At 51.5% G+C, this 115,343-nt stretch carries 106 protein-coding genes and 2 tRNA genes (2 of these 108 running past the window's edge); 55 read left to right on the forward strand and 53 right to left on the reverse strand.

Features of this window, described 5'->3' with window-relative positions; all coding sequences use genetic code 11:
• Position 1, forward strand: partial view of a 50S ribosomal protein L28 gene (gene rpmB, locus G3M78_13945; GenBank protein QPJ66438.1) — a 1-nt sliver only. It extends 191 nt beyond the left edge of the window; just 1 of its 192 coding nucleotides falls inside the window; its start codon lies off the left edge, out of view; its stop codon straddles the left edge of the window (only 1 of its three bases is visible, at position 1).
• Between the two features lie 40 nt (positions 2 to 41).
• On the opposite strand, the gene G3M78_13950 is transcribed toward rpmB, so the two are convergent.
• Positions 42 to 2,255, reverse strand: a complete 2,214-nt coding sequence (locus G3M78_13950) for a bifunctional (p)ppGpp synthetase/guanosine-3',5'-bis(diphosphate) 3'-pyrophosphohydrolase (protein ID QPJ66439.1) — start codon at positions 2,253 to 2,255, stop codon at positions 42 to 44.
• 192 nt (positions 2,256 to 2,447) lie between these two features.
• Here G3M78_13950 and recG point away from each other — a divergent pair, with 192 nt between their 5' ends.
• From recG to G3M78_13965, 3 genes are read left to right on the forward strand one after another with little or no spacing between them, the layout of a single operon-like run.
• Positions 2,448 to 4,571 carry an ATP-dependent DNA helicase RecG gene (gene recG / locus G3M78_13955; GenBank protein QPJ66440.1) on the forward strand — a complete coding sequence of 708 codons (2,124 nt, stop codon included), beginning with the start codon at positions 2,448 to 2,450 and terminating at the stop codon, positions 4,569 to 4,571.
• Positions 4,568 to 4,960, forward strand: a complete 393-nt coding sequence (locus G3M78_13960; protein QPJ66441.1) for a hypothetical protein — start codon at positions 4,568 to 4,570, stop codon at positions 4,958 to 4,960. The genes recG and G3M78_13960 overlap by 4 nt, the downstream gene beginning before the upstream one ends.
• Positions 4,961 to 4,963: 3 nt before the next feature.
• Positions 4,964 to 7,177: a hypothetical protein gene (locus tag G3M78_13965; protein ID QPJ66442.1), complete on the forward strand. Its 2,214-nt coding sequence runs from the start codon at positions 4,964 to 4,966 to the stop codon at positions 7,175 to 7,177.
• 7 nt (positions 7,178 to 7,184) lie between these two features.
• On the opposite strand, the gene G3M78_13970 is transcribed toward G3M78_13965, so the two are convergent.
• Both G3M78_13970 and G3M78_13975 read right to left on the reverse strand, forming a co-directional pair.
• Positions 7,185 to 8,882 (reverse strand): ABC-ATPase domain-containing protein, encoded by a 1,698-nt coding sequence (locus G3M78_13970; protein QPJ66443.1) that lies wholly within the window; start codon positions 8,880 to 8,882, stop codon positions 7,185 to 7,187.
• Positions 8,879 to 9,556, reverse strand: coding sequence for a hypothetical protein (locus G3M78_13975; GenBank protein ID QPJ66868.1), 678 nt, complete (start codon positions 9,554 to 9,556; stop codon positions 8,879 to 8,881). The genes G3M78_13970 and G3M78_13975 overlap by 4 nt, the downstream gene beginning before the upstream one ends.
• A gap of 636 nt (positions 9,557 to 10,192) precedes the next feature.
• Here G3M78_13975 and G3M78_13980 point away from each other — a divergent pair.
• From G3M78_13980 to gltX, 6 genes are all read left to right on the forward strand, one after another.
• Positions 10,193 to 10,846, forward strand: a complete 654-nt coding sequence (locus G3M78_13980) for a response regulator transcription factor (GenBank protein ID QPJ66444.1) — start codon at positions 10,193 to 10,195, stop codon at positions 10,844 to 10,846.
• 222 nt (positions 10,847 to 11,068) lie between these two features.
• Entirely contained in the window at positions 11,069 to 11,467 is a 399-nt protein-coding gene (locus tag G3M78_13985) for a hypothetical protein (protein ID QPJ66445.1), read from the forward strand.
• Positions 11,468 to 11,568: 101 nt separating this feature from the next.
• Positions 11,569 to 12,009: a hypothetical protein gene (locus G3M78_13990; protein QPJ66446.1), complete on the forward strand. Its 441-nt coding sequence runs from the start codon at positions 11,569 to 11,571 to the stop codon at positions 12,007 to 12,009.
• Between the two features lie 365 nt (positions 12,010 to 12,374).
• The gene (locus tag G3M78_13995) at positions 12,375 to 13,484 is read left to right on the forward strand and encodes a glycosyl hydrolase (GenBank protein QPJ66447.1); all 1,110 of its coding nucleotides are present in this window, start codon (positions 12,375 to 12,377) and stop codon (positions 13,482 to 13,484) included.
• A gap of 34 nt (positions 13,485 to 13,518) precedes the next feature.
• Positions 13,519 to 13,776: a MoaD/ThiS family protein gene (locus G3M78_14000; protein ID QPJ66448.1), complete on the forward strand. Its 258-nt coding sequence runs from the start codon at positions 13,519 to 13,521 to the stop codon at positions 13,774 to 13,776.
• A 197-nt stretch (positions 13,777 to 13,973) separates the two neighbouring features.
• Positions 13,974 to 15,386: a glutamate--tRNA ligase gene (gene gltX / locus G3M78_14005; protein QPJ66449.1), complete on the forward strand. Its 1,413-nt coding sequence runs from the start codon at positions 13,974 to 13,976 to the stop codon at positions 15,384 to 15,386.
• Between the two features lie 6 nt (positions 15,387 to 15,392).
• On the opposite strand, the gene G3M78_14010 is transcribed toward gltX, so the two are convergent.
• The gene (locus G3M78_14010) at positions 15,393 to 17,441 is read right to left on the reverse strand and encodes a 4Fe-4S dicluster domain-containing protein (GenBank protein ID QPJ66450.1); all 2,049 of its coding nucleotides are present in this window, start codon (positions 17,439 to 17,441) and stop codon (positions 15,393 to 15,395) included.
• Between the two features lie 191 nt (positions 17,442 to 17,632).
• Between G3M78_14010 and G3M78_14015 the strand changes: the two genes are divergently transcribed.
• The 9 genes from G3M78_14015 to G3M78_14055 all read left to right on the forward strand — a co-directional run bounded on the left by G3M78_14015 (position 17,633) and on the right by G3M78_14055 (position 23,917).
• Positions 17,633 to 18,571, forward strand: a complete 939-nt coding sequence (locus tag G3M78_14015; GenBank protein QPJ66451.1) for a hypothetical protein — start codon at positions 17,633 to 17,635, stop codon at positions 18,569 to 18,571.
• Positions 18,572 to 18,591: 20 nt separating this feature from the next.
• Positions 18,592 to 19,380 (forward strand): hypothetical protein, encoded by a 789-nt coding sequence (locus G3M78_14020; protein ID QPJ66452.1) that lies wholly within the window; start codon positions 18,592 to 18,594, stop codon positions 19,378 to 19,380.
• A gap of 131 nt (positions 19,381 to 19,511) precedes the next feature.
• Positions 19,512 to 20,087: a hypothetical protein gene (locus tag G3M78_14025; protein QPJ66453.1), complete on the forward strand. Its 576-nt coding sequence runs from the start codon at positions 19,512 to 19,514 to the stop codon at positions 20,085 to 20,087.
• A 6-nt stretch (positions 20,088 to 20,093) separates the two neighbouring features.
• Positions 20,094 to 20,273, forward strand: coding sequence for a hypothetical protein (locus tag G3M78_14030; protein ID QPJ66454.1), 180 nt, complete (start codon positions 20,094 to 20,096; stop codon positions 20,271 to 20,273).
• 51 nt (positions 20,274 to 20,324) lie between these two features.
• Entirely contained in the window at positions 20,325 to 21,035 is a 711-nt protein-coding gene (locus G3M78_14035; protein ID QPJ66455.1) for a DUF420 domain-containing protein, read from the forward strand.
• Between the two features lie 577 nt (positions 21,036 to 21,612).
• Positions 21,613 to 21,801, forward strand: coding sequence for a hypothetical protein (locus G3M78_14040; GenBank protein ID QPJ66456.1), 189 nt, complete (start codon positions 21,613 to 21,615; stop codon positions 21,799 to 21,801).
• Between the two features lie 84 nt (positions 21,802 to 21,885).
• A complete protein-coding gene (gene cobC / locus G3M78_14045) occupies positions 21,886 to 22,545 on the forward strand; it encodes an alpha-ribazole phosphatase (GenBank protein ID QPJ66457.1) in 660 nt (219 codons plus the stop codon).
• Between the two features lie 3 nt (positions 22,546 to 22,548).
• Positions 22,549 to 23,346, forward strand: a complete 798-nt coding sequence (locus G3M78_14050; GenBank protein ID QPJ66458.1) for an ATP-binding cassette domain-containing protein — start codon at positions 22,549 to 22,551, stop codon at positions 23,344 to 23,346.
• 1 nt (position 23,347) lies between these two features.
• The gene (locus G3M78_14055) at positions 23,348 to 23,917 is read left to right on the forward strand and encodes a tetratricopeptide repeat protein (GenBank protein QPJ66459.1); all 570 of its coding nucleotides are present in this window, start codon (positions 23,348 to 23,350) and stop codon (positions 23,915 to 23,917) included.
• 6 nt (positions 23,918 to 23,923) lie between these two features.
• Here the strand turns inward: G3M78_14055 and G3M78_14060 are convergent, their stop codons facing one another.
• A complete protein-coding gene (locus G3M78_14060) occupies positions 23,924 to 25,228 on the reverse strand; it encodes a M18 family aminopeptidase (GenBank protein ID QPJ66460.1) in 1,305 nt (434 codons plus the stop codon).
• 234 nt (positions 25,229 to 25,462) lie between these two features.
• On the opposite strand from G3M78_14060, the gene G3M78_14065 reads away from it, so the two are divergent.
• Positions 25,463 to 25,780 carry a hypothetical protein gene (locus G3M78_14065; protein QPJ66461.1) on the forward strand — a complete coding sequence of 106 codons (318 nt, stop codon included), beginning with the start codon at positions 25,463 to 25,465 and terminating at the stop codon, positions 25,778 to 25,780.
• Positions 25,781 to 25,803: 23 nt separating this feature from the next.
• On the opposite strand, the gene G3M78_14070 is transcribed toward G3M78_14065, so the two are convergent.
• The gene (locus G3M78_14070) at positions 25,804 to 26,199 is read right to left on the reverse strand and encodes a biopolymer transporter ExbD (protein QPJ66462.1); all 396 of its coding nucleotides are present in this window, start codon (positions 26,197 to 26,199) and stop codon (positions 25,804 to 25,806) included.
• Between the two features lie 5 nt (positions 26,200 to 26,204).
• Positions 26,205 to 27,014 carry a MotA/TolQ/ExbB proton channel family protein gene (locus G3M78_14075; protein QPJ66463.1) on the reverse strand — a complete coding sequence of 270 codons (810 nt, stop codon included), beginning with the start codon at positions 27,012 to 27,014 and terminating at the stop codon, positions 26,205 to 26,207.
• A 146-nt stretch (positions 27,015 to 27,160) separates the two neighbouring features.
• On the opposite strand from G3M78_14075, the gene bamD reads away from it, so the two are divergent.
• The 5 genes from bamD to G3M78_14100 all read left to right on the forward strand — a co-directional run bounded on the left by bamD (position 27,161) and on the right by G3M78_14100 (position 29,665).
• Positions 27,161 to 27,925, forward strand: a complete 765-nt coding sequence (gene bamD, locus G3M78_14080) for an outer membrane protein assembly factor BamD (GenBank protein QPJ66464.1) — start codon at positions 27,161 to 27,163, stop codon at positions 27,923 to 27,925.
• Between the two features lie 14 nt (positions 27,926 to 27,939).
• On the forward strand, positions 27,940 to 28,809 hold the full coding sequence (locus tag G3M78_14085; protein ID QPJ66465.1) for an RNA polymerase sigma factor RpoD/SigA: 870 nt from the start codon (positions 27,940 to 27,942) through the stop codon (positions 28,807 to 28,809).
• Between the two features lie 24 nt (positions 28,810 to 28,833).
• Positions 28,834 to 29,418: a glycerol-3-phosphate 1-O-acyltransferase PlsY gene (plsY, locus tag G3M78_14090; GenBank protein ID QPJ66466.1), complete on the forward strand. Its 585-nt coding sequence runs from the start codon at positions 28,834 to 28,836 to the stop codon at positions 29,416 to 29,418.
• Positions 29,419 to 29,483: 65 nt separating this feature from the next.
• A tRNA-Gly gene (locus G3M78_14095) sits at positions 29,484 to 29,558 on the forward strand.
• 33 nt (positions 29,559 to 29,591) lie between these two features.
• Positions 29,592 to 29,665, forward strand: a tRNA-Cys gene (locus tag G3M78_14100).
• Positions 29,666 to 29,874: 209 nt separating this feature from the next.
• Here G3M78_14100 and G3M78_14105 read toward each other — a convergent pair.
• From G3M78_14105 to G3M78_14150, 10 genes are all read right to left on the reverse strand, one after another.
• Positions 29,875 to 32,595 carry a PAS domain-containing protein gene (locus G3M78_14105; protein QPJ66467.1) on the reverse strand — a complete coding sequence of 907 codons (2,721 nt, stop codon included), beginning with the start codon at positions 32,593 to 32,595 and terminating at the stop codon, positions 29,875 to 29,877.
• Between the two features lie 2 nt (positions 32,596 to 32,597).
• Entirely contained in the window at positions 32,598 to 33,482 is an 885-nt protein-coding gene (locus tag G3M78_14110; GenBank protein QPJ66468.1) for a hypothetical protein, read from the reverse strand.
• Between the two features lie 170 nt (positions 33,483 to 33,652).
• On the reverse strand, positions 33,653 to 34,777 hold the full coding sequence (locus G3M78_14115) for a PepSY domain-containing protein (GenBank protein ID QPJ66469.1): 1,125 nt from the start codon (positions 34,775 to 34,777) through the stop codon (positions 33,653 to 33,655).
• A 33-nt stretch (positions 34,778 to 34,810) separates the two neighbouring features.
• Positions 34,811 to 37,138, reverse strand: coding sequence for a TonB-dependent receptor (locus G3M78_14120; GenBank protein ID QPJ66470.1), 2,328 nt, complete (start codon positions 37,136 to 37,138; stop codon positions 34,811 to 34,813).
• A 316-nt stretch (positions 37,139 to 37,454) separates the two neighbouring features.
• On the reverse strand, positions 37,455 to 38,480 hold the full coding sequence (locus G3M78_14125) for a FecR family protein (protein QPJ66471.1): 1,026 nt from the start codon (positions 38,478 to 38,480) through the stop codon (positions 37,455 to 37,457).
• A 111-nt stretch (positions 38,481 to 38,591) separates the two neighbouring features.
• Positions 38,592 to 39,080, reverse strand: coding sequence for a sigma-70 family RNA polymerase sigma factor (locus G3M78_14130; GenBank protein ID QPJ66472.1), 489 nt, complete (start codon positions 39,078 to 39,080; stop codon positions 38,592 to 38,594).
• 299 nt (positions 39,081 to 39,379) lie between these two features.
• Positions 39,380 to 40,591, reverse strand: a complete 1,212-nt coding sequence (locus tag G3M78_14135; protein QPJ66473.1) for an RtcB family protein — start codon at positions 40,589 to 40,591, stop codon at positions 39,380 to 39,382.
• Between the two features lie 127 nt (positions 40,592 to 40,718).
• A complete protein-coding gene (locus G3M78_14140; protein QPJ66474.1) occupies positions 40,719 to 41,240 on the reverse strand; it encodes an OBAP family protein in 522 nt (173 codons plus the stop codon).
• A gap of 145 nt (positions 41,241 to 41,385) precedes the next feature.
• Positions 41,386 to 42,030, reverse strand: a complete 645-nt coding sequence (locus tag G3M78_14145) for a response regulator transcription factor (protein QPJ66475.1) — start codon at positions 42,028 to 42,030, stop codon at positions 41,386 to 41,388.
• Positions 42,020 to 43,345 (reverse strand): GAF domain-containing sensor histidine kinase, encoded by a 1,326-nt coding sequence (locus tag G3M78_14150; protein ID QPJ66476.1) that lies wholly within the window; start codon positions 43,343 to 43,345, stop codon positions 42,020 to 42,022. Before G3M78_14150 ends, G3M78_14145 begins: the two co-directional genes overlap by 11 nt.
• Positions 43,346 to 43,488: 143 nt before the next feature.
• Between G3M78_14150 and G3M78_14155 the strand changes: the two genes are divergently transcribed.
• The gene (locus tag G3M78_14155; protein ID QPJ66477.1) at positions 43,489 to 44,256 is read left to right on the forward strand and encodes a formylglycine-generating enzyme family protein; all 768 of its coding nucleotides are present in this window, start codon (positions 43,489 to 43,491) and stop codon (positions 44,254 to 44,256) included.
• 1 nt (position 44,257) lies between these two features.
• Here G3M78_14155 and ftsY read toward each other — a convergent pair whose 3' ends face one another.
• Positions 44,258 to 45,220, reverse strand: coding sequence for a signal recognition particle-docking protein FtsY (gene ftsY / locus G3M78_14160; GenBank protein ID QPJ66478.1), 963 nt, complete (start codon positions 45,218 to 45,220; stop codon positions 44,258 to 44,260).
• A gap of 374 nt (positions 45,221 to 45,594) precedes the next feature.
• Here ftsY and G3M78_14165 point away from each other — a divergent pair, with 374 nt between their 5' ends.
• Genes G3M78_14165 through G3M78_14175 form a run of 3 tightly spaced genes read left to right on the forward strand, consistent with a single transcriptional unit; the run spans position 45,595 to position 49,669 of the window.
• Complete coding sequence (locus G3M78_14165; GenBank protein ID QPJ66479.1) at positions 45,595 to 47,379, forward strand: radical SAM protein; 1,785 nt, start codon at positions 45,595 to 45,597, stop codon at positions 47,377 to 47,379.
• Entirely contained in the window at positions 47,376 to 47,924 is a 549-nt protein-coding gene (locus tag G3M78_14170) for a glycosyltransferase family 9 protein (GenBank protein QPJ66480.1), read from the forward strand. Before G3M78_14165 ends, G3M78_14170 begins: the two co-directional genes overlap by 4 nt.
• Positions 47,921 to 49,669, forward strand: coding sequence for a radical SAM protein (locus G3M78_14175; protein QPJ66481.1), 1,749 nt, complete (start codon positions 47,921 to 47,923; stop codon positions 49,667 to 49,669). Before G3M78_14170 ends, G3M78_14175 begins: the two co-directional genes overlap by 4 nt.
• Positions 49,670 to 49,672: 3 nt before the next feature.
• Here the strand turns inward: G3M78_14175 and G3M78_14180 are convergent, their stop codons facing one another.
• Positions 49,673 to 50,839: a VCBS repeat-containing protein gene (locus tag G3M78_14180; GenBank protein QPJ66482.1), complete on the reverse strand. Its 1,167-nt coding sequence runs from the start codon at positions 50,837 to 50,839 to the stop codon at positions 49,673 to 49,675.
• A gap of 80 nt (positions 50,840 to 50,919) precedes the next feature.
• Positions 50,920 to 52,473 (reverse strand): SDR family oxidoreductase, encoded by a 1,554-nt coding sequence (locus tag G3M78_14185; protein QPJ66483.1) that lies wholly within the window; start codon positions 52,471 to 52,473, stop codon positions 50,920 to 50,922.
• A gap of 239 nt (positions 52,474 to 52,712) precedes the next feature.
• Here G3M78_14185 and G3M78_14190 point away from each other — a divergent pair, with 239 nt between their 5' ends.
• Complete coding sequence (locus tag G3M78_14190) at positions 52,713 to 53,714, forward strand: diguanylate cyclase (GenBank protein ID QPJ66484.1); 1,002 nt, start codon at positions 52,713 to 52,715, stop codon at positions 53,712 to 53,714.
• On the opposite strand, the gene G3M78_14195 is transcribed toward G3M78_14190, so the two are convergent.
• Positions 53,686 to 54,549 carry a formate/nitrite transporter family protein gene (locus G3M78_14195; GenBank protein QPJ66485.1) on the reverse strand — a complete coding sequence of 288 codons (864 nt, stop codon included), beginning with the start codon at positions 54,547 to 54,549 and terminating at the stop codon, positions 53,686 to 53,688. The genes G3M78_14190 and G3M78_14195 overlap by 29 nt on opposite strands.
• Before the next feature lies 1 nt (position 54,550).
• Positions 54,551 to 56,149, reverse strand: a complete 1,599-nt coding sequence (locus G3M78_14200) for a ferredoxin--nitrite reductase (protein ID QPJ66486.1) — start codon at positions 56,147 to 56,149, stop codon at positions 54,551 to 54,553.
• Positions 56,150 to 56,468: 319 nt separating this feature from the next.
• Between G3M78_14200 and G3M78_14205 the strand changes: the two genes are divergently transcribed.
• Positions 56,469 to 56,750, forward strand: coding sequence for a hypothetical protein (locus G3M78_14205; GenBank protein ID QPJ66487.1), 282 nt, complete (start codon positions 56,469 to 56,471; stop codon positions 56,748 to 56,750).
• Between the two features lie 4 nt (positions 56,751 to 56,754).
• Here G3M78_14205 and G3M78_14210 read toward each other — a convergent pair whose 3' ends face one another.
• Positions 56,755 to 58,602, reverse strand: coding sequence for a DUF393 domain-containing protein (locus G3M78_14210; GenBank protein ID QPJ66488.1), 1,848 nt, complete (start codon positions 58,600 to 58,602; stop codon positions 56,755 to 56,757).
• Between the two features lie 366 nt (positions 58,603 to 58,968).
• Here G3M78_14210 and G3M78_14215 point away from each other — a divergent pair, with 366 nt between their 5' ends.
• Positions 58,969 to 60,552 (forward strand): pentapeptide repeat-containing protein, encoded by a 1,584-nt coding sequence (locus G3M78_14215; GenBank protein QPJ66489.1) that lies wholly within the window; start codon positions 58,969 to 58,971, stop codon positions 60,550 to 60,552.
• Between the two features lie 179 nt (positions 60,553 to 60,731).
• Positions 60,732 to 61,709, forward strand: coding sequence for a response regulator (locus tag G3M78_14220; protein QPJ66490.1), 978 nt, complete (start codon positions 60,732 to 60,734; stop codon positions 61,707 to 61,709).
• 26 nt (positions 61,710 to 61,735) lie between these two features.
• On the opposite strand, the gene G3M78_14225 is transcribed toward G3M78_14220, so the two are convergent.
• Positions 61,736 to 63,022 carry a nucleoside permease nupX gene (locus G3M78_14225; GenBank protein QPJ66491.1) on the reverse strand — a complete coding sequence of 429 codons (1,287 nt, stop codon included), beginning with the start codon at positions 63,020 to 63,022 and terminating at the stop codon, positions 61,736 to 61,738.
• 35 nt (positions 63,023 to 63,057) lie between these two features.
• On the reverse strand, positions 63,058 to 63,312 hold the full coding sequence (locus tag G3M78_14230) for a hypothetical protein (GenBank protein QPJ66492.1): 255 nt from the start codon (positions 63,310 to 63,312) through the stop codon (positions 63,058 to 63,060).
• A gap of 165 nt (positions 63,313 to 63,477) precedes the next feature.
• Between G3M78_14230 and G3M78_14235 the strand changes: the two genes are divergently transcribed.
• The 3 genes from G3M78_14235 (at position 63,478) to G3M78_14245 (ending at position 66,210) form a co-directional block, all read left to right on the forward strand.
• Positions 63,478 to 64,431 (forward strand): hypothetical protein, encoded by a 954-nt coding sequence (locus G3M78_14235; GenBank protein QPJ66493.1) that lies wholly within the window; start codon positions 63,478 to 63,480, stop codon positions 64,429 to 64,431.
• Positions 64,432 to 64,583: 152 nt separating this feature from the next.
• Positions 64,584 to 65,093 carry a hypothetical protein gene (locus G3M78_14240; GenBank protein ID QPJ66494.1) on the forward strand — a complete coding sequence of 170 codons (510 nt, stop codon included), beginning with the start codon at positions 64,584 to 64,586 and terminating at the stop codon, positions 65,091 to 65,093.
• Between the two features lie 187 nt (positions 65,094 to 65,280).
• Complete coding sequence (locus G3M78_14245; protein QPJ66495.1) at positions 65,281 to 66,210, forward strand: diguanylate cyclase; 930 nt, start codon at positions 65,281 to 65,283, stop codon at positions 66,208 to 66,210.
• A 1-nt stretch (position 66,211) separates the two neighbouring features.
• On the opposite strand, the gene G3M78_14250 is transcribed toward G3M78_14245, so the two are convergent.
• The 7 genes from G3M78_14250 to G3M78_14280 all read right to left on the reverse strand — a co-directional run bounded on the left by G3M78_14250 (position 66,212) and on the right by G3M78_14280 (position 73,575).
• Positions 66,212 to 66,865, reverse strand: a complete 654-nt coding sequence (locus G3M78_14250; GenBank protein QPJ66496.1) for a NifU family protein — start codon at positions 66,863 to 66,865, stop codon at positions 66,212 to 66,214.
• 102 nt (positions 66,866 to 66,967) lie between these two features.
• Entirely contained in the window at positions 66,968 to 68,674 is a 1,707-nt protein-coding gene (locus G3M78_14255) for a carbon starvation protein A (protein ID QPJ66497.1), read from the reverse strand.
• Between the two features lie 196 nt (positions 68,675 to 68,870).
• The gene (locus G3M78_14260) at positions 68,871 to 70,157 is read right to left on the reverse strand and encodes an adenylosuccinate synthase (GenBank protein ID QPJ66498.1); all 1,287 of its coding nucleotides are present in this window, start codon (positions 70,155 to 70,157) and stop codon (positions 68,871 to 68,873) included.
• A 320-nt stretch (positions 70,158 to 70,477) separates the two neighbouring features.
• Entirely contained in the window at positions 70,478 to 70,879 is a 402-nt protein-coding gene (locus G3M78_14265) for a YkgJ family cysteine cluster protein (protein ID QPJ66499.1), read from the reverse strand.
• A 3-nt stretch (positions 70,880 to 70,882) separates the two neighbouring features.
• Positions 70,883 to 72,052 carry a glutamate 5-kinase gene (gene proB / locus G3M78_14270; protein QPJ66500.1) on the reverse strand — a complete coding sequence of 390 codons (1,170 nt, stop codon included), beginning with the start codon at positions 72,050 to 72,052 and terminating at the stop codon, positions 70,883 to 70,885.
• 72 nt (positions 72,053 to 72,124) lie between these two features.
• Positions 72,125 to 72,955, reverse strand: coding sequence for an alpha/beta hydrolase (locus G3M78_14275; protein ID QPJ66501.1), 831 nt, complete (start codon positions 72,953 to 72,955; stop codon positions 72,125 to 72,127).
• A 77-nt stretch (positions 72,956 to 73,032) separates the two neighbouring features.
• Positions 73,033 to 73,575: a pyridoxamine 5'-phosphate oxidase family protein gene (locus G3M78_14280; protein QPJ66502.1), complete on the reverse strand. Its 543-nt coding sequence runs from the start codon at positions 73,573 to 73,575 to the stop codon at positions 73,033 to 73,035.
• A 211-nt stretch (positions 73,576 to 73,786) separates the two neighbouring features.
• Between G3M78_14280 and G3M78_14285 the strand changes: the two genes are divergently transcribed.
• Genes G3M78_14285 through G3M78_14295 form a run of 3 tightly spaced genes read left to right on the forward strand, consistent with a single transcriptional unit; the run spans position 73,787 to position 76,026 of the window.
• Positions 73,787 to 74,212 carry a hypothetical protein gene (locus G3M78_14285; protein ID QPJ66503.1) on the forward strand — a complete coding sequence of 142 codons (426 nt, stop codon included), beginning with the start codon at positions 73,787 to 73,789 and terminating at the stop codon, positions 74,210 to 74,212.
• 10 nt (positions 74,213 to 74,222) lie between these two features.
• Positions 74,223 to 75,062, forward strand: coding sequence for a 3-deoxy-8-phosphooctulonate synthase (gene kdsA, locus G3M78_14290; GenBank protein QPJ66869.1), 840 nt, complete (start codon positions 74,223 to 74,225; stop codon positions 75,060 to 75,062).
• Positions 75,034 to 76,026: a galactose oxidase gene (locus G3M78_14295; GenBank protein ID QPJ66504.1), complete on the forward strand. Its 993-nt coding sequence runs from the start codon at positions 75,034 to 75,036 to the stop codon at positions 76,024 to 76,026. Before kdsA ends, G3M78_14295 begins: the two co-directional genes overlap by 29 nt.
• 355 nt (positions 76,027 to 76,381) lie before the next feature.
• On the opposite strand, the gene G3M78_14300 is transcribed toward G3M78_14295, so the two are convergent.
• Positions 76,382 to 77,158, reverse strand: a complete 777-nt coding sequence (locus G3M78_14300; protein QPJ66505.1) for a hypothetical protein — start codon at positions 77,156 to 77,158, stop codon at positions 76,382 to 76,384.
• 68 nt (positions 77,159 to 77,226) lie between these two features.
• Here G3M78_14300 and rlmD point away from each other — a divergent pair, with 68 nt between their 5' ends.
• Together rlmD and G3M78_14310 are read left to right on the forward strand one after the other, a co-directional pair.
• Positions 77,227 to 78,609 (forward strand): 23S rRNA (uracil(1939)-C(5))-methyltransferase RlmD, encoded by a 1,383-nt coding sequence (gene rlmD, locus G3M78_14305; protein ID QPJ66506.1) that lies wholly within the window; start codon positions 77,227 to 77,229, stop codon positions 78,607 to 78,609.
• Between the two features lie 72 nt (positions 78,610 to 78,681).
• Entirely contained in the window at positions 78,682 to 79,794 is a 1,113-nt protein-coding gene (locus G3M78_14310) for a cyclic nucleotide-binding domain-containing protein (GenBank protein ID QPJ66507.1), read from the forward strand.
• Here G3M78_14310 and asnS read toward each other — a convergent pair.
• Positions 79,791 to 81,182 carry an asparagine--tRNA ligase gene (gene asnS, locus G3M78_14315; protein QPJ66508.1) on the reverse strand — a complete coding sequence of 464 codons (1,392 nt, stop codon included), beginning with the start codon at positions 81,180 to 81,182 and terminating at the stop codon, positions 79,791 to 79,793. The two genes, G3M78_14310 and asnS, sit on opposite strands and share 4 nt — an antisense overlap.
• Positions 81,183 to 81,407: 225 nt before the next feature.
• Here asnS and G3M78_14320 point away from each other — a divergent pair, with 225 nt between their 5' ends.
• The 5 genes from G3M78_14320 to G3M78_14340 are packed head-to-tail and all read left to right on the forward strand — an operon-like array spanning position 81,408 to position 84,579.
• Positions 81,408 to 81,707 carry a YggT family protein gene (locus tag G3M78_14320; protein QPJ66509.1) on the forward strand — a complete coding sequence of 100 codons (300 nt, stop codon included), beginning with the start codon at positions 81,408 to 81,410 and terminating at the stop codon, positions 81,705 to 81,707.
• 6 nt (positions 81,708 to 81,713) lie between these two features.
• The gene (locus G3M78_14325) at positions 81,714 to 82,220 is read left to right on the forward strand and encodes a DivIVA domain-containing protein (GenBank protein QPJ66510.1); all 507 of its coding nucleotides are present in this window, start codon (positions 81,714 to 81,716) and stop codon (positions 82,218 to 82,220) included.
• The gene (locus tag G3M78_14330; protein ID QPJ66511.1) at positions 82,201 to 82,503 is read left to right on the forward strand and encodes a YggU family protein; all 303 of its coding nucleotides are present in this window, start codon (positions 82,201 to 82,203) and stop codon (positions 82,501 to 82,503) included. Before G3M78_14325 ends, G3M78_14330 begins: the two co-directional genes overlap by 20 nt.
• A gap of 20 nt (positions 82,504 to 82,523) precedes the next feature.
• Positions 82,524 to 83,567: an S-methyl-5-thioribose-1-phosphate isomerase gene (gene mtnA, locus G3M78_14335; protein QPJ66512.1), complete on the forward strand. Its 1,044-nt coding sequence runs from the start codon at positions 82,524 to 82,526 to the stop codon at positions 83,565 to 83,567.
• Positions 83,568 to 83,589: 22 nt separating this feature from the next.
• The gene (locus G3M78_14340) at positions 83,590 to 84,579 is read left to right on the forward strand and encodes an NDP-sugar synthase (protein ID QPJ66513.1); all 990 of its coding nucleotides are present in this window, start codon (positions 83,590 to 83,592) and stop codon (positions 84,577 to 84,579) included.
• On the opposite strand, the gene G3M78_14345 is transcribed toward G3M78_14340, so the two are convergent.
• The 3 genes from G3M78_14345 to G3M78_14355 all read right to left on the reverse strand — a co-directional run bounded on the left by G3M78_14345 (position 84,576) and on the right by G3M78_14355 (position 87,383).
• Entirely contained in the window at positions 84,576 to 85,511 is a 936-nt protein-coding gene (locus tag G3M78_14345; GenBank protein QPJ66514.1) for a hypothetical protein, read from the reverse strand. The two genes, G3M78_14340 and G3M78_14345, sit on opposite strands and share 4 nt — an antisense overlap.
• 80 nt (positions 85,512 to 85,591) lie before the next feature.
• A complete protein-coding gene (locus G3M78_14350) occupies positions 85,592 to 86,269 on the reverse strand; it encodes a DUF3386 family protein (protein QPJ66515.1) in 678 nt (225 codons plus the stop codon).
• A 97-nt stretch (positions 86,270 to 86,366) separates the two neighbouring features.
• A complete protein-coding gene (locus tag G3M78_14355; GenBank protein QPJ66516.1) occupies positions 86,367 to 87,383 on the reverse strand; it encodes a hypothetical protein in 1,017 nt (338 codons plus the stop codon).
• 350 nt (positions 87,384 to 87,733) lie between these two features.
• On the opposite strand from G3M78_14355, the gene G3M78_14360 reads away from it, so the two are divergent.
• Entirely contained in the window at positions 87,734 to 90,370 is a 2,637-nt protein-coding gene (locus tag G3M78_14360; protein QPJ66517.1) for a spermine synthase, read from the forward strand.
• A gap of 8 nt (positions 90,371 to 90,378) precedes the next feature.
• Here G3M78_14360 and G3M78_14365 read toward each other — a convergent pair whose 3' ends face one another.
• From G3M78_14365 to G3M78_14375, 3 genes are read right to left on the reverse strand one after another with little or no spacing between them, the layout of a single operon-like run.
• Entirely contained in the window at positions 90,379 to 91,035 is a 657-nt protein-coding gene (locus G3M78_14365) for a hypothetical protein (protein ID QPJ66518.1), read from the reverse strand.
• Positions 91,036 to 91,051: 16 nt separating this feature from the next.
• Entirely contained in the window at positions 91,052 to 91,624 is a 573-nt protein-coding gene (locus G3M78_14370; GenBank protein QPJ66519.1) for a hypothetical protein, read from the reverse strand.
• Complete coding sequence (locus G3M78_14375) at positions 91,621 to 94,203, reverse strand: hypothetical protein (protein QPJ66520.1); 2,583 nt, start codon at positions 94,201 to 94,203, stop codon at positions 91,621 to 91,623. Before G3M78_14375 ends, G3M78_14370 begins: the two co-directional genes overlap by 4 nt.
• Positions 94,204 to 94,393: 190 nt before the next feature.
• On the opposite strand from G3M78_14375, the gene G3M78_14380 reads away from it, so the two are divergent.
• The 4 genes from G3M78_14380 (at position 94,394) to G3M78_14395 (ending at position 100,374) form a co-directional block, all read left to right on the forward strand.
• Complete coding sequence (locus G3M78_14380) at positions 94,394 to 95,308, forward strand: DUF58 domain-containing protein (GenBank protein ID QPJ66521.1); 915 nt, start codon at positions 94,394 to 94,396, stop codon at positions 95,306 to 95,308.
• Positions 95,299 to 97,443, forward strand: coding sequence for a VWA domain-containing protein (locus G3M78_14385; GenBank protein QPJ66522.1), 2,145 nt, complete (start codon positions 95,299 to 95,301; stop codon positions 97,441 to 97,443). Before G3M78_14380 ends, G3M78_14385 begins: the two co-directional genes overlap by 10 nt.
• A gap of 112 nt (positions 97,444 to 97,555) precedes the next feature.
• Positions 97,556 to 100,105 carry an SUMF1/EgtB/PvdO family nonheme iron enzyme gene (locus G3M78_14390; GenBank protein ID QPJ66523.1) on the forward strand — a complete coding sequence of 850 codons (2,550 nt, stop codon included), beginning with the start codon at positions 97,556 to 97,558 and terminating at the stop codon, positions 100,103 to 100,105.
• The gene (locus G3M78_14395) at positions 100,102 to 100,374 is read left to right on the forward strand and encodes a hypothetical protein (GenBank protein ID QPJ66524.1); all 273 of its coding nucleotides are present in this window, start codon (positions 100,102 to 100,104) and stop codon (positions 100,372 to 100,374) included. The genes G3M78_14390 and G3M78_14395 overlap by 4 nt, the downstream gene beginning before the upstream one ends.
• Here the strand turns inward: G3M78_14395 and G3M78_14400 are convergent.
• The 9 genes from G3M78_14400 to G3M78_14440 all read right to left on the reverse strand — a co-directional run bounded on the left by G3M78_14400 (position 100,368) and on the right by G3M78_14440 (position 108,892).
• Positions 100,368 to 100,835 carry a flavin reductase family protein gene (locus G3M78_14400; protein ID QPJ66525.1) on the reverse strand — a complete coding sequence of 156 codons (468 nt, stop codon included), beginning with the start codon at positions 100,833 to 100,835 and terminating at the stop codon, positions 100,368 to 100,370. The genes G3M78_14395 and G3M78_14400 overlap by 7 nt on opposite strands.
• Positions 100,836 to 100,894: 59 nt before the next feature.
• Positions 100,895 to 101,584: a hypothetical protein gene (locus G3M78_14405; GenBank protein ID QPJ66526.1), complete on the reverse strand. Its 690-nt coding sequence runs from the start codon at positions 101,582 to 101,584 to the stop codon at positions 100,895 to 100,897.
• A gap of 77 nt (positions 101,585 to 101,661) precedes the next feature.
• Entirely contained in the window at positions 101,662 to 102,711 is a 1,050-nt protein-coding gene (amrS, locus tag G3M78_14410) for an AmmeMemoRadiSam system radical SAM enzyme (protein QPJ66527.1), read from the reverse strand.
• 34 nt (positions 102,712 to 102,745) lie between these two features.
• On the reverse strand, positions 102,746 to 103,201 hold the full coding sequence (locus G3M78_14415) for an SUF system NifU family Fe-S cluster assembly protein (GenBank protein QPJ66528.1): 456 nt from the start codon (positions 103,199 to 103,201) through the stop codon (positions 102,746 to 102,748).
• A 34-nt stretch (positions 103,202 to 103,235) separates the two neighbouring features.
• Positions 103,236 to 104,483, reverse strand: coding sequence for a cysteine desulfurase (locus tag G3M78_14420; GenBank protein QPJ66529.1), 1,248 nt, complete (start codon positions 104,481 to 104,483; stop codon positions 103,236 to 103,238).
• Positions 104,476 to 105,786, reverse strand: coding sequence for a Fe-S cluster assembly protein SufD (sufD, locus tag G3M78_14425; GenBank protein ID QPJ66530.1), 1,311 nt, complete (start codon positions 105,784 to 105,786; stop codon positions 104,476 to 104,478). Before sufD ends, G3M78_14420 begins: the two co-directional genes overlap by 8 nt.
• Before the next feature lie 5 nt (positions 105,787 to 105,791).
• A complete protein-coding gene (gene sufC, locus G3M78_14430) occupies positions 105,792 to 106,535 on the reverse strand; it encodes a Fe-S cluster assembly ATPase SufC (GenBank protein ID QPJ66531.1) in 744 nt (247 codons plus the stop codon).
• A gap of 119 nt (positions 106,536 to 106,654) precedes the next feature.
• Complete coding sequence (gene sufB / locus G3M78_14435) at positions 106,655 to 108,109, reverse strand: Fe-S cluster assembly protein SufB (protein QPJ66532.1); 1,455 nt, start codon at positions 108,107 to 108,109, stop codon at positions 106,655 to 106,657.
• Positions 108,110 to 108,142: 33 nt separating this feature from the next.
• Positions 108,143 to 108,892 (reverse strand): iron-sulfur cluster assembly scaffold protein SufE, encoded by a 750-nt coding sequence (locus G3M78_14440; GenBank protein QPJ66533.1) that lies wholly within the window; start codon positions 108,890 to 108,892, stop codon positions 108,143 to 108,145.
• A gap of 346 nt (positions 108,893 to 109,238) precedes the next feature.
• On the opposite strand from G3M78_14440, the gene moaA reads away from it, so the two are divergent.
• From moaA to G3M78_14455, 3 genes are read left to right on the forward strand one after another with little or no spacing between them, the layout of a single operon-like run.
• Positions 109,239 to 110,252 carry a GTP 3',8-cyclase MoaA gene (moaA, locus tag G3M78_14445; protein ID QPJ66534.1) on the forward strand — a complete coding sequence of 338 codons (1,014 nt, stop codon included), beginning with the start codon at positions 109,239 to 109,241 and terminating at the stop codon, positions 110,250 to 110,252.
• Between the two features lie 14 nt (positions 110,253 to 110,266).
• Positions 110,267 to 111,094 carry an ATP-dependent sacrificial sulfur transferase LarE gene (gene larE, locus G3M78_14450; protein ID QPJ66535.1) on the forward strand — a complete coding sequence of 276 codons (828 nt, stop codon included), beginning with the start codon at positions 110,267 to 110,269 and terminating at the stop codon, positions 111,092 to 111,094.
• A gap of 5 nt (positions 111,095 to 111,099) precedes the next feature.
• Positions 111,100 to 111,333 (forward strand): hypothetical protein, encoded by a 234-nt coding sequence (locus G3M78_14455; protein ID QPJ66536.1) that lies wholly within the window; start codon positions 111,100 to 111,102, stop codon positions 111,331 to 111,333.
• A 5-nt stretch (positions 111,334 to 111,338) separates the two neighbouring features.
• On the opposite strand, the gene proC is transcribed toward G3M78_14455, so the two are convergent.
• The 4 genes from proC to G3M78_14475 form a co-directional block, all read right to left on the reverse strand.
• Positions 111,339 to 112,187, reverse strand: a complete 849-nt coding sequence (gene proC / locus G3M78_14460; protein QPJ66537.1) for a pyrroline-5-carboxylate reductase — start codon at positions 112,185 to 112,187, stop codon at positions 111,339 to 111,341.
• Positions 112,187 to 112,879 (reverse strand): YggS family pyridoxal phosphate-dependent enzyme, encoded by a 693-nt coding sequence (locus tag G3M78_14465; GenBank protein QPJ66538.1) that lies wholly within the window; start codon positions 112,877 to 112,879, stop codon positions 112,187 to 112,189. Before G3M78_14465 ends, proC begins: the two co-directional genes overlap by 1 nt.
• 25 nt (positions 112,880 to 112,904) lie before the next feature.
• The gene (locus G3M78_14470) at positions 112,905 to 113,243 is read right to left on the reverse strand and encodes a P-II family nitrogen regulator (protein QPJ66539.1); all 339 of its coding nucleotides are present in this window, start codon (positions 113,241 to 113,243) and stop codon (positions 112,905 to 112,907) included.
• Positions 113,244 to 113,360: 117 nt separating this feature from the next.
• Positions 113,361 to 114,173, reverse strand: coding sequence for a SprT family zinc-dependent metalloprotease (locus G3M78_14475; protein ID QPJ66540.1), 813 nt, complete (start codon positions 114,171 to 114,173; stop codon positions 113,361 to 113,363).
• 148 nt (positions 114,174 to 114,321) lie between these two features.
• Between G3M78_14475 and G3M78_14480 the strand changes: the two genes are divergently transcribed.
• Positions 114,322 to 115,343 carry the 5' portion of a hypothetical protein gene (locus G3M78_14480; GenBank protein ID QPJ66541.1) on the forward strand. 322 nt of this gene lie beyond the right edge of the window, so the window shows 1,022 of its 1,344 coding nt (coding positions 1-1,022); its start codon is at positions 114,322 to 114,324; its stop codon lies off the right edge, out of view.

The following is a 115,343-nucleotide window of genomic DNA, read 5'->3' on the forward strand; positions in this document are numbered from 1 at the left end:
AAGAGCGCCGGCAACCACCGGCGCGCTCACCTTCGGCGGTTTTATTCCTGCCCAGCCAAAAGCCGCCCACCATCCGTTTTCTTATTGTATTCCTTGACTCGCTCTAAATGAATCACGCCATTCACTTCGCGGATCGCGGCCAGGGTTGTGTTGAGATCCTGCAAGTCCGAGACTTCCATTAAGAAATCGAAATAGGCCCGCTTGTTGGCGCCTTGTTTGATGTTTGCGCGGGTGATATTGATATTGCAACCGGCGATGGCCTGAGTGATCTCAGCCAATTGCCCCGGTTTGTCCTCCGCAACAATGGTCACGCGAACTTCAAAACTGGTTTGACCACCCTGCTCCCATTCCACCGAAATCAGACGCTCCGATTCCGCGCTCAAATTATTCACGCCAGGACAATCAACATGGTGCACGGTGACGCCGCGACCGCGCGTGATATAACCAGTGATAGGCTCTCCCGGAACCGGGTTACAACATTTCCCCAAACGCAGTAAAATATTATTGTTGAAACATTCAACGCGAACCGGACTGTCTCCCACCCTCTTGGGAGCGATTTCTTTCAATTTGACCTGATTCGGTTCAACGCGCTTGAGTTTTTCAATCGACTCTTTCGGAGCCACCTTCAGGATCACCTGATGCGCGGATACTTTGCCCAAACCGACGCCGCGTAACAAACCCTCGAAACTGACAAAGCCCGAAGACTGGATCGCCTCGTTCAATTTTTCACCCTGCAATAAAGTATCCGGGTCGAGACCGTACTCCTGGATTTCTTTCTCCAGAATCTCCTTGCCAAAAATCAGGCTTTTTTCCTTTTCCATCGCATTGATAAAATTCGAAATTCTTCCCCGGGCCTTGCTGGTCTTAACAAAAGACAGCCATTCGCGGCTCGGGCTGGCGTCTTCAGAGGTATCAATTTCAACCTGATCGCCATTACGCAATTTGTAGCGCAGGCTCACTGATTTGCCGTTGACTCGCGCTTCGGTGCAATGCTTTCCAATATCGGTGTGAACGGCGAAAGCATAATCCACCGGAGTCGAGCCGCGCGGCAAAGCGACCACTTCGCCCGCCGGGGTGAACACATAAACCTCGTTGGAGAACAGATCGATTTTGAAGGCGTTCAGGAACTCTTTGGGATTCTTGAAATCCTTTTGATTTTCTATCAGATGGCGCACCCAGTTCAAACCGGGGTCGGGGACGTTTTTAGCGTTCTTGTTTTTCTCGACATCCTTGTATTGCCAGTGAGCGGCAATGCCTTCCTCGCAGATTTGATGCATCTCTCCAGTGCGAATCTGGATTTCGACGCGCTCCCCTTCGGGGCCGATCACCGTCGTGTGCAAGGATTTGTACTGGTTTGGTTTGGGCATCGCAATATAATCCTTGAACCGACCCGGAATCGGTTTCCACAAAGAATGGATCAATCCCAACACCGCATAACAATCCTTCAGGCTGGTGGTCAGAACGCGAATGCCAATCAAGTCGTACACCTCGTCAAACGAGATGTTCTGTTCGATCATCTTTTTATAAACGCTATAGGTGTGCTTGGTGCGGCCCTGCAACTCGCCCTCTATTCCCGCATCCTTTAATTCCTTGCGAATCAGGTCGCAAACCTTCTCCATATAATTCGTTCGGCGTTGGCGCATGCCCTTCATGAGCTTGGAGATTTTCTTATACTCTTCCGGGGCGATATGCTTCATGGAGCCGTCTTCCAGCTCCGCTTTCAACCAGGCGATGCCCAATCGATTGGCGATGGGCGCGTAAATATCCAGGGTTTCCATCGCGATCCGACGACGCCTCTCCTCGGACAAGGATTGCAGGGTCTTGATATTGTGCGCGCGGTCGGCAAGTTTGATGAGCACCACGCGAATGTCCTTGGACATGGCGAGAATCATCTTTCGATAGTTCTCCGCCTGGCTCTCTTCCTTGCTGGCGAATTCGATTTGACTGATTTTTGTGACGCCGTCGACGAGTTGGTACACTTCTTCGCCGAACTGCATGGTGATTTCTTCAGGCGTGGCGAGGGTGTCTTCGATGGTATCGTGCAGGAGTCCTGCGGCGACTGACTTTTCATCCATCTTCAAACGCGTCAGATTCCACGCCACCTCGACGGGGTGCGAAAAATAAGCCTCGCCCGACTTGCGACTCTGATTCCGATGCGCCTTGGCGGAATAAACATAAGCGTCGAATATCACATCTAGATCCGCAAGCGGGTGATACTCCATGACAGAATCTGTAATGTCGCTTAATTTACGCATGAGAATGATTCCGAAAATTCTTTGGGAAACAAAAAAAATCGGTCGCTAGGTTTTGTTTTTACTTGCTTTACGTCTAATCAAGGATACTAATGTGGAAAATTTAAGTCAAATAATCTTTATTGAACGATGATTCTGAGACGATAGAACTTGCGTGATTTTACGGGTACAATGCCGATCGTGAACCGAAGCCCTATGCCAAAAGAAAACAAAACTCCATCTCTCGAAGACAGCCTGCAATTCGTCAAAGGCGTCGGCCCAAAACGAGTTCTATTACTCAAAAAACTGGGTCTGGAAACGATTGACGACGCCCTGCATTTTCTTCCGTTTCGCTACGAAGACCGGAGCCAGGTGAAAACCATTTCCCAGTTGAATGTAGGGGAAGCCGTTACCCTGGCTGGGTCGATCACCAGCGCGGGAAGCATGCGCGCGGGTCATCGCAAGAAAATCTTTGAGGTCATCGTCCAGGACGAAACCGGCTTCGTCAGCGCCAAATGGTTTCAGTTCAACGAAAAATACATGACCGGAAAGTTTGAGGTTGGCAACGCCATCGTGCTTTCGGGAACCCCGGTCAACAGCCGCTATTCAGGTTCCGGTATCGAGTTTGTTCACCCCGACGTCGAAACATCCTCCTCCGACAAGGACGCGCTGGAAATGGGGCAAATCCTCCCCGTTTACCGCACGACGGAAGGATTGCCGGTAAAATCCATGCGCGCGATCATGCGCCAGGTCGTCGAGCATTACGCGGATCGCGTTGAAGAATTTCTTCCCGCCCACATTCTACAGGCGAATCATTTTCCCAAACGATCGCAAGCCTTTCGCGACGCGCACCTGCCGCCGAAAGGATCGGACATCAAAGCGCTCGAATCGTTTCAATCGCCAGCGCAGGCGCGACTGATTTATGAAGAGCTGTTCCTCATTCAACTCGGACTCGCTTCCAGAAAAAAACTGCGTTCCTTTCGCCAGACCGGAAACCCATTAAAGACACGCGGAGAGTTGGTGAAAGACCTCGTTAAACAACTTCCGTTTGAATTGACCAATGCGCAGAAACGGGTTCTCAAGGAAATCATGGAAGACCTCGAACAGCCGCACCCGATGAACCGCCTGTTGCAGGGAGATGTTGGAAGCGGCAAAACCGTCGTCGCCTTGACTTCTTTATTGACGGCGGTGGACAACGGCATGCAGGCCGCGCTGATGGCGCCCACGGAATTATTATGCGAACAGCATTACGCCAGCCTGTCGCCTTATTGCGAACGCCTCGGCATCTCTATCGCTCTGCTCACCGGAGCGGGCAAAGCGAAAGACCGAGCGCGGATACAGGAGAATATCAGTCAGGGCAATACCCAGCTCATCGTCGGCACGCACGCGCTGATACAGAAAGGCGTCGACTTCAACAACCTCGGCCTGATCGTCGTCGACGAGCAACACCGCTTCGGCGTCCTGCAACGCGAAGCGATCGGAAAAAAAGGCAAAGCTCCGCACGCCCTCATCATGACGGCGACGCCCATTCCGCGCTCGCTGTCCTTGACGCTCTACGGAGACTTGAGCGTTTCCTATCTCGACGAGTCGCCGCCGGGAAGACAGCCCATACAAACCCGGATTTTTTACGATAAGAAACGCATGCAGGCCTATGAACTTCTGAGCAAGGAAATTGCCAAGGGACGCCAGGCCTACATCGTTTGCCCGCTGATAGAAGAATCTGAGAAAATGGAATTGAAAGCCGCGACCGAAACATTGGAATTCATCAAAACCACCTTCCCTGACTTGAAGGCGGAACTGATTCACGGTCGCATGAAGCGCGAAGAACGCCAGGATGTCATGGCGCGCTTCCTCGAAGGCTCCATCCAGATACTCGTCGCCACCACCGTCATCGAAGTCGGCATCGACGTGCCCAACGCATCGCTCATGATCGTCGAGCATGCGGAACGTTTTGGCTTGTCGCAACTGCATCAACTCAGAGGCCGGGTCGGGCGCGGACGCCACCTTTCTCACTGCATGCTGATCGCCTACTTCCCCCTTTCAGAAGAAGGCAAGCTGAGACTGGAGGCGATGAAAAATTTTACAGACGGCTTTGCGATTGCGGAAGAAGATCTTAAAATAAGAGGGCCTGGGGATTTCATGGGCACGCGCCAGTCGGGCATTCCTCTCTTGCGAGTCGCCAACCTCTTGAGGGATTTCAAATGGCTGACGCTGGCGCGTGAAGAAGCGACGCGCCTGATCGAAGCAGACCCGCAATTGCAGGAAAGCAAACACATCAAACTCAAACAAGCGTTACAAAACACGATGGGCGACAAGCTGGACTTGATGGCGATTATATGAAGACAAAACCGCATGGCAAAAAATTCCGTCTCACAATTGCCGACATGGGACTGATCGGAGGACTGCTCCTGCTCAATGGGTTTCTGCTGTTGCAGGGAACCGTAACGCGCGCCGGTAGCGTGGCAATCATCGACCTCGACCAGCAGGAGTACGCGCGAGTCTCGCTCTATGATGAAACCGTCGTACACGTGCCGGGGCCTTTGGGAGATACGGAAGTGGAAATCCGCGACGGACGCGCGCGCATTCTGCGTTCGCCCTGCGCCAATAAAGTCTGCATTAAATCCGGCTCTATCCGGTATGCCGACCGCATTGTCGCTTGCATACCCAACCGCGTCGTCGTTCGCATCGCCGGTCCGGCGCGTAACGACGTCGACAGCATTCTGGGATAAACAATGTTCATTAAACGCGCATCGAGCGCTCTGAAAAATTCAATCGCAAAAACGCCGCGCCTGTTCTGCATGGCGCTCTCATTGCTGATCGCTCTCTCGTTCACAGCGGAAGCCGCAACGAAAGCGCCTCTGCAACATCATCTCGTCGTCACGCTGGATCCGGCAAACGCATCCGCCGCGATCAGCGACCGCATGCTCATTCCCGAACCGGATGCGGGACGGTCTCGACTGACTCTGACCTTGCACGGGCATTATGATATCGAAACGATTGACCTGCCCAACGGACTGGAATCGAAAGTCATCCCTCCCAAGATTGATTTTCATTCCAGCGCCAGCGAAGAAAAAACAATCCTGCAAATCGACAAGGCAGGCGAAGCCAACTGGCCGAACCCCCTAGAAATCCATTTGAAGTATTCAGGCCCCTTTCACGATCCCCTGAAAACTCAGCAGGAACCTTCGCGAACGCCTGATGAAGTCGCCTCTAAAAATGAAATTTTCCTGTCAGGAGCCAGTCTGTTTTACCCGCACCTGGATACTCTAAATGGAGAACCCGACCGGATCATCTACACGTTGGAGACCTTCCTGCCAGAAAACTGGATGGCTGTCAGTCAGGGCCGTTTGAACGTCAACGAATTGTCCGAAAACCAGCGCAGGGTGGTCTGGAACAGCACGCGCCCCGCAGAGGAAATTTTTCTGATCGCCAACCAGTTCAAGCAATTTAATGATCGCTGGAATGAGGTCGAGCTATATGCTTTTCTTCTAGAAGACGACGCCGCGCTCGCAAAGAAGTATTTGGACGCGACCAAAAATTACCTGAAACTTTTCAGCGCCATGCTCGGCGACTATCCCTATCAAAAATTTGCATTGATCGAATCCGACAATCCAGCAGGCTACGGCATGCCCTCTTTCACATTGATCGGATCGAACATACTCCGTCTGCCCTTCATTCTGAAAAGCTCGTACCCACACGAAATCTTGCACAACTGGTGGGGCAACGGCGTCTTCCCCCATCCCAACAGCGCCAACTGGTCGGAAGGCCTGACCACTTACCTCGCCGATCATTTATTGAAAGAACCGGAGGGTCTGGCCCAGGAATACCGTTTTCAGGAATTGATGAAATACGACAGCTACGTCAACGACGACAACGAATTTCCTTTGAGCGAGTTTCAATTTGGCGGCGCCCCGGAATCGCAAGCCATCGGCTACGGCAAAATGCTCATGATGTTTCACATGCTCCGCAACAAGATGGGCGACGATAAATTTCTGCTGGCCTTGCGATCTTTTTACAAATCCTATCAATTCAAATTTGCGCGACTGGAGGACCTTCAATCTGCATTTGAATCTGTCGCTCGCAAAGATTATTCGAGTTTCTTCAAGCAATGGACCCTGCAAACGGGAGCGCCAACATTCACGCTGCAATCCGCCGAATACCGCGCCTCCGACAAAATCCTCAAACTGACGCTTGAGCAATCCGGGCAATCGCTTTACGACCTCGAAATTCCCGTCGCCATTTGGACGCGCTCCAGAAAAGAACCGGAAATCAGATTATTGCATTTGAATCAAGAGAGGCAAAGCTATTCGATTCGGCTCGACTCACCCCCGGATAATGTCTGGGTCGACCCATACACTGATATTTTCAGAAGACTGCAGGCCAGCGAAATTCCCGCCAGCCTCAGCCAAAGCCTGGGCGCAGAACATCAAACCGCCCTGCTTGCATCCGATCTCGCAGACGGTGAATCTCAGGAAAGCTATCGTGCCCTGGCGAAACGTTTCACTCATTCAATTCAGGAAACAGCCGATGGAGACGCGCTTGAACCGGGAAGCCTTTGGGTTTTCGGAAGGAAGAACCGGCTCGCCAAAGAATTCACTTCCGCCTTACAACGTTATGGCGTCCAATTCAATGCAGAGGGAATCGATTATGAAGGAAAGACCTACAACTGGGCCGACCACAGTTTTGTGTTCACCCTCAATCGCCACGATGGACTCCCCGGCTCCATGACCTGGGTTGTTACGGAAAATTCAGAAAACCTGCTGGCTCGAAAATTACCGCATTACGGGAAATACGGCTTTCTGGCGTTTGAAGGCCCGGCTTCAAAAAACCGACTGAAAATCGTCTGGCCGCGAAATACAGAAACCTTGGAAAAACAATTTGTAGCGGGGACCTATGCACCCCCTGCGCCCGCGCCTTTATTCACCCTGCCCTCCGATCAGCCCTGAAATCGAATCAGCGCAATCGGTTCAACACCGCCAACACTTCATGCAAGCGCGGTAGCGACAAGGCCCCGCTGTTGTAAGGTATGAGAGACTCCAGCCCCTGTTCGCCGATGTCCCTGAGTATCTCTGACACGCCGTCGACATTGGACGAGGCGGACGTCAGCTGAAGCGCCTTGAGACGCTTCAATATCCAGCCGCAGGTTTCCAATTGTCCCGGCTCGACCCATTGTTCGACATAACGCGCGTTCACCTCAACGCTTCCCATCACCAGAGAATCCATCCTGCGCGCCTGCACCACCGCGTCTTTTTTCCCGCGTGAAAAATCCAGCCCCCCCAGTAACCGCGTTCGTTTCTGCACGGCAGGAAAAGCAAAGGCGACTTCACGACGCCGCTTTCCCGGATTCTCCCGAACAATTCGCTTCGCTTCCGACGTCACGACTTGGGGGCGATACTCCTGCATGGCGATCACCTCCTGCGCCGGCTCAAAATAATCGCCGCTCCCGCCCATCACCAGAATGCAACTGACGCCCAGCGTTTCATAAATTTCCAAAGCCCGATCCAGAAATGGCGTGATTGGCTCATTCTCAGTTCGAATCAGGGCCTGCATCCGCTCGTCGCGGATCATGAAATTTGTGGCGCAGGTGTCTTCATCCATCAACAGCAACTGCGTTCCCGCTTCCAAAGCCTCCAGGATATTGACCGCCTGAGAAGTCGAACCGCTCGCAGATCGTGATGAAAAGCGTCGCGTGTCCTGAACAGACGGCAGGGTTCCCATGAAACCGGACAGGTCGATCTCGTCAACCGCCCGACCGTCTTCAGCGCGAATCTTGACCGCGTTTGCAATCGTCGCAACCCGTTCCCTGCCATCCCCAGGCGCATGAGGGTAAACCGCAAACTGCAGAGCGTTGAGCAAAACGCTCTTGCCATGAAAACCGCCGCCAACCACCAGGTTGACGCCGTTCGGAAACGGCATGCCGCGCACGCTTCCGGCATGAGGCAATTGCACGCGAGCTTCCAACTGCGCTGGCGCCTCAAACAAAACCGCATCCGGCAGAGGCAAATCACTGTCGCCCGAAATTCGCGGCAACGACGACCCATCGGCGACAAACGCCGACCAGCCGCGCCGGGTCAACTCTTCCCGCAAAAATTCATAATCTTCAAGAACCGCGATGGCGGTGGAAATTCCTTGCGTATGAGAGGGCGAGGCCATCAGGGAATTTTCGAGAATTGGAGGAACGGCTTTTTCAAACAGACGCAAACACTCCAGCCCCAGGATGGAGCGGCCGGAACCGGGCAGACCGACAAACAGTTTTGCGTTCAATATTCCCTGTCGAATGCTGATGCCGCTTCTCAGGATCACCGCCTGGCTCGCCTCCTGCGCTTCAATCACCCCGCTCTTGCCAGACCCCGCTGTCGAGATCCGGTTCAGCGCGATGTTCTCGTGCATTCGGCGCAGAAGATAATCTTCCATCGCCAGTCGCCGCGTGGGGGTGTCGTAAAACGCCGCATCAAACCCAAGCGCTGAAAGATCGACCGTAACGCCCAGCCGCGACGGTTGCGCAAAGGGATCGCCCTGAACATGCTCGAAACACAATTCAAACCGACCGAACGGAAAAGTTTTTCCCTGCAGGACTTTATATTCTTTATAGCCCTTGCCTTCTACCTGACGAAAAACCGCTTTCAAGGATTCAGGAACAAGCAAACTCATACATCTCTCCCTTCCTGCCAACGTCCAGCAAAACCATCAGAAGACAAACCGACCGGCAGATATTTTTTTGCAATCTCCGCCATCGAATCGCGATAGGACAATTGCAAGGCCGCAGGATTGACCTTACGCATCGCCTCAGGCAGAGAGGTCTTCAAGGTACGCGTTCCGTCGGGAGTGCCGTCGCCTTGAATGAAATGATCCAGGATCACGCCGCGAACCCCGGCCTCCGCCAGCCGACGAAAAAATCCGTCTGGATTTTCCAGCGGATACAAGGGCGACAGACAAGCTACAGAAGTGAGACCGCGATTCGCAAAGCCCTGCAAAGCCAGAATGCGATCTTCTATGGAACTGGGCGGCGGCGGCATTCCCGGTAAACGTTCACGGTCTCCCTCTATAGAGATGTGAACCCGCAACTCGCAACAGCGCGATAGCTCGCAGATACTTTCCTCATCATCCAGTATCGCCGCCGAGTGCGTTTGCAAGATCAAACGATCTGGAGGAAGCTCCTGCATCGCCGCCAACAAGCGGCGCGTCACCCGGCTCTTTTTTTCCTGCGGTTGCCAGGGATCGGTCGAGCTGGAAAAAAAGATGGAAAAGGCGCCGCGATGCTTTCGTCCCCAGTCCCGTTCTCCAGGCGCCGTTTTCAAATAAATCTCCACGGCGTTTGCCTTCACGTCAACAAACTCTCCCCACTTCCTGCCGCGCATCAACCAGGGGTTGAACTGCACATAACAGGCCTCGCCGCAGGAAGAGTTGCCAAAGCCGCAACCCACATAAGGATTGAGCGAATGCGAAACCACATCCTCCAGATATCCCTTCGCTCTTGTGAGAACCGACCGGACTGTAAGTTCGTTGACAATCATGCGCTTCACTCATGGGTGAAAATATTCATAGACAAAAAATTTCTTAACATTGTAACGCCTGTAGCGTCGGCGCTCCTGTTTGAGATGATTGGAAAAGCGCTATCGTTCCATTCTGAATGATCTGCGCTGGCTTTTAGCGCTCCGGGAAATAGATTTCCCTGTTGAACAAGATCAAATAATGTTATGTTTAGTTCAGGTCATAGAAAGCTGGTTTTCTGCAATAATCCAGCGACCGCCTCAATACTGCCAGTTCTCATACGCTTCGCTCCAGCGATGTTATTACGCGAAACCTTGGGGATTTTTAAAAATAGATTGGCAACCTTCCTTTTTATTTGGGTATAGTATTAAAGAGACGCACATGTCTCCAGACTACCTGAATTGCAGATCAAAGCGTTCTTCGACGAAAGTTTAGTAGGCGCGTATTACAATAGGAGCCAGAACACTCGCATGACGACGACAGATATGAAACAAGAACAAATAAAAGTTCTCATCGCCGACGACCACCCTCTCTTCAGACAAGGGCTGAAACACGCTCTTTCGGAAAGCTCCGATATTCTGGTGACAGGAGAAGCCCGGAATGGTTATGAGTTGATGGAGACCATCGACAAAACCGACTTCGACCTCATCCTTCTCGACTTGTCCATGCCAGGAAAAAGCGGACTCGAAGTCCTGAAGCAGTTGAAAGCGGAACGTCCCAATCTTCCCGTTCTCGTCGTCAGCATGCACCCGGAAGATCAATACGCCGTTCGCGTGATAAAAGCAGGAGCTTCGGGATACATCACGAAAGAAAGCAACGTGGATATTCTGATAGAAGCGGTTCGCAAGGTCGCAAGAGGCGGCAAATACGCCAGCCCGGAGATCACTGAGAAGCTCGCCTTTGGCTTTTTCTCGCCCAGCAATACGCCTCACGAAACTTTATCTGATCGCGAATATCAGGTTTTTTGCATGATTGCACAAGGAAAATCCCTCACCGAAATAGGAAAAGAGCTCTCTCTAAGCGTAAAAACTATCAGCACCCACCGATCCCGGATTTTAGAAAAAATGGGACTCACCAGAAACGCTGAACTCATACATTACGCTATACAAAACAAGCTCCTCTAAGCCGCCCCTCATTTTTATCGGGCTAAAGCCCGTATAAAAATAGGATTATTCCTACAAAAGATAAGCGCCTACCCTACAAAAAATAAAGCTACCCGCCGATACCAAATTAACGGTTCGCAATTTAAACTTTGCAAAGTTAATCGAGAAATCTTTTCGCATTGAATTTTGATTGAAACGATCAAACGCTCAACTGCGAAGCTCATCTTAACTAACGAGGTTCCATTGCAAACCACATACGCACAGGCCCCGCTCAAACGAGCCGCAAAGTTTGTAATCGCATTCATGCTACTGGTCGCACCGGCTACCGCCTACGCGGTCGTTGGCCCTCAGACCGTATCGTTGATTCAGGGAACGCAGACAACTCAAGTTCTTCAGCTCTACCCGAATTCATCCCTGACTCTTCGCAACGATCACGAATCTTCTCTCCGCAACATTCGCATTTCCAAAGGAAACTCAGCGGGCAAGATTCTTGAGATCGCAAGCATGCAACCCGGTCAAAGCATCAATTTATCTTTCAGCAAATCCGGATTATATCGAATTTGCTACCTCTCCGGCACAGGTACGGCTTCAGATTCCAAGTCCTGTGTGCTGTTGAATTTGTTAGAAGCCAGTGAAGTCTAGCATCAACGAAGCCTAGTACATGTTGTTCAATTGTTTCAGATGTCACTTATGAGTTCATCTTTTAGATGAATTCAACTTTAAATCCCTTAAGGAGGAATACGATGAAAAAAGCATTTATTCTTACTGCAGGTTTGATTTTCGGTCTTGCGGCAACCGCTTCTGCGGATCAAATCAACAACGGTCAAACGGCAACTTGTGTTGACGCTCAATCGATCGAGATTTCTGTAGAAACCATTGCAAATGCATCCAGCGATAAATTCGGCTACACCGACAATGATCGCGGCACCGCGAGCCTGGTAGTTTGGAAATCCAGCAATTTCACGTCTGTGCCGATCACGCTCGGACCGAACGACAGCAACCATACCCTCGTAACCACCGACAAAGGTCTCACCGGCATTGGCGTTCGTGGCGAAAATGGCCGCAACAAAGTTGTTCTTCAGCATCAGCCGGCTTTCAGCCGCGGTGATTCCATTGGCGATATTAGCGGCACCGTTAAAATCACCAACACCGGCACCAACTCTGTATCCATTAAATGCATGTAAGTTTGTTTTAAAGTTTTACAAGACAGCCGACCTGAAACAGGTCGGCTGTTTTTTTTTGTCCGCATCCCTCCTCAATCTTGTTTCTGTAACACATTCCATCAAACAACGTTTTCACATCCGCAATTTCATTTATTTCAACTCTGAGAATTAATATAATCTTATTCGTTTATATATTAATGAAGCGTTGAGCGTTTTAAAAAGGCTCAGGTCAATCGGAACGTTCCAAATGAATGCTTCACTAATTGTTCGAATACATTATTGAACAGGAGCGCTGACTGATGAGTCCGAAATCCTCAAAATCAACTCGCAAAAAAAAGAGCGTCGCAAAAGCGACAAAGCCTTCCCGCTCAAGCCAAACGCTCGTCATGGTCTCGACTCGCAAAGGCGCCTGGCTGTATCGTGGCGACGCGCAACGGAAAACATGGAGTGTTGACGGCCCACATTTTCTCGGTCACATCATCAACCACATGGCGCTCGATCCGCGCGACGGCAAGACCTTGTTGGTCGCCGCCTCAACCGGACATCTTGGTCCAACCCTATTCCGATCCCGCAATCACGGCAAAACCTGGAAAGAAGCCTCCAAACCGCCCGCATTTCCCAAAGCCAAACGCGGTCTGGAAGGTCGCACCGTCAAACATACATTCTGGCTCACTCCCGGCCATGTCAGCGAACCCGGCGTCTGGTACGCAGGGACTTCGCCGCAAGGACTGTTTCGCACAGAGGATGGCGGGGACACCTGGGAATCCCTGCCGCATCCAAACGAAAACTCGACCTATCGCAATTGGATGGGGAGCGAGCAAGACGGCACGCCGGACGGCCCCAAAATGCATTCGATCCTGATCGACCCGCGCGACCCGTCTCATATGTATTTTTCGATGTCCGGCGGCGGCGTTCATGAATCCATTGATAAAGGAAAAAACTGGACGCCTCTTATCAAGGGGATGGAAGTCGTCGAAGATTTTGACGCATCCAACACAGCCTTCCATGATCCGCATTGCGTGCGGCTCTGCCCGAGCAATCCGGATCGCTTGTATCAACAAAATCACTGCGGCATTTACCGACTCGACCGCCCCTCTTCAACATGGGTGCGCATTGGCAAGAACATGCCAAAACGCATCGGGGACATTGGCTTCCCCATGGTCGTGCATCCTCGCGATGCAGATACGGCATGGGTGTTTCCGATGGACGGCGGCACGGTGTGGCCGCGCACCAGCCCGCATGGAAAACCCTGCGTTTACGCGACAAACGATGGAGGCAAACGCTGGCGCCGACTCGATAACGGCATGCCAGCGGAACAAGCCTGGTGGACGGTCAAACGGCAGGCGATGACGGCGGACGCGCAGAATCCGGTCGGTCTGTATTTTGGAACCACCAGTGGGGAATTGTGGATGAGTCGAAACGAAGGCGAAAAATGGACTTGCATCGCCCGCCATCTTCCGGAAATCTACGCCGTGGAAGTTGCGGAAATTCGCTGAGGGTTCCCGCGAAAACCAAAGAAGCTCCTGCGCCATGAAAATCATCATCCCCAGCCCCTTATATTCCTACACGCAGAAACGCGAGGTCGAAGCTGTCGGTTCAACGCTCGCCAGTCTGGTCGACGATCTGGATCGACAATACCCCGGCCTGAAATTTCGCATCATCGACGAGCAAAATAAAATTCGTCCCCACATGCGCTTCTTCGTGAACGACGAGCAGGTCTTTGATTTGAATCGACCGGTGCTTCCAGAATATAAAATCCAGATCATACAGGCGCTGAGCGGGGGTTAGACTCGGAACACCCAACCAGAAATAAATAATCTTCCACCGTCGATTAAAAATTCTTAAACAAATCCAGAGTTTTTGCTAAGCTAGCTCTTTTCAAATTTCCTAAAGAAAATCCAGTTCCTTATAAAAATTCTTAAACAAACCCAGAGTTTTTGCTAAGCTAAGTCCTTTTTCAAAATCTGCCAAAGAAAACCCAATTCATGAATACTTCGGTCCGAGTCCGTTTTGCCCCCAGCCCCACCGGTTATTTGCATATCGGCGGCGTACGCACCGCGCTGTTTAACTGGCTGTATGCGCGTAATAGTAAAGGAAAGTTTATTCTGAGAATCGAGGACACCGACGTCTCCCGCTCCACTGAAGAATCCATTCAGGAGATCATCGAGTCCATGCAATGGCTCGGACTCGACTGGGACGAAGGCCCGTTTCGGCAGATGGAACGGCGCGAAATCTACGATCAGAAAATCACGCAATTGATTGACGAAGGCAAAGCCTACCGTTGCTATTGCCCGCCGGAAGAACTCGACGCCAAGCGCAAGGAAGCGATGGCTAAAAAATTGAAACCCAAATACGACGGAACCTGTCGCAACCGCAGCGATGCGCCCGAGCAAGCTCCCTTTGTCGTCCGCTTTAAAGCGCCTGAACAAGGCGACGTTTTCGTCAAGGATCTGTTGCGCGGAACCGTGACTTTCGACAACGAGGAATTGGACGATGTCATTCTGCAACGAAGCGACGGCACGCCGACCTATAATTTTGTCGTCGTGGTCGACGATGGCGACATGGGAATCACCCACGTCATTCGCGGCGACGACCATTTATCCAACACGCCCCGACAAGTTCTACTCTACGACGCTTTGAACATACCGCGCCCGATCTTCGCGCATATTTCGATGATTCTTGGCCCGGACAAAACGCGGCTCAGCAAACGCCACGGCGCCACGTCCGCCCTGGCCTACCGGGACATGGGTTATCTTCCCGACGCCCTCATCAATTACCTTGCTCGCCTCGGCTGGTCGCATGGAGATCAGGAGATTTTCACGCGCGAAGAAATGGTTCAATGGTTCAGCTTCGATTCGGTCAGCGTCTCCGCCGCCGTCTTCAACCCGGAAAAATTACTCTGGCTGAACCATCAATACATTCAAACCAAAACGCCATTGGAACTGGCCGCTTTGCTGGAGCCGATTTTGATTCGGGAAAATATCCTGCAGGAAGGTCACGGCAAGAGCCATGAAGAAATCGCCGCTCCCCTGCACCTGCTCAAGGAGCGTTCGCAAACACTGGTGGAAATGGCGAACAAAGGGGAATTTTTCTATCGGGACGCTTTGGTCTATGATGAAAAAGCCGTCGCAAAATTACTGACGGCGGAAGCAAAACCTCTGCTCGAACAATTGATCCAGAACATCAGCGCGATGGAAACCCTGGAGGAAGCGACTCTGGAGACAAGCCTCAAATCCATCGTCGAGCAAGCCGGATTGAAACTCGGAAAGCTGGCCCAGCCGGTGCGCGTTGCCTTGACCGGTCAAACCGCCAGCCCGGGAATTTACGATGTGATCCTGCTCCTCGGAAAAGAACGAACGCTCGAACGCCTTCAGGCGGCTCTCAAACTCATCCCCTGAAATCGCTCATCTCTGCTCTTGCGCCGGGTTCTTTAAACCCATCCGCTCCCGCGCCAGTTCAGAGATGTCCGCGACCCGGACTTTCTCAGACAAGCCTTTCGACTTCACCGCGTCCTCCAGCATCAACACGCAAAAAGGACAGGAAACCGCAATCGTTTGCGGATCGTTTTTCATCAATTCATCGAGGCGGTTGTGGCTCATCGACTTTCCGACCTTGTCCTCCAGCAAAAATCGGGCGCCGCCCGCGCCGCAACAGGCCCCGCGTTCTCGATTGTTTTCCGCTTCTGAAAAATTATTTCCCGTCGCCTTGAGCGTCGAACGCGAAGATTCATAATCGTCGTTATGACGTCCGAGATAACAGGAGTCATGATAGACCGTTTTCGACGGTTCACCCGCTGTGTCGGGACTGCGCTCGATCAAGCCGTCGCGGATCAAATCGTTCAGCAATTCGGAATGATGGACGACCTCCAGATGCGCGCCAAATTCCGGGTACTCGTTCTTGAGAGAATTGAAACAATGCGGACAATGCGTGATAACTTTTCGCACCGCGAGCTGTTGAAAAGTCTCCGCATTTTGCGAGGCCAGCATATCGAATAAATATTCGTTGCCCGCTCGTCGCGCCGGATCGCCGGTGCAACCTTCGTCCTTGCCCAGAATGGAATAATCGACGCCCGCTTCATTTAATAATGAAGCGATGGACCGCGCGATCTTTTGTCCGCGCTGATCGAAGGAACCGTTGCAACCGACAAAGTATAAGTATTCAGTCGGATTCTCTTTATCCCACAGCTTCACATCCAGGCCCTTCGCCCAATCGCCGCGCGAATCGCGACCCAGGCCCCAGGGATTGCTGTTGGTCTCCAGCGATTTGAACGCCTGCGTCAGTTCCGCCGGGTAACGGTCTTCGTTCAACACCAGCCCCTGCCGCATCTCGATGATCTTGGGAATGTATTCAATAGCAACCGGACATTCCTCCTCACAGGCGCCGCAGGTGGTGCAGGACCACAAGGTTTCATCATCAATCACCTGCCCCAGCAGGGCCTTCGCGACTCTTCCCTCGCCGCCTTCCGGCTTGAGCAGATAAGGCGATTCCTGATTCAGGAAATCCCGCAAATCCACCGTCAACTGTTTCGGCGAAAGCGGTTTATCCGCCGCCAGTGCGGGACAGACCCGGTCGCATCGCCCGCACTCGGTGCAGGAGTAAAAATCCAGCATGGATTTCCAGGTGAAATCCGAAAGACTTGATACGCCGAAGGACTCTTTCGTTTCGTCCTCAAAATCGATTCGGTGAATCCGGTTAACTCCAGAAGGGAGATCCGATAAAAACAGGTTGGGCAAGGAAGTGATGATATGGAAATGTTTGCTTTGAGGCAATAAGGTCAAAAAATACAAAATACTGCAAATATGCACCCAGTAACCCAGATTATGCGCAAGAGCAGGCGCCCAAGTTGTTCCCAATAAAGGACTCAGCATGAAAGCCAGCGGAGACCAGGCCGTCGCTTCCTCCGGCATGCGCGCAAACCAGCCCGCATCGAACAAGATATCGCTTGCCATGATGGCCAGAATCAAAAACAGGATCAAGTTGCCTTCGCTGGACAAAGTCAGGCGATAGGGTTTCAAAACCAGCCGACGATACAGAGCGAACAGCGCCGCCGACATGACCAGCAAGGTCGCCCCATCCTTGAACAATAATAGACCGTTTATCAAACCTTTTTCCAGCCTGCCCGACACATCCCAGGCCGGAAACAAGCCGATAACGAAAAAATAAGTGGCACGCAAGAGTAAGGCCCAGAAACCCCAAAAAATCAGCGCATGCATCCAGCCCGCGCCAGACTCCTTGAATAGTTTTTTCTGTCCCAACCCCATCAACAGCAATTGGCAAAGCCTTTGCCCAAAGGGAGTTGCAAGTCTGACTGGACGAGCCAGAAGGAGCGTTCTCGCCTTTGGGATCAAACGCGCCAGAAAAATTCCTCCTGCGAAAACGATCAGAGCCAGTACAATCCAGGGTTGAACGACAACCGACGCCCAATCCCCCGCTCTATTAAGTGATGAAATCATTTAAAGTCTCAAAAATATCGAAAGGAAGGCCATTTTCTGGAAAAAACCAGTCCCGAAACAACCTGAGATGCAGGAAAGCCAATCCTTTGTTTTTAGTGGATTATGTTGAATTTCAACTTCCTTGTGATATCATAAAACGAAGTGAAACCTGTGAAAAAAAATCCCCTTTTCCCATTAGTCAGGAATCAATTGTGGAAATCAAGAACGCGCTCACTAAAAATCGTTACATGAAGTTTTGCTTACTGGCAACCTTCAGCTTGTTATTTTTGCAAAGTCAGGCCCTCGCTATCCCCATGGGCAGCGCCAATAGCAAAGGACAGGGTGAAGTGAGCGGCGACTGGATGTTTCACCCGAAGGGAGAAGAAACGCACCCGTCCCACTACCCTAACACGGCCCGCTCCAGCCAGAGAATTCCTTCTGGAAAATTTGCATCGCCTGAATATAGCGATCAGATCAACGAGCCGCACCCGATTCCTGCTTATATTGAAAAAATGAGTCCCGATGGAAAGTTTCCGTCTTATTATAAGGAAATCATCAATACCCAACCGGAGGATCACGTTCAGGCTAAAATCTTCAACGAGTCTGAGTTCAAGAAAATTCGCAAAATATGGATTCGCGATTTCGAGAATAAAACGCTCCGCCCCTTTCGAGACGCCTCAGCCGGAAGCGCTTTGGCGACGATGATGACGCGCACCCTGCAATCAGGAACCGCATACACCATCATTCCGCCGACGGAGGACCCGGAAGACATCGAGCTAAAAATCATATCCCCCGTCCAGTCGTCTCAAGCCGAGTTGAATGACAAGCAGGAAACGCCCGGCGCGTTTCCCTATGCCAACGATAAGACCGACGCTGTGATGATAGGCGCGGTGACCAAATACGCCGACACCTATATCAATAAAGACGGCGGCATTGAAACCAGCGCCACCAGCGTGTTGGAATTTGGAGCGTATCTGATCAATTCAAAAACCGGCGACGTTATCTGGGGAGCGCGTTACTTGAGTAAGGGAGCCACGAACCTTCCCGACTGGTTCCAGACCGGGGGGGGACAAAGCAAGGAAGAGCACTCCCAGCAAGCAATGAAGAAAATTATTAAAACTTTTGTTCACAGTAAATATCAACGCAACTAACTATATTAACGATGAGTTCCATGCAACCAGTCAATGAAGTAAACGAACATTCCAACGCGCCATCAGCCGATCCAAAAGGTAGCAGGGCAAAATTCTGGCGCAATCTTTTTGCCGCAAATTTTCTATTGTCCCTGTTCCTTATCGGGCTTTTCTGGTTTCCGCAGAAATTTTCCCAATTGGAAAATTTCTTCAATTCGCCCAGCGTGAATTTGCCGCAAAAAGTCGACGCAAGCGCCAGCCAGGACGCGCAAATCCCGGAAGAAAAAGCCGACAGTCGGCTTTTGCCGACCCGCTACGCCATCATCAATGCCTCCAACGACGAAAAATATGTGTACTTTGATTTTTCTACCGGCAAGCAGGTGGATATTTTCGACAAGTCTTCTATCGAGTGGGATCTGGCGCTTCGACGCAGTAAAATAATTTCCAACGGCGGCGCCACCAATCAGTTTGGCAAGGCAGGATTATACGATCTGGGAGAAGTGGACTTTGACAGCGTGGAAGAAGTTCCCACAGAGGATTATGTGACGGACATACCCACTCGCACCGAAACAGAAAATCCCGTCCTCATGCAATGGTATAAATACAATTTTCTGACGCATAAGCTGACGCCGAAGAAAAACATTTACGCCATACGGACCGCAGACAACAAATTCGTCAAAATCCAGTTCATCAGCTTCTATTGCGATAACGACGAAACCGGTTGCATAAGAATTCAATACGCCTATCAGGATAACGGCTCTAACAGCTTTCTGAAAACCGAGACAGCCCAGACCTCGCCGTCTAAGGCGGCCCAAGAAACCTTGTCCTGATCCGTCCCTCCAGCGATTGCAATACAGGCGTGATTCACAGATTCGCTTCGCTCGCAATTAACGCTATAAATCGACGAAGCAAGATGTTATTTTTATAAGTTTGAACAATGCACAAACCATGGAGCCAGTAAATGTCGACCCTTAAAGGAATGCTTTTCAGTCAATATGCAAATGAAGGCCTGTCCGAATTGATTGAAACCCTGCAAAAAAAACACAAGCCCAAAAAAGGGCGCCGGTTCAATCTGGATAACATCACTTACGAAATCAGCCGATCCACGCTGAAAGACAACCAGATTGAATTCGCCATCAGCTCCAAGATTCCGCAAGACGAGTTAAAAGATCGCGATGGAATGGACGCTTACTTTCAGAACATCGAAACCTTGATCAACAAAGAAAAGAGCAAGCCCATTCTGATTGAGATGGAAAACATCGTCTGGGGCGCCAAAAAGGACGCTGATAAAAACCGCGATTACGTCAAGCTCGTTTACCAGTACCAACTCGACCAGTTGTTCGACAACCAGGCCGTTCCGCAACATTTCGAAGCCGCGAAATCCAACGACTCCTTGAAGAACATAAACGGAGCCTTCACGCCTCAAGGCAAAGTCGTCTTGAAGATGGTCCGCGATAAAATTCAGGAAATCGCGCAGGGACATATGGACACCCTGATCAACGCCAACAACAAGGTTAAAGCCGCGCTTAAAAACTAGATCGTTATGCAATCTTTCTGTTATTTCATGGGCCGGGCCTTGCAATTGCTGGGGCTGGCCACCATCACAACCGTCGTATTTCTTTTCTTTACTCAAATGAGTATGGAACCCCTGCTGGTCTGGACTATCGTGGGTAGCGTCGAGTTTTATCTGGGCACATGGGCGCTTGAAAGAGGACGTAAATAATTTTTCGCCCAATCGCAACAAGCCAATTCCAACCTCTGGACGGATCCTAAAATGAAAGAACTACTTGCCAGCCCTGGATTTCTGGTTTCCGCCGGAACCATGGGCGGGGATGTCAGCTATTTACTGGCCCTCGTATTTACGGGGCTTTTTTTGTTCGCATGGCGATACGCCAAGAAATCGGAAGGAACCAAACACCACAATCTGGTGATGATCTCAATGGTTTCGATGATTGTCTATTTCTGCGCCTATTATTATGCAAGACAACTCGGCGTCTTGTCGCTGGAAGGCAAGGAAGGATTTGGCGGCCCGCAAGAAATCTACGACAACGTATTTATACCCATCCTGACCTTTCACCTGATTCTGGTCACGCTGGGACTGATTATCGCGCCCTACATGATTGTTCAAGGCACCCGGGCCTGCGAAAAAATCAATGGCGAGTTCAGTCTCAAATCCGGCGATCAGAAGATGAAACCGGAGACCTTCAAAAAGGTGATGCTCACCATTTTGGGAGTTTGGCTCGTCAATCAGGTATTTCAGAGCGCCGTCCGCAATATTTCCATGGCGTCCAGCATTGCCTGGGCCTTGATCTTTCTCACCATCGCCCTGGTTGTCAGTCTCGAAAAATTTATCGAAAAAATGTGGCCGGAAGGGGCTAGACGGCATCGGATTCTCGGCCGAGCCGCCATGGTCATCTACGCGCTGACTCTGATTTCAAGCACAATGACTTATCTGATGCTGTACGTAATCTACCCTAAAGTGTAGTTCAAATACCTCTCAGCGTCCGGGTCGGCAGGCATGTCCTGAAAACGAACAGTTAGGAGTAAATAGGAAGGAAACACCGGTTCATCCCGCTGGCAGAAAGACCTTAATTAATCCAGTGTTTTTGGGCTTTTCGCTTGACACTTTCCAAACACCTATGCTATTTTCAGCGGAATTAAATTACTTCGAAATACATAAGAAGTAAGTAGACGGCGGTCAGTCCATTCACGCCGAGTCCAATGTAAACGATGGTATCAAAAATTTTCCCGTCTTTGCTTGGCATATTTAAATCTCCCTGAAATCAAGGGGGTTGACATTCAAATTCACTGAAAGAAGAAATTACCATCAGCGAAATGAACCGTCAAGAATAAACAAGTCGATTATAAGTTTTACTTAATAATTATAATTCACACAGGGGCGTTCGATGGATCTCGAAAAAATTAAAGAAAAAGCTGGGCCGTTTATTTACATTGGAACCATCATTTTTTCTTTGTGGTTCTTTTATTGGTTTGCATCCGTTTGGCGTTAATTCGGGGCGGCCTGACGTATAGATTCAATTTTGACCATGGGAGATAACTAAATGTCACAACCAATCGTAGAAGATGAAGAAAAGAAGTTTATCACCCCTAAATCCATCATTTGGTTTTTGATCGCCTCTGTTGGAATGGGTTTTTACTACCTGATTATTGATATCGGGTTGATGAAGGTACAAGGTCTCGACTTCTTTTACCTCTGGAATTCTGGTGGAGGCGGAGGCGGCGGACATTAATCCTTCCGAAGCAATTTTTAAAAATGGCAAGCCCCACAAGGGCTTGTCATTTTTTTTTGTTCAATCCCTTTCCCCATCTGAACTATGAAGCTGAATCCATCCTGCCGCGTTTACCTGATCCGACACGGGGAAACCGCCAACGCCGGAAAAGTGCGTTTCAATGGGCACCACGATATTCGTTTGTCGCCGCGAGGCGAACAACAACTCGCTCAGATTTCCGAAGCCATGCAACAGGTTCCCCTGGAAGCGGTCTATTGCAGTAACCTGTCGCGCACGCAGACCAGCGCCGATATCATCGCGAAACCGCATGGCCTGACGCCGATCGCCTACCCCGAACTCAGAGAGCTTTCCTTTGGGCAATGGGAGGGCCTCAGCATCGACGAGGTCGAAGAAAAGTTCCCCGGTCGTTATATGGCCTTATTCCGGGACATCGCGAACGAGCGACCGCCTGAAGGCGAATCCTTCCATGAACTGCAACAGCGAACGGTTCCGCGCTTCATGGACATCATCCGCAATCATCCGCAAGGAAAGATCGCCATCGTCGCGCATGGCGGAGTCAACCGAACCATCCTCTGTCAATTACTGGGAATTCCCATCGCCAACATGTTCCGGCTCAATCAGGAATACGCCGCCGTCAACGTCATCCAGTTTTACGGAGAGGACCCCGTCGTCGAACTCATGGGAGCCGATCATAATTTCCTGCAATGGGAAGCGCCTCCTGAAAAAACCGAAAAAATTCAATAAGCCATGCCTAAAACACTGATAGAGATCACCAACGCCCAGGTCTGCGTGAACGGAACCCACGTCCTTCATGATTTCAACTGGACCATGCACGACTCGCAGAACTGGGCCATCGTCGGCAATAACGGAGCGGGTAAAACCACCTTCATGAAATTGATATTCGGCGAATTGATCCCCATGCACGGCGGCGAGGTCTCCTGGTTTGGAGTGAGAGGACTGCGCCCGCTGGCGGAAATTCGCGAACAGATTGGTTTTGTCTCCGCCGAATTTCAGGAACGTTACGAACCCAATATCCTGAGCTGGCAGGTCGTCGCCTCCGGCCTATTCCAATCCATTGGATTGTACGGCCCCGTCGGGGCCGAGCAAAAAACGGAAGCCTTGCAATGGATGGATTTTCTCGGCATCGCGCATTTGAGCGGAAATAATTTTCATCAACTCTCTTACGGCGAAGCGCGCCGCGTCCTGCTCGCCCGCGCTCTTGTCAACCAGCCCCGCCTGCTGATTCTCGATGAACCCTGCTCCGGCCTCGACATACCGACCCGCGAACTCTTTCTCGACACCCTCTCCCGATTGTCGCGCTCCGAAACCCGCATCGTCTACGTCACGCATCACATCGACGAGATCATGCCGCTGATCTCCCATGTCCTTTATATCAAGGACGGGAAAGTCTTTTTACAGGGCGAAAAAGAGAGTATGCTGGAAAGCGAATCGATTTCCAGAGCCTTGGGTTGCCAGGTGACGGTGCAAAAAAATTCCGGGCGATTCTGGATCACAGACAGCCAAAGACCTGCGAAGGGACACTGACATGAAACAACTCCTTGCCGTTGCTTTATTCATCGTTCTAACAGTTTTTCACAGCTCCACAGCGCACGCAATCAGCGCCGAAGAATGGTTCTTGAAAGGCAACACGCTGAGCCAGAAAGGACAGTTCGACGAAGCCATCGCCGCATACGACAAATCCATCAAGCTCAACCCTTCCGCCACGGTCGTTCATATCAACAAGGGATTGGCCTTTAAAAAGAAGAAGAATTACGAAGGCGCGCGCCTGTCTTTCGAGAAAGCCGTGGAACTGGAACCGCAAAATATGGAAGCCCGCTTCCTGCTCGGCAACGCCTATAATTTTCTGGAACGCTGGGAGGACGCCATCGCCCAGCTCAACATCGTCGTGCATCGAATCCAGAACGACGCAGAGGCGCATGGCAACCTGGGATGGGCTTTTTTCAACTACGACAAGCAACCGCCCTTCAAATTGCTCACCCTGATCAATTTGGAAAAAGCGGTCGAATTGTTTGAAGAACAAAATTTGAAGGAAGCCGCCGCCTCGACCAAAGACTTGCTCGCCGAGGCGCGACGTCGCTTCAACTACAAACGCTGAATATTTTCAGCGCGAAAAATATTCTCTGAACGCGCGGGTCACATATTCATGATCCAGACTGCCCGACATCTCTCGAATCGAATGCATTGACAGCATCGGGCTTCCAACGTCCACCGTGGGAATGCCCAGCGTGGACGCGGTGATGGGACCTATCGTGCTTCCGCACATCAGATCCGAACGAATCGCAAATTTCTGAAGCGGAACCCCCGCCTTCTGACAAAGCGCGTCGAACTGCGCGCAGGTTTTGCCATCCGTCGCGTATTTCTGGTTTGAATTCCATTTGATCACCGGCCCCTTGTTCAATTGCGGCAAGTGTTGCGAGTCGTGTTGATCCGAGTAGTTTGGGTGCACCGCATGCGCCATGTCCGCCGAAATACAAAAGGAACGGGACAGAGCGCGTAGAAACGCTTCCCGCCCCGGCGTTTGCATCGAGCGTTCGAGCAAATCCCTTAGAAATGGAGAGACTGCGCCCTGCGCCGACCCGCTTCCCACCTCTTCATGATCGTAGCAAATGACAATGCGCGAGGTCTCGACCTCTTCAGGCGATTCCACCAGCGCCATCGTAGCCGCATGACAGGAAGCCAGATTATCGAGACGCGGAGAGAAAATAAATTCCTCCTGAGCGCCGCCGAGCGAACCCGGTTGGGTGTCGTACAGGGCCAGATCCAGACCGACGATATCGTCCGGACCACACTCCAGTTTTTCAGCCAGCATTTGTTTCAACGTGGAAGACGGCGACGCCTTCCCCTCCGACTGCGTAAATATTGGAGGTAAGTGAAGTTGTCTGTTGAGAAGCAAACCCTTATCGTTCACCTCCCGATTCAGATGAATCGCCAATTGCGGGATTCTTAGCATAGGTCGGTCAAAACGAAGCAGACCTTCTCGTATTCCATCCGAACTACGGTGAACGACGCGCCCTGCCAGCGACAAATCGCGATCCGTCCAAGAAGCCAGCAGAGCGCCTCCATAAACTTCGACGCCCAATTGAACGTAGCCGCTTTTTTGATATTCAGGATTCGGCTTCAGCCGCAAATTGGGACTGTCCGTGTGCGCGCCGATAATGTGAAAGCCCGTCTCCTCTGGAGTGCGCATGCCAATGGTGAAGGCCGCGATTGAGGCGCCGTTCCTGATCACATAGTAGCGACCGCCCTTTTTCAAGCTCCAGGCTTCGCCTTCCTTCAATTCGACAAAACCGCGAGGCTTCAAAAGCTGCACCAGCGCCGACACGGCATGAAAGGGCGTCGGCGCCGAATTGATAAAACTCAGTAATTGCCGACTTTGGGCATAGGGCGCCTCTTTTGTCTTATTCATGGTTTGCCCCCCCCTTTGAAAATTCAACAAGAAGACTCATCTCAAAAAACGGAATGTGTTCCGGCTTAATCATTAAAAATCCTTTTAAATGGGGCTGTTCCAAGCCCATTGATTACCTGCGCCAAAAAAAATATATCAGTCGACTCTCGCAATACCTTTCGCTCGGACGTATACTATTGGAGTATTGAATTCTGGCGTATTCACCAATGGCAACCTTTCAACCAAAGTCGACCCATGGCTATTATTCTGGAAGCGCAATTCAAAAATAAATTAAACTCCAAATTGTATAAATTCGACCCTCGCAACACCAGTGTCGAATACCACAAGGAAATTTTTTCAGAATTATTCAAGTTCCCGCAGTTCAAGGCGCATGTTGCGGCCTACATCGAAAGGAACTATTGCGTCGTGCTGAACGACGAAGACCACCCCGATCCGGTCTCAACCTTGAAAATCCTCAAACCGGAAGAAACTCGACGATTGAATGAATGGATCATCAATCGCAATCGAAGAGCGCATGTAATACAGTCAGACCGACCGGCGAAAAAATCCTGAATTGTTAATCTTAACTTTATAGATTATTTGACTGCGATACTGACGTCTTCAACGTGTTCAGCGTTGAGGACGCCCATCACCTCCACAACCTTGCCAAAGGACAGCCCTTTGTCCGCGTGGATGACCGCCGATTTTTTCTTCTCCGGTTCCATCTTGGCGAACATTTCCTCCAATTGCTGAACGGTGACCTGCGCTCCCGAAAAATAAATCTTGTGATCGATGGTCATTTCAATATTCAATTGTTTCGAAGGTTCGTTCGGAGTGGAGGCTTTGGAACTGGGCAGGGTCAGGTCCATGCGTCGGTTGAAATCAACAAACACCGTGGACACCATAAAAAAAATCAGCAGGAGAAAAACAACGTCGATCAGAGGCGTCAGATCCAGAGCAAAATTATCATCCTCTTCTTTTCTGAATTGCATTCCTTTTATTTCACCACCGAAGCCGGTTCCACTCCGGGATTTTTTGGAGACGCCGGATCAATGCCCGGTCTTCCAGCGCGTTTTCTGGGACGCGGTTTTTTCTGTCGAACTGCTTCATAGGAAAGCTCCTCGACCAGTTGAAATGAAATCTCCTCCATCTCAAATACATAACGGTCGATCTTGCCTCTGAAATAATGATACAAGGCCAATGCAGGAATTCCGACCACCATGCCTGCCGCCGTGGTGATCAAAGCTTCAGAAATACCGCTCGCCACCAAACCCGGATTGCCCGTACCGCTCTGGGAAATCACGTCGAAGGCTTTGATCATTCCAAACACCGTACCCAGCAGGCCCATCATCGGCGTGATGTTAGCGACGGCGCCCAGCACTCTCAAATTGGAATTCATCAGGGAGGCTTCATGCTGTCCCGCCCCTTCGATGGCGCCTTCAATTTCATCCAGCCGACCGCCAAAACGCAACAAGCCCGCCTTGAGGATGCGCGCCAGGGAATTATCGTAAGCGTTGCAAAGTTTCAGCCCCAATTGCACATCCCGCCAGTCCCATTGATCCCGGACGCTTTCAAGAAAATCCGGATTGACAATATTGGAACGGCGCAAGTTATAAGCGCGTTCCATAGATATTCCCACCATCAAAATCGAACAGAAAATGATGGGATACATCATGAAACCGCCTTTCTCAATGATCGACAGCAGGCCCCAGGATGGCGTCCCCTCTGCGGCAAACGCCGTTGAGGGAATAATTTCACTAACGCCCGCTAACAAGACTGGCGCAACTGCTTTAAAAAAACGGTGCATAAGGCTCCCTATTATGTAGTAACCTTCCAAGCCATTGTTATAACATGAAAAAAACACCCATATCAAACTCAAAGGAAATCAATTTCCCCGCTTGGTAGGTAGCGTCCAATTCATATATAATAAACCAAGACAATCCAATGCGACTCATGAATTCATTCAGATACAAGAAACTTGTCAGTTTAACCCTTGCGCTCATCCTCCTGTTCTCAGGCGCTGTCGCCTGCGACAAGAAAAAGAAACGTTTCGAGCTTCCCGCCGACGAATTGCTCGCCAAAGGCAAGCTGTTCATGAAAAACCATAATTCCCTGAAAGCCCGGGAAGCTTTCGAACAGATTTTGGAAGAATACCCGAATAGCGCCGAACGGATTCCCGCCCTCATGCTTCTGGCCGACGTTCATTATAATGACGAGGAATTCCAGGAATCCAAATTTCATTACGTTAAATTCACGCAACAGCATCCGGCCCACAAACATGTAGACCGGGCTTTTTATTATTCCGCAATGTCGGACTACCGGCAAATGGATATCGCCGCGCGCGACCAGACCTATACAGAAAAGGCCATCGAAGAATTTGAAAAACTGTTGAAGAGTTTCCCAGACAGCCGATTTGCCGAAGATTCCAAACGTAAAATCCAGGAGTGCAAAGACACCCTGGCTCTCAATATTTTTCAGATAGGAAAATTTTATTTTCGCACCCAGTCCTATCAGGCCGCCATCGGACGTTTTCGGCGCGTCATGGCCGAATACCCCGATCAATCCTATATAGACGAAGCCATGTATCTGATGGGAGAATCCTATTATAAAGAACAGAATTTTGAAGAATCGCAAAAAATTTTTAAAGAATTGCTCACAAAGTACCCAAGAAGTAAATTCTCGCTTGAATTAAAAAAACGCATTAAAACCACTCGATAATTGAAAGCCATCCCATGACCCCAAAGTCACCGGGTAAAAAAACTAAAAAGAAATCTCAACTCTCAGGAGCCGATGCGCTGGGCCGATACATGAACGATATCAGCCGAATCCAACCTCTCAAGAGAGAGGAAGAAATCGCTCTGGCCCTGAAAGCATCGGACAACAACGTCGAAGCCCTGCAGGAACTCATTCGCAGGAACCTGAAATACGTCGTCAGTGTCGCAAACAAGTACCGTGGCTTTGGCATGTCTATTCAAGACCTGATAGAAGAAGGCAACATTGGACTGGTGCAGGCCGCAAAACGCTTTGACCCGGACCGCAAGGTCCGCTTCATCACCTACGCCGTCTGGTGGATTCGCCAGGCAATCCTGCACGCTCTGGCCGACCAGGCCCACACCGTCAGAATCCCCGTGAAACAGGCGGGGAAAATGTCCAAAATCGGCAGATCCATCAAAGGCCTCACGCAATCGCTGGACCGGGAACCGACGCAAACAGAACTTGCCAGAGACATGGGACTCAAGGAAGAAGAGATCGAAAATATCCTGCGCGCCTACCGCACCGGGGTCTCGCTCGACAGCCCGCTCAAAGGCGACGTTGAAACGCCGTATATCGACCTGCTCGAAAGCGCCGACGCGATTCCTTTCGACGACCAGATCATGAAGGACACCCTCCGCGATAAAATCGACGTCCTCCTGAAAGACCTCAGCGAACGGGAAGAAACGATTTTACGCCTTCGCTTCGGGTTCAATGGAGACTCCAAAACTCTGGAAGAAATTGGCCTGGAACTGGGGCTATCCAGAGAACGGGTTCGCCAGATTGAGAAAAAAGCGAAGAATAAATTAAAACTCAAATCCAAGTCGCTGGGAATCGAAGACCAGGACTGACGAATTTCAACGCCGATTCAAACAATGGAATTAACGCTCATCATTTTTTTATCGTATTTTCTCGGCTCCATTCCCTTTGGAGTTGTGGTTGCGCGCAGCCAAAAAATCAACCTGCAGGAACACGGAAGCGGCAATATCGGAGCAACCAACGCCGGTCGCGTGCTTGGGAAAAAAGCCGGCCTCATCACTCTCACAGGCGACGTGTTGAAAGGCATCGCCGCCGTGGCCATCGCCGATATCTGGCTTGGAACCTCCATAGCGATTGCCCTCGCCGGACTGTTCGCCTTCATCGGGCATTTGTTCTCTGTCTTTTTAAAATTCAAGGGCGGCAAGGGAGTCGCCACCGGTATTGGCATACTGGCTTACGCCATGCCCTTCACCGCCCTGTCCGCGATCGGGATATTCGGCGCAAGCCTGTGGGTTTGCCGCTATGTTTCCCTGAGCTCCATTCTGGCTTCGCTCAGCGCTCCTGTTTTTGCGCTTTTCTTCCATGAGCCGTCTCCCTATGTCTATCTTTCAACGATTGTCAGCCTGCTCATCATCGCCCGGCACCGGAGCAATATCGAGCGTCTCGTTGCTGGAACGGAAAGTAAATTTGCGCAAAAATAGAATTTGACAAACGCCGCACCGCTACTATAATGTAGGCATCCTTTAAGGGGAATCAACACAGTAATGCGGGAGTAACTCAGTGGTAGAGTGCAACCTTGCCAAGGTTGAAGTCGAGGGTTCGAACCCCTTCTCCCGCTCCACCCCTTCCCCTTTCCTCCATATATACAAATTCAGGCGCCGTCGCCAAGTGGTAAGGCAGAGGTCTGCAAAACCTTTACCGGCGGTTCGAATCCGCCCGGCGCCTCCATTTAATTTCAATAGCTTACAGCCTCAGATCATTCCTGCTCCATTGGAGTCTAAATAGCTTCCCGCCACAATGCGTTTTTTAGGTACGCGCCCCAAGAACGAGCCGCCTGATGTCGCTGTTTGAAGGAGCAAAACTTTCTGAGAGGGGTCCAAACAAAACCCTGCAACATATTATGTCTCGTTCAGCAAGGTAAGGTTATCGCAAGGGGGTCAGTTGGACTGTATTTTTTTCAATAGCATATCCGCCTCCTTGAGTTTAGTGATCTCAGAGAAGGTGACAACCAAACCATCGATTTTGTTTTCGGAGGTGCGGTAAGGGAAAATACGAATCTGGTACCAGAGCGATTCGGAGGTTTGAACTTCCACCTCTTTATAGACAAGCGTGTCCAGAACTTCCCGGAAATCTTCTGAAATTCTGTCGTATTTGAGTTTGGAAACAATATCGCTGACGGGTCGCCCGATGTCGGACGCGATTAAATGAATGACTTTTTTTGCTTCTGTGGTGAACCGTTTTATACGCAGATCGCTATCCAGAAAGATGGTAGCAATATTAGTGCTGTTTAGCAGGTTGTTCATATCGTCATTTGCCTGAGAATACTCATCGATCTTGCTTTGCAGTTCTGAGTTGGTCGTCTGTAATTCTTCATTCAGCGACTGCATTTCTTCTTTAGACGTTTCGATCTCTTCATTCGAGCTTTGCAACTCTTCATTTGTGGACTGCAACTCTTCGTTGGTCGATTTCAATTCTTCATTCGTTGCTTCCAGCTCTTCAATCGTTCTTTGCAGACTCTCCCTGGTGTATTGCAATTCTTTCTTAAGCTTTTCAACAATAGAGGCGTATTCTTTTTGAGATTGAGATTTGCCGGCCCCGGTCTTCCCGGTAATTCTGGATGGTTCGGCGATTTCAAATGTCACCAGATACAGAGCCTGGAGGCTCTCAAGGTCGCTGATGCTATGCACGGTTAGATTCACGAAGACGTCTTTGCCGTTGATTGAAGTCGTCGTGCCCTTAACGATGACAGATTTCTGTGCATGAGACGCCTGTCTCAGCGAGCTTGCCAAATCAACTTTCAACTCATCGCGAACCATCGTGAGCACGTTAAGGCTTGGGACTCCTGAGGTGTGCTCGAGAAATTGTCCCGTTTTCCCATGAATATGGAAAATCTCTCCACGACTGTCAACAACCACGCCTGATGGCAAAAGATGTTTGACCATATACTTTTCAGCCAGGGTTCGAACGGCTTGCGTGTCCACTCTTCCGATTTGGACTTTGGGACTTAAATCATTTTGATTCGATTTAGTAACACTCCCCGAAAAAGCGCCTACAGAACTTGCTGGCATTGAATTCGCAACTTCATTTCTTGTATAAAATCTCCACTTTTTATTGATTGGTTGAAACAAATTAGACTTGCGCCCCGTTGTTTCTGAACTCCCTAGAAAAAGGACGCCGCCGGGGTTCAGGGAATAATGGAAAAGCGAGATGATTCTGCCTTGAAGGCTGTTATTCAGGTAGATCAACAGATTCCGACAGGAAATCAAATCCAGCTTTGTGAAGGGAGGGTCCTGAGTGACGTTTTGTTGGGCAAAAATAGCCGTTTCCCGGATATCTTTTCTTATGCGATAGCTATCGTCTTCTTTTTGAAAAAAGCTCTGCAAGCGTTCAGAAGACACATTCGCGGCGATTCCCTCAGGATACAAGCCCGCCCTTGCCGCATCAATGGCATGTGGGTCCAGATCCGTGCCAAAAATCTGGATATTAATCCTTTTGTTCAATGTATCCAGGCATTCTCTCAAAAGGATAGCCAAAGAATACACTTCTTCTCCACTGGAACAACCAGGCGCCCAGACGCGGAAAGTCTCTCCTTCTTTCTTGGACTTCAACGCCGCAGGAAGAATTTTTTTCTTCAGATAGTCGAAAGAGTCAGCATCCCGAAAAAAGGAAGTGACTCCAATAAGGAGCTCATTGAACAGAACTGAGGCTTCCGAAGCGTTTTTCTCAAAAAATTTCGTGTACTCTTTGAACTCTTTAAAATGATGAATCGCCATGCGCCTTTCAATCCGGCGGCGCACGGTATTGAGTTTGTACATCGAAAAATCGTTGCCGTTTTTTTTCTTCAACAGCATAATTATTTTTTGAATTTCGCTCTCTGCAAATAGATCGACTGCAGAAGACGCTACTTCTGATTTCAGAGGAGAATGTTGAATGTATTTTATAAGTTGCGAAGGCATTTTCCCCGGAGGCAGGATGTAGTCAACCAATCCGGTCGTAAAGGCGCTGTTGGGCATTCCGTTAAATTTCGCGGTACTCCCCTCCTGGGCCATCGACATACCAGATTCACCCTTGATCGCCCGCAAGCCCAGAGTGCCGTCGGTTCCGATGCCTGAAAGAATAATACAAATGGCATTGCCTTTCTGGTCTTCAGCCAGAGAATTCAAAAAGAAATCTATGGGCAACGAGGAACCGCGCGGAAGCGGACAATCCGAAAGCTGAAAAGTTTTTTTTGAAATCGCAACGTTTTTTCCAGGTGGACTCAAATAAACGCAATTAGGCTTAACTTTTAATCCGTCTGTTATCTCTGAGACAGCCATATTCGTGCATTTACCGAGTAACTCTGGCAAGAGTGAATGTCGATTCGGCTGTTGATGAGTGATTATTACGAAAGCCACGTCAGGATTGGCGGGAAAATTGGCAAAGAATTCTTCAAGAGCCTCCAAGCCGCCCGCAGAGGCGCCAACCCCCACAATCGGAAAAGAATGGAGCGTCGACGTTATGACACGGACGACTTGCTTCGGTTTTGAAGCTGTACCCGCTGTCGTTTTTTTTACTTTAGTTTTGGATCTGCTTTTTTTGAGCGCCACACGAGGAGATTTGGAATCTGATTTTTTGGTGGGCTTGGCGCTTGAACTCTTAGACTTTGCTTTTTTGGGCATCGTTACTCATTTCCGAATTCTTTTCGGAGTCGTTCAATTGACTCCCGATTATTCTGAATTTGTATTTTAGCATTTGAAACATGCTCAATCGCAGATAAAACAACTCGCTTCGAAAGAGACAGATGGATATTGAGTGAATTCAAAAGGGTTAATGCATGATTAAAGATATCATCTCCCTTTTTGTCTAAATTGGACAATTCCTCTAAAGTCAAAAGTTGGTCCAGCATTTTCGGAATTCCCGTCTGGGTGGATTGAATTTTCGCGCTCAAAGTATTCATTTCTTCAAAGCGATTTTCAAAATCAAACCATTCGGGTTCAAACATACCCTTAAGACAAAGTTTCTCCTCAATCCGTTCCATTTTCTCGGAACTCTCATACAAATTTTGAGAAGAGCTGAAATCCATGTCCTGCAACTGATGCTGGTAATAGTTAATTTTATTAAATTCCACCCCAAACTTTAAAGCGCTGGAAATGGTATCAACGATCGGTGAGGCGCCTCGGCAATAATAGGAATGGATCTCTCCATCGGAAACCATCGATTTCAGTTTCTCTGTTTGAGCATGACAGGCATCGACATCCAATATTCTCGATGATAAGGGGGAAAACGTTTCGCAGTTCTTTAAGAATGCAATGGCATCGGCTCTGTTTGAAGAATCGGCTGTTGCCCAAATCACTGAAAAGGGAGTAGCTTTATTTTCCAAACAATCGATGCCGCTTTGAAATGATCCAGCATAACCATGGGTGTCAAAAGAATCCTCTGACACCTCACGAATCAAATCAGCGTAGGAAGAATAAGGCGCCACGACCAAGATCGATTGTTGTAAAGTCTTCATCTCCACACCTCTTTTCCAAGGAGCAGTAATCTGAAACAACTGCCCCAGCTTCATTCTGTTCTGCCGGTAAGGTTTCAGATGACAGAAATAGTTTTGCACCAGCAAGAAGCGGTTCTTATTTTCAGCCCATGTAAATGAACATACGCCTTTTCATTGAAAATAGCTTGAAAATAGTGAGACGGCATGCCAGCGAGGCGCCCTCGCCAATCACCTTGAGCGTCCATTTATATTCCACGGCGCTGATTCATCCAGATTCTGACTCCCGTAATATACAAAATCAATGGAAGCAATCCGGAGATGAAGACGATCACCCTGCCGGGCAGGCCGAAGGCTTCTCCATTGTGCAAGGGAAACTGCCATTCCATGAAGACATCTCCCGCCGTCATCTCTTCCGGTCGCTGGATCAGCAGCGCCTCGCCTGTGTAGGCATCCATATAGACCCGGCTGGCGCCTCCGGTTCTACGCACCTCTCCCGGACTGCGCAAGGTTGCCTGAATGAAACCCTCCGCGTTATCCGGAAAATAAATATATTGAAGATCGGCGTCGGGGAAAACAGCGCGGGCCTTCCGCTCGGCTTCCTCAAAGGAGATCATATTCGCGTTCTTCGGGATTGAAGATTTTAGATGAGAGGGGTACTCAAAGGTGAGAGGTGAGAATATTTTGACGACCGGTTCGACAAGCCCTGGCAGGCTCATCGTCACGCCAGAGAACACAACGACGAACACAACCAGAGTCGAGTAAACGCCGAACAAGCGGTGCAGGTCAAAATTGAAACGCTTGGGCCTGGCTCCCTTATAAAATTTCAGGGAACGTTTCCACTTGCCGGGCGATGGCCACCAAAGGTACAGACCCGTCGCAATGGATACGATCATGCACAATCCGGTGATCCCGACCAGTATCCGCCCCGGCTCGTCGAGCAAGAGCCGCCAGTGCAAATCGTAGACGAGGCTCATCAAATGATCGTCTTTAATGCGTTGGCCCAACACCCGTCCGCTGACCGGGTCTACCATGATTTCCATCGTGCGGGGCAAACCGTCCACCGCAGAATCGCGCAGTCGCACGACGAAAGCCGCCCCCTCCCTTCTCGGCATCGCTATGGAGATTGAAGACGGTTCAAACGAAACAACCCGACGCGCCGCGCCTACAACAGCATCCAGGGATTGAGCGACACCACGATTGTTTGTCGTCAACAGGTCCGCATTCAGCCACTCATCCAGACGATGGTCAAAGACGATGCAACTTCCCGTCAATCCAACCAGAACAAAGGGCAGTCCCAGCACAAGCCCAAGGTAAAGATGCGTTTGTTTCCACAATCGACGCGCGGCCAGTCGAGCGCGTTTCACAGCCACGGTTCAATCATCAACATCAGGCAGAATCCACGCTCACCACTTGGTCGTGTAAGTCATGGACACCGTAGTTCCCTGAGCGGCGTAATAACTGGAGTTGGAGTTGCGGGCCTGAGCCTGACTCGGCGCGTAATACAAAGCGTTGAACATGTTTTCCACTCCCAGATCCACCTGCCCATAGGGAGTTGTGAAACCTGCAGAAAAATCTGCCGTGAAGAAGTCGTCCACATTGCCGTTGCCATAGGTCGTATCCGAGTCGCTAAAAGGCTTGCGTTGTGAAGAATACAGAACCTGAAAACGATTGGTCCACCAGGGATAGGGTGTGTACTGCGCGTAAGCCGTACCGCGCGGCACCGCGATGTATTCCGAGCCCAGAGGATCGCTCCCGCTCACCTTGCTGACTTCGCCATCCTGATAGGTGCCGACGCCGCCGAAGGTCCAGTTGCCGATGGGATTACTGTCAATCACCAATTCAACGCCCCAGATTTTTTGCGGCTGACGGGTATTAATAAATGGCTGGTTGGTTGCGACCTGGGTCAGACTCGCCGCCAGTTCAGAATCCGAATAGAACATGCTGGCCTCAAAACGCCCCCAGCCATGAGAACTCCGCAGGCCCATTTCATATTGGTCCGTTGTTGCGGGTTGCGGATCGAGCGAGCCGGCGCTGGTGGCGTTGAAAGTCGCGCGTCCCACCTGCGACACGTCGAAGCCCTGGCTGAATCCTGCAAAGACATTCATCTGATCGTCGATATGGTAGACAACGCCCGCATTGAACAAGGTTGAATTATATGTAATGTCTCCTCCATGAAAGGCTTTGCCGGGGTAATCGGTACGATCCGCAAGGCTCACGCTCTCAATGCCGACAAAAAACTCTTCATGACGCACGCCGAACGAAAAATTGAAATTCTCCACAGGCAAGTCCCATTGCCCGTACACCGCCACGCTGTCCTGCGTCGTCTCCGGAACCAGCACCAGACCGGTGGAGGAACAAAAGTCACCTATTCCAGAGCCGTAGCATTTTTCCACATCCTCATAACGTAAAAGATCAACGCCCCAGTTCATTGTCAATCCCGACACCACGCTCAATGGGGAAATGACGTTGAAACGTGCGCCCAGTCGAGAGTCCGTCGTGCCCAGACCGTTCTGCGCCCGCCTGTCCTCAAACTCCTGAAAGAAATACGTCATGTTGAATTGGTTGCCGCCAATGTTCTGATGGCTGTACTGGGCGTTGATGTTTATATTGTGACGGTAGGCTTCATCCACAGGCAGGGCAAGGCCCGACGAGTCCAGTATTTTGGCGTCCGCGCGCTTGAACCCAAAGACGCCATTCGCCGCTGTTATTGCCTTGTCCGGATCCTGACGAAAATAATTGAAGTTCAATCGAGTGGACTGGTCGTCTGTGAGCTGATACCCCAGCGACCCGCCCAGATTGAAATACTTGTTTTCGTATCCAAAATTCAAGGTACGCTTGCCGGTCGCATCATACGCGCCGTCCCGATCTTCAAATCCAAAATTGAACAAATAATCCAGTTTGCCATCGGTTCCGCTCACATCCTGATAAAGTTTTTTGCTCAAACTCGAATCCACATGAGCCGCGGAAAAACCCAATCCGACCCGGCTGGTGAACACCGGTTCTTCGCTGGACGCCCGTTTGGTGATGATATTGATGATGCCGCCCTGCGCCCCAAATCCATAGGTCGCGCTGGCGCCGCGCACCACTTCAATCCGCTCCACCGCATTGATGTCCACCGTTTGCAGATTGATTCCCACATCCCTCAATAAAGTATTTTGCGGAACGCCGTCGATCAGAACCAGTGCGGATCGACCGCGAATCTGCACCAGATCAAAATTGGATTCAGGGTCCAGCGTGACGCCGGGAACCGTTTTGCCCAACAGGTCATTGATGTCTGAAGACAGGCGAGCCTGTTGCTCGATTTGATCCTGATCGATGATCGTGATTGATTCGGGTATGGAGGAGATGGAGGTTTTTACGCGACGCGCCGTGACGGAAACGCCGTCGAGGCGAAGCTCTGCGCCCTGCCCATTGAGCTTTTTCAGCTTCAGGATATGATTGCCCGTGATCTCAAAATCGAGGCCCGAGCCCTGAAGCAATTGACTGAGAACTTCATCCTTCGTGAACTTTCCCGATATCCCCTGTGTGCGCAAACCTTCCACAAGAGAACTGTCATACGCAAGAGTCAGCCCGTTTTGATCGGCAAACTGATTCAGGGCAGACGCTAAAGGTCCTGCGATTATGTTGTAAGACGCCTGCTTCGAGTCCTGAAACGCGGAATGCAGGCTTTTCCCATCCCCCTCATCTGCGTAAGCAGATTCGGAAAAGGATGCGCCCAGCCAGAAGCTCATTGCTAGCGTCAAGACGAATTTGGAAGCAGTTAAATATTTTTTAAAATATGGCCTCGCTGATAATTGCATCATTAACCCTTCCCGGAAAACTATTGGAAAATTGGGGTCGCATCAAATAAACGCGATTGTCCGTTACTGGTTAAACGGGCGAGTGACTAAAATGAGGATGTTTGAAAAAAATAAAAATTAGCGCGGAAAACAGAGGGGAAAACTCTTGAATACAATTAAAGCTTGATTTAAAAAATGGCGGGTTAAAACAATGAAAACATCTGCGCAGTTCGCTCGCGCAATAAAACAAGATCAGGGAAACGCAAGGTCATTGATAAATTATTACCATCCCTCCCAGCCGAACGGACTTCAAATTCAGAGAGGATTCCAGCGCATCCAGCGCCAGCAAGGGATCTTCAATCGAAAACACGCTGTTGACTTTCAACTCCGCAAGCGATGCGTCTAAAATTTGAATGCGTCCTGAATAAAATCGATTCAGTTCGTCTATCACCTCTCCTAAAGGTTTATTTTCAAATATGAGCTTGCCGCGTCGCCATGCATTCGATTCTTCGAGGAGAACGTCCGGTTGAGCTTCCAGACCCTTGCGTGGTCCAAAAACCACTTGCTGGGCTGGTTTCAAAATATTTCGTTCGACGGTTCCCTTTTTTGGGTTCGGATAGGCCACTTCCACCGTATTTTCCAAAACGGTGACGGTCGCATTGCCCTCATTCAATCTCACGATGAAAGCCGTTCCCAGAGCCGTCGCCGTTCCGCCAGCCGCTTCCACTCGAAAAGGACGTGATGCGTCATGCGCCACCTGGAACTCGGCCTCTCCCTTTAACAAATGAATGGTTCGATCGCTATCGTCAAAATCCACATCGACCGCCGATGCGGTGTTTAGATGGACGAGAGAACCATCGGGAAGGGTCAGGCTTTTCATCTCACCGGTCGCTGTAACGGCGTCTGCCGTCAATTCCAGCATCAGTGAGCCGCCGCTAAGCATGAAGAAAAATGCCAGCGACGCCGTCAAGACAGCGGAACCCATCCATAATTTTTTCCCGGAGTTTGCGCGGGCCGACGGCAAGGTCGAAGCATTGAGAGGAGAAGATTCGGCGTCGCAGGCCTGATCTTCTACCGGCGTAGCGGTCACGGCTACAGGCAATTGATCCAGATCGCTCCATACAGATGAAACTTGTTTCCAGGCTTTGGCATGTATCGGGTCTTTCCGAAGCCAACGCTCGAAGGCGTCTTGTTCTTCTGCATTTAATACTCGCGAGTCCTGACGCACCAGCCAGGCCGTCGCTATATCCAGCGTTTCTTTGGGGATCATTGCATTATCACTGTTTCCGGACACGCGACCTCTTCTTTCCACGTCCCAATTAAGAACCCACACAACGTCTGTTCCTATGATATAGGACGGTCGACTTTCATTCCAGAGGAAGTAGCGAACAACAGAGAAACAGGGTCACTTCGCATCATTCATCCGTTGCAGGCAATGACGCAGCGCCTTGCGTAAATGTTTTTCAACCATATTACGGCTGATTCCCAGACGCTCGGCGATTTCAGCCTGACTCATCAATTCAAATTTTCGCATCACAAAAACCTGACGGCATTTTGCAGGCAGTTCGTCGACAGCCTGCTGAAACAGAACCAGCCGCTCACGGTGGATCAGCTCCGAATCGGCTGAAACCTGGGCGTCGGGAATGGCTTCAGAAACCTCCCCCTGCACCATGTGGCGCGAAACCAACTGCTCCCGGCGCTTCCGGTCGATCAACAGATTCTTCGCTACCTTGTATAGAAAGGCGCGCGGATATTCGACAGGACTCTGGGATGAACGACCGACAGCCCGAAGCCAGGTGTCATGCAGAATATCTTCAGCAACAGACGGGCAACCAATCTTCTGAATCAGATAGGCTTTGAGCTCGTCATAGTAAGCTTCGAAAGTAGAGGCCAATGGCGGAGCCCCACCCTCATTCATAAACCCACATTAAGTTAATTTGGAACATGACTGAAACTCCCTTGAAAGGTGCATCAGAAGACTTTAATTTTAATAATGATTATTATTATCAAAATTATCCAGAACTGTCAATGCTCGGGCGAGCCCTCCAAAATACCAACACCAGTTCCCGAAAGACTAACCCACTATTTTTTCAAAAAGTTAGAACAGCGCCCCCAATACCCCCTAGAAATATACCCAAAATCCTCTGTAATTCATTTTCATTAAAAGACTATTTTTAAGCCCTCCCAAACCTGCTAGTCGCCCTTGATGGAAACGACCTGGCGCAATTCATGAACGATATCCACCAGATCGGTCTGCGCGGCCATGACCTGATCGATGTCCTTATAGGCTGAAGGGATTTCGTCAATGATGGATTTGCGGTGATTGTATTCGATGCGCTCCATGCTGGCCGCAAGGTCTTTCTCTGAAAAACGTTTGCGCGCGGCGGTTCGGCTCATCGTTCGCCCTGCCCCGTGGGAACAACTTTCGAAGGATTCGGGATTGCCCTTGCCGCGCACAATATAGGAACGGGTCCCCATCGAACCGGGGATGATGCCCATTTCCCCCTTGCGCGCTCGAATCGCTCCTTTGCGCGTCACATACACTTCTTTGTCATAATGCCGCTCAACAGACACGTAGTTATGATGGCAATTGATGTTTTCGCCACGCGTCTCCAGCTTGGGGATTGCGTGTTTCACATTTTTCACAATCGACGCCATCATCGCCTTCCGATTCTCGCTGGCATAGTCCTGCGCCCAGGCGATGGCGTTAACGTATTCCGCAAACTTCGCGGAATCTTTCGTGAAATAGGACAGGTTCTTATCCGGCAGACGCGCGCCCTGTTTCTCCATTTCTTTTTTAGCTTGAGCGATGAAGTGCATGCCGATCATATTGCCGATACCCCGACTGCCGGAGTGCAACATGAACCAGACACGATCTTCTTTATCCAGACAAATTTCTATGAAATGGTTGCCCGAACCCAGCGTGCCCATTTGTTGCGCCCAGCGTTTCGACTTCGCTTTATCGCCAATCCCTTTCAAATTTGAAAAAGTCAGGCTCATGGACCTCAGCGCCTCATCCAGCCAGGGGAATTTATCCACGGGAACATTTCGGTGCGCGCCGCCCGCGCCAAGAGGAATATCCCGTTCAATAGAATGACGAATCTCGCGCAGGGAATCTGGCAAATCCTGAGAACTGAGATTCGTCTCCACCGCCATCATGCCACAGCCGATGTCCACACCCACCGCCGCAGGAACAATGGCGTCGATAGTGGGGATCACCGAGCCGATGGTCGCACCCATGCCCCAATGCACGTCCGGCATGACCGCGATCCATTGATGCACGATGCCTTCAGGCAATTTGGACATATTGATCAATTGTTCCATCGCGCCCGAATCCACGTCGTCTGTCCAGATTTTCACCGGAACCCGACCTTGTTGAATGACCTGCTTCACTGCTTTCTCCATGCATTAATTGCTTCAATTATTTTAACTGAAAAAACGAATCATCACCTGAACAGGGATCGGTATCGCCCGATAAAAAACGGCGCCTCCCCGCCAGGGGAAGACGCCGCTCGATCAAATCTTAATCAATCTATTCTTTGACTTTTCCGTGCGTGGCTTCCCAATGCCCGACGGATTGTGGAATGCCCACCGTGCCGTCCGGGATCGGAGCGCCTTCCGGCCATAGGTGAAAAATGATGCCGTCGGTGTTACCCACATACTCCGCCAGTTTCTTTTGCTCTTCCGGGTCGCTGGGGTGATGAATGGCCACTCGACCCGTCGCAATTTCTTCCGCATGGTCGTGCCAGTTTTTCTTGTGCGACCATTCAGGAATCACCTTGCGCGCCAGTTCTTTCGAAACCATGTACTCCACTTCTGTCATGCGCGCGTTGGGGTCCGTGGACTCAAAGAGAATGCACTGAATGATATCCTTGTTGATCGGCTTGCAATAATGATGAAACGGCCCAACAACCTCGCCGTTCATCACATGCGGCGCCGAAACATGAATGGTGTAGCCGTCCAGAGGGCTGGCGGGCGCGGCCTGAACCGGACTCCACATTAATAATAACGCCGCCATAGCGCCTGTAACTGTTTTTGCGATTGCCTTGCTCATTGCCTATCTCCTTGTTCAAGTTGAACTATTTTTTTCAAAGAAAAAAATCCTCCCACAACACAACTCAGACTACGGAAGTCGGTCCTTCAAAACAATTACAGGAATATCGAAAGACATGTAGCGCTTTCACTACACAGACAAGAGATCATCCTCCGATCAAATGATTTCTAAGAGCGTAATGGATCAGGTCCGCATTGCTTTTCAAATCCAGTTTATCTAGAACTCGCGAACGGTAAGTGCTGACCGTATTGATGCTGATCGCCAGCTCATCGGCGATGTCTTTGAGCTTTTTCCCCGTTGCAATCCGGTAGAACACCTGAAACTCACGATCCGTCAGCCGCTCATGCGGCGCGCCTTCTTTTTCGCCCTTCAGCTCAAAAACAAGTTTATCCGCCAGGGCAGAACCAATATAAGTCCCCCCGCCAGCCACTTTTCGCACCGCCTCGACCAGTTGTTCCGGCGCGGCGCTTTTCCCGAGATAGCCCGAAGCGCCCGCCTTTAAAAAACGCGCGCCATAATGTTCCTCAGGAAAAATACTGAGGATGATGACTGAAAGACGCGGCTTGATGGATTTCACCTGCGCTAAAACATCCAATCCGTTCTTGCCGGGCATGTCGTAATCCAGCAACAAAACGTCTATCTCCAATTCCTGAGCTTTGCTAAGAGCCTCGACACCATCTTCGGCGATCCCTACGAGTTCAAAATCCGACGCCTCGGAAATGATCTGCGTCAAGCCCCGGCGGACGACGGCATGATCGTCGGCGATAAGAATTTTAATTTTACGACTCATCAACTCGCCGCCTTGCGTTCAATGGAATGCGAACCGTCACCAAAGCGCCCCTCTCATTCTCAAATTCAACCGAACCATTGCGCATCAATGCGCGTTCACGCATTCCCAGAATCCCCAATGACTGTGCATCCTCAGTTTTTTTCAGGTCCAATCCCTTGCCATTGTCAGAAACCTTCATAATCACCGATTCATTTTCCAGGGAGAAACAAACGCTCACCCGGCTTGCATCCGCGTGTCTCAGAACATTGGTCAGTGTTTCCTGAAAAATCCTGAAGAGGATCGTCTCCAGCTCGGGGTCCGACTCCATTCCATCCAGCGAACCCTTCAACTCGGTTTTTAAACCGCTTCGCTTTTGAAATTCCTCCAGTTGCGATGAGACCGCCTCCCACAGACCAAAGGTATCGAGCATCACCGGTCGCAATTCCGCAGAAATCCGTTGCACCGAGCGCATCGTGGCGTCCGTCGCCTGTTTCATCTGCGCAATTTTTTTCAACGCCTCTGCATCCTTAGCGCAGTCGCTCTCAAGAAAAGCGAGATCCATTTTCAATCCGGTCAAGGCCTGACCGAGTTCGTCATGCACTTCGCGCGCGATGCGGGTTTTCTCTTCTTCGCGAATCGACTGAATATGATTGCCAAGGTCGCGTAATTTACGGGCGCTGGCTTCGAGTCTTTGCGATAGCCGCGTCTTCTCTTCGATTTTCTGTTCAAGATCGCGATTGGCCGTTACCAGACTTTTTGTCTGCGCATGAACCATCTCCACCAGACGGTTCTTATAATCTTCCAGTTCCCGAGACTCCTGCCTCGACTGAACCGCATGCGCCATCAGCCCTCCTATGGAAAGCAAAACTTCCTGACTGTGCTTGTACCAGCTCGGCTCGGTGTTCGTGTACAAAAACATGATTCCGACCAGACGGTCGTGTAATTTCATTGGCACGATATAATGTCCGTGCGCCGTCATGTCCGTGAAGGTTCGTTCATGTCGCGGGTCGGTGAAACAGGATTCGCTCATCAGCAATTCCCCGGACTCTGCCGCTCTGCCGCACAAGCAACTGCCGTAGGGAACCACTTTCTCTTTCTCCATAAACTCTTCGGACAAGTCGCCTATGACAGCAAAGAGATTGAGAACCTTTCCGGCCTCATCAGCCAGAAAAATTCCCGCCTTCCGCTGAACCTTGATCTCTTCAAATTGCGTGATCGCGCGCAGAGCGCTCTCGAGGATGGATTTGATATCGCCGGGTTGATTGAGAGCTTTGACCACCTCGTGCAAGGTCTGATACTCGTGATTGATCAGGTGGTCTTTTTTTTCAGTTTCCACATCAATTCCAGTCGCAAAGGCTTTCAATGAATGAGGCAACTTGACAATCGCAAGGGTGCGTTGCGGATTGATTTCCTATATAGTATACGCGTTAAAAATGCATTCAAGTCGAATTTATCAACGCCGCCATCAGTCATTTTCTCATGCTTGCTCTTCGCACAATCCTCATTCTTTTAGCCAGCGTTCAACTCAGTCTGGCGCAGGCGCAAACTATGGAGGCGCTTGAGACCGCGAAATCTCCATTCAGCAATATCCAGTTCGTTAAAATTCCAGGCGGATGCTTTCAAATGGGAACCGACAAGGGGTTCAAATTTGAAGTCCCGAAGCATGAAGTCTGCGTCGATTCATTTTTTCTCGCCACGCATGAAACCACCCAGCGCCAATGGGATTTGCTCATGGAAGAAAACCGTTCCCGCTTCAAGGGCGACGAGAGACCGGTCGAACGGGTTTCCTGGAACGACGCCAAAGAATTTATCCGTCGATTGAATGAGAAGGAAAATACCGATCGTTACCGTTTGCCAACGGAAGCGGAATGGGAGCGCGCCGCCCGCGCCGGAGGCGATACGCGATTTTTCTGGGGGGAAGAAATGAGCGAGGACTTCTGCTGGTATTTTGGCAACTCCGACTACCAGACCCACCCGGTCGGACAGAAGCGTCCCAATCCCTGGGGTCTTTACGATATGGCGGGCAATGTCTGGGAATGGACGGAAGACTGGTACGATTTCGGCTGGTACAAAAAAAGTCCGAAGGACAACCCGAAGGGGCCGCCTTCCGGCGTCTTCAAAGTCAGAAGGGGAGGTTCTCAGGCAAATTTAATCAGCCATATTCAGGCTCACACGCGCTACCGCTCCAAACCCGATAAGCGGCATTACATATTCGGTTTCCGCATCGCCTTTTCAGACGCGCCCTGATTCACGCATCTTCTGCCAGCAGGGCGTTGACAAATTCAGTCGGATTGAAAGGTTGCAAGTCCGCCGCCTGTTCGCCCACGCCGATGAAATACACGGGCAATTTCAATTCGCGAGCCAGATAAAACAAGACGCCGCCCTTGCCCGCTCCGTCCAGTTTCGTCATCACCAGACCCGTCACGCCAAGCGCTTCATGAAATAATCGCGCCTGTGAAATGCTGTTCTGTCCGATCGAGGAATCCAGCACCAGAAAAATCTGATCCGGCGCGCTGGGCGCCACTTTCTTGATGACCCGCGTCACCTTCTGCAACTCCGCCATCAGATTGGTATTGGTTTGCAAACGTCCCGCCGTATCGATCAGGGCCACATCCACATTGCGCCCCACCGCCGCCTGAACGCCGTCGTAAGCCACCGCCGAAGGATCGGCCCCGCTTTTCTGATGCACGCAGGGAATGTCCGAGCGACGCGCCCATTCCTGCAATTGTTCAATAGCGGCGGCGCGAAAGGTATCGCCAGCGGCCATGAGAACCTTTTTGCCCTGATTTTTCCAATAGGAGCCGAGCTTGCCGATCGTCGTCGTTTTCCCTGAACCGTTGACTCCCACCATCAACACAATCAACGGACCGTCGTCCTTGAATTCTATGGTTCCCTGATTGGCTTCCAGAATGCCCACCAGAATTTTCTTTAACAAATCCACCGCTTCCGGACGTTCGCGCACATTGTTCGCCTTGATCTCCTTGCGCAACTCGGCAAGAATGAACTCCGTCGCCGCCATTCCCACATCGGCGCTCAGCAGAGCTTCCTCCAGTTCCGTCATCAATTCCGGTCCGACATCGCCTTTGCGTCCCAAAATGGAACCCAGGCCGCCAGCCATGGATTGGCGCGTCTTCATCAAACCCTTCTTGAGACGCGAAAAAAATCCGGTTTTTTCCTCTTTCACTTCGTTTGCCTGACTCTCATCATTCATATTTCAAAAAAATCCATATTATCAACCGCTTTAAATAAAAAAAACCTCTGGCGGGCCGCGCAACTGACGTCCCAAATCAATCGAATATCTTTACAACTTGAAGAAAAGAAGTCAAGCCACAAACCCGCCCGATTCGAACTCGCCCGGCGATCCCTATTAAACGTAAAGTTTTATTTGATTTACTCCGATAGGGACATTAGACTCTTTTCGGAGGTTCGCCGTAGGGGAACCTTGTTCCGCCTGCGTCGAGTTTCGGCGCCAACCCACCCGGGGCCTTCCAGTTCTTTTCCGGACTGGTTCCTTTTCTCCCCTCTCAGGGTTACGCCATGAAATCCGAAAAGTATTAAACTACAACTTTTATCAAGAGACATTTCATGAAAGTCGCCGTTTGCAATTCGGTAGGGATCGACGCCGATGGCTACGCAATGATCCATTCTCCCAGCCGCTGGACCAACAGTTCGAAAGACCTGAATATTTTTACCTATTACCCCTGGCAGTTGGCTTATTGCTCATCCATCTTAAAAAGAGACACCGACCACGAAGTTCGTTTTTTCGACGGTTGTCTGGACAAACTGGACCACAACGCTTTTGTCGACAAAGTTTCGGAGATGGAACCCGATTTCCTTGTCATGGACAGCGCCACCCGCACAATAGCGGCAGACAGTCGCTTCGCCAAGGAGTTGAAAAAACGCTTTGGCACCAAGTTCATTATTTGCGGCCCGCACGCCACCACCTTCCCGGAAGAGGTGAGCGAATACGCGGATTATGTCGTTCTGCGCGAATACGAACACGTGGTGCGCGACATTCTTCAGAATAAAGATCCCAACGATATTCAGGGATTGTACCCCAATACAAATATACGACCGCCGCTGGACGTCAACGATTTGCCGCTCCCGGAAGACGACGACGTTTCGCGTTTGCGCTACGGCATGCCCGGCGAACCTTCCAGCGAATATCTGGAAATTCAGGCCTACGCTTCTCGTGGATGCCCACTGTCATGCAGCTTCTGCGTATGCGGCAATATCTCCTATCAACGCCCCAACTGGAGACCGCGCAGTCCCGAAAACGTGATCTATGAGCTACAGACCCTGCGCGCCAAATACCCGCAGATGGAAGGCATTTTCTTCGACGAAGAAGTCCATAACGGCAGTAAAAAATACATCCTCGATCTTACCAAGGCCATTCGCGACAACGGTCTCGCCGACCTGAAATACGACGTCATGTGCGGCCAATGGCCGATGGACGAAGAGGTTCTCGACAACATGAAATCGGCGGGTTATTACATGGTTCGCCTTGGTATCGAAACGGCGGGCGAACACGCCGCGCGCGGTATGGATCTGATGAAAAAATTCAACACCAGCAAACTGCGTCGCCTGATGGAATATGGAACCAAAATCGGTCTCAAATTCTACGGAACCTTCACCTTTGGCGGCGAAGGCTCCACCGATGAATGCGACAAGAAAACGCTTCACCTGATCCGAGATCTCGTCGAAAACCAATTGCTCTGGCGCTTTCAATTATCCATCAGCACGCCGCAACCGGGAACGCCATTCTATAATCGCATGCGCGAAAAAGGATTTCTGCGCGATCTCGACTGGAAACATTTCGACGGCGGCAACCATTGCGTGGTCGAAAACCCGGAGTATCCCGCTGAAAAAGTCATGGAAAATTTTCGCGCGGCGGAGAGCCTTTACGAACTCGGCTTCAACATGCGTTACTCCGAAACGGCGCAGGATAATTTTTCCGCAATGAATCTGGATTCCAAGGGCGACATTCTGATTTTCCGAAGTTCGCGCATGAAGCAATTCAACGACATTGTGCATTCCCTGCGCGAGCGGTTTGGGCAACCCATCACCGCCATAGGTCAGGAATCGGTCAGCGCCGAACTGAAACAGAATCCCAATCTCAATGAGGTCCATTTCTATGGAGACAGCCATTTCAACCATGCGCTCTTCCCGGAACCTCTACTGAATTCGCTCAAAGAGCGTTCCTTTGCCTTTGGCGTCATCCCCTACAATAATATTTCCGGCAACGGGTATTCAGAGGTGAAAGCCATCGCCAAACAGATCGGCGTTAAAAAAATTCTGGCAGTGAACGTTGAAGGCAAGGTCTTCGATCTGGAAAACCCTGGGGATTGCGGACGCGCGCATTTACGATGAGCGAGCCTGCCGAAGTCAAACGTATTCTGGTCATTCGATCCGCAACCCGGATTCTGAACGCAACTTTGGAAGCGCTCAAAAAAGAATTTCCAGACAGTCGCATCAGCCTGCTCAGTCCGCAGGCCGCATCCGCGTCTGAAGAAACCCACCCTTTGGTGGACGAAGTCGTCACGCTCGACGTGAAGGGTCGAATGACGCTCTGCGCTCTCGGCATGAAACAGTTTCGTCAACTGCGTCGCAAGAAATTCGACATCGCCGTTTCTCTTTACAATATTGAACATGGCATGGGCTACTCCAATATCGACCTGATCGCCTGGGCGATCAAGCCCAAGGCCATTCGCGGCTACAATTCCCGATTGACCTTTCAAAACATCGACGGTTGCGTTTTGCTGAGCAAAATCGTTTCCGAAAAATCCACCATTCTGATTTCCGCCGCAAACGCCCTGGCAACGGTCCTTCTGTTTTCAGCCATCACCCTGGGCCTGATCGTTGAATGGGGCCTTAGAAAAATCTACCCCGCGCCCGAGAAAAAACACGCCTTATGAAAATCGTCGTCGCCAATTCAGTCGGAGTCGATAGCAACGGCTTTCACATGGTGCACGTGCCCTCGCGCTGGTCGCTGGGCGTGAAGAACTTCACCAATTGCGGCTACTATCCCTGGCAATTGGCTTACACCTCCTCCCTACTGAAACGCGAGACCGATCATGAAGTCAAATTCATGGACGGCGCGCTGAACGGCTGGGATTTCGACGCCTACTTCAAGCAACTCGAAGCGCTGCAACCGGACTGGTTGATCATGGAAAGCTCCACCCGCACCCTGCGCGAAGACCTGCGCCTGGCCAAAGCGGCGAAGGATGCCTTTGGAACGCGCCTGATCTTCACCGGACAACACCCGATGGCCGACCCGAAAACCGTACTGCAAACCGCCGATTATGTATTGATCGGCGAATACGAATTCGCCGCGCTTGATTTGATTCAAGGGAAAAGCCCCGCAAGCATTCCCGGCGTTTATCCCAATGACCGGGGAGAATTGATCGACATCAACCGCCTGCCCTTCCCTGAAGACGACGACGTGCGACGCATCGATTATCACGAGCCTAACTGTCGCTACCGTCAGGTGCAAATGTACGCCTCACGTGGATGCCCGCGCCGTTGCAATTTCTGCGCGGCGGCGACCCTGTATTACGACGAACTCAACTGGCGCCCTCGACAAGTCGACAACGTTGTCGATGAAATCCGCAACCTGAAGGAAAAATATCCCGAAATGGAAGGCGTCTTCTTCGACGAAGAAGTCCACAATATCAAAAAATCCTTCAACATCGCCCTGGCGCGCGGAATTCGCGAGGCGGGTCTGGACAATTTACATTATGAAGCGATGTGCGAATACGCCTCGCTGGATGAAGAAGCTCTGGAGGAGATGCGCGCCGCCGGATATTACAAGGTAAGGATCGGGGTTGAAACGGGGAGCGATCAGGTCGCCGAGAAAATGACTCTCGGGAAAAAACACGATCTGAACAAGCTCAAAACCATTCTGAATTTTTGCAAAGAAATCGACATGACTGTGTATGGAACCTTCAGCATCGGCGGACTCGGTTCCAGTAACGATGAAGACAAGAAAACCGTCGACCTGATTTACGATCTGGCTTCACGAGGTCTCTTGCAGGAAGTGCAGGTCTCGATCAACACGCCGCAACCGGGAACCGACTTCTACAATTCCTGCGTTGAAAACGGAGAACTCACTTCAGATCTGGAGTGGGAAGAATTTGACGGCGGCAGACATGTCGCTGTGACCTATCCCGGCTATTCGTCTACGGCTATCATGGAGAACCGCGGCAAAGCGCTTGCCGCATTCGATCAAGGAAAAGCGGAATTCAATTCGAAAGCGTTTTTACGAACCGCGCAGAAAAGTTTTGAGGGAATTCCAGAGGACGCGCGCGTTCTTGTTCTGCGAAGCGCCCGCCCCTGGTTTGTGTCTCTGGCGCTCGAAGCGCTGGTCGCTTTTCGCAACGTCGCGCCAGATTTACTCGCTCAGGATGAAATACTCGAGCATTTCAAAAAACAAAAGGGGCTGGGCCAGCTGTACTCCTATGGCGCCGGTTTCTTCTCGCCCGAATGCTTTTCAGAGGAATTGCAAACCATCCTCTGCGAACGCCACTACGATATTTTGATGATTCCCGCCGCCAACAACCATCTTGCGGGATACAAAAATGTATTCGACGTCGCCAAACAACTCAAAGCCAAATCCATCGTCGCCGTCTTCCCCGAAGGCGATATCAAAACCCTGCTGTAACGCTCAGGCCGTCTTTTTTTCTTTATCAGGGTAATGCGGCTTGGGGTTGACCATATTCTTTTTCAACAGAATATCGATGATACGTTTATCCCGACAGGTCACGGCGATATCGATCAAACCGTCCTTATTGAAATCTCCAACCACCATTCCCTGAGGATATTCGTCGACGCGATGGTAGATCGGAGGATATGTGAACGTTCCATCGCCATTTCCAACAGAGACGGTGATCGCATCATCGGTTGAATTGCTGACAGCGATGTCCGTCAAACCATCCCCGGTAAAATCAGCCGCCGCGACAAATTTTGGAAACGTTCCCGAAGCAAAATCACGCAGAGCTTCAAACGACTTGTCGCCCTTGTTCAAAATCGCGGTCATCGCATGGAGAACGTTGCTCGACGTTACAAAGTCGACCAAGCCATCGCCGTTGGCATCGATATTGACGATCGTCAAAGGTTGGCCGCCTCCCTTAAATAATTCAGACGGCTCGAAAGTTCCATCGTCTTTGCCCCAGAGAATCTGCACTCCGGTATTGCCAGAACCCGCCAGAGCCACCGCAACGTCTGTTTTCTTATCGTGATTATAATCGCCCGTAACCAGTCCGGTCGGCTGTCCCTTCACCGCAATTCCCACGGGATCCGTGAATTTTCCGTTGCCTTTGGCTAACATGACTTCCACTTTGTGATAGCGCATGGTAACGACCAGATCGTCCATACCATCGTGGTTGAAATCCGCCGCGGCCAGATTGATCGGAATCTTTCCCGGGTGCAGGAAAACGCCTGTGTCTCTAAAACTTCCCGATTTCGTATTGAGGAATATGCGCACCGTCTGGTCTGCGTAATTCAATACCGCAAGATCTAGAAAAGCGTCTGCGTTGAACAAACCCGCCGCAACGCAAATGGGGTCTTTCCCCGTGTTGAATACGATCTGGTCTTTGAATGTGCCGTCGCCAATCCCCTTATAATAGGAAAAGGTATGGTCGCCGCTATTGGTGGCGATCAAATCCAGATTGCCGTCCATATCAAAATCTTCAGAAATAATGAAGGACGGTTCAAGCCCCGTTTCCATCGTGTGACCGATCAAAAACATGGGGGGCAGTTTTTTAGCCAGTTTCGGCGGTTTACATGCGGCCAGAATCAGTACAAGCAACAGAAGAAAAAATACTTTTTTCATTAATAGCCAACAACAGAAAGGGTGATTAATAATGTATCAAATGGGTTCCATCCCCTAAACGATGGGAATAATTTAGCATATCATAGCGCCCGGATTTGCACAATGCCCCCCGTTTCTTCAGTGGCTTGACGGTGAAAATGCTGAAGCATGCCCTCGAAAATGTAGGTGTGAAACTTTGACAAGGTCGTCCAGTAAAGTTGTCCCCAAAAGGGTTTGGGAATGAAATGCGCGGTGAGAACAAGACGCGTCTCCATTTCGTTCAGCGGTTCCAACTGAAACTGGAGCCAGGACAGCCCCGGAGAAATCATCTCCGCCCGTAACAACAGCTCTCGATCCGGAGTCAGTTTTTCCACCCGCCAGAAGTCCACCGAATCGCCCAAACGCAACTGATTTTCATCTCGTCTGCCGCGTTGCAAACCCACCCCGCCGATGGATCGGTCGATCCATCCGCGAATTTCCCAAAGCAGATTGGCGTGCGCCCAACCGTGTTTTCCGCCAATGCGACACACCAACTCAAATACTTTGGACGCCGGCGCCGGGATGACTCTATGATGCTGATCCGTCACAAAATTTGCCGATTCGAATTCGCAGAGCGGCAACAAATCGCTCATACGATCCGGGGGAACGTCTGTCCAGTGCGAGAACACGCGAAACTGCTGTTCCTTCTCCTGCGCCCAGACCACGGCGGTGTTGAAATCCAGCGGCGTGAACGGCAAAACCGTACGTATGTCCTGTTCATGGCAGACCACATCCGTCTTCAAACTGCTCAATAATAATGAAGTGATATTAATGGGGATCGCGGTGAAAATATGCAACCAGCAAGCGTACAAACGGCACAACCATTCAACAGGCAAGGGAACCCAGGACACATCGACAAATCGCACGCGCTTTCCCAGAATGCGCGCAAACTGTAAAATGAGATCTTTGTACAGTAACTTGTCCCGCCCGCCGATCTGATAGATACGCGAAGTCAAATCGGGAACCTCAAGAACGCCGACGAGATACTTGATCACATCGCGAATCGCAATCGGCTGGCACCAGGAATTGAACTCTCGAATGAATGGAATCAATCGATGATTCACTACCAGCGACTTGAGTAATTCATAGGACGCGCTCCCCGTGCCCAGAATGATCGCCGCCCGCAATCGAATCACGGTCATATTGCCTTTGGCAAGTATGTCGCCGACCTGCTTGCGGCTTTTCAGATGTTGCGACATCCCGCCGCTCAACTCGCCGAGACCGCCGAGATAGATGATTTTTTTTACGCCGCTCTCCTTAGCAACTTCAACAAAATTCTGCGCGCTACGTTGATCGTTCCCGATAAAATCCTTTTTCTTACCGCGCATGCTGTGAATCAGGTAATAAGCGGCATCCACGCCTTCCATAGCCGGGCGCAAGGATTCACTATCCAGACAATCCGCATAGACATTTTCAATACGGGGATGATTCAGTATGGCGGGATTTCCGCGACTGCGGAACATGCAACGAACCCGGTAACCGCGAAAGATCAATTCAGGAATCAAACGATGCGCGACATAGCCGTTGGCCCCGGTCACCAGAATTCTTGCGCCTTCAGTTTCCGGTCGGGTGGGTAAATCATCGCAATAGTGATAATTGACTTTTTCCGGGTCCATAAAAAAAATATGAACCCTGTGGGCATGAATGGCAACCTAAAAAGCGCAGGATCGAATCCTTCAAAAAGAATCGCTCCCTTGTCCTCGCTCGCTGATAACAGTTCCGCACAGACGCCTGCGACAGATGCACCGTCCTGAGAAACAAAGTAACATTCACCCTTAATTTCCTAGCCATTTAGCCTGTTTTTTCATAAGATACACATTCAAGCATCCGATCACAAGAATTTGGCGCGAGGGAAATGACGGTTTTAAAAGACTACATTTTAAAAAATGCCGAAGGCCTTATCCTGGCGCTGATTATGTTCTCAGCCACCTGGATTCACCTGTTTGTCCCCTTCAAAATTTCCATTCTCAATTTTTACTATCTTCCCATCATGATCACCGGGTACTTGCTCGGCAAACGCCTCGCTATTCTTTACGCATTCTTCACCGTTCTGTTGATCTGGATTTTCATACTCGCGAACAAATCCGCTTATCTGATTTTCAAAGATCAGTTCGAACTGAATATCGATCTGACTCTGTGGGGCGGCTTCCTGATTCTGGCGGGATGGGCGGGCAGTCTTTCTGAAAACCTCAAGGATGAATTGAAACGAAGGATTGTTCTGCAAGAAGAACTGGCTCAGGATCGGGAGCGTCTTCGAATACTCAACAAGGAATTGAATGAAGCGAACGTTAAACTCGAAAACAAAATCCTTGAGCGCAACAAAGAACTCGAAGAGTCCAACGAGGAATTAAAAAAACTCTCGCTCACCGACCCGCTCACAAAATTATTGAACCGAAGAAGTTGCGACGAAAGATTCCAATATGAAATGGCGCGATTCGACCGGGCAAAAATTCCATTCTGCGTCATTTTATGCGACCTCGATCATTTCAAGGAGATCAACGACAGCTTCGGTCACGACGCTGGCGACTATGTGCTGGCGGAATCGGCCCGCATTCTGAAGGAGAATGCGAGACGCACCGATATGATTTTTCGCTGGGGAGGCGAAGAGTTTCTCGCGCTCCTGACCGGAACGGAAATGAAGGGCGCCCTCGCCGTCGCCGAAAAGTTCAGAGCCACCATTGAAGAAACTCAGTTTGAAAAAGACGACGCTAAAATAAAAGTCACGCTCAGTCTGGGGGTGAGCCTCTTTCAATCCGGTCAGTCCATGAGTGAATGCATCAAGGTTGCCGATCAAAATTTATACGCCGCCAAGCAGGCCGGGCGCAATCTCATCGTTCCCGCACGGGCAGAACCCTGATCTCATTCAAAGAGTTGGCATCATACAAACTGGCGGAAACAACTTCATTCTCCTCGTCGGCCTTTTTCGATTCCTGCGACGCGAACCAGTAGACCGCGCCCACCATGATGCCGCCGCCAACAAGGTTACCCGCCGTAACCAGAATCTGATTGTAAACAAAACCCATTATTGAAACCTCCGGCCCATGCGGCAACATCAGCGCCAGACCCAACAGAGATTGATTGGCGATGCTATGCTCAAACCCGCTTCCAATGAAAGCGAACAGGCACCAGAAAATCATGACCAGTCGCGCAGTTTCGCTTTTCGTGCGAGCCGCAATCCAAACGGCGAGGCACACCAGCCAGTTGCACAACACGCCGCGAAGAAACGCTTCCTTAACGCCCAATCCCATCTTCCCCGCCGCAACGGTCGCCAGCAAATCCCGAGTCGAAGAACCCAAAACGCCGCTTTCCGCAACCAGCCAGGCCAGCAAGAGCGAGCCTGCCAGATTGCCGACGAAGCAGATCGCAAATAATTTCACGATAGTAACGTAACCCATTTGGCGACTCAGGCGCCCCACGGCAAACACCATATTGTTTCCCGTGAACAATTCAGCCCCGGCAAACACGACCAGACTGAGCGCCACGCCAAACGAAGCGCCCATCAATAATTTCAAGAAGGGCTGAAACGAAGACTGCGCCACCGGCCCGCCGATTGAAAATATCAGCACGATGCCAAAACCAAGATATACGCCCGCCAAGGCCGACAATAGAAAATATCCCATTGGCGAGCGATTCATGAAAACCACTTTGTTTTCAGCGGCGTTCGACATAGCTTGTATCTCTTCTGTATACATGTCATCCCTCCATCGCCAAAGGCGCATTCAGCGGTTTCTTCGCTATCGTATCCTTAACCAACGTTGCTCCCCGCGCCCGACTCTTCGCTCCACGTTTGCCCTTCTTCACCGGGTGCATCTTTTCGCGGGTGTGATAGGGAATGATATGAGCCAGCACCTCAGGAAGAATATCGCAGGGAACATTCTCCATCATTTTAACGGCCAGCTTCGGGTGCGGTCCCGCTCTACCACCCATGAAAATATCGACAGCATCCACAACGACGCCGCCGACGCGCGCCTTCTTGCCGAGCAAGCCGACGTCCGCCACCAGGTGATTGCCGCAACCCGCCGGGCACCCGGACCAGTGCATGGAAATGGGATCGCTCTTTCCCAGCTTGGCCTCCAGACGCTTCGCCGTTTGCAGAGCGCGGGACTTGGTTTCGATGGTCGCCATGTGGCAGTAATCGCTCCCCACGCAACTCACCAGATCGGAGGAAACGCCGGAAGGATAATAAAGAAATTCTTTCAACAACGGCTCTTCCAAAAAATCGCCCAGCTTCTTGTCTGAGATATTTGTCAGAATCAAGGACTGACCCGCCGTGAAACGAATTTCACCCGACCCGTATTTTTCCGAAAGATCCGCCAGCCCCTCCAGCTTCTCCGCCTGAATGCGACCGACCATGATCTTCAAGCCGACATAATTCATCGTGCTCTGTTTTTGCCGATAAATTCCAATATGCTCGGAACGTGCCAACTCGCGCTGATCGACCCCGGCGACGCTCAACTCGCGACCCAAGCGCAAAGTCAGGGCCTCGCGGAATTTTTCCTCGCCCCATTCCTCAATCAAGAACGCCAGTCGGTTCTGCGTACGGATTTCGCGCGAGCCGTGATCGCGGAACAGAGCGATGATTCCCAAACAAGTCTCCACCGCCTCTTCCGGCGTTACAAATACATTCAAAGGCGTCGCGATCCGGTATCCGCCCGACCCCAGTTTTCCGCCGACGATGATATTGAAACCCTGCGTCTCCGTCCCGTCCGGACTGACGGCTGGAATCAGCCCCAGATCCTGCGTCTCCGTGTGCAAACAATTTTCGGTGCATCCCGTGATCGCGATATTGAATTTCCTTGGCAGATTGCTGTACTCCGGATTTCCCAACAAATGGTCGTTCAACGCCGACACGATCCATGAAGCGTCCATCGCTTCCTTGGGATTCAATCCGGCAACCGCGCAACCCATGATGTTGCGCACGTTGTCCATCCCGGTTTGCGCTGAAGTGAGACCCACCGCTTCAAGGATTTCGAAAACATGCGGCACGTTTTCAATTTCCAAATGTCGTATCTGCAATTGCTGACGCGTGGTGACGTCGATCTCTCCATTCCCGTAACACCGCGCAATCTGGGTCAGAGCCTTGATCTGATGAGAAAATGATTTTCCGTTCGGAATGCGAACACGAAGCATGAAGTAACCCGGCGTTGGTTTGCGCAGAAACAATCCATACCATTTCAAACGTTGAACATCCGCCTCGCTGATCGACTCCCAGCCCTTTTCCGCAAACGCTTTGATATCTTCTTTTATGAGCAATCCATCTTTCTCTGATTTTATTTTCTCAATCGCATTCATGTGAAGTCATCCTCGTATTCAGTGGTGAGTCTGCAAGTAATACAAACAGGGATTACAATTTCTGTGCCAGACGCGGAAAAGCCTTTAAACAGTGAGGAAGGGTGATATTGAGGGTGAACGGAGAGAGGAAAGGAACGCTTGCGGCGCCGCAAAAAATCGCAAAGTATCTGCCAGCGCTTAAAAAAAAGGCGCCGTACAGAGCAATGCCGTGACAACCGGGAATCCCATAAAAATATTTGAAAAATATAGATAAATCGTTAACATGAATGAAGAAATGGAAGGCGTTCTCTGCAAATGATTCAACGACCCGGATGAATATATGGAACCCACCACATTCTCATCTTTCTTGAACAGTTCGGAATTTTCAATTCCCTTGGGGCAGGTCATTCTGTTCGTTGTGGTTTCTTCAATTTGTTTGATGTTGGGGAGACACAAACTGGGATTGCTGGTTTCTTTTTGTTTCGCATTTTACTGGGGCTTCGTTTTCAACCGGGAAACGCTTGTCGATATGCTGGGGCATTCCACCGGCCTGTACATCTACGCCTTTTGCGGACTGGCCATGATCGGGCTGGCGCTCATCAGTTTCAGCCAGGAAAGGTGATTCCTTAATCACGGTCGCGGGATTCCAGAACGGGAGCGTACAAACCCAGACGCTCTCTCTTCCACCACTTGCCTTCCCGGCTTTTTGTTTCCCAATCCGTGAATTTGTAATCGAATAAAACCGCGCGCAAATAACGCGGCGGACGCTCTGGAAAAGGATTGTCCGCAAACAGGCCCAGAACCGGTTGCGAACCTTTAAGCATTTGATCCATCATCCGCAACAACCAGAAATTTCTTTTGTAATTTCCGAGAGCGGCGAACCACATCTGCCAATCCAGACGCGGTTGATGCGGAGCGACAAAACGCGGCGCCTCGTCGAGCGCTCCCGGCTTCCACTTGAAAGTATAATCCAGCCATTCTTTTCCATCGCGACTCCCCTGTATCACGATCTCCCGACGCAGGGTCGTCATCCAGGCAAACAAACCATAAGAGTTGATCGAATGAAAAGGACTCACCCAGCGATTCGCCTGCGCAATCAAACCCGACGGCTTGTAGGACCGGTCGATCATGGGAACCGTCTGCGTCCATATCGTTAAAACCAGCCAGATCATCGCAAAACACGCAATGAGCGTTCGATGAATTAAGGGCAATGGCTTTGGCAACAACGTCGCCCCTCGCCTGTTAAAAAACACAGGCGCCCATCGCTTCAAGGTATCATCGTCCAGCAAGGAAATGCAGAGCGTCAAAGTCAGCGCGTTGAAGAAGCAGTAGTTCCCCGTCAAGAGAATCAGGGTTTGCAGAAACAAGAAGGCAAAGAAGGCGATGACGCGGCATTTTCGAGATCCAAAGATAAGAAAGGGAACCGCCAACTGTATCAGAAAAACGACAAAGACTGAGACCTGTTGAATCGAGGTCGGCAATTGATGCGCATACCATCCAAGCCAGGTCGGCAAGGGCTGGGTCTCATAATGAAAATTCAAGGCGCGCAATTCAGTCCAGTTAGAGTCTCCCCCAAACGCCTTCACCCAGCCGGAAGAAAACATGACTTTGAACAACAGCAAGCGACATAACCAGATCGCAAGGATCGACGGCTCCGTTCGCGCCCTCGCCGCCATCCACCATTGAAGTGGAGATAGCAGAATCGCAATGACGCCGGCTTCCAGCAACAAGGTATCCCACTGGTAGCCCATAAAAATGCCGCCCACCTGCACGATCGACAGATACAAAAACCATAGCAGAAAAAAAACGAGCATTGGAACCGCGCCAAGCGCCGCCAGAAGCGCCAGAGCCATCCCCGCGAAACAAACGCCCATCAGAAAGGCATCGCTGGAGTTGATCCAGAAGAGCGTAGGATAACGCCACAAGCGATCCTCGCCTCCGCGTTCCGCAAACGCCTGCAAGGTGGACTCAAGCGGGAGAATCCCCTGACTGCCCAGCAAACCTGTCGCCTGCAAAGCCAAAGAACCGAAAGCAATAAAATAGATGCAGGCCAGCAAGACCAGAATCAGACGTCGCGCCAGAAGGTATTCCTCCTGCGCAGAACCACACCAGCGCTGTATCGCCCCCAGTTCCATACGGCGATTGGCGACGGCTCGATAAACCGCTTCGCAGACCCGGGAGGCTCCAGGGAGCTTTCGATAACAACCCAGCGGCCACTTCGCCAAGGCGCCCGGAGCATGCGACAAAGCGCGAAACACGGCTTCGGCGCCAGCGTAGACCGAGCCATCCGGCTCCACCAGTTGCACCGACTTCTCAAACTGTTCCCGAGAGATGTTCGGAAACCGCGAAGCGACTTCCTGATACGGCGCGTAGTCCACCCGATCCGCCGTTACATGCCCCCAACGCTCGATCCAGAACAAACAAAATCCGCAATCGCCGTCATAAATCAATAAAGGTTTTCCAATTGTCGCCATAGGAGCCTGCGCCGTTCACCGGCGTTTGATTAAAATTCAAAATTTACAAATGAGAACAACTGGAGCTAAACGATCTATAGAATTAGTATACCCTTTATCAGCCAATGGTAACGCCGTCACGCCCGTCATGATTGCCTCGAACACAGAATTTTGAAGCCAATCAACTCGCTCCACAAGCCTCGACGGCGCCACAGCCCAGACAACTTTAACCCGCGATTCCATATATATAGAATAGCGATTTTTTATTCTTCCTTGCGTTATCCTCCATTGTGATATATTTTCTCCATTTGGCCTTTTAATTCATATCATACTCCGGGAGCGCTCCTGAGAAGGAATGCGACCGTTCACTTTATCAGGAAAGTTGCGATGCCAGATCTGACTCGGGAAGAAGTCGAAAGCATATTGGATGAATATGCCGAAACTTTGAAAGCTCAAATGCAGGAAGAGGAAGACGAGTTCGTTGATGAAGACGATGATTTCGATATAGAAGACGACGATGATGAGGACGATGAAGACGAAACATCTTCTGAAGATTCAGAATCTGATGATTCAGAATCCTCCGAAGAATCTGAATCCTCAGAAGAGTCGGAAACTGGCTCCGAACTGGCGACTACGGAGGAAGGCATCGCAGAAATCGAAGAAATTGTTTTAGGGCCGCTTGAAGAAAAAGATCTGTCAGGACTCGACCTGTCCGGCCTCAACTTCTTCACAATCAGCCTGTCCGGTTCCAATCTATCCGAGTGCAATTTACAGGGAGCCGATCTTTCCGGAACCAATCTGGAAAACAGCGATCTGACCAAAGCTAAATTGGTCGACGCCAATCTGGAAGCCGCTCGACTGCATGGCGCCATTCTCAAAGAAGCCTCAATGGAAGACGCCAATTTTCAGGACGCCGACGCATCCAACGTAGACGCGCAAAACGCTACGATGGAAAACGCCAATTTGCGACGCTCCAAGTGGTCTCAGGCCAACTTGACCGAAGCGAACCTCATGGAAACCAATTTATCCCGAAGCGATTTTTCAAAAGCGATTCTGGTTCGAGCAAAAATGGAAAACTGCGATATCACCCGTTCCAAATTCAATGGCGCCGATTTATCCGCCGCGATTCTGACCGATTCCAAGATGAGCATGTCCGGTTTTTTCGAATGCAATCTCAAAGCGGCCAATTTGATGCGCGCTCAGCTCAAGGGCGCGAAATTATGCGGCGCTGATTTGACCGACGTTCGCATGCCGCGCGCCGACCTGACCAGCGCCGATTTATCGGAAGCGACCGTTCACAACGTGGACCTCTCCCATGCAAAACTGGGCGGCGCCATTCTACGCAGAACCAGCTTGCAGAATTCCGACCTCAGCGAAACCGACCTGAACGTCGCTGATTTGACAGGAGCCAATCTGGTGAATATCAATTTGCGCGGGGCCAATCTCGGACGCATCAAATTATTTCAGGCTCAGATGGAAGGGGCTTATCTCTCGGGAGCCAGCTTGATCAAAGCCAAAATGGACAAGGTCAATTTGAACAACGCCGATCTCAGCGGAGCCAATTTGTCCGGGGCTGAACTCAATGAAGCCAACCTTGAGAATACGGATTTGAGTCGGGCGACCATCGTGGAAGCCTCTCTTAAAAACACGAATCTGAAGAACACCTATTTATTAGGCGCCGACCTGCGTAAAACCAATTTAACGGAATCCCAGCTACAGGGTTCGCAAATGAGCGGCTCCAAACTGACCCGCACGATTCTGGTTCGAGCCGATCTGAGCGATGCGGATATGCGACGTTGCGATCTCGAACACGCCAACCTGACCGACGCGATTCTGAAAAAAGCCGACCTTTCCGGCTCTAAAGCGGCTGAGGCCGTTTTCAAAAACGCCGACCTGAGCTCTGCCAATCTGCAGAACGTAGACACCACCGATACCGTCTTCGACGGTTGCAAAGGCTACGACGCCCCCTGAGCCAATCTGCGTTCAACCGGCTCCACGCTCGCCTCATTGAGCGCCAGTGAAATATTTTTCTGGACTACGCCCAAAACGTCGGTGATACTAATAGGAATAGCGATTAATTCAAGCGGATTTAATTCACATTGGCAATGATCGTAATCTTAAAATACGATCACCAATGAACGGATTATTTAATGCCAGACCATTTTTCAGACAAACAAGCGCTGGTCGCGGATAATTCGTCGGTGATGACCCGGATCATCAAAAACAACCTCGTCTCCCTGGGGTTCACTCCAGAGAATGTCGTGGTGGTTTCCGACGGCAATCAGGCGAATCTGATGCTGGGACTCAGCGACTTCCATTTGCTGATCACCGGTTATCATATGAAATTCATGAACGGGGTCGAGCTTGCAATCGCGGTCAGAACAAACAGCTCGGATGCTATAAAAAACATTCGGCATCTGATCATCACCGCTGAAACTAAAAGTAATATAGTCGATCAATTTGCTCCCGCCGGGTGCAACGGCTACATCAACAAGCCATTCACGTTTAAAACGTTTCAGAGCAAAATTCACGAAGTTTTCGGGCTCGAAGCAGACACAAAAGAGGAAGAAGCCATCAGCGAAAAAAGTTCTGTTTCCTCTTCAACAGAAAGCGACCTTAAAGTGGACCCAAAAATTGTTTCAGCCTTTTCGGAAAGCGCGATCGAATCTCTTGGACAATACATGGTGAGCGCTGTCGCGGGCAAACCCACCAATAGCCTGGACGGAAGTTTTTATTTTGGTTCTCTCGTCAATCTGAATGATCCCGCGCATTCCACCCAGGTCAATGTCGCGCTGTATTTCCCCAAAGACGTCGCCTGCTCGATTTACGAAGGAATTTTTGGCGAAGTGGATATCGAACAGGTCTGCGGCGTGGTTCAGGAGTTGGCGAATATCATCGGCGGCATCGTCAAACCCAAGATATCCGGGTTGACTCAGGAGATCGTGAGTCTGGTCAACGCAGAGGCTGTCGACGAACAGGAGTTGGACTTTCAACTCGGTTTGCCCGAAGCCAAGATGGGAGAGGATTATAAATTCGACATCAACGGAGACGACTCTTCAAATTTCATCATTCCGTTTCAGGTCAACGACGACTCGATATTAATGGAAGTGCAGATCGCAAAATCCTGAACACCCTCCCCTCGATCCAGCGCGCCTCAAACAAATACCCCGGCAATACTCCCCGTCATTAACGTAGCAAGAAACGACGTCCACAATGCCTTCATCCCCAGCACGGAGATTTCCCTCATGCGTTCGGGAACCAATGCCGAGAGGCCTCCAACAAAAATCCCGAAGCTCGCAAGATGAACAAAACCGCATAAGGAATAGGCGAGAATGATCACCGAGCGCGGAGACAAGGCGGCATCTCCAGCTTGCAAGGCGGCCAGACTGAAATAAGAAGCCACCTCGGTTTCAATGAAGCGCGACCCCAGTATGCGAGCCGCCGCCTGCCATTCCTCCGGGTTCAAGCCGAGCAAGGCGACAAAGGGAAGCGTCAGCCAGCCCATGATCCGTTCCAGAGAAAGATCCTGTCCCGAAACGCTCGGCAATCCCGTCAAAGCCAGATCAATGATCGCTTCAACGCCCAGAGCCACGATCAGGGCCGTCGCAATGCCCACCGCCATTTTCATTCCCTGCGCGCCGCCATCCAGCAGAGCCGTCATCAAATTAGACGCGCCCTCCGTTTTTCCAGCGTCCTGTTCAGAAAAACGAATCTCCTCGGGAATCCGGCCTAATGTTTCCGGGCGATCCTCTTCGGGAAGAAACAGTTTCGCCGCGACCGCGGCGCAGGGAATGGAAATGATGGAAGCAGATACCAGATGACCGGCGATATTGGGGATCACATCCTTCAAGGCAATCACATAGATACCCAGCACGGTGCTGGCGACGGTCGCCATCATGCAGGTCAGAATCATCAGCAATTCGGAGCGCGTCATACTTCTCAAAAAAGGCCGCACCGCAATTCCAGACTCGACGCCGACAAATATATTGGAAGCCGCCGCCAAAGACTCCGCCCCGGAGACGCCGAGGAATTTGTAAAACAGTTTTGCAAACAGACCGACAATCCCTTGCATCACTTTCAAATAATACAATGCGCCAACGATGGCCGAAAAAAAGATCACCGACGGCAGTACCTGAACCGCCAGAATGAAACCGACCGAGCGCGTCCCATCGGGAAGGGTCTGCCCCGGCCCCAAAGCCAGAGGGCCAAACAAAAATACGGCCCCTTTTTGTGAAGCGACGATCAATCCAACCAGAGCGTCGTTCAACCAGCTCAGCGCGCTACGCGAACCGGGAAACATAAAAACAATGGCGCCCAATACCCAGGCCAGGCCAGCGGCCCCGGCAAAGGTTCGAAAATTGAAAGCGCGACGTCCGCCAGTCGCCCAGGCCAGAGCCGCAAACGTCCAGAAGCCGAAAAATGATATCAGTTTAAATTCCAATCGCCCCTCCCTTCACTAGTCGAATCTCATCCCGATCATTTGAATTTTAACTTCATCGCCAAAATCGAAAGCGCCAGGATCAAGGTCAACACATTTGCCAGAATCATTGGAGTGGAGTGGATCAAGATTCCGTAAACCAACCAACACGCCACGCCAACGCAAAAGACAATAAACATTGTCAGTGAAATGTCGGCGGCGGACCGAGTCTTCCATGTTTTGGTGACCTGGGGAACAAACGCCAGAGTGGTCAGCATGCCCGCCACATAGCCCAACAGGGAGATCGAATCCATAGAGTTGTATCCATTCGTTAAGGAAAACCATTTGCTCAAACGATGTCTCTTCGAACACTTCGTCACCAGCTTGGAAGCAAGCTATCCCCTTGTTTTAAGCGGTAATTTATCCGATAATTATAGCTATTGAACCCTACGAACCGCAGGATTTCACAATCTATCATAATGATCGCTCTGCCCGAAACCAAATTCCCAAAGAGACTGTCAGGACTCCTCTTCTTCGCTTGGGCGACTCTCCTCGCAGGCTGTGCGGAAACGCCCTGGACACAAGAGGGCGATATAGTTGCCAACCTGGAAAATGTTCACACCAGTGACGGAGCGCAAAGTGAGCAAAGCGCCGAAGCCGAGAGGGCTGAACCCTCCCCCATCGTGGCTCAGACTGAGCCATCAAAATTCATGGTTCTCCACGCGCCAGTCAGAGTTTTAGAAGCGACAACCCAGTTCGTGGAACCTGTACGCGAATCCATCATAAAAGCATTTGCGGAAAGCGGATTTTCCCACGCGGCGGCCATAGACTACCCCAAATTCGAACAATCCCTGAACGCTCACAACAACTTGACAGCCGATCAGATTTTCCTGGACCACGCCCAGGATTACGAGCCGCGCTATCTGGTTTTGTTTGACATCGAAGTCAACTCCGCGAATAAACATCGCGCGCTCGCCGCGCTCCGGGCCAAAACTTTCGATGTCCCAACCGGACGCCTGATCTCCATTACGGAAAAATTCGCAGAAATTCCATGGAGCCAAAGCGCCCTCAACGCTGATGAGACCCTGGCCTCCGCCGCGCTGGAAACGGCGCGCGAAGCTTCTGCCGTCATGATTCGCGCCGCGAAACGGAACGACGAGATCGGTCGCCCGGAAGAATTTCGGCTCGTGTTTCTCGGCTTTTCAGAAAATGAAATGGACGGTATTTTTGAAATCGTATCCGCAATGGATTTTCATGAAATCAAGGAAGTTGAATTCGAAGCGGGACGCATGGACGTGATTGCCTTACATTCCGGAAGCGCCATTGCATTGAGAAGGGAAATCCGCAACACATTTCGTCGCATCTATTTCCCAATGGAAACGGTTTTGATAGACGATCATGAAATACACTTTCGGGCCGTCCAGGAGAATTGACCCTGCGCATCCAGGTTTGAATTCAGAATACTGGATGCGATACCGCTTAAACTTCTTATGACAAGGCTTGAGACGCAAATTTTAATCACCGATACCGACAAGACGCTGACGCCTCTGTCGTAAATCTTTTTTCACCAGAACAGGAATTTTTAATGGACGATTGCCCCTGCGGTTCAAATTTCTCCTACTCCGACTGTTGCGCGCCGTTGGTAAACGGAACAGGACGCGCCGACACGGCGGAAGATTTAATGCGCTCGCGCTATTCCGCTTACGTTAAAAAACGATACGACTATTTGGTAAAAACATCTTCAGGCGGCTCCAAAACGCTGGAAGACTATCAGCAATCCTGCGAGCAAACGGTTTGGCAGGGACTGGAAATCAACGGCGTCGATAAGGGACAATTCGACGATGCTGAAGGACAGGTCGCCTTCACCGCGACCTTCACTCAGGATGGCAAGAAGCAATACCTGAGGGAACATTCTCATTTCATCAAAAAAAGCGGGCAATGGTTCTATGACGAAGCCACTTCGCACCCGGTACACACTCAGACCCCGCAAAAAACATCCAGCAAACCCTTCAAACGAGAAGGAAGCAAAGTGGGGCGCAACGATCCCTGCCCCTGTGGCAGTTCTAAAAAATATAAAAAATGCTGTGGTAAATAGCTATGATTGTTCATCAACAATAAGTAATGATAAATTCAGCATAGGCAAGCCCTTGCGCCTTGGCGTTTTTCTGTATAAGCTGTAAATGTAATAACTTGAAAATAGGCGTTTTCAGGTTCCGCATAAGTATGCAAACACACGTTAGCGAGTCGTAACGGTTCACATCCGACTCAATTTAGGCGCAACGATGAACGATTCAAATAAATTAACCGCCCCTGTTGACACTTCTAAAATTCTCATTGTCGACGACTCGAACGTTAATCTCGATGTTTTGAGAAAGATACTGGAGAGCGAAAATTTCTCGGTCTTTGTCGCTCCCTCCGGAACGGTCACGCTCAAAATCGCTCCCGAGGTGCAACCGGATCTGATTCTACTGGATATCATGATGCCCGACATTGACGGCTTCGAGACCTGCCAGCGCTTGAAGGAAAATCCACTGACGGCAGATATCCCGATCATTTTTCTCAGCGCGAAATCCGACACGGAAGATATGGTCAAAGGATTTTCACTTGGCGCCGTGGATTTCATTCAGAAGCCCTTTCAGGGAGAAATCGTCATAGCCCGCGCGAAGACTCATATCAAAGTTAAAAAACTGATCGAGCAGATTAAAAGCGCATCGAATAGCGACCCTCTCACCGGTCTCTTGAATCGAAGAGGCATGAACGAAAAACTCGAAGAGGAAATCGCGCGATTTCAGCGAAACCGCCAGCCATTCTGCCTGTTGCTGGGAGACATTGATTTTTTCAAACGCGTCAACGACGACTACGGTCACGCGATGGGCGATCATGTCTTGAAGGAAATCGCGCGCATCATGAACCTGCATTCAAGAAAAAACGACTGGATTTCGCGCTGGGGCGGAGAGGAATTTCTAATCTTATTGACCGAAACCCCGCTCGATGGAGCGATGAAACGGGCTGAAACCTTGAGGAGAGAAGTGGAAAACGCCGTCATTCATTTTGACGATGAAACCATCAAGGTGACAATGAGTCTTGGGGTGTCGGTGTACAACGACGAGACCAAAAACCTCGACGCTTGCATTCAAACCGCCGACGAATATCTTTATCAAGCCAAAGATAACGGCAGAAATCAGGTCATGGGACCCAATCAGGAGTCGTGATCTAAACTGATTTGACTTCCAGAGACATATGGATCTGCTGGCGCAGTTGATCCTGTATGTACTTCAACGTTCCCGTGGTCGAGGTGGGGCAACTGCCGCAGGCGCCTTGGTAGAGAATTTTGACGGTGTTTCCATCAATCCCCTTCAACTCCACGCCGCCTCCATCCTTGGCCAGATTCGAACGGATGGAGCGATTCAACACCATCTCCACGGCTTTTAATTTATCTTCCACTGAAAACTTCATGAAATTTTCAACATCCACATCCAGCTTCTCAGCAACCACTTCTTCTGGATAAACCTCAACCCACTGATCGATGGTTTTCCATACCTTGTCTTTAAGCGGCCCCCAATAGGATGCGCCTGATTTGGTGACCGTGACAAAATTCTGCATGACATAAACGTTCTGGATATCTTCCAGTTCGAAAATTGCCTTGCCCATCGGGTCGCTTTCGCTTTCCGACAAAGTCGAATAAGACTTGTTTCCCACATCCAGAATCTGCGCGTTCAAAACAAACTGCAATGCATTGGGATTGGGCGTTTCGCGTGTGCGAATCACTTTAATGACCTTGTTCGACGGCTTGGCGGGTTTCGCCGCTGTCGTTTTAGGCGTTTCGCTTTTCTTTTCCCTTTGCGCAAGAATTTCGCTGAGTTTCATTTTATAACCTTGGTATTTAGCCTGGAAAACATCATCATAAACCAATATGAGCGCAATTCCAATCCCTTTGCAAGAGAAACTGTCATGCCCAGGCGACGCCAATCATTCGGCGATACTGGGCGCGGCTCCCATATCATTCTTACTCTGTAGCGAACGCACTCCCTCTTTGCCGACAAAAAGAGCCAGACCTATCAGCGTCAAGGCCGTCACCCCCAATATCCAGTTCGGTTCTGGTTGCGTGAAAAACTGATACGCCTGCCAGCCCAAGGCGCCAAGCGTCGTCGCCAACATAAACACCGCAGGAATCAAGGCATAACGGACGGGTTTTTTAACTGCGATCAGATAGGTTGAAATCACAAACAAGGCGACGGCGGCGATCAGTTGATTGGTCGCGCCGAATATGGGCCAGATTTTCTGCCAGCCTTCTGTGGAGCCGATCAAATACGCCGCGAAAATAATCACCGCCGTCGCGACGTATTTATTTTGCAAAGGCAGAACCGATTTCCCCACCGACTCCTGAACGATGAAGCGGGTGATGCGCGCCGCCGAATCCAGCGTGGTCAAAACAAAGGTATTCAAAGCCAGCACGGCGATCATCGCCGCGAAAGTCAAGCTGATGCCCGGAATCATCTGGTGCACAATATTTCCAAAACCGTTGCCGTAAGCCAGTATCCAACCGCCCGACTGCAAAGTCTCCCGGAATCCGAGAACGCTCATATCCACGCCGCCGGCAACGGGGGCGGTCCAGTACAAACCGCCTCCCACCAGAAGCACCGTCATGACGGCGACCACGCCTTCCGTCAACATTCCGCCGTAGCCGATGGGACGGCCCTGCGATTCCGTCGACAATTGCTTCGAGGTCGTCCCCCCGGCAACCAGTGAATGAAATCCCGACACCGCGCCGCAGGCCACCAACACAAACAACATTGGCCAGACCGGTCCCTGAGCTTCGGACTGCCAGCCGGAAAAGGCCGGGGTATTCAATTCAGGACGCACCCACAGCAGAGCCAGCATCCCCAAAGACAACGAGCCAAATAAAATATAGGTCGAAAGATAATCTCGCGGTTGTAACAATATCTGCACCGGCAGGACCGAGGCCACCCCGGCGTAAATCATCAGTATAACAAACCAGAACATCAGCGGCGACAATCCCAGCAAACCGGCTTCCGGCAGTTCCACCGGAAATTGAAAACCAATATAAATATTCAGGATCAGCACGCCGACGCCTACGCAGGAAGCCAGGCCCAGATGACAATTTTTCCGATAGATGCACCAGCCCAGAATCATGGAAACAGGAATGATGGCAAAGGTCGGGAACACCATTTCCGGTTGAGCGATGAGGGTTTTCGCCGCCACCACGCCGAAGACCGCGATCACCAGCAACATGGCCAGCACCAGGAACAGCGCGAACACGGCTTTGGCGCGGAAGCCCATCGTCGTCTCAGCGATTTCAGCGATCGAACTGCCGCGATTGCGCACCGACACCATGAGCGTCAGATAATCGTGCACCGCTCCGATGAACACGTTGCCAATGAGGATCCAAAGCAGAGTCACCGCCCAGCCGAAATGATGCATGGCGATGATCGGCCCGATCACCGGCCCGGCGCCCGCTATGGACGCAAAATTATGACCGAACAGAACCAGAGGCTTGCTGGGTACAAAATCAACTCCATCAGACTGGTTATGAGCGGGTGTGTGTTTGCTGTTGTCCGGCTGGATGATGTCGCGGTCGAGTAACCCCGCGTAAAAACGGTAGCCGACAAAATAGAAGAAAAGGCAGGAAAATATGAGTATAGCGACCGCAAGCATGTTTCGTATCCGTTAGCAGATGAAAAAACCGGGCGTCGGTCGGCGATTGACTGCGCGATCCCGCCAGGCATTTGACCTGGGATATTGTATAATCTGAAGGTCGCCGATGACAAACAATCTTTGCGCAAATGTATCTACCGAATTTTCCCCTGATAGCAATCGGGGATCATCGCGACGCGATCGCGGAACCCCGGCCTTAAAACAACTCTTTCATGCGAATGGTCTGCTCGCTTTGCGGTCCGGTGGAAATCATCAGGAACTCGACGCCCAGCATTTTTTTCAAGGCCTCAACATAAGTCTTCGCCTTGGCGGGAAGATCCTTGTATTCACTGATGCCCTCCGTGCTTTCCTTCCAGCCTTCAAATTCCGTATAAACCGGCTCGCATTTTTCCAGAATTTCGACGTCCGCAGGCACTTCATGGATTTCCTGACCGTCATAGCGATAGCTCGTGCAAACCTTCAAAACCTCGAAATCGTCCAGCACGTCAATCTTGGTGAGCGCCAGACCGCTGATGCCGTTGAGCTCTACCGCATAACGACCGATCACAGCATCGAACCAGCCGCAACGTCGCGGGCGTCCCGTCGTCGCGCCAAACTCATGCCCGGCCTTGCGCAACTGCTCGCCTTCCGCATCCAGCAATTCCGTCGGGAACGGGCCTTCGCCAACGCGAGTGGTGTAAGCCTTGATAACGCCAGCGACGTTAGTGATCAGCGTTGGGGGAATGCCGAGTCCCGTACAGGCGCCGCCTGAGGTTGAATTGGAGGACGTGACAAAAGGATAGGTTCCGTGATCCACATCCAGCATGGTTCCCTGCGCGCCTTCGCACAGTATCTTCTTTCCCAATTTGACCTGATCTCTTAAAAAAACATGCGTGTTGACCAGTCGATCCAGTATCGTCGCGCGTGCGGTGAGCAGTTTCTCGAACATCTCGTCGAACGCGGGCAGATCGTAGTCGAACAGACTTTTCATGATGGTCTTTTTTTCCTCATGATTGGCCTTCACCATGCGTCGCAATCGGTTTTCGTCTTGCAAATCGCAAGTGCGAACCCCGGCCCGGGCGATCTTGTCAGAGTAAGAGGGGCCGATGCCTCGTCCCGTCGTCCCGATCTTCTGATACTTCGCATCGTTTTCGCGGCTGGTGTCGGAACAACAATGGTAAGGAAGGATGATATTGGCCCGGTCGGAAATCAGCAGGCGGTCCGAAAAATCTATCTCGGCTCCTTTTAACTGTTCCATTTCGTCCATCAAGGCCTGCGGGTCGATGACCACGCCATTGCCAATCACGCAGATCTTGTCCTTGTGGAAGATGCCGGATGGGATCAGATGCAGGACATACTGGGCGCCACCGTGAAAAATAGTGTGACCGGCATTGTGTCCACCCTGATAACGCGCAACAATATCCGCCTGCTCCGCAAGTATATCGACGATCTTTCCTTTTCCTTCGTCACCCCACTGCATTCCAGCAACCACCGCAATAGACATAGTCTTCTTTCTAATCCCAAAATGGACGTTGTTTGATTTCTTGAAAATTTAATATGGATTTGAAAACGCTACAGGCTCGCAGGTTCTTCAAGGCGACGGCTATTCTTCATCCGGTTGCGCATTATGCGTTTGGCGCAAGGGAATGTCAAGCCAGCGAGCCCGCATCCCGAACCGCCGTTTTCATAATGAAGTTCTAACAATATCGAATCATGGGCGTTAACGGGAGGGACAGCGCCATTGAGCTTCGGTCAAGGGCGCATCCATATCGCCTTAAAGGATTTTCTTTCAAGATGATACACCCCTGGCAACCGCGAAGAGGTCTACTGATCCATCAATTGCGACGCAATGGACCTTGGCGAAATTTGCGGCCCCAGACCGATGCCCGGACACTCCTCCGCAGTCGAACTCCAGCGAGCTCTTGTCGTCATATTCTCAGGCCAGAAGGGAAAGGTGCGACATTGCTTCGGTTTCGCCGGGTGAATGGCGCATCCGCTGGACGACAAAAATGCGCAGGGGCGATCCGTTTCCACTTCCAGCAACCAGACATCGTTCTCGCATTTTAAATACTGGTCCTTGAACGCATGCGCCTTGATGGACAAAAATTTCGATGCGTTCTCGATATCTTCCTTGTCAAAATAGACAACGCCCGGTTTGGAGCAACACTGGAAACAATCCGTTTTGCATTCAAATTTTACGACCTCTTTTTCCCACCAGAGAGCCATGCCTCACTCCAGCAATGCGAGGTCGTCGCGATGCACCACCTCTTCGTAAAAATTGTCCCCCAGTTTCTGTCGAATATCCGCAGTCTTTTTTCCCTTGATCTCATTCAGGTCGCGCGTGCTGTAATTCACCAGACCGCGAGCGATTTCCACATTGCTCTCATTGACGATGCTGACGGAATTGCCAAACTCGAAACTGCCTTCCACGCGAACCACTCCGGCGGGAAGCAGGCTCTTGTTTTTCTGCAACAAGGCCCCTTCGGCGCCTGCGTCTACAAAAATCCGCCCCTGCGGTTTCAGCGTGTGGGCGATCCAGTGCTTGCGGTTGCCGATCTTGCGACGGTCGGACCAGAACAGGGTTCCGACCTCTTCGCCCTTGAAAAATTTATCCAGTATTTTTTTATCCAGACCGTTCAGCAGGAAGGTGGGGATGCCCGAACTCATGGTCTTCTTCGCCGCCAGCACCTTGGTGTACATGCCGCCAACCGCAAGGCGATTGGATGTTTTCCCCGCCAGTTTTTCCACATCCTCCGTCACCCGGTCGACCTGCGAAATCAATTCCGGCGGCGCTTCGCCTTTCGGCGTTTTCATCATCGGATTGCGCGTGTACAGACCTTCCACATCGGAGAGGATGATTAGGGCCTGAGCGTCCACCAGACAGGCGACGGTCGCCGACAAGGTGTCGTTGTCGCCGATCTTGATCTCGTCCACGGTGACCGTATCATTTTCGTTGATGATGGGAACCGCCCCATAGCGTATGAGCGTTTCAATGGTGTGCTTGGCGTTGAGGTAACGTCTGCGATTTCCCAGATCGTCGTGGCTCAGCAGAATCTGCGCCACCTTCATGCCCTGCTTTTCCAGTTTTTTCTCGTAGGTGTGCATCAGGAAACTTTGACCGATCGCCGCGCAAGCCTGCTTTTCTGGAATGGTCAGGTTCGCTCGCGCCAGTCCCAGTCGCTCCCGACCCGCCATGATGGCGCCGGAAGAAACCAGCACCGTCTCGCAGTTTTTTCCTGCGATCATCTTGATCTTGCGCGCGTAGTGCAGAACCATCTCGGGACTGAGCCCGCGCGTCAATCCCTTGCCCGGTTCCTGGTGAGAGATCACGCTACTGCCGATCTTGATGACCACCCGCTTCAAATTATTTAAGATATACCGACGCGTTTCGCTGGACATGAATGACTGAAAAATTCCTGAAAAGATAATTTAATGAAACGTTCAATCTATAACAGAATGCGCCCTGCTTGGCTAAAGTTTTTTAGCCGCCGCCAGCGCGCCGACGATGAAGCGGTCCCATTGCCTGAGGTATTCGCCGGTATTCACGAAATAGGTGTCGTTGTGTCCCGCGCCTTCGATGGCATAGAATTCTTTAGGCTCTTTCGCCGCTGAATACAAACGCTGTCCCATGGAGAAAGGAACGATTTCATCCTGCGAACCGTGCGCGATGAGTTTGGGAAGGGTCAAGCGGGGAATCTTTTCCAGCGAATTCATTTTCGACTGAATCGCCCATCCCAGAGAAAAGAGGGGGAACATTTCTCGCGCCATGTCGCTCGCCGAAGTGAAACCAGACTCGACAATGAGACCCGCCGCCGGATTGTGCAGGGCCGTTTCCACCGCGCAAGCGGCGCCCAGCGAACGACCGAATAAAATCAACCACTCCGGCACAATATTCCGAACCTTCACAAGATAGTCGTAGGCGGCCTGCGAATCCGCATACAAACCCATCTCGTCCGGCTTGCCCTCGCTTTTCCCGTAACCGCGATAATCAAAGATGAAAATATTCAAGCGAAGCGCTTGCAGTTTTTGGATATTATCCAAACGGTGGGTGATGTTGCCTGCATTGCCGTGAAACCACAGCAAGGTCGCCTTAGCTTCCGGGACGGGGAAAAACCAGCCATGCAATTGCGGACCGCCGGGCGCGCTGAACGAGACTTCCTCCGATTGCAATCCGTAGGATTGCGGATTCCAGTTCCCGACAGGGTGACGCATCGGGTGATAGACCAGAGACGATTCGAAACCAACCAGCGTCAGGGCGAAAACAAACACGGCCCCCACTCCCCATCCAAGCAATCCCAGCATCACCGCCCCCGCTTTCCCGAATCAAAAATTTAACGGCAACGTCCGCCCCTATAAAAATTTCACCCGCGCCTTAAAGATCATTCAAAAATTTTCGTGGGCTTGCCGTCCAGACTTTTCACATTGTTCTTTTCCCAATATTTGATAACGCCGTCGTCGCCGATCTTATTCGTCCAATAGATCAGATCGTCGCGATCCCCGACATACTCGAAAAGCGGCACCGCAAAACCGCAGGAAGTCTGAACAAGATCGACGTCGAGCAGGAAAATCTGACGCGAGCCCGGGTACTCGGGAAAGAGGTCCTTCCATTCCGCCCACTCGTCGTCTCGTGACTGGATCATACGCGCCGTGCCGTAGGCCCGCAGGATCATCGGATCGCCCTCCATCGAACAAAACATCAGCGTCATACGCGGTATCTCCAGCACATGCGCCGCGGTCTCGTTGCCGCTCCCCGTCAGATTGAGCCAGGCGATGCGATTGGCGTCTATGATGCGCAAGCTGTCCAGTCCTTTGGGCGAAACATTGACTCGCCCCTCCCGATCCGCCGTGCCCACAAAAAACAGTTTCTGCTTGAGAATGAATGCCTGTAGCTTCTCGTCCAGTTGCGTGTAAAGTTTACTCAATGCCTGCTCCTCGATGATTCGTTGGTCTCTTTATCAACCGGCAGACCCAATACGCCCGCCGTTCATTAATGAATCCATATTACTATAGTTCGATGCGCAGAATCTCTTGCTATCTCTCCTGGATGTTTCATGCCATCCAGACCGCCGCGACGCATAAAGTCCCTTCTTTGCCGTTTCAACAGAACCCGATTGGCGCTAAACTGTCGCCATTATGAAACTCACTGAACAAACCTTCAAAACCGTATTCATCGTCGACCCGCAAAAAGGCGAGCGCATCCATCTCGCCAAGCAGATCAAGCAGGAACATTTGTTTTTGATGACCTTCACCACCATGCCGGACTGCATCAACCAGACCAAACACATGCCTTTTGACTTGCTCATCTTTGTCCTGCGCGCGGGAAAAACCGAGATCAAACATTTGATCAACATGAAAAAGAAATTCCGCGACCGGCATTTCATATTGTCCCCGGCCTCGGACGCGCCGGCGGTTTCTTTGGACGAATTACGCGAAAAGGGATTCGACTCGGTCCACATTTCCAGCGAGATGGAACGGACGCGGGAACTGTGCTACAACCTCTTGTGGCCGGGCAACCGCCCGCCCAACCGCGAATTGAGCGATCCCCTTGCCAACTTATAAATAGAAACGAATCGTCATGGCCCTGAAACCCACAAAAGCCCTTAACATTGGCCCCGTCTGCATCGGCGGAGGCGCGCCCATCGCGCTCATCGCCGGTCCCTGCGTCATCGAATCCGATGAACATGCCTACGAAACCGCGCGACTATTGAAAGAAGTGACCCGGGCGACCGGCACGCCTTTCATCTTCAAAGCCTCTTACGACAAGGCTAATCGCTCTTCGATCGATTCCTTTCGCGGCCCTGGCCTCACTGAAGGTCTGAAAACTCTCAAGCGCATCAAGGAAGAACTCGGTCTGCCTGTTCTGTCTGACATTCACTCCATTGAGCAAATCGAGCCTGCGGCTCAGGTCCTCGACATTCTGCAAATTCCCGCGTTCCTGTGTCGACAAACCGACCTGCTCGTCGCCGCCGCTCAAACCGGCGTTCATGTCAACGTCAAGAAAGGCCAGTTCATGGCCCCCTGGGACATGAAAAATGTGGTCAACAAACTCGAACAGGGCGGAACGGATAAAATCCTTCTCACCGAACGCGGCTTCATGTTCGGCTACAACAATCTGGTGACGGATTTCCGCTCGCTCATTCTGATGCGCGACTACGGCTATCCCATCATTCACGACGCAACGCACAGCCTGCAATTGCCCGGCGGTCAAGGCTCGAAAAGCGGCGGACAACGGGAATTGATTCCCGACATGACGCGCGCCGCCGTCGCAGTCGGTTGCGACGCCCTGTTCATGGAAATTCACCCTGAACCGGACACAGCCCTTTCCGACGGACCCAACATGCTTCGGCTGGACGCGCTCGCCCCTTTGCTGGAGACCATTCATGCCCTCGACCGCATCGTTAAAGCCTGAAACAGTTCGTCGCCTTCTTAACAAATTTCTCTTCGTATTCCTTTTCTTTATTCATAGCGCATCAGCGCAAGCGGATCCGCAAGCGAGCCGCTGGAGCGAGTCTGCTCCTCTTCCGACCGCGCGCACCGAAATCGCCGCGACGCAAATAGACGGCAAGATTTACGTCGTCGGAGGTTTTGCCAACAACGGCGTTTCCGACGCAATGGAAATGTTCGATAGCGCTTCCGGACAATGGCAATCGATGGCCCCGCTTCCGCGTCCGCTCCATCACGCCACTGCGACTGCGGTTGAAGGTAAAATATATGTCATTGGCGGCTTCCATTCCGGGTCCTGGACTCCCGTCGACTCAAACTATATCTATGATCCGCAAAAAGATGAATGGAGCGAAGGCGCTCCGCTCCCCACAGCCCGCGGCGCCTTAGCCGCGACAGCCATTGATGGGCGCATCTACGCCGTCGGCGGCGCGCACCGTCAATTCTTTCGACTGGTGAACACCGACGCCAACGAAGTCTACGACCCGGCAACAAACCAGTGGAAATCGCTGGCGCCCCTGCCGACCCCGCGCGACCATCTCGCGGTCGCTAAATTCAACGGCAAACTCTACGCCATCGGCGGACGCGTCAACGTCAATTACAACGAGAATCTGGATGCCAACGAGGTCTACGATCCCGCCACAGGTCGATGGAGTACCTTGAACCCTCTGCCCACAGCGCGGAGCGGCATCGTCGCGCTGGTTTTGAACGACGGCATCCATGTGCTTGGCGGCGAATCGGGAGAAAAAACCTTCACGGAAAACGAGCAATACCTTCCCTCAACAGATCAGTGGAAAAACCTCGTGCCGATTCCAGCAGGACGGCACGGTTCCGGCGGCGTTAGCCTGAACAAGCAATTGCATTTGCTGGGAGGCGGACCCCGACCCGGCGGAGGCGGCAGTACATCGCATTTCGTTTATTCGGAAAAATAAAAAAAGAGAAAGGGGGGATGGCCCCCCGAGAGCGGGGAGCCGGAATGAGATAAAAATGACCCATCGATTCGGCACGCCACGGATTAGGTCTTGGAGGAAACCTAATCCGTTGGAGGAGGCTGTGCCAGTTCGAATCTTCACTCATCTATAAAGCAAGCCCTGTGCCAATCCGCCGCGCCAAACAAACTTTAACCGTAAATACACTAAAACAAATGAAAAGTATTCATAGCGCCTAAAGACGCCCAGCCCCAAAACGACAAATTCTCGTCGCCTCCCCGTCAAAAACCGTCAATTTTTTCCCGGCAGACAGGCAAATTGTTTCCGGTCGACAAGATCGACAGGCAAAAAAGACCCTCTAGTCTATATACTGGAGAAAATGGCGCAGGAAGACCGTCATGTTTTCGGTGGCGCCAAGAGCGCGCTGGCGCAACTGCATCAAATCCTTCATCACCCCCGGCGTTTTCAGGACAAACCAGCCCGCTTTCAGGTAGGACACTTTTCCATCTTCGCTGAGAATGGGAGAAACGTTCAACAGTTCCTCATCCGCCGCGTCGGAGATCGCGCGCAGGGAAAAAAACGGCAGGGAGCGTTCGCGGCAGAGGCTGGCGAGATAGAAGGTTTCCATATCCAGAGCGGAGACGTCGTACAAACGCCCCAGCGCCTGTTTGCTGTCCGGGTTGTAAACGATCTGCTCCACGCTCAGCAGATCTCCCCTGTGAGTCGAAACCTTGCACATTTGCGCCGCCTTCTCAGCGGCGGCCCTGAAATCCCCTGACAATTTCAGGCCTTCAACAGACTGGGCCTGAACAAAGTTCAATTCCTGTCCCTCGCACAAGGCTTGCGCGGATTGCGCGAGGAACAAGTCGCCGGGTCGCAAATCAGTCTGCGCCCCGCCCGCGTATCCGATCGAGATGAACAGGGACGGATCGCAATTTTCGAGCAGCGCCTGGAACGCCCTGCGCGCTTGCAACTTGCCGACCCCCGTCCGCAGGAGAACCAGATCGCAACCCGCCCAGCTTCCCTGCCATGCCTGGGAGCCGTCCAGAGACAGGCGATTTTCGATTTTCATGGAGCCTTTGATGCCCGCCAGTTCTTCATTGACCGCGGCGGCGATGCAAACCCGTCGTTTCATAGATCGCTTCTTGGTGATTGAATGGATACATGCTATCTTAGCCAGTTTATAACACTCCTGAATCCAACATGACAAAACCTAATTTGACGATTCCCCTCAAAAGGGGTCAACAGCTGGAACTGACCGTCGAGACCCTCGGCGCTTCCGGCGACGGCATTTGCCGACACGAGGGCTATGCCCTGTTTGCCCCCGACACCCTTCCCGGTGATCGCATCCTTGCCGAAGTGATAAAACTGACGACCAACTGGGGAAGCGTGCGCACCTTGAAACGCATCTCTGATTCACCGGATCGCATTGAGCCGGATTGCCCGGTGTTCCCGGAATGCGGCGGATGTCAGCTTCAAGACCTGAGTTACGAGAAGCAATTGCAATTCAAAATGGAAACGCTGACGGAAACTCTCAAGCGCATCGGCAAGGTCGAGGACCTGCCTCCGGTCGCGTCGATGGAGTCCGAGCGCGCCTTCCGCTACCGCAACAAGGGAATCTTCCCGATCCAGTTTCGCCAGGGAAAATTGTGCGTGGGATTTTATCGTCGCGGCAGTCACAAAGTGGTCGACTCTCCCGTTTGCAACGTCATGCTCGATTCCATCAACGACTTGAAAGAAGCCTTGCGCGAGCTGTTTGAAAAACACGACATCTCCGTCTACAACGAAAAAAAGAACAAGGGATTTTTGCGCCATCTGGTCATCCGCCGCTCCGAGGCGCGCAACGAAACGCTCCTCGGTTTTGTGACGACGCCCGGCGAATTTCGCCAGGGATTTTTGAACGAGATTCTGAAAAAAAGCTGGCTGGATCGATTCCGCATCAAAGGCGTCGTTCAAAATATCAATGAAAGCTCTGGAAACGTGATCTTCGGGGCGCAAAACCGTTGCCTGTGGGGATCAGAATTCCTGCTCGACGAACACGACGGCATCAGCTTCCAAATTGGACTCGACTCCTTCTTTCAGGTGAACTCTCGCCAGGCCGAAAGATTGTACGCCTTGATCGAGAGCTGGGTGACTCCCGGCGACGGCCTCATCCTCGACGCTTTCAGCGGCGTGGGGAGCATCGCCTTGAGACTTGCGCGTTCGGGCCGAAGAGTGAAGGGAATCGAATCGTTTGCCGGAGCGGTAGAAAACGCACGGGAAAGCGCCCGCCTGAACGGACTGGACTGCGAATTCATTCATGCTGAAGTTGAGAGCCATTTCCAAACTTTGATTGACTCGGAAAGCGTGCAGACTCTGGTTCTCGACCCCCCGCGCAAAGGTTGCGACCCGCAATTCATCGAAGCTGTTCAAAAAATAGCGCCCGAGCAGATCATTTATATTTCCTGCAATCCTTCGACCCTGGCTCGGGATATCAACCTGCTTCAGGATTACCAGATCAAGAAGGCGGTTCTGACCGACATGTTCCCTCAAACCCGTCATATCGAATCCGCTCTCCTGTTAGAACGGCGCGGCGACGTCGATTGAACTGATTGAAAAAAGGAGAGTAAAGAGGCCAAAAGGATTGCGGCTCTTTGGGGATTATGGTATTCCTAAGTGATGAAAACTGATGAAAAAATCAGTCTGTTGAAGACGGTCGACCTGCTAAATTTTTTCGACCATTCAACGCTGACCAAGCTCACACAAAATTGTCGGGAGCATTCATTGGAGGCAGGGGAAACCCTGTTCAGCGAAGGATCGATTGAAAACGCCATGTACCTCATCCTCTCCGGGGAACTGGTCATTATCAAGGGCAACAAACAAATCGCAACGCTGGGGCCGGGCTTTTATCTTGGCGAGATGTCTCTGATCGAATCCAAGCCCCGTTCCGCTTCAGCCAAAGCCACGCAAAAAACAGACCTGCTCGAAATCAGCGAAGAACATTTCAACGAATACCTTGCGTCCGAACCCAAAGCGCTGTTGTCCATGATGCGCACGCTCTCCAGTCGCATTCGCAACGATCTGGACAACGCCGTCAAGGAAATGCAGAAGCTGAGCATCTTCACTCACGATATTAAAAATAACATGACCCCGCTCGGCATCGCCGAGTTGGGACTGGAAGACCTGATCGAATTTCTTGAAGGGCAAAACGGTCAACATTCCCGCAAGGGACTGGACGAAGCCAAAGAGTGTTTCGAAGTCATCACCGCCGTTCGCGAAGGCGTGATGTCGATGCTCGAAGCCAGTCTGAATCAGGTAAAAAAAATCAAGGCGCCCTACGTCAAGGAAGACAGTGATTTGATTGAGGTGATCCGGGACACGGTTCAGGGAATTTCCTGCCATAAAAACCTGAGAGGAAAAACCATCCACACCGACGGCGAACTTAACGAGTTGAGGTGCAAGATCAATGCGCTCGACATCAAGCGCGTTTTGCAAAACCTCATCATCAACGCCGGATGCGTCACCGAAGACAATGGCGAAATACGCATCGCGATTGGCAAGAAGGACAATGAAATTCAGGTCAGCATCATCGATCAGGGCGGCGGCATCCCTGAAGAGATTCAACCCTTCTTGCTCAAGGAAAGTTTGACGACTAAGAAAGACGGTAACGGGCTGGGCTTGTTATCCTGCAAGAACATTGTCCAAGACTCGCATCAGGGAAAATTCTGGTACGATACCGAGATCGGCAAGGGCACCGTGTTCCATTTCACCCTCCCCATATGCCCTGACTAGAATTTTGCATTCTTCGGCGTGCGCGGGAAGGGAATCACGTCGCGGATATTGTCCATCCCGGTGACAAACTGCACCAGACGTTCGAAACCCAATCCAAATCCTGAATGCGGCGCCGAGCCAAATCGACGCAAATCCAGATACCAGAAATATTCGTCGGTATTCAGATTTTTCTCTTTCATTCGATTCAACAAAACATCGTAATCATCTTCCCTTTGCGATCCGCCGATGATCTCGCCCAGCTTGGGCAGGAGAACGTCCATCGCCCGCACCGTTTTCCCATCCGCGTTGGATTTCATATAAAACGGTTTGATCTTCTCCGGGTAATCGAAAAGGATGACGGGTTTCTTGAACACATGTTCGCTCAGGTAATGCTCGTGCTCCGATTGCAGATTGCACCCCCATTCGGGTCGATAAGAAAAATTCTGATTGGATTTCTCTAAAATCTCAACCGCTCGCGTATAGTCCACGCGCTCGAAAGCGGTCTCCGCGATCAGGCGATGCCCGTCCAGCAAGCCGGGGTGGATCCGCTCGTCGAAGAAGGCCAGGTCTTCGGGGCAATTTTCCAGAACATCCTTGAACAAATACTGGAGAAATTCTTCCGCCAGATCCATGTCGTCCACCAGCTCATAGAACGCCATTTCCGGCTCTACCATCCAGAACTCCGCCAGGTGACGCGAGGTGTTTGAATTTTCCGCCCGGAAGGTCGGGCCGAAGGTGTAAATTTCCGAAAGCGCCATGGCGAACACTTCGCCTTCCAGTTGCCCGCTGACAGTCAGGCTGGTTTTCTCGCCAAAGAAATCCTCCGCGTAGTTCACCCCGCCGTCGACTCGGGGGAGGTTTTGCAAGTCCAGGGTCGTCACCTGAAACAATTCCCCCGCCCCCTCGCAGTCGCCGGTGGATATGATCGGCGTGTTGACGTAGACAAAACCGCGGTCATGGAAAAACTGGTGGATGGCAAAGGCAAGCCGATTGCGCACCCGCATGACGGCCCCGAAGGTATTGGTGCGCGGACGCAAATGCGCGATCTCGCGCAGATACTCAAACGAATGCCGCTTCTTTTGGAGCGGATAACTGTCCGGGTCGGCGGCGCCGTACACCTTGACCTGCTCCGCTTGAATCTCGACGCCCTGCCCCTTGCCCTGGGAACGAACCAAAGCCCCGCTCACTTCGATGCAGGCGCCTGTATGAATCCGGTTTCCATCGCTCTTGAAGCCTTCCAGCGAGTGATCCACAATCGCCTGAATATTTTTCAGGCAGGAACCGTCGTTGATCTCAATGAACGAGAAACCGCCTTTGGAGTCGCGCCGGGTTCGAACCCAACCGCGAGCCAGAATTTTCGGTCGCTCCAGATTGTCTTTTAAAAGTAATGCGATTTTGGATCGTTTCATATTTCTGTCTGTTCCAATTCGCCGGGGCCATCGCTTTTTGCGATACAATCCGGCTATCAGGGATATGAATTCAAAAATTCAGGTCAAATTTATAAACCGGCTGTCATTGACAACATGCTCAAATTTAGATATTTTGAATTGTTAGGCGGCCTCTCGCAAGAAAAAAGTCAGGCCATTCGCGAAGTTTTGAGCGTCATTATTTAATCAACTAACCCAACCATTCCCGTGTTTATTTTCAGTAACTTATTAGCGGCTGTTGCGCAGGTTTTAAGCGTCGGACTCACTCTCTATATGTGGATCATCATCATCCGCGCCCTGCTTTCTTGGGTGAATCCCGATCCCTACAACCCGATCGTTCAATTCTTATACAGTATCACAGAACCGGTGTTGTATCGAGTCCGGCAATTACTGCCCGGACCGGGCATGGGCATCGATCTGTCCCCCATCATCGTTCTGCTTGCAATCATGTTTATGCAGGAGTTTCTGGTGCGTTCCCTTGGGGATCTTGCCATGCAACTGAGATAAACTGTCGTGCGACTCAATCATTTAGACATTCTGGAGCAATGCTTCCGCGATAAATTTCGCGGCTACAACAAGCAGGAAGTCGACACCTTCCTCCACATGGTTTCCGAGGATTTCAAGGAAATGGAGGAAGAACTGGAAGACCTGCGTCGAAAGACCAAATCCTCCGACACGATCAAGGATCAGGTCGCCGAACTGCGCAACGAACTGGAAGAAAAAAATCGGGTGATTGAAACCCTGCAACGCTCCGCAGGCGAGGACAAAGGCGCGACGTCGCAGATCACCCCGGAAATCCTCAAGGACAAGGCCAAGCGCGTCGTTCAGGCGGCCCGCGAGCGAGCGGAACAACATCGCAAGAAAGCCGAAGAGGAACTGGAAACGCTTCGCTCCGAGATCAGAAAACTGAAAACGGAAAAACAAACCGTCATGGAAACCATCAAGCAGGCGGCGCGCTCTCATCTCGACCAAATGAAAAACCAGCCCTCAAAAACCGGTCATGACGCTGACAATCAATGAATGCGCCGAAGGTTCTCAATTCTCTATTCTGGTCCAGCCGCGCTCATCGAAAAATCAAATTGTCGGCCTTCAGGAACAGCGCCTGAAAGTCAAACTCACGTCGCCGCCCGTAGACGGTCAGGCCAATCAGCTGTGCATCAAGTTTCTCGCAAAAGCCATTAACATTCGCGCCTCGGCGCTCTCTATCGTTTCCGGGCAAACGTCCCGAAAAAAAACCATCCGTGTGGAAGGACTGACTCCAGACGAGTTGCAGTCCCGTCTGTCCCCGCTGATTCCAATTTAATTTCCCCAGAAAGGGTTCGCATGATCAAGACCATCGAATACATCGACGACATCGTTCGCATGATTGACCAAACCCGTTTGCCCGGCGAAACGACTTTCGTCGATTGCAAAACTATCGAAGACGTGGGCGATGCTATCAAAACCATGATCATTCGCGGCGCCCCTGCGATCGGCGTCGCCGCCGCGATGGGCGTCAGTCTCGAAGCGCAGGCGATTCAGGCCAATGATTTCGAAACCTTTTACAGTCAACTCGAAAAGAAATGCGCCGTGCTTGCGCAATCGCGGCCTACAGCCGTCAATCTGGCCTGGGGCATTGAGCGCATGAAATCCGTCGCCCGCGATAATAAAAATCTTCCCCTCCCGCAACTGCGCGAACGTCTCAAACAGGAGGCTCTGGATATTTGCAAACAGGACATCGCATCGAATATGGCAATGGGAGAGTTTGGTCAAACGCTCATCGAAGCGCAAAACACTGTGCTGACGCATTGCAACGCGGGCGCGCTCGCTACCGCAGGCTTTGGAACCGCGCTCGGCGTCATTCGCGCCGCGATGAACGCCGGAAAAAATATCAAGGTGATCGCCAACGAAACGCGACCCTTTCTACAGGGCGCGCGCCTCACCGCATGGGAGCTGAAGGAAGACAAAATCCCCGTCAAATTGATCACCGACAATATGTGCGGGCATTTGATGAAGAGCGGACAGATCGACCGCGTCGTGGTCGGAGCCGACCGCATCGCCGCCAACGGCGACGTCGCGAACAAGATCGGCACCTATATGGTCGCCGTCATGGCGCACCGCCACAACATCCCCTTTTACGTCGCCGCGCCGATTTCTACGCTCGACCTGTCTCTGCCTTCTGGCGACGACATCCCCATCGAAGAGCGCTCCGCCAACGAAGTGGTGACGATCAATAACAAACGCATCGCTCCTGAGAATATTGAAGTCGGGCACCCGGCCTTTGATGTAACGCCAAACGATCTGATCTCCGCCATCATCACCGATCGGGGGATCGCCTATCCACCTTACATCGAATCCCTCAAGGCGCTCGCAGAGTTGAAGCAATGACTCTTCAAGGAAAGATCGCTCCATGAAAGCGATGATTCTGGCGGCGGGATTTGGCAAGCGTCTGCAACCTCTGACCGACTTGATCCCCAAGCCAATGATGCCCGTTCTCAACCGGCCCTTGCTGACCCATACGCTCGATATTTTGCGAGCCGCGGGAATTCATGAGGCGGTGGTGAACCTGCACCATCTCCCTCAAACGGTCGTGGATTATTTTGAGTCGAGTCGACAAGACGACATCCGTCTTAACTTTCTGGTTGAAGAAAAAATCATGGGGACCGGAGGGGGAATCAAAGCCGCTCAAAAATTCCTGGACGATGGAGAACCCTTTGTCGTTATCAACTCAGACAATTTAAGCGACGTCTCACTGAATGATGCGATTCAATTCCATCGCCAGCAGAAAGCCTTGCTGACCCTGGTCGTGAGACGATTCGGCCCGGACGAATCCTACCGCCGTATCGAGATTGACGCGAAGGGGCGCATCGTCCATTTTCTTGACACGGAACCGCCCGGGCAGGCGGCGCTTCCTCTCACGCGCGTGATGTTCACTGGAATCCAGATCGTGGACCCTGTTCTCTTCGACTTCATACCGGAAAATACGTTCTGCGGAACGACGGAAGACATCTACCCCAAACTGATCGAGCAGGGACTCAACGTTTCGGGTTATTTGCATGAGGGCTACTGGATCGACGCGGGAACCCGCGACGCTTATCTGCAAACCAACTTCGACGCTCTGGACGGAAAACTCCCTTCAAGCCAACGCGACGCCACGCAGGCAGAGTCATCGGTTCTCATTGGCAAAGAGTGTCGCATCGCCCCAGATTGTGAGATCGGCCCGCATGTTGTTCTCGGGGATGGTTGCATCGTGGAAAGCGGGGTCCGTATCAGCCGTTCGGTTTGCTGGGACGGCGTTCATCTAAAGAAAAACTGTCAAATAGAAAACTGTATTCTCACATCCAATGCCGAGGCGGCGGAAGGCTTGCAACTCCAAGGGCAAACGGTGTTGCCTCGTTAGGCCCGCCCTGTTGATTCTGCGCGTTTCCACATCCAGGTGAGTTCATGTTTGTTATGGCTCAAATGCAACAGGCGACTTCCGGGGATATCTGCAAAGCGGCGGGCGATCAACGGGTCGTACTCTCCCTGAAATTTCACAGTGCAAATCATACGGGCGCATTTCCCGGACTCCACCCACTCGAGCGCCCAGTCGTATAATTTTTCGGGATAACAGATTACGTCGGAACAAATCCAGTCCACTGAATCGAACTGACTCGGCCTCTGGGCAAAGGCGTCTCCCTTCTTAAATTCCACGCCCGGCATTTGCAGGATGTCTTTTCTCAAAGGCGCCCGGTCCACGCTCAACACCCGCGCTCCCAATTTCTGAATGGCCCAACACCAGCCGCCGGGGGCGCCGCCGACGTCCAGACAAAAGTCGCCTTCCTGCGGACGCTCGCCCATGAGCGTACAGGCTTCCCACAATTTCAGATAGGCCCGACTTGGAGGCCCCACGCGATCCTCTACAAATTGCGCATCGCCGTTCACAAAGGGACTGGAACATTCTGGAGAGGCCAGGAGCGTGTTTGCGTCGAGCAAGGTCCAAGAGCCAAAGGCCGCGCGCGGCAGGGCCTGGGGAAAGGCGATGGGGTCTGAGGAAATCTGCGCTAACTGTTCCTGAATCAGGGCGGCGCGGCGATGCACCGCCACCGAATAGAGGGACCAGTTTCTCTGAATTGCTTTCAGTTGTTTGGCCCCGTCAGATATGGATTGTATCGGCAGGAGAAGCGGACGCTTCCAGACATTATGCGCCCAGAAAACTTCCTGCACGGGTCGATCGGTGAGGATCAGCCGATCATACACCGCAACGACGCCCGCAAGCTCTCCTGCGAGTCGATCCACATAATCAGGCGCGCTGATATATGCGGACTGAACGTTTTCTAAATTCCGTTCCATTTCGATTGCCGCTCAAGGTCAAAAAAAAAACCCGCCGAAACGCAATCCGCGTTCGACGGGCTGAACTGAGAAAAAAATGCTTAGAGAACTTTATGGCTCGACAGCGTCATCGCATTCACGCAAATCGACCCGTCCTCATTGTTGATAACGCGGCGGTATTTGGGCAAATCGTAAGCGCCCACGCGCGTGTATTCATCGGTGTAGCTTTCAACGTCTTTCAATCCATCGCCTTCCGGTTTGAAATAATAAACCGTGTAGCGGCGCGTCAGAAATTTGCCTTCTTCATTCTTAACGCTCTCTTCGACATTGATGGAGAAAGAAAAGCGCGGCGTTTTGCGATTGATCTGATGAATGCGACCGTCTTTAATTCGGTAAAAAGAGCTCATACCGTCGCCGCCCATTGCGACCGCACGCCCCAGCGGATGCGCGCCATCGTCCATGAAATGCAATTTGTACTTGCCGTCAGACTCTTCAAAGGATCGAGGGCCGCGATGCATGGCGATCGACGCCATATTTTCCGTCAAAAAGGATTTAGCCGCTTCGCCCTTGCAGTCCGTTTCGATTTCTTTAGGGCCCTTCACGGTGATTTTGCAGGCTTCCTCAACGCCGTTGATGTTGACCACCACATTGGCGGTGAAACCCTTGAACTCAGCATCCCATCGCGCCGTATTGCCAAACACTTCGCGCAAGGCTTCTCGCGCCTTGGGGTCTTCCTCTACAGCGGTTTCAACATCCTTCTCTTTTGCATATGTTGCCATTCGAAATTCTCCTCTAAAAACGCTCAAGGCGCCGTATCAGGTTTATTTTAAAAAATTCAAACAATCACGCGAACGAGTTACCGCCAACGTTTCCAACTTAAAAAAAGATTTTAATATCCGCCTTCTCTTTCAGGCTATCGACGTATTTATTGATCTCATCCTGAGCTTTCTCCGTGAACAAATGCCTCTGAATGGATTCTTCCATGTCCTTGAAGGGAGCGTATTCGCTGGGACGATTCTCGATCAATTTGGCGATGTGATGACCGTAAGGCGTTATGAAAGGCTCGCTGATTTCTCCGGGTTGCAACTTTTCGAGCGCTTCATCGAACTCCTCCGGCAAAACGCCCTTATAGACGTAACCCAGATCGCCGCCATTCTCAGAGCTTGCCGTGTCATCAGAATGCTTTTTAGCCATTTCAGCAAAGTCGGCCCCATCTCTAACTTCCTTCAAAATGTCGCGGATCTTTGCGTCGGCCTTTCGCGCCAATTCCAGTTTTGTCGTTTCTCGATCTGCCAAAGGCGTTGAATCCAAATATCCCGGAGGAAACGGCGCGATGAAAATATGGCTCACTCGGCGGGAAACCGGACGTAAAAAACGTTCTTTATTATCTTCGTAGAATTTTTTGACGTCGTCATCGTCAATTTCGACGCGCCCTTTGATGTATTCGCCAAGGAGCATTTGAGCCAGAGAATCGATTTCCATGGCATGGCGCAAATCCGCCTCTGAAAAACCGCGTTCCTTGAGGGCTTTCTGAAAATCATCTTCTGATTTATAGGATTTCTTAAGCGCCGCGAATTGCTCTTCCAGTAATTCCGGCGGCAATTTTTTTTGCTCCTTTTTACTCTCCAGCAAAACCAGTTCGCGAGCGATTTCCTTATCCACGATATCCTTCAGGATGACGGTTTGTTCCTTCGCCGTGAGAGGACGCTTGTTCATTTTAATGATCCGCTCCAACTGAAACTTGACGTAGCGGGAGTCTATATCCACACCGTTGACGCTGGCGACAATATCGGGAATCTTCGCCTCGCCGACCAGTCCGTCTCCCGGATCGGCCAAAGCTGTTTGAGTCCAAATCGCTGTACACACCGTCAAAACCGCAACCAAATGCTTCATTTTAATTAACTGCCTCAACATCCAGCCTCCAAAGTAGAAATAAACGTTTAACGGAAAGATTACCACTACTGGGCAGACGTTGCAACGACGAGAACCGTCTAAATAACAGCGCTCAAAACGCCTGAACAGACTTCTGATTTATCTCCACAATGACAAATTCAGAGCGATCCTGAATCGATACGAATGACACAACAGCGGTAAAATCAATCAGGTATGTATTATTTGCGGCAAGGACCTTACTCTTGAAAAATCGTTTCATGAATACGGTTTCCATATGCTCTGAAAATCACTACAATGACCTTTTGAACAAGAAATACTGCTCACGCCAGGCTCGCTCCACTCAATTGCACATGATCCGTAATCCAGCGACTCTCACAATCATCTCCCTCTGCGTTCTCATTTCGGGAGCGGCGAGTCTGACCTATGAGTTGATCTGGGTCAAACAATTGACCTTGATCTACGGTTCCGCCGTTCACGCCATCAGCGCCGCGCTCTGCGCCTTCATGGCCGGCCTGGGGCTGGGCGCCTGGTTGATTTCGCTCCTGCTCAAACGTCTCAAAGATTCCTACGGCCCGCATTTCCCGCTTCTTCTGTACGGGCTGTTCGAAGGGGCGATCGGTCTTTATGGATACGTCTTCCCCTGGGCGCTTGAGCAGTTGGCTTCGACCTACCCTTCCATGCTGGCTGTGGCGGGCGAATCCACCTTCGCGCTTCACTTCATGGAGTTTATCGCCAGCGCCGCGCTCATGTTGCCGGCAACGCTGATGATGGGGGCCACTCTGCCCCTGCTGGGCGACTGGTTCATTCAAAACCGGGAATCGGCGATCCTCCCGCAAATCGCGCGTCTGTACTGGCTGAACACGCTGGGCGCGGCGTTCGGCTGCGTGTACGGACAACTGATCGCCGTGGAATGGTTCGGCGTTCGCGGAACGACTCTTTCCGCAGTCCTGGCGAATACGCTCGTCATGGCAATCATTGTCGCGACTTTTTTCATACTCAGGCGAAGCCCCGACGATGATCGTGTGGAACTCTCTGAATCGCCTTCGGAGTCTTCGCAAGCTCCTGATGAGCAAATTTCAAAATCCATTCAATGGATGGCTCTGGCGCTCTTCATTTATTCCGGGATGGTCGCGCTCTCCGCTGAAATATTATGGACGCGGATTCTCGTCTTCCCGCTCGGGAGCGCGCTCCATTCATTCGCCTTGATACTCGCGACCTTTCTCTTCGGCATCGCTTTGGGCAGTTGGCTTGCGGGGAAAATCCCTCTCAGCAAAAACAGTTTGCAATTATTCCTGTTCATTGAAATCGCAATCGGGGCGGTTTGCCTTCTGCAAATCCCCTTCTTCAATCAATTGACGGAATGGACGCAATGGTCCGACCGCTTGTTATACGAACTCGACAACACTGCTTCGCAAACGCTTCTGGTTCGATCCCTGTTTGCTTTCGGTTTCATGCTATTGCCCACGCTCGGATTCGGCATGGCCTTTCCGCTCGCCAACCGAATGCATCTTTCGCTGTTTGGCTCTATTGACAAAACCATAGGCGGAGCTTACGCCGCCAACACATTGGGAGCGACTCTTGGAACCGTCCTGACGCCCTTCCTTCTCATCCCCCTGCTTGGGATTCGGGCTTCGTTGTTCGTGATTTTCGCACTCCTTCTTTTCTTTTCGCTTTGCATCGAAACAGCGCGTCGGCGCTGGTCTTCCAGTAGACAACTGTTGGCGGCAAGCGTCGTCCTCTTCGCGCTCGCCGCCTCAGGCGCGTCGATTCTCGGCGGTCAGCAGGCGCTGGAACCCGGACAAAACAATTTCGCCCGTCTCGAAATCAACGTTCCGAAAGAACGCATCAAACTTCTGGACTACAAGGAAGGGGATTTTTCCACATTAAGCGTGGTCGAGGACAGCGCCACCGGCGCGCGCACGCTTTACGTCAACGGGTTCAGCACCGCCACCGCCTCCGACTCCATAGGCGGCAGCGCCTACATGCAGGCGATGGGCTTCGTGCCCATGGTCCTGCACCCCGCCCCGAAAAAAGCCATGGTGATCTGTTATGGCACAGGAGCGACGCTGGGAACCGTCGCCCTCTTCCCGGACGCCTCTGTCGACGGCGTTGAAATCGACGGGAACGTGTTGTCCCTGTCGCACTGGTTCACGCGCTGGAATCGTCAGGCCCTCGATCGCTCCAATGTCTCCATGAAAATCCAGGACGGTCGCTCTTATATGAGATGGACCGACGCCGCCTATGACGTCATCACGCTGGAACCCATGTCCCCGGTTCAAGCGGGAGTTGTGAATCTTTACTCAAAAGAATTCTACGAACAAGCCGCCCAACGTTTGAACGAAGGGGGCCTCATGATGCAATGGCTCCCCCTCCATCTGGTCAGCCCGGAAGACGCCAGATCTATCATCAAAACCTTTCAGGACGTGTTCCCCTACACCTCCGTGTGGAACAGTTTTCTAACCCGCATCGTGCTTCTCGTTGGTTCCAATGAAGCAGTCAGTCTCGACCGGAAGCGATTCGATTCTCTCATGGAAGACGCTGATTTGAATGCAACCGCCGCATCCATCGGTCTGCGTTCGTTTCAGGATTTCATGGATTTTTATATCAGCGATGGCGCCCGGCTGACAAACTATCTGCAAGATACGCCGCTCATCACCGACGACCGTCCCCTGCTGGAATACTCTTCTGCCGCCTTGACGCCTCCATTGAAATGGCAGACCGATGAATCGTTTCTAAACCTTCTGCAGTATCGTATCGGCCAGCGTCCGCCTTTGAAAAATGCGGCGCCCTGGGAGCAAGAGAGATTGATGAAGGAATTTGAAATGAGGAGCGCGCAACGCCTGGCGGTGTTCTCCAAACGCTACGAAGGCCCCGGCGCGCAGGAATTTCTAAAAGGCGATTACTTCAAAGGATTGCAAACGGTAAAAGAGCATCTTGAACAAAGAGGCGAGCGACCCATCTCTTTAAAAGACGCCAAGTGGGAGTGAGGGCTCGATTAGAATGGCTTCCCTGAGTTCCTGTATTTTTTTTGAAGTTTCAGGGACTTTTCAATTTCTTCAGGTTCCGCCACTCCGTTTTCGATCAGAAGCGAACCGATGAGAGGGCGAGGCGTTTCCGACTGCTGTCGCAGGAGCGCCGCGTCAATGTGAGAGCGATCAATTCCCGGGTTCACAAAGGTCAGCAAGACCTCTCCCACCAGAAATTTCTTTTTATTGGGTTTGCGGACCGATTTCTCCTGTCGCTTGTCATTCGGATCGCGCGCCGCAGATTGTAAAGGCGATACTGAGTGCTGTTTCACCCGGGCCGTGTCCCAGCCCAGCCACTGATAAATTTTCTGACGAGTCAACAGCGTCGCTTCGCCCATTAAATTGACGATCAATTTCACGACAAACAGCAGGACCAGAGCAAGAAAAATGCCAACGATGGTCCCGAAAAAAACACGGGTCTTTTGATCGCTCGCCTTCATCGCTTCTGCAAAGGGCCCCTCCAACTCTTCGTTTTTTTCTATCAGCCAGTTGGACAAAGAACCCGCAATTTTATCAAAGTCGCCGGACAAGCCGCCTTGATCCTCCATCTCATACTCAGCCGCCGTCGCCAGAGAAGGAAGATCGAAGCAGAAGAACGAACAAATGATGACCGCCAGTCGCAACATTGGGTTCCGCCTCTGATTATTCCAGAATCATATTCGGCACATTCTTGAACGCTTCGGATTCCTTGATCGCCTTGATCGCCTCTTCGCCCATGCCATTGCCAAACAGGTCCATATAGTTCAGCGCCGACAAGGTCGAACTTTCCGCCAGCGCCTGTGCGCCTTCATTGCCAATATGGTTTTGCGCAAGATCCAGACGCTGTAAATTGACCAGTTGAATCGATTCCGCGATGGCCTTTGCGCCGTCCGGGCCAATATCATTCTTCCATAAATCCAGATGCGTCAAGCGCGACGCCAAAGGGGAACGGGCGAGCGAAATGATCCCCGCGTCGCCAATGCTGTTGCGCTGAAGGATCAGAACTTTCAGGCGATTCAACACCGGCGAGTCCGCCAGCGCCCGCGCGCCGCGATCCGTGATATTGTTGCGCTCCAGGTTCAACTCCTCGACGCCGTCGAGGTCCGGGTTCTGCGCCAGGTATTCCACCCCTTCATCCCCGATGTATTTGAGATGGAGGTCCAGAACTTTGCCTTCGCGGCTCAGACATTGTTGAACCAGCGTCTCCACCGGCTGGTCATTGAATTGTTTTTTCATTTTTTAGCTTTTCCCTTTTTAGGTTTTGCATTCTTGGTCTTTTCTATCTTCTCCAATCGGTCGCGCAGGGACCGGCTTTCCTTGATCAACTCGTCCATCTCTTCGCGCATATCGCTGAACTCCTGAGGCTTTCTCGCCGTGTTGCGCAAATGCGCGATCGTGTCCTCCGCCCGGCGACGCAGGCGACCGTCCGCTTCGCTGTCAGCCAAACGCCGCAAATGCGAAATCGCCTGAGTGTCGTCGAGAAAATGCATGGCGCCGATAGCCCCCAGCTTGCCGCGAAATACAGCGGCTGGAGTGCCTCGGTCCTCGGCGGCAAATCGCGCCAGCAATTCCAGCGCCTGCGGTTTCAGGCGCTCCCATCGCTTCGCTAACGCCGCCAATGCGCGCATCGCCGCGGGACGAGCGTTTTTGCTTGCTCCGTAATCCGCCCCTTCGACCAAAACAGGCCAGGACGATTCGTCCTCAAGTCGGGCCAGCGCCCTGTAAATTCCGGCCTGCGCCATATCGTTGTGCGACTCTTTATGAAGACTTTTCTCAAGCAAGGGAATCGAATCTCGATCCTTGATCATGCCCAAAGCCTCCAGTGCCGCCGCTTCGACGCGGTAGGAGGCGTCTTTCTTAGCCAGCTTGCGCAATTCCAATGCGACCTTCTCGTCGTTCTTGTAGGTCGACAAAGCGCGAACCACAGCGCAACGAATACGAGGATTCTTTATCTTCAAGCCTTTTAACAATCCCTCTCGCGCCGCTTCGCCGCCAATGGCGCCCAAGGCTCTCGCAATTCGTCCGGCGACGCCCCATTGTTTCTCCTTCAACAATTGCTGGGACAAGACAGACACATCCTCAGATGAAGGCTTTTTGGTCAAGGCCGCCGCCGCTTCAATGCGACCGATGGGATCGGGATCATTTTTCAATTGCGCCTGAAGCATGGGCCGTCCCATCTCCAACTGGACTTTCTTGCAAGGCAAGTGAAACTCCGGGTCCAGCCTTGCGAAGCGGGGCGCTGATTTTAATTTGAAAAAATATTTCTCTTCTTTCTCTTTGATCTCAATCGGAAAAGTTTCGCTTCCCTTTGCGAAATAAAATCTCAAGTCCAGATTCAGCCGGAACAATGAATCCGCGTCGTCCTTCTCCGCCTTCTGCGTCTGTTTGACGGAGACAGACGCCGTATTGGTTTTCGAATCCCATTGCATGCTGAATTCCAGAGTGGGATAGCCGCCGCGAAAAATCCACTGCTGGAACCATTCGTCCAGATTTGTCCCCGTCGTCTCTTCCAATGCGCGGGCCAAGTCCACCGTTTCCGCCAGCGCGTACTGATGACGATTTAAAAACAACTTCAAACCTTCGCGAAAATTGTCCTCGCCGATCACCGATTTCAAGTAATGCAATCGCACCGCGCCGCCGGGATACAAATGCGCATCGAACAAATCAATCGGTTCCTTATAAATATTCGTTACGATGGGTCGGCGGTAGCGTATATCCTCGGAGAAATAAGTTTCCGCGTCCTCCAGCAATTGATAGCGAAACTCGTCTTCCCCCTTGGATTCGCGCGTGTAGAGGGCGTCAAAATAGGTGGCAAAGGATTCATGGAGCCATGCGTGCGCCCAGCTCTTCGCCGTCATGATATTGCCAAACCAGGAATGCGCCGCCTCATGCGCCACAAGGCCGTTGGAATCTCCGTCCAGCGCGGCGCGATCATCGTGCAGGGTCAAATCGGTCTGCGTTGTGACGGTGAAATTTTCCATACCGCCAAAAATAAACTCGGGCGCCGCGATCTGCGTGTAATGCTTGTAGGGGTAGGGGAAGCCCGTGTAATCGGAGAAAAACTCGATGATTTTCCCGGTATCCCTGAACGCATTCCGGCCTTCGCGCTCTCTTCCCTTTTGCACGTACCAGACAACGTCCACGCCTTTCCAGCGCTCGCGCGTTTCAGAGAATTCGCCCGCCACAATCGACAACAAATAGGTCGAATAGGGCAATTCCATTTCATAATGAAAAAAAGATTCCTCCGCCGTCGTTTTCTTGCGTAACAGCGTCCCGTTGGACAAGCCAAACATGCCGGGCGGGAGATGCAAGCGCACTTCCGTTTTCTGTTTGAAACTGGGCTGGTCGAAACAGGGGAAATAATATTTGGAATCCTCATCCTGTCCCTGCGTCCAAACGGTTTTGAAACGTTCTGGATACTGCGCGTCGGGTTTGGTGAAGTAAATGCCGGCGGTGGGCCGCGTGACGGAATGCTGGATCTTCAGTTTAAGAAGGCTTCCCTGCGCATATCGCTTGCCCAGGTCCACATTGAGACGCTCTCCCGTGTTGTCAAAATCCGCTTTTTTCGAATTGAGTTCTACGCTGGAAATATTGAGATTGACCGCATCCAGCGTCAGGACTTCGGCGCTTTTGCCGCGCACAATCAGTTCATACTCCGTGGAACCCCACACGCGCTCCTCATCCCAGTCAAAAGACAGTTCAAGCGACAAATGATTTGGAGCAATCACCTGATCGGGCGCAAAATGAGCCTTGGCGCCTTTATGCGCGAAGGATTTCCGATCCAGGAGCGCCCAGTGCTCTGAATCTCCCTGCATAAAATGGCATTTACAATATCGAGTCATGTTTGATTAGTGGTCCCTTAATTCAATAAATTGAATTTTATTGTATTCTCCGCTCCGACAAAGTCAACCGGCAAGACACGGCTTATTTTTAATTGCGAAATATCGGAGAGGTCGATAAGATTGAAACATTGCGCACATTTCAGGCGGTGAACAGAACCAACCAATGAAAGAAGAACTTTTCGAATACAATCCGCAGATTCTCGCACGTATTTCTTCGTTGAAAATAAGGGCGTCCCATCTGGTCGACGGCTTATTGACCGGAAGTCATCGAAGCCGACACAAAGGCTCCAGCGTTGAATTTGCGGAGTATAAGGATTACACGCCCGGCGACGAGATCAAGCACATCGACTGGAAGGTGGTTGGAAAAACCGACAAATACCACGTCAAGCAGTTTGAACAGTCCACCAACCTGAAATGTTCCATCCTTTTAGACGCCAGCGGCTCCATGGGCTACGCCTCTCCGTTTGAACGCGAATTGAGCAAATTCGATTACGCCTGCACGCTTGCCGCCGCGTTCTCATTTTTGTTGTTGAAGCAATTCGACGCCGTCGGCCTCTCCCTGTTCAACGATGGCCTGATCGACCATATCCCGCCGCGTTCCAAACCCTCGCATTTCCAGCACATACTGCATAAGCTGGCGACGATTGAAACGCAGGGACCGACTCGCATCGAGCAGGTGGCGACTTCTCTGGCGGAGCGTTCCAGCGGCCGGGGAATGGCCATCATCATTTCGGATCTGCTGACCCCCGACGACCAGTTACCGAAGGCGCTGAAACTGCTGACATCGCGCGGACTGGAGGTGATGTTGTTTCAGGTTCTCGACCCCGACGAGGTTTCTTTACCCTTTGAAGGCGATACCGTGTTTGAATCGCTCGAAGACGACCCCACAGTCGGCCTCGACCCTTTCGACATTCGCGCCGAATACCAGCAGGAAATCCAGAACCAGATTCAATCGCATCGCAGCGCCTGCGACAGCATCGGCGTCGGTTATGAATTTCTTGAAACCACGACACCTCTTGCCCAAGCCCTGAGCTACTTCCTTTTAAAAAGAAATTCCTGGATGCAACGATGGAGCTGAGCTTTCTTTCACCGCTATTTCTTTTTGGAGCGATCGGCGCCAGCGTTCCCGTTTTGATTCATCTGCTGACTCGCAGACAGCAGAAGCATATTCGTTTTTCCGCCGTTTATCTTTTAAAGAGATCTCAAAAACGTTCCATCAAAAGAGCGACGCCCAATCGTTTGTTCCTCTTGATTCTGCGTTGCATGGCCGTCGCCTTGTTCAGCATGGCTTTGGCGGGTCCCGTTTTCAACCCGCCTTCCAATGCCGGCGCGGTGTCGGGAGGAACGGTGGTTTTCATTCTCGACGATTCCCTGAGCATGCGCACTCAGACGGCCAAAGAGTCCACATTATATCGCGAAGCCGTCGAGACCCTTTCCACGCTCATCCAGAACCTGTCGCCGGACACGCAGTATGGAATCGTCAGAGCCTCGTCCCCTGCGAAAATTCTTCAACCCTTGACGGTCGACAAAAAAGCGAGGGCCGTTTACCTGAAAGGTTCTTCGCCTTCGTTTTTAACTACGGATATTGGCGGAGCGATCAGCCATGCGCTCGACCTGCTCAAAGTCGCATCGCAAGGCACGAGGCACATCATCCTGTTGACGGATCTCAGTAAAAACGGCTGGAAAGAAGATTCCCTGCAAATGGAAGCGGCGGATTTGAGCGGAACAAAAATCACGGTTCTGGATTTCTCGTCGCAGGCGAAGGCTCCCAACAGCGTCGCCGCAACTCAGGCCACGGTGTCTCAGCAATTCCTGACCAATAGCCGCATCATTCGCGTGCAAACCAGCGCCTCGAATTTCTCAACTGAAAACGCTCTGAAAGGATTTCCCCTCACCATCTGGAGCGACGGGCAAAAGCAGGCCGAAGGCGTCCTCGACCTGCCTCCGAGGGAGACCAGCGCGAAAGAAATGATCTTCCCCAATCCAGATCATAGCTGGATCGAAGGGAGAATCGAACTGGGCGCGGATTCATTGCCCGAAGACAATCGTCTGTTCTTCGCCTATCAACCCGACCAAACCCTGAATGTGCTGGTGGTCGACGGCGACCCGCGCACCGTTCAACATCAAAGCGAAGCCTTTTATGTCGAGCGCGCGCTCAATCCCTTTTCTTCTTCCGCCGCGCAAATCGCTCCTTCGGTCATCACGCTGGCGGAACTCAATCGAAAAAACCTGTTCGATTATTCGGTGATTTTTTTCTGCAACGTGCGCGAGTTGCCCTATGGTTACGAATCGCAACTGGAACAGTTCGTCCTTCAGGGCGGCGCTGTGATCGTATCGTTGGGGGATCAGACCCATCCCAAATGGTTCAACCAGACGATGGGCAATCTGTTCCCCGTCACACTGGACCAGCCGCTCCATTCCCAATCCGCGCAATCGGCGTTTCAGTTGAGTTTTGAACCGGGAGATCACCCCGTGCTCAATATTTTTGAAGGCAACGCCTTGCGGGAGATGAAGAAAGCCGGTTTCAACACCATTTTCAAGGTCACCCCGCGCGCCGATCGAGACTTCAAGACCCCCATGCGTTTTTCTGGAGAACACGCGGCGATCGTTGAATCGGAATGGGGTAAAGGGAAAACTTTTTTGTTCACATCCAGCATGGATCGGGACTGGAACGATTTCCCCATCCAACCAACGTTTTTGCCCTGGCTTCAGCGTTGGGTCAAATACGCCGCGCACGGACTCGGCTCCGTCAACCAGCAAAATCTTTTTGTCGGTCAGGCCCTCTCGGATTGGAAAGCCGAATTGAAGGGCAAAAACATCTGGATACAGTCTCCCTCGGGGAAAGTCACAGCCCTGCCAACTGGAGAGAAAGCTCCCGTTTATGAGGAAACGAGCGAACCCGGTCTGTACCACATTTACACCGCCGGAAGGGAAAACGAAGCGACGCCTTCGGCCCAGGATAATCAGCTCCCGCCGTTCGCAGAGTTGAGCGGCATGTTCGCCGTCAATATTGATCCGCAGGAGTCCGACCCGCAAAAAATTTCGCATGAAGACCTGTCCCTGTTTCTGGAAGGTCTCGAAGTGAGCGTCGTCGATGCGCAGGATTTCAAAGCGACCGCGCCCACAGAGCAAGGAGTTCCTTTGACCTCGCCCTTTTTGATCGCGGTCGCCGCCGTATTTTTTGTCGAGGGTTTTTTATTGCGTCGGGAATGATGTCTTCGCATGCAAACTTAAAAATGCGATTCCCTGTTTCCTTCCAGCCCTCTAGTTTTGTTATAATGAAGCCAAACACTTCCAATTCATGAGGCGACCTATCAAAACTATAATGCCTTCCCGGTTCATTCTCATCGCTTGCTTTTTCCTGATTGTCGCGCTGGCAAATCCGGTTCAAGCGACAGACTCGATTCAAAAAGAACTGGAATCCGTCGCCAGCGCTTCAAACGAGAGCGTCGATCTTGCGCATATTTTAGAAATCGTCTCGAAGGACTGGAACCCGCAATTCGATTCCGCCCTGTTCCATTCCCGGCTTGATAAACTGCAGGAAGCGGCGTCTCCCGCGATCAATCTTAAGTCGTCCGAAGCGCGAGTGGAGCAACTCCGCAAAGCCGTCCATGATCTCGAGCAATACGCTTATACGGAGAGAGTCGACGCGCAAGGCGTTCCCCTCGACTCAGAAGAACTTTTCATGCACGGTCTGTTAAAGACGCGCAAGGGTTACTGCATGAATTTGTCGCTACTCTACCTCATCATCGGACAGCGTTTGAATCTTCCGCTTTACGGCGTCGCGCTTCCCAATCATTTTTTTGTGCGCTACGACGACGGCGCCACGCAAATCAATATCGACGGCACGGAACGCGGAGCCAGCTTTTCCGACGACTTTTACCGGAATCGCTTTGGCCTTGACCCCGCTCGCCCTTCGCCTTATTTTTTGAAAAATCTGTCGGCCCGGAAAACGCTCGGCGCCTATTTCTCCAACGTCGGCATGGTTTATTACCGGACGGGTAAACCCGAGCGCGGCGCGTTCTATCTGGGACTGTCGGTTACAATCAATCCTCTATCCATCGACGCGCAAAACAATCTGGCGAATATTCTTTCAGAACAGGGACAATCCGCAAAAGCGGTCGAGCATTACTTACAGGCGTTGAAGGCCGATCCGCTGAATCCATCGACGCTGTTCAATCTCGCGCTGGAATACGACAAGATGGGGCAGAGTCGAAACGCGATTGAAACTCTCCTGCGAGTCGCCGCAATCGAGCCGGAATTCGTGCAGGCGCATCGTTCGCTTGCCCAGCTTTACCTCAGTCAAAGAAACTATGCGGGCGCCTTGCTTCACTTAAAGCGCCTTGCGGCTTTGGAGCCGGAAGATATCTGGGCTTTCCTGCAAATGCCCGACGCTTATCTGGGTCTTGGGACTCCCGAGTTAGCCATGCAAACCTTGCAATACTCCAGCCGCCGCTTTCCCGAGCAAGCCGGCCCCGGAGAAAAACTGGCTGAAATTTTCTACCAGATGGGAGATTTTAAGCGCGCCATTGAAACCTATCAGGGCCTGATCGAAAACTGGCCGAAGAACCCTCTCAACTACATCCAGCTGGGCTGGACTCATTACCGACAAAACAACGTACAGGAAGCCATCGACTGGACTCTCAAGTCTCTGTCCATCGCTCCCAATCAGGCGCAATGGGCGCCCTTGGCTCAGATGAACCTGGGTTTCTTTCATTTACTGGAGAAAAAACACGATGCCGCAAAGGAGTGGTACCAGAAAGCCTTGCAAGGCAACTCCGCCTCGCTAGACGGAATTCTAGCCGACATCAAGGAAGCCCTTGCCGGGACTTACGCTCAACGCAATGATTTGTATTACTTCGCAGGCTGGGCGGCCTTGCAAACGAATCGGAATGATCTGGCCGAGCCGTTTTTCAGTCGCTACCTCGACCAGGAACCTGCCGGCGCCTTCGCGGGTGAAGCGCGAAACGCTCTCGAGCATATGGGAGCGTCGACGCCTCCGGCCCAGAGCGAAAGCGAATCCAGTGAAAGTCTACCCACTCCCAAAAACATGATTCTGATTCCTGCGGGAACCTCTATCATGGGTTCCAACGATCATGGAAACGACGAGGCGCCCGAACATCAGGTGACCCTGGACGCCTATTTCATTGACAAGTATGAAGTGTCTGCCAGTGACTACGCTGAATTTCTAAATGCTGTGGGGAACGCAAAAGGCTACTACCAGAACAACAACCACGGCGTACTCGACTACAAGGAACGATATTCCCCAAGAAGAGGCGCGGAAAACCTGCCCATTAATAACGTCAAATGGGAAGGCGCCGCGGAATATTGCAAGTGGAAGAACAAACGACTTCCGACCGAAGCGGAATGGGAAAAAGCCGCGCGCGGTCCGAGCGGCAACCTGTACCCCTGGGGAAGCGAACGTCCTACGCCGGAGCTGGCGCGATTCAATCAACGCTGGAGCGATGAGGTCAGGCACGGCGTCATGCTACCCGTTGATTCGTTCCCTCAAGGAAAAAGCTTTTATGGGGCGCACCACATGGCGGGCAACGTAAAAGAATGGGTGGACGACTGGTATGATAGGGAGTATTATAGTGACCCTGCAAATCATATCAATCCCCTGGGCCAGATTGGGGGAGAGTTCAAGGTCGTAAAAGGCGGTTCATGGAGGGATCTTGCCGGATTTCTATACTCCTCTTTCCGCAACAATGCTAATCCGGAGGCCCGGTTGGGGGATTATGGTTTTCGTTGCGCCAAAAGCGCGACATCCCAACCCAGAGTTCCTGGACCTAGGAAATTAACCCAATTGAAAACGCGCAAGGGAAATGAGTCGTCCCTCGCCTTACTGACATCATTTTCTGAGGATTTTAAATGATTGGGGCCATCGAAGTTTTAATGATCGCCATTATTTTCGGCATCATTTACGGTCGGGATGCGATCGATAATACATTCAAAAAACGGGCCGACGAAGGCGTTATAGAAAGTTTCTCGGAAGACGTTAAAGAATTTTATCACGAGGACCCCAAACGCCTGATCAAACTGGGAATTTTTGCCGTCAGTTCGATCGCTTTCGTCGGCATTCTGATTTACTGGGTCATGACTCGCACCAGCTTCCCAAAAATGATGTCCGCCCTGTTTCAGTAATTGAATCCATTCTTTCGGACATGCACATAAGGCTCGCCGCCTTTTGCCATGGCGCCGCCCACGATTTCTCCGATATAGACCACATGGTCTCCCGCAGGAGCAAAACTGATCAGACGGCACTCCAGATAGGAAACCGCATCGCTCAAAATGCGCGGACCCTTCGCTGATTTTTTTGTCTTCACGCCGTCGAACACATCGTTCTTTTTGGAGCCTGTGAATTGTTTCAGCAGGTCCCCCTCTTTGCCGATCACATTCACAATGAACGTCTCAGACGCTTCGATCAATAACCTTGCCGCGCGCGTCTTGCCCAGAGCCACCGTCACCGCTGGCGGATCAAATGCGCACTGGTTCACCCAACTGGCGAGAACGCCGTCTTCTTCGTCGCCATGCCTGGCCGTTACAATGAATAAACCGCTGGGAACGCGTCCCAATGCCTTGCCTACGCTTGCTTTATTTTTCAAAGGAAACTCCTCTTGCAATCAATGTTAGAAATTAGGTTTACGCCGAATACGCTCCAGCTTCAAAAATCGCCTTTCTTGATCTTGAAAATATCCGGCGCGTCCGGCTTTTCAATATAGGACAAACGCAAATTAACGTCGTCAATTTTATTTGCCCCGCCCTTTTCTCCTCCTTTATCCGCAGGATTCTGGAGCAGCAAGACCGCCATACGTCCTTTCTGATCCTTGCCCCTGAACACCAGAATCGAGCCGTCCTCCAGAGGGGTGTTCACTGCCAGACCTTCGCGCTGAAACCCTTCCTGAATGAAATGATTTCTTAGCTGGTTCGCGGTCTCTACAACCGTTTGCGGTTCGGATTTGGGATCAACAGGTTTGCCCCAAATGATATTCACCTGCATCAGTTTTTCAGAACGGTGACCGAGGATATAAAAAATATGCGAGGCGCCGCTCCCCGGCAACAAATCCTCAACTGTAATACCAAGCGTGATTGTCTTTTCAACAGGATGAATGCTTCGCGCAATTTTACTGCGTGGGATTTTAAAATCCTTGAATATCGCCCGATAGATTTCCTTTTCATCCATGGAAAAATTGGCGGATCGAAATCCGGTGACTTCAGCCGACACGGCCTTCGCTCCAGAATCGGGTTTCACCAATTTCAAACTTCCCAGGGAGCTGGCATGCAAATGAGTCCCCGCGCCCAACAATGACGCCAGAAAAACCATCAGACAAATTTTCAAACGAAACCGCATCATACGAGTCTCCTGCGAAATAAAAATACAATGTTACATGGAAAAATCATCAACTTCAAGGTAGCGTAATTATTCCGACGCTACAGATTCCAATACCCCGGTATTGGCATTGCGCATTGAAAACAACTGCCTTTATTGAGTCGATTGGCGGTGACTTTGAAGCCGACGCGTTCAATTAAAGTCGCTCCGCATCCGGGACAGCGCGTGTTTTCCTTGTCCCCGGTTCGCCCTGGGATATTACCGACATAGACAAATTTCAAGCCCGCCTTTCGGCCTATTTCCCAGGCCCTCTTTAAAGTTACGGGAGGGGTTCGCTCGCGATCGTCCATTTTATAATCCGGGTGATAGGCGGTGACATGCCAGGGAATATCGCAGGACACCGAGGCAAGAAAACCCGCCATTTGCGACAACTCTTCATCCGAGTCGTTATAGTCCGGGATGACCAGCGTGACCACTTCCAACCAGATTCCCGCATCATGCAGGCGTTGAATCGTATCCAGGACCGCCGGGAGATTGCCGCCCAGCCTTCGGTAATTTTTTTCTGAAAAACTTTTCAAATCGACCTTGTAAAAATCGACCCAGGGGCGCAGATACTCAATCGCCTCCGGCGTCCCGTGTCCGTTAGAGACAAAGCCGGTGCGCAGGCCCCTGCTTCTCGCTTCCCGAAAAACAGCCACCGCCCATTCCGCGGTGATGAGGGGTTCATTGTATGTGGAAACCAACGAAGCCGCGCCTTGCCGGATCGCGCTGTCGCATAGAGCTTGGGGCGTTAGAGGAATATTGCGTAAGGTCGAATCAGGGTCGCGCAGGGTCTGAGAGGTCATCCAGTTTTGACAATAGGCGCATTTGAAATCGCAGCCCAGCATTCCAAAACTGAAAGCAAGCGAACCTGGAAGGGCGTGAAAGAAAGGTTTTTTTTCGATGGGGTCGTTCTGCAAACCCGCAGCGTAACCAAAGGGAACTTTTAAGTTTCCTTTGTCGTTGTAGCGGACGAGGCAGACGCCGCGTTGTCCGGGTCGCAATTTGCATAGATGACCGCAAGCAGTGCAAAGCAGAGCGCCCTGCCCCAGGTCTTTGACGAGTTCGCCCTGACTTGTCTGGGCGTCTAGAGGAGAGGATTTCAGTTTCAAGCGAGGTCCGCAATCAAGGGACCGTTGCCGCCGTTCACTCGGTGCTGACGGCGTCGGTCTTTTTGTCCAAAGCGCTCACCATCGTGTGCCACGACAAGGTAGCGCATTTTGTGCGAGAAGGGTATTCCCGGACGCCCATGAACAAGGACAGTTTGCCCAAATGATTCTCTTCTTTTTGAGGATCGAATTCTCCAAGAATCATTTTGTGGAACTCTTCAAAATTGATCTTGGCGTCTTCCACCGTCTTGCCCTTGAGATGCGTCGTCATCAGGGAAGCGCTCGCCTTGGAAATCGCGCAACCGGAACCCTCGAAGCTGACGTCGTCAATGACCCCTTCATCGCTGACGGTGAGGTAGATATGAAGATCGTCGCCGCAAAGCGGGTTCACGCCGTGACAGAAATGCGTCGCGTTTTCAATTTTCCTGAAGTTTCGCGGCTTGCGATTATGATCCAGAATGACTTGTTGGTACAGCTCACTGTTGTATGACATGATTTTCTAATTTCTGACCGTTGCTATTGTTAACTCAACTGAATAATTTAATAGTCTTTCGTATGCTTTCCGCCAAAACGTCGAGATCGTCAAAGGTATTGTAAAACGACATCGAGGCCCGCGCAGTGGCCGGCACGCCGAATCGGATCATGGTCGGTTGCGCGCAATGATGACCGCCTCTTACAGACACGCCTTCCTGATCCAGGCAAGTGACCACATCATGCGGGTGCGCGTTCTCCAGATAAAAAGACAAGATCGCCGCTTTATCTTTCGCGTTGCCGATGATCCGCAATCCGTCGATATTCTCCAGCAATTGCGTGCCGTACTCCAGCAGTTGATGCTCGTAACGCGAGATGCGGTCCATACCAATTTCATTGAGGTAGTCGATCGCCTCGCCCAGACCGATCACTTGCGTGATTGGCGGCGTTCCCGCTTCAAAACGCGCAGGGGGTTTCGCGAAGGTCGATTTTTCCAGCGTCACCTGCAAAATCATATCGCCGCCGGTCACATAAGGAGGCATCTCCTCCAGCAGTTCCATACGACCGTAGACCCCACCAATACCGCTGGGCGCGTACATCTTGTGTCCTGAGAAGGTATAGAAGTCGCAACCGATGTCCTGCACGTCCAGTTTCATATGCGGCGTACTTTGCGCGCCGTCGACCAATACTTTGGCTCCCGCCGCGTGCGCCCGTCGGGTGATTTCCTTCACCGGGTTGACCGTGCCCAATGCGTTGGAGACATGGTTGACGGCGACCATACGGGTTTTGTCCGAGAGCAGTTTGTCGTATTCTTCAAGAATCAATTCGCCCGCGTCGTTGACCGGGATCACCTTGAGAATCGCGCCGCGTTCTTCGCATAAAATCTGCCAGGGAACCGTATTGGCGTGGTGTTCGATATTGGAAATGATGATTTCATCGCCCGGTTTGACAAAGCGTTTGCCAAAACTGTAAGCCACCAGATTGATCGCTTGCGTGGTGCCGCTGGTGAAAATGATCTCAGAAGGGGAACCTGCTCCGAGAAACTGCGCAACCTTCTTGCGCGCTTCTTCATACAAATGGGTCGAGCGCTCGCACAATTTATAAGCCCCGCGTCGAACCGTGCCGTACTCCTCGGCGTCGAATTTGCGCACCCGCTCGATCACGCGAAGCGGTTTCTGGGTCGTCGCGCCGTTGTCCAGATAAACCAGAGGTTTTCCGTTTACGGTCGACGACAGTATGGGGAAATCTTTGCGTATCGCCTCAACGTCCCAATCCTGAACAGAGGGTCTGTGCGTTTCATTCATGACTGCCCTCCAGTTTTGTCAAAAGAATCTTTCTCCATTCCTCGGTTGATTCAGGGAACGGGTTTTGCTGAATGACGCTCTCTGCGAAACTGCGCGTCAACAGAATGCGAGCGGCGGCGTCGGAAAGACCTCGAGTTTTCAAATAGAAAATCTGATCCTCGTTGACCTGGCCAATCGTCGCTCCATGCGTGCATTTCACATCGTCCGCGTAAATCATCAGGTTCGGCTTGTTATCGGCATGACATTCGTCGGACAACATCAGGTTGTTGACGAGCTGGTCCGACTGGGTCAATTGCGCGCCGGGATGCACCGTCACGGTGCCGTCGAAACTGGTGCGGGACTTGCCATCCACAATATTTCGAAAGAACTGGTCGCTGGTGGTGTGCGGCGCCTTGTGATGGACGTTCAGGTAATAATGCGCCTGTTCCTCGCCGTGCAACACGCCAATGTGATTCAATTTCATTTCAGCGCCCTCTTCGTTCAGCCATATCTCGAAATGACAGCGCGCCAGACGACTCCCCGAAGCGGCGGAGGTGGACTCGAAACTGCTGTTTCGATCCAGCGTCACACGCAATTTGGAACAATGCCAGGCGTTCGTCGCGTCATTCTGAAACTGGGAATGACGGATGCGCGCTCCCTCTTCCAGAAACAAATCCTGTTTCGCGTTGACAAAATAATTGTCACCCGCGCCGACATATTTAACGCACAGATCCATTTCCGACAATTTTCCAGCCAGCGCAACGATGCGCGGACAGTGCATCACCGGCGATTTACCGCCCTGCGACACAAACAGAATCTGTACCGGACTTTTTACCTTGGCCTGAGGGGCGACCTCGATCAGAATGCCGTCGCGACACAAACCGCCGTTAATCGCGGCGAACACATCGTTCTCTTCTCCGGCGATTTTAATGAGTCGATCCATTATCTCAGCGCGATCCGCGGCTTCGGACAAAGGCGTGATCTGCACGCTTCCCTTCAACCCCTCCACTTTGGACAACTTCGCCGAATAGGCGCCGTTGACGAAAACCAGACAACTGTCCTTACTCGCAGGGTAGATATTATTTTCGATCAGTTCTGCTGACGCTTCCGCTGTTTCCGAAAGACTGAATGCCGTGGATGCCAGTCCCGTCGTATTCACAAACGTGTACATCTCGTGTTTACGATGCGGAAATCCCAAGGCCTCAAAACGTCGTATCGACGCCTCTCTTAATGCGCTGAGTTTTGCGTCACCCTGATTTTTCTTATACAAGTCAAGGATCGCGAGTTCCGATCCTTTTTCATTTTGCGATGTCATCGTAGTCATAGATTTCAAACCTTGGTCAACCAGTCATAGCCCTGGGCTTCCAGTTCCAAAGCCAGACCTTTTTCGCCGGATTTAATAATTTTACCTTTGCTCAAAACATGCACGTAATGCGGTTGGATGTAGTCCAGCAAACGCTGGTAATGCGTGATGAGGATCAGGGCGTTGTCTTTGTTGATGAGTTTGTTGACGCCGTTGGCGACGACGCGCAGAGCGTCGATGTCCAGCCCCGAGTCGGTTTCATCCAGAACCGCCAGTTTTGGCTCCAGCAGAGCCATTTGCAAGGTTTCGTTCTTTTTCTTTTCGCCGCCGGAGAAACCGTCGTTCAGGTTACGCTCCTTGTACTTCGGCTCCATACCCAGATCGTCCATCTTCTTCTGAAGAATTTCGTCGAAATCCATCGGGTCCAATTCCTCTTTCCCCTGTCGCACCAAACGGGCGTTGTAGGCCATGCGCAGGAATTCGGCGTTGTTCACGCCAGGCACTTCAACGGGATATTGATAGCCCATGAAAATACCGTTCAAGGATCGCTCCTCGGCTTCCATGTCCAACAGGTTCTCCCCTTCATAGCTGATCTCGCCAGCAGTCACCTGATAGGAAGGATGCCCCGAAAGAACTTTCGCCAAGGTGCTTTTGCCCGAACCGTTCGGTCCCATGATGGCATGAATTTCACCTTTTTTAATGGAAAGGGAAATTCCCTTCAAAATTTCTGCGCCATCAAAACCGGCATGCAGGTCTTTAATCTCAAGCATAAATAAAACCTCTTAATGTGGTCAAACCGAAGCCGGAGTTGATCCGACGTCGCAAATTTTAATAAAAACGCCTCCCCTTGGCTTTCCGGGGAGGCGTCTGATGAAGGAAGGACTCTTAACTATCCAACGCTGTTTTCAAGCTTAAGAGTCAAAAGTTTTTGCGCTTCAACGGCAAATTCCATCGGCAATTGCTGGAACACGTCTTTGCAGAAACCATTGATGACCGCCGTGATGGCGTTCTCCCGCGAAATGCCGCGCTGTTCAAAATAGAACAACTGCTCTTCGCTGATTTTTGACGTCGACGCCTCGTGCTCGACTTGCACCGAACTGTTCGCGGATTCAATGTAAGGGAAGGTGTGCGCGCTACATTGATCGCCAACCAGCATGCTGTCGCACTGGGAATAATTCCTGGCGTTGGAAGCGTTTTTGCTCACCTTGACCTGGCCCCGGTAGCTGTTGCTCGAGCGATCCGCAGAAATGCCCTTGGAAATAATGCTCGAACGCGTGTTCTTGCCAAGATGAATCATCTTGGTTCCCGTATCCGCCTGCATCATGCCATTCGTCAACGCGACCGAATAGAACTCGCCAACCGAATTGTCGCCCTGCAAAATACAACTGGGGTATTTCCAGGTGATGGCGGAACCCGTCTCGACCTGAGTCCATGAAATCTTGGAATTGTTACCCTGACATTTACCGCGCTTGGTAACGAAATTATAAATTCCGCCCTTGCCGGTTTCGCGGTCGCCCGAATACCAGTTTTGAACGGTGCTGTATTTGATTTCAGCGTTTTCCATCGTCACCAGCTCAACCACGGCGGCATGCAACTGATTGCTGTCGAACTGCGGAGCCGTACAGCCTTCGAGATACGACACATGACTGTCTTCCGCGCAGATAATCAGGGTGCGCTCAAACTGCCCCGTCTCTTCCGTGTTGATGCGGAAATAGGTCGAAAGCTCCATCGGACATTTCGTTCCAGGAGGAATATAAACAAAGGATCCATCCGTGAACACCGCGCTGTTCAAAGCCGCGTAATAGTTGTCGCCAATCGGCACGACGGAGCCAAGATATTCTTCAACCAGTTCCGGGAACTCCTGAACCGCTTCAGAAATCGGGCAGAAAATAACGCCCACTTCCATCAGTTTTTTTCTGTGGGTAGTCGCAACGCTGACACTGTCAAACACAGCATCAACGGCCACGTTGGCCAGACGTTTTTGCTCGTCCAGCGGAATTCCGAGCTTCTCAAAGGTATCGAGCAGTTCCGGATCCACCTCGTCCAGGCTTTCCAGCTTCTTTTTAGGCTTGGGAGCCGAATAATATGAAATATTCTGGAAGTCGATTTCCGGGTAATGCACATTCGGCCATACCGGACTCTTCATTTCCAGCCATTTTTTATAGGCCTTGAGACGAAAATCGAGCATGAATTGAGGCTCGTTTTTCTTTTTGGAGAGCGCGCGAATGACGTCTTCATTCAAGCCTTTCGCAAAGGTCTCCGACTCGATCATCGTCTTGAAACCGTACTTATAATTTTCCTTGTCCTCTAAAACATCGGATACTGCATTGACCGATGTATTCATATCGATTCTCCTTAAACTATGTAGAGTCCCGAATTACATATTTGGGGTGACTATTAATTGATTATACACGTCTTTCCGTAAAGCCTGCTCTATAAAAGACAACGTCGCCCCCAAAGAGGAACCACAACTGCCACAGGCGCCTTGATACTGAATCAATACTTTCTCGCCATCTTTAACGCTCAAAACCTGAACGTTGCCGCCGTCGTTCATCAAGGCGGGTCGGACTTTTTCATCCAGCGTCATATTGATCTGCTGAATCTGCTCTTCCTCGCTGAGGCCGATCCAGGCCTGTTCCAGCAGGGACAATTCCTCAAAAGATTTCTTGTTGCCTTCGCCGTCTTTTTTAGCGGCCTGAGATGCGATGGCCAGGCCCTTGGCGCCGGGATAATCATCGCGCACGATGCCCAATAAGGCTTCGACCCGCGCAAACAGCTCCATTTTTGCATCAGGAACCGCAGGCGTGTCTTCAGAATCCCGTAAAAAACGCTCCACGTCTTCGCCCTTCAACGAGCAGGCCTCTTCAATACTCAAGCCCTTGACCATAGAGCACAGCGCGTCCCCGATCGCTACGGAAGCTTTGCCCCCATAAGCGAAAAACTTGGCGCTATAGACCCTGTTTTCTTCAATATCCACCAGCCAGTACAGCTTGGTGTCTTTATACTTGGATTCAATCAGAGCCATGCCCTGTTCGTCGGCGTCTTCCTTATAATAAGCGCCTCGGTTGCGGGGCGACTTACCGGCTTCCTCAAACTTGGCTGAATAGCTTTCTTCGGTCACAGACATAATAATCCGGGTGATTTAAAATTTCGGTTTTAATTAATGTATGTATCTTGCGTACGGAATGCAAATAAAGACGTTAGCGCATTCGCGTTTATAGATATTTAGATGCAGATGGCGCGTCAACGATCCTAACTAATAATATCCGCGCATCAAAGCGATTTTATAAAGGGCCTATTCACCCAATCCTACCTTCCAACCAATTTAAACTATTCATGTGCATAATCCAACCAAAAACGCTATAATTTAGCCATATACATTCCCCACCCGCCGAACAGCTCTGTTGTTTTTGGCGGGTATTGCAAACCAGGCGACGCGGTAACAGGGGCCACAACGACAGGGGTAATATTCAATGAACTCCGATGTTCAGGACCAAAAAAGAAAACTGGTCGACGGAATGGGTCGAACCATCGTTAATTTAAGGATTTCGGTAACCGATCGCTGTAACTTCCGATGCACCTATTGCATGCCGGAGAACAACGTCGAATTCATGGAACGCAGTAAACTGCTTTCCTTCGAGGAACTGACGCGGATCGCGGGCATCGTTTCCAAAATGGGCATCAGCCGACTGCGAATCACCGGCGGCGAACCTTTGATGCGCAAAGACCTGCCCACGCTCATCGAAATGTTCAGCAAAGTCGACGGCATCGAAGACATCGCCATGACCACCAACGCGTTTTTTCTGAAAAATCAGGCTGAAGCTCTGAAAAAGGCGGGCCTGAAACGCCTCAACGTCAGCCTCGACGCGCTCGACCCGGACAAATTCCGCGACGTCAATCGCAAGGACTGTCTCCACGAAGTGCTGGCGGGCCTGCAAGCGGCGCGCGAAGCGGGTTTCAAATCGATCAAGATCAACGCCGTCGCCATGCGTAATTTTTCCGAAACGGAGATCATGAGCCTGATCGAAATGGGCCGCACGGATGGTTTTGAAATGCGCTTCATTGAATTCATGCCGCTGGATTCCGACCAGATCTGGGAACGCGACAAGGTCCTGTTCGGTCATGAAATCATCGACCTCATTCGTCAGAAATACGAACTCGTGCCCATCGACAATTCCCGGGAAATCGGCCCGGCAAGCGAATTCAATTTCGCCGACGGCAAGGGTAAAATCGGCATCATCACCGCTGTCAGCAATCCGTTCTGCGATCACTGCAACCGCATTCGCATGACCGCCGACGGCAAGTTGCGCACCTGTCTTTTTTCCACCCACGAAACTGATCTCAAACAATTGATCCGGGATGGAGCGACAGACCAGGACATTGACGACGCCATTGAAGGCGCGGTTCTCATCAAGGAACCGGGGCATAAGATCAATCTCGATTCGTTCGAGCGTCCGCAACGGGCCATGCACGCTATCGGCGGCTGACCTTGCCTTCTCCTATGGATTTTGCTCAAAAAAAGATTCGTCTGTTCGACGCATTGAAACCGCTCGACCGAACGCTGGTCGCCTTCTCTGGCGGCGTCGACAGCGCGCTGGTTCTGGCGGCGGCGCTGGAAACGCTCGGGCCTGAAAAGGTGCTTGCCGCGACCGCTCAATCTGAAAGTTTGCCGGAAAGAGAATTGAAAGGGGCCGCTGAATTTGCGGCTTCTCTGGGCGCAAAGCATCATATTCTCCGAACCTGCGAAACCGCCTCGCCCGACTATCTTAAAAACTCCCCCAATCGTTGCTACCACTGCAAGTCGGAACTGTATACGAAGTTAACGGAACTGGCGGAGCGAGAAAATTTCGCTCATATCGTCAATGGGGTGAACGCCGACGACCTTGGTGAATTTCGCCCCGGCATTCAGGCGGGCAAAGAGGCCAATGTCATCAGCCCCCTGGCGGATGCGGGGATGAACAAAGCAGACGTCCGGAGGCTGGCGCAGGAAATGCAATTGCCGCTCTGGGACAAACCGGCGATGGCCTGCCTGTCTTCGCGCATTCCCTACGGCTCACCCATCACCACCGAAAAATTGTCGATGGTGGAACAGGCCGAAGACCTTCTCATTTCCCTCGGTTTCCCGCAAATGCGCGTGCGTCATCACGGCGAAGTGGCTCGCATCGAATTACCGCAAGACGATCTGCTTCGCTTCTTTTCCAGCGAGGCCGCGCAGAAGGCCAACGACGGACTCAAGAATTTAGGATTTCAGTTTGTCTCCGTTGACGCGGAAGGGTTCCGCTCCGGAAAAATGAACGATGCGCTCAACAGCGCGCAGAAGGATGATTGAACATAATGTGGAACGTTGAACTCAAACCGGAAATAAAAAGAGGATTGAAAGATCCCGACCGCTTCGCAAAAGGCATGGGCTATGCCTACCTGGGTATGATGATCGTCATGTGCGGCGTGGTCTTCATGCTGTTTCTATTTTTTGCCCGCCCGGAACATGTTTTGCGACCCTCCTGGATTCTCGCGCTCGGCTTCATCATCGTCGGCTGGGGCGAATATCAGAAGTTCAAAGGCCGATAAGCCCGCTATCTTTTCCCCAGTTCAATCGAACGCAAGGTCGCCTGCTCCACCGCATCCATCAAGGTCGCTCGCAAGGCTCCCTTTTCAAGCGCCTTGATGCCCGCAATCGTGGTTCCCGCCGGAGAGGTCACCATATCTTTCAACTCACCGGTATGCTTGCCGGACTCCTGCGCCAGTTGCGCCGCGCCTAGAACCGTCTGCACCGCCAGCGTGCGAGCAACGTCTCGCGCCAGACCCATCTTCACGCCGCCGTCGGACAAGGCTTCGATGATGGTGAACACATAAGCCGGGCCGCTACCGCTCAAACCCGTCACCGCGTCGAGCTGGCTTTCGGGGACGTCCACCGTCTGGCCCACCGCCTCGAACAAACGATGCGCAATTTTCATATCCATCTTGGACACCGCAGAACCGGGAGCGATGGCAGTTACGCCCGCCAAAGCCAGCGCAGGGGTGTTGGGCATGGTGCGAATGACATGCGCCTTGCGCGATTCCACGCCGCCTTTCAACACAGATTCTATGGATTGAATGGACACCCCAGCGGCGACAGAGATGAACAATTTCTTGTCCAGACTCATTCCGCCCAGTTCTTCCAGAACTGTTTCCATCGCTTGCGGCTTCACCGCAAGAATGATGATATCCGTTTTCTCTGCGACTTCCCGATTGACCTGACTGGTCTTGACCTTGAAATCATTTCGCAAGGATTCAAGACGAGCGGCGTTGATATCGGAAATTAAAATATTTTTAGGCTCAATGAATGAAGCCGCGATCAGTCCTTTGACAATCGCCTGGGCCATATTGCCGCCGCCCAGAAATCCCAGTTTTTTATTCGATAACACTTGAACCTCCTTAATCATTAAACCGTCGCATTTCTCTCGCCAAAAATTGCCGTGCCGACTCGAACCAGCGTCGCACCCTCTTCCACCGCCACCGCGAAATCATTCGTCATTCCCATCGACAATTCCGTCAACGAGATCGTGTCGGCTATAGTAGCATATTTGTCGCGCAATTCCCGAAGCCTTGCAAAGTACGGCCGCGAAGCCTCCGGGTCCGGCGCGGCAGGCGGAATCGTCATCAATCCCTTCACCTGAATCCCCTTAAACTCGGCAACGGCTTCCAGAACCTTCGGTAATTCCTCGGGAGCCATGCCAAACTTCGAAAGCTCGCCGGAGACGTTGACCTGAAGCAAAATCGGCATCAGCGTATTGCGCTGGACCGCCTTGTCGGAGATCGCCCGCGCCAGTTCCAGGCTGTCCACCGAGTGCACCATGTGAAACAGGTCGAAAAGATATTTGACCTTGTTCTTCTGCAAATGTCCGATGAAATGCCATTGCGCGCAATCCCGCCCCAGCTCGGCAATTTTGTCCCTTGCTTCCTGAATCTTGTTCTCGCCCAGCAGATCGGCGCCAGCCGCAAGCGCCTCGCGAATCTTGTCGACTGCAATCTGCTTGCTGACGGAGACCAGACGCACTTCGGCGGGATCGCGCCCCGAAGCTTTGGCGGCGTCCGCGATTTGCTGTTTTATGAGCCTGAGTTGTTCAGATATCAAAAGAGTGCGCAGGTGTGATTGAAATTCAATACAAGGCTTGCGTGCCTTTTTCGCCGGTACGGATGCGGATCGCTTCTTCCACCGGCAAGATGAAAATTTTTCCATCGCTGAGGTTGCCGGTGTGGACGGTCTGCATCAAGGTCTGAACGACCTCGTCGACCGCTTCATTCTCCAGCACGATGGTGATTTCCACCCCGGGGTGAAACTGGGGAACCGTATGCTCCGTGTTGGAAGTCATCTGGTGCATTGGCTTGCCGATGCCCTTGATGTCGCTGATGGACAGACCCGGCACGCCCAGCTCGAACAATCGCGCTCGAACGGCTTCCAGTTTTTCGTATTGAATGTAACTCTTTATCATTTTCATAGCGTGCATCAAATCTAAATTAAAAATCAGGACAAAGCAACAGTTTCAACACAATTATTCGCCAATCAAACCACGGAACTGAATCAAACAAACCCTTTGCCAGTACGCAGGCTCACATCAAGCCGGAGCTTCGACCGAACGATTCTCTTCGGGAGGCGCGAACAGTTGCTTCCAGTTCTGTTTCTCCCAGGCCTTCGCCGCGTCAAAATCGCGAAACTCGCGTTCCTTCTTTTTGAAGGCGTTGTGATGATAACTGTAACGCCCGTTGATTTTTTTTGGCGGCGCCCACTGATGGCACATCTCGTGATACACCGTCAACTCGAGAACGCAACGCGGCACAAAGGATTGCTTCAAGCGCGGGTGGATGCGTATTTCATTGGACTTGTGATCGTAAGAACCGAAACGAAACGAACGGCTGTTGGTCGCGCCGCTTTCTCTTCCCCAGCGAATGGTCGCGGTGACAGCGTTATCAAAATATTCGGCATTGATTCGTTTGAAAATTTCATCAAGGTCCGCCTCACCCGACGACGTTTCCGGAGTCAAAATATCTGGCGAGGGATCAAACAAGCCGCCCAAGGGAGCGGCGTCGCGACTGCAACAGTCCTCGACAACTTCTGCATATTCCGGCGGCAGAGAGGCCTCGCCTTTCAAACTCGCAAGAATTTTCTTGCGCAGAACCTGCATCACAGCCTCGCGGTCGGCGGAAAAAAAGTCAAAGAACGAGGGATTAAAAACTTCAAGGGAAAGCGGCGTTTCGGAATCCTTGTCTTTTGCGATGGACGCCTGAATCATAAAATCGATTCCGCCCTTGCGACATTTAAACAGGACCGCCCAAAGTCTGCCCTGCGAGCCGCGTTCCTTACCGCGCCCCTTGACCAGAGCGCCGATATTGAGGGATTTGCCCAAACTGCCTTTTGTTAACTGGTTCATGTATTCTGTAAGCCTCCCAACAGGTTGAACTAGCAGTCAATAGCAATCGAAGTTTACAGAACCTGAAATCTCTTGTCCAGCGAGTAAATCGCCTAGACGCAAGGCGGTCTGGCTTTACTTCGCCTGCGTTTTATTTTAAGGTTGAACTATGAAAACACTAATATTCTTTTTACTCGCCCTGACCCTGAACGCCTGCTCCGGCCTTCCTCTAAACGATAGTTCATCCAGCGAAGCGTCGCTGGATTCCTTACGCGCAGACATCGCGCAGTTCCTGGAAACTTCCGACGCTAAAGTGGAAGAAACCCTCATCAATAAACTACGCGCTGAAAAAACGTCTCACGCCGACGTGAAGCGGATATTGAAAGAACCCTTCGCCATACGCGAAGGCGTTCCCGGTTTACACAGCCAAAAAACGCTGAAGGCGAACGAGAAGGAATACACTTACGCCTTGTTTGCTCCCGAACCGGCGACGGAAGAACAGACCTTTCCCATGATCGTGGTTTTGCACGGCATGGGCGGAAGCGGCCCCAACACTTTACCCGCCTGGGTCGAGAGACTGAACAAGCAATACATCATCGTCAGCCCCTCTTATCCCATGGGCGCCTGGTGGTCGAAAAACGCCGAAGAGATGGTGATGAAACTCATTCGCGAAACCGCCGCCGAGTATCCCGTCGATTTCAACCGAATCTTCATCGCCGGACTTTCCAACGGGGCAATTGGCGCCTACATGATGGGCATGTTTTATCCCGACCTGTTTGCGGGCGTCGTTCCCATCGCCGGGAGCATCACGCCGCGCTACATGCATTTTCTGGTCAATCTCAACCACACTCCCGTCTATATGATTCAGGGAAAATACGATCCGATGTTTCCGATCGCTCTCAGCCGCCGGGTCTACCAGATTTTAAGCGACATGAAATACCCCGCCGTCTATCGAGAGCATGAGGAAAAGGGTAGCGCGCACGGCGGGCATTTTATGCCCGAGTCGGAAGTCGCGCCGCTGGTCGCCTGGATGAGCCAGCAGAAACGCTCGCCCAACCCCAACACTATACGCATGACGCGGGAAGCCAACCATATGGCCCCCATCCACTGGGCGCAACTCAGTCGGGGCAACCAACTTGCCGCCCTGCAAATCCCCGGCCCGGAGCAGGAGAAGGTCAACCTTCGCGACGG

The organism is Candidatus Nitrohelix vancouverensis (assembly GCA_015698305.1).
GTDB classification, from domain to species: Bacteria; Nitrospinota; Nitrospinia; order Nitrospinales; family VA-1; genus Nitrohelix; species Nitrohelix vancouverensis.

What these genes read in the sequence shown, in the direction of transcription:
- G3M78_13950 (QPJ66439.1), bottom strand. Translation starts at nt 2,255, where the DNA reads ATGCGTAAATTAAGCGACATTACAGATTCTGTCATGGAGTATCACCCG.
- recG (QPJ66440.1), top strand. Translation starts at nt 2,448, where the DNA reads ATGCCAAAAGAAAACAAAACTCCATCTCTCGAAGACAGCCTGCAATTC.
- G3M78_13960 (QPJ66441.1), top strand. Translation starts at nt 4,568, where the DNA reads ATGAAGACAAAACCGCATGGCAAAAAATTCCGTCTCACAATTGCCGAC.
- G3M78_13965 (QPJ66442.1), top strand. Translation starts at nt 4,964, where the DNA reads ATGTTCATTAAACGCGCATCGAGCGCTCTGAAAAATTCAATCGCAAAA.
- G3M78_13970 (QPJ66443.1), bottom strand. Translation starts at nt 8,882, where the DNA reads ATGAGTTTGCTTGTTCCTGAATCCTTGAAAGCGGTTTTTCGTCAGGTA.
- G3M78_13980 (QPJ66444.1), top strand. Translation starts at nt 10,193, where the DNA reads ATGACGACGACAGATATGAAACAAGAACAAATAAAAGTTCTCATCGCC.
- G3M78_13990 (QPJ66446.1), top strand. Translation starts at nt 11,569, where the DNA reads ATGAAAAAAGCATTTATTCTTACTGCAGGTTTGATTTTCGGTCTTGCG.
- G3M78_13995 (QPJ66447.1), top strand. Translation starts at nt 12,375, where the DNA reads ATGGTCTCGACTCGCAAAGGCGCCTGGCTGTATCGTGGCGACGCGCAA.
- G3M78_14000 (QPJ66448.1), top strand. Translation starts at nt 13,519, where the DNA reads ATGAAAATCATCATCCCCAGCCCCTTATATTCCTACACGCAGAAACGC.
- gltX (QPJ66449.1), top strand. Translation starts at nt 13,974, where the DNA reads ATGAATACTTCGGTCCGAGTCCGTTTTGCCCCCAGCCCCACCGGTTAT.
- G3M78_14010 (QPJ66450.1), bottom strand. Translation starts at nt 17,441, where the DNA reads ATGATTTCATCACTTAATAGAGCGGGGGATTGGGCGTCGGTTGTCGTT.
- G3M78_14020 (QPJ66452.1), top strand. Translation starts at nt 18,592, where the DNA reads ATGCAACCAGTCAATGAAGTAAACGAACATTCCAACGCGCCATCAGCC.
- G3M78_14025 (QPJ66453.1), top strand. Translation starts at nt 19,512, where the DNA reads ATGTCGACCCTTAAAGGAATGCTTTTCAGTCAATATGCAAATGAAGGC.
- G3M78_14030 (QPJ66454.1), top strand. Translation starts at nt 20,094, where the DNA reads ATGCAATCTTTCTGTTATTTCATGGGCCGGGCCTTGCAATTGCTGGGG.
- G3M78_14035 (QPJ66455.1), top strand. Translation starts at nt 20,325, where the DNA reads ATGAAAGAACTACTTGCCAGCCCTGGATTTCTGGTTTCCGCCGGAACC.
- G3M78_14040 (QPJ66456.1), top strand. Translation starts at nt 21,613, where the DNA reads ATGTCACAACCAATCGTAGAAGATGAAGAAAAGAAGTTTATCACCCCT.
- cobC (QPJ66457.1), top strand. Translation starts at nt 21,886, where the DNA reads ATGAAGCTGAATCCATCCTGCCGCGTTTACCTGATCCGACACGGGGAA.
- G3M78_14050 (QPJ66458.1), top strand. Translation starts at nt 22,549, where the DNA reads ATGCCTAAAACACTGATAGAGATCACCAACGCCCAGGTCTGCGTGAAC.
- G3M78_14055 (QPJ66459.1), top strand. Translation starts at nt 23,348, where the DNA reads ATGAAACAACTCCTTGCCGTTGCTTTATTCATCGTTCTAACAGTTTTT.
- G3M78_14060 (QPJ66460.1), bottom strand. Translation starts at nt 25,228, where the DNA reads ATGAATAAGACAAAAGAGGCGCCCTATGCCCAAAGTCGGCAATTACTG.
- G3M78_14065 (QPJ66461.1), top strand. Translation starts at nt 25,463, where the DNA reads ATGGCTATTATTCTGGAAGCGCAATTCAAAAATAAATTAAACTCCAAA.
- G3M78_14070 (QPJ66462.1), bottom strand. Translation starts at nt 26,199, where the DNA reads ATGCAATTCAGAAAAGAAGAGGATGATAATTTTGCTCTGGATCTGACG.
- G3M78_14075 (QPJ66463.1), bottom strand. Translation starts at nt 27,014, where the DNA reads ATGCACCGTTTTTTTAAAGCAGTTGCGCCAGTCTTGTTAGCGGGCGTT.
- bamD (QPJ66464.1), top strand. Translation starts at nt 27,161, where the DNA reads ATGAATTCATTCAGATACAAGAAACTTGTCAGTTTAACCCTTGCGCTC.
- G3M78_14085 (QPJ66465.1), top strand. Translation starts at nt 27,940, where the DNA reads ATGACCCCAAAGTCACCGGGTAAAAAAACTAAAAAGAAATCTCAACTC.
- plsY (QPJ66466.1), top strand. Translation starts at nt 28,834, where the DNA reads ATGGAATTAACGCTCATCATTTTTTTATCGTATTTTCTCGGCTCCATT.
- G3M78_14105 (QPJ66467.1), bottom strand. Translation starts at nt 32,595, where the DNA reads ATGCCCAAAAAAGCAAAGTCTAAGAGTTCAAGCGCCAAGCCCACCAAA.
- G3M78_14110 (QPJ66468.1), bottom strand. Translation starts at nt 33,482, where the DNA reads ATGAAGCTGGGGCAGTTGTTTCAGATTACTGCTCCTTGGAAAAGAGGT.
- G3M78_14120 (QPJ66470.1), bottom strand. Translation starts at nt 37,138, where the DNA reads ATGAGCTTCTGGCTGGGCGCATCCTTTTCCGAATCTGCTTACGCAGAT.
- G3M78_14135 (QPJ66473.1), bottom strand. Translation starts at nt 40,591, where the DNA reads ATGGAGAAAGCAGTGAAGCAGGTCATTCAACAAGGTCGGGTTCCGGTG.
- G3M78_14140 (QPJ66474.1), bottom strand. Translation starts at nt 41,240, where the DNA reads ATGAGCAAGGCAATCGCAAAAACAGTTACAGGCGCTATGGCGGCGTTA.
- G3M78_14145 (QPJ66475.1), bottom strand. Translation starts at nt 42,030, where the DNA reads ATGAGTCGTAAAATTAAAATTCTTATCGCCGACGATCATGCCGTCGTC.
- G3M78_14155 (QPJ66477.1), top strand. Translation starts at nt 43,489, where the DNA reads ATGCTTGCTCTTCGCACAATCCTCATTCTTTTAGCCAGCGTTCAACTC.
- ftsY (QPJ66478.1), bottom strand. Translation starts at nt 45,220, where the DNA reads ATGAATGATGAGAGTCAGGCAAACGAAGTGAAAGAGGAAAAAACCGGA.
- G3M78_14165 (QPJ66479.1), top strand. Translation starts at nt 45,595, where the DNA reads ATGAAAGTCGCCGTTTGCAATTCGGTAGGGATCGACGCCGATGGCTAC.
- G3M78_14170 (QPJ66480.1), top strand. Translation starts at nt 47,376, where the DNA reads ATGAGCGAGCCTGCCGAAGTCAAACGTATTCTGGTCATTCGATCCGCA.
- G3M78_14175 (QPJ66481.1), top strand. Translation starts at nt 47,921, where the DNA reads ATGAAAATCGTCGTCGCCAATTCAGTCGGAGTCGATAGCAACGGCTTT.
- G3M78_14180 (QPJ66482.1), bottom strand. Translation starts at nt 50,839, where the DNA reads ATGAAAAAAGTATTTTTTCTTCTGTTGCTTGTACTGATTCTGGCCGCA.
- G3M78_14185 (QPJ66483.1), bottom strand. Translation starts at nt 52,473, where the DNA reads ATGGACCCGGAAAAAGTCAATTATCACTATTGCGATGATTTACCCACC.
- G3M78_14190 (QPJ66484.1), top strand. Translation starts at nt 52,713, where the DNA reads ATGACGGTTTTAAAAGACTACATTTTAAAAAATGCCGAAGGCCTTATC.
- G3M78_14195 (QPJ66485.1), bottom strand. Translation starts at nt 54,549, where the DNA reads ATGTATACAGAAGAGATACAAGCTATGTCGAACGCCGCTGAAAACAAA.
- G3M78_14200 (QPJ66486.1), bottom strand. Translation starts at nt 56,149, where the DNA reads ATGAATGCGATTGAGAAAATAAAATCAGAGAAAGATGGATTGCTCATA.
- G3M78_14205 (QPJ66487.1), top strand. Translation starts at nt 56,469, where the DNA reads ATGGAACCCACCACATTCTCATCTTTCTTGAACAGTTCGGAATTTTCA.
- G3M78_14210 (QPJ66488.1), bottom strand. Translation starts at nt 58,602, where the DNA reads ATGGCGACAATTGGAAAACCTTTATTGATTTATGACGGCGATTGCGGA.
- G3M78_14215 (QPJ66489.1), top strand. Translation starts at nt 58,969, where the DNA reads ATGCCAGATCTGACTCGGGAAGAAGTCGAAAGCATATTGGATGAATAT.
- G3M78_14220 (QPJ66490.1), top strand. Translation starts at nt 60,732, where the DNA reads ATGCCAGACCATTTTTCAGACAAACAAGCGCTGGTCGCGGATAATTCG.
- G3M78_14230 (QPJ66492.1), bottom strand. Translation starts at nt 63,312, where the DNA reads ATGGATTCGATCTCCCTGTTGGGCTATGTGGCGGGCATGCTGACCACT.
- G3M78_14235 (QPJ66493.1), top strand. Translation starts at nt 63,478, where the DNA reads ATGATCGCTCTGCCCGAAACCAAATTCCCAAAGAGACTGTCAGGACTC.
- G3M78_14240 (QPJ66494.1), top strand. Translation starts at nt 64,584, where the DNA reads ATGGACGATTGCCCCTGCGGTTCAAATTTCTCCTACTCCGACTGTTGC.
- G3M78_14245 (QPJ66495.1), top strand. Translation starts at nt 65,281, where the DNA reads ATGAACGATTCAAATAAATTAACCGCCCCTGTTGACACTTCTAAAATT.
- G3M78_14250 (QPJ66496.1), bottom strand. Translation starts at nt 66,865, where the DNA reads ATGAAACTCAGCGAAATTCTTGCGCAAAGGGAAAAGAAAAGCGAAACG.
- G3M78_14255 (QPJ66497.1), bottom strand. Translation starts at nt 68,674, where the DNA reads ATGCTTGCGGTCGCTATACTCATATTTTCCTGCCTTTTCTTCTATTTT.
- G3M78_14260 (QPJ66498.1), bottom strand. Translation starts at nt 70,157, where the DNA reads ATGTCTATTGCGGTGGTTGCTGGAATGCAGTGGGGTGACGAAGGAAAA.
- G3M78_14265 (QPJ66499.1), bottom strand. Translation starts at nt 70,879, where the DNA reads ATGGCTCTCTGGTGGGAAAAAGAGGTCGTAAAATTTGAATGCAAAACG.
- proB (QPJ66500.1), bottom strand. Translation starts at nt 72,052, where the DNA reads ATGTCCAGCGAAACGCGTCGGTATATCTTAAATAATTTGAAGCGGGTG.
- G3M78_14275 (QPJ66501.1), bottom strand. Translation starts at nt 72,955, where the DNA reads ATGCTGGGATTGCTTGGATGGGGAGTGGGGGCCGTGTTTGTTTTCGCC.
- G3M78_14285 (QPJ66503.1), top strand. Translation starts at nt 73,787, where the DNA reads ATGAAACTCACTGAACAAACCTTCAAAACCGTATTCATCGTCGACCCG.
- G3M78_14295 (QPJ66504.1), top strand. Translation starts at nt 75,034, where the DNA reads ATGCCCTCGACCGCATCGTTAAAGCCTGAAACAGTTCGTCGCCTTCTT.
- G3M78_14300 (QPJ66505.1), bottom strand. Translation starts at nt 77,158, where the DNA reads ATGAAACGACGGGTTTGCATCGCCGCCGCGGTCAATGAAGAACTGGCG.
- rlmD (QPJ66506.1), top strand. Translation starts at nt 77,227, where the DNA reads ATGACAAAACCTAATTTGACGATTCCCCTCAAAAGGGGTCAACAGCTG.
- G3M78_14310 (QPJ66507.1), top strand. Translation starts at nt 78,682, where the DNA reads ATGAAAACTGATGAAAAAATCAGTCTGTTGAAGACGGTCGACCTGCTA.
- asnS (QPJ66508.1), bottom strand. Translation starts at nt 81,182, where the DNA reads ATGAAACGATCCAAAATCGCATTACTTTTAAAAGACAATCTGGAGCGA.
- G3M78_14330 (QPJ66511.1), top strand. Translation starts at nt 82,201, where the DNA reads ATGACGCTGACAATCAATGAATGCGCCGAAGGTTCTCAATTCTCTATT.
- mtnA (QPJ66512.1), top strand. Translation starts at nt 82,524, where the DNA reads ATGATCAAGACCATCGAATACATCGACGACATCGTTCGCATGATTGAC.
- G3M78_14340 (QPJ66513.1), top strand. Translation starts at nt 83,590, where the DNA reads ATGAAAGCGATGATTCTGGCGGCGGGATTTGGCAAGCGTCTGCAACCT.
- G3M78_14345 (QPJ66514.1), bottom strand. Translation starts at nt 85,511, where the DNA reads ATGGAACGGAATTTAGAAAACGTTCAGTCCGCATATATCAGCGCGCCT.
- G3M78_14350 (QPJ66515.1), bottom strand. Translation starts at nt 86,269, where the DNA reads ATGGCAACATATGCAAAAGAGAAGGATGTTGAAACCGCTGTAGAGGAA.
- G3M78_14355 (QPJ66516.1), bottom strand. Translation starts at nt 87,383, where the DNA reads ATGAAGCATTTGGTTGCGGTTTTGACGGTGTGTACAGCGATTTGGACT.
- G3M78_14360 (QPJ66517.1), top strand. Translation starts at nt 87,734, where the DNA reads ATGATCCGTAATCCAGCGACTCTCACAATCATCTCCCTCTGCGTTCTC.
- G3M78_14365 (QPJ66518.1), bottom strand. Translation starts at nt 91,035, where the DNA reads ATGTTGCGACTGGCGGTCATCATTTGTTCGTTCTTCTGCTTCGATCTT.
- G3M78_14370 (QPJ66519.1), bottom strand. Translation starts at nt 91,624, where the DNA reads ATGAAAAAACAATTCAATGACCAGCCGGTGGAGACGCTGGTTCAACAA.
- G3M78_14375 (QPJ66520.1), bottom strand. Translation starts at nt 94,203, where the DNA reads ATGCAGGGAGATTCAGAGCACTGGGCGCTCCTGGATCGGAAATCCTTC.
- G3M78_14380 (QPJ66521.1), top strand. Translation starts at nt 94,394, where the DNA reads ATGAAAGAAGAACTTTTCGAATACAATCCGCAGATTCTCGCACGTATT.
- G3M78_14385 (QPJ66522.1), top strand. Translation starts at nt 95,299, where the DNA reads ATGGAGCTGAGCTTTCTTTCACCGCTATTTCTTTTTGGAGCGATCGGC.
- G3M78_14390 (QPJ66523.1), top strand. Translation starts at nt 97,556, where the DNA reads ATGCCTTCCCGGTTCATTCTCATCGCTTGCTTTTTCCTGATTGTCGCG.
- G3M78_14395 (QPJ66524.1), top strand. Translation starts at nt 100,102, where the DNA reads ATGATTGGGGCCATCGAAGTTTTAATGATCGCCATTATTTTCGGCATC.
- G3M78_14405 (QPJ66526.1), bottom strand. Translation starts at nt 101,584, where the DNA reads ATGATGCGGTTTCGTTTGAAAATTTGTCTGATGGTTTTTCTGGCGTCA.
- G3M78_14415 (QPJ66528.1), bottom strand. Translation starts at nt 103,201, where the DNA reads ATGTCATACAACAGTGAGCTGTACCAACAAGTCATTCTGGATCATAAT.
- G3M78_14420 (QPJ66529.1), bottom strand. Translation starts at nt 104,483, where the DNA reads ATGAATGAAACGCACAGACCCTCTGTTCAGGATTGGGACGTTGAGGCG.
- sufD (QPJ66530.1), bottom strand. Translation starts at nt 105,786, where the DNA reads ATGACTACGATGACATCGCAAAATGAAAAAGGATCGGAACTCGCGATC.
- sufC (QPJ66531.1), bottom strand. Translation starts at nt 106,535, where the DNA reads ATGCTTGAGATTAAAGACCTGCATGCCGGTTTTGATGGCGCAGAAATT.
- sufB (QPJ66532.1), bottom strand. Translation starts at nt 108,109, where the DNA reads ATGAATACATCGGTCAATGCAGTATCCGATGTTTTAGAGGACAAGGAA.
- G3M78_14440 (QPJ66533.1), bottom strand. Translation starts at nt 108,892, where the DNA reads ATGTCTGTGACCGAAGAAAGCTATTCAGCCAAGTTTGAGGAAGCCGGT.
- moaA (QPJ66534.1), top strand. Translation starts at nt 109,239, where the DNA reads ATGAACTCCGATGTTCAGGACCAAAAAAGAAAACTGGTCGACGGAATG.
- larE (QPJ66535.1), top strand. Translation starts at nt 110,267, where the DNA reads ATGGATTTTGCTCAAAAAAAGATTCGTCTGTTCGACGCATTGAAACCG.
- G3M78_14455 (QPJ66536.1), top strand. Translation starts at nt 111,100, where the DNA reads ATGTGGAACGTTGAACTCAAACCGGAAATAAAAAGAGGATTGAAAGAT.
- proC (QPJ66537.1), bottom strand. Translation starts at nt 112,187, where the DNA reads ATGATTAAGGAGGTTCAAGTGTTATCGAATAAAAAACTGGGATTTCTG.
- G3M78_14470 (QPJ66539.1), bottom strand. Translation starts at nt 113,243, where the DNA reads ATGAAAATGATAAAGAGTTACATTCAATACGAAAAACTGGAAGCCGTT.
- G3M78_14475 (QPJ66540.1), bottom strand. Translation starts at nt 114,173, where the DNA reads ATGAACCAGTTAACAAAAGGCAGTTTGGGCAAATCCCTCAATATCGGC.